The sequence below is a fragment of the Sphingosinicella flava genome, from assembly GCF_016025255.1.
GTDB classification, from domain to species: domain Bacteria; phylum Pseudomonadota; class Alphaproteobacteria; order Sphingomonadales; family Sphingomonadaceae; genus Allosphingosinicella; species Allosphingosinicella flava.
This window is the reverse complement of the sequence record NZ_CP065592.1, coordinates 1,960,050-2,059,121: the sequence shown is the minus strand read 5'-3', so window position 1 is coordinate 2,059,121 and position 99,072 is coordinate 1,960,050. Positions and strand designations below refer to the sequence as shown.

Here is a 99,072-nt window from a genome sequence, read left to right as displayed (position 1 = left end):
TGGAGTGACGGGTTTTAGAGGGATGACTTCCTCAACACATCGACATTGAATGTCGATCCGCCCTAGAGCCGCTTCACCTTATAGCGGAACGTGCGGCTGCCATTGGCCGGAACCTCTGTAGCCCAAACCATTGCCCCATCTCGCCGCGCGAGACGCGTGCTGACCGGAACGATCCGCACGTCGTCCCGATCGAACAGCGCTTCGTACCGGGCGCCATGAGGCGCGTCGTTGGTGACGGTAAGCTCATATTCCACCATGCCCTTGGCGCTCGACACTTCCCGCGCCTGCATGCGGAGCGCCGGGCCGAGGTTGAGGGTGATGTCGACATCCTCGCCCACCGCCTTGTCGTCGATATGGCCTTCGCCGATCAGCATCCGGCGCCCGTTCTCTTCGCTGAAGAACAGGATCTTGCCCGCGGGCAGCGCAATGCCCAGCCCCGCATCGACGCGGTTGCGCGTGGAGATCAAACCTTCGATCGCCGAGTCTTGCGGCCTCAACGGGTCGATCCACTGCCGATGGATACGATTCACTTTCACGTCCGGTTTTTCGAGCAAGGCGACCTGCTTTTGCCCGCGCGCTGCGACCGTCACCGGCTCGGGAATGCGATAGAGCTTGAGATCGCCCAATTCCTCTTGCTGCGCCATCATCCGCGATCCCGTGACCGTAATGGCTTCGGGCCGAGCCATGACCGGCGGTGGCGGAGCGGGGGGCGGCGGCGGTGGGGGAGGCGGCGGCATGTCCCGCTCATCCGCGTCGATGTCGCTCGTCGTTCCCGACGGCCAGCATTGCAGGTTGAGCGGCTCGCCGCGCGGCTTGGGGCGCGCGTAGCTGCGCCGCTCGAGCTTGCCCGCGACGGTGCTGGTCTCCGCCGCCGGGAAGCTCGTCTCGTCGGTGCTGGCGAGGGTCACCCAGGCGAACAGGTCCATGCGGTCGCCATAAGGCGACAGGGTCGCGACATAATTGGCCTGCCAGTCGAACCCGGCGGCGAGATAGGACAAGGTGATGGTGGCCTCGCGTGCCGCGTCGCTCCGTGTCATCACCGACAGGGTCGGCTTGGCGGACAATCCTTCCGGCACCTTGTCATAGATCAGGGTTTCGGGAAGCCCGGTGCAGCGCAAGGCTTCGACGCCTTCCGGAGTCTGCAGCACGACGGCGCCGCTCGCGGAAGAGCGGATCACCGCTTCTTCTTCCCGCACCTCGCCCGTAGCCGAGGTGCGCTTGAGGTGGACGCGCCGCCCAAGCGACCGGTCGATCAGGCTGGCGGGGGAAAGAAGCAAGGCGTCGCGATTCTTTTCGGCCACGCCGTCGGGAAGGCCCGTGACGATCGCGCTTTCCGGAATGATGCCGCCAGCGACGCCTTCGAACCGGATCGTCGCGTCCCCCGCGGGAATCGCGATGCGGCGGGTTTCGGTGACGAGGGCGAAACCGTTCAGCCAGCCCATGTTGATCGCCGTCTGGGCGCTGCGATTGGGATCGCGATAGACGGTGACCGCCACTTTCTCCGGCGCCGAAGACGTGGCCGTCGCCTGCGCGGCGAGCGGCGACGGCGACAGGACCGCCAGCAAAAGGGGGATGAAGCGGCGCATGGCGCGCCTCAGAACCGCGTGTCGAACGTCGCCGTGACGGTCGCGGTGCCGTTGGCGGGCACCTTGACCGTCCACACCGCCTGTCCCGAATCCTCGCGGCGGCTCTTCTGGCTCTCCTCGACGATCCGCGTGTCGGTCCAGAAGCGGTCGAGGCCGCCTTGGGCCAACTCGACCGTCACCGGCTCGGGCTTCGCGTTGGTGAGCTCATAACGCATCCGCGTCCGCCAGCGTGTGTCGTTGATCCGCTGCCGCTCCTCGACGACCGGCTTCACCTTAACGTCGAACGCGTCGCCCAGCCGCAACGCGACGGTCGACCCCATCGGCGTATGGCCGATATTGTTCTCGCCGATGAACTGGGCGTTGCCGCGCTGGTCGCGCATATAGACGCGCATCGTGCCCGCAGGGAGCGCGTCGCCCAAGCCCTGATCGCGCCCAGTCGAGAAGGTGAGCACGCTGCTCGCGCTCTGCGCCTTTTCCGACGTTCCAAGCCAGCCATTGGCGAAGCGATAGCCCGCCGAGACCGGAGCCCCGACCACGTCGAGGAAGCTCACCTGCTTGGTCTGGCGGTCGGCGATCGTCGTCCGCCCGGCCAGCGGATAGAGATAGAAGCCGCCCAGCCGTTCCCGGCCGGCGGTCTCCGTGCCCGGCCGCACGTTGCTGTAACCTTCGCCCCCGCCGCCCGCGACGAGCAGGGTCTGCGCGTTGCTGAAGGTCGTGCCGCTATTGTTGGTGAGCGTCACCCAGCCCTGCACATCCATCCTGCCGGCTTTTTCGTCGATCATCGCGACATAATCCGCGTTCCAGCCGAGCCCACCGGACAAGTAACTCAAACGCAACGGCCGGCGCCCTGCATTGTCGCTTTCCAGCGTCACCGATAGAGTCGGACGGGCGCGCAGATTTTCGGGCACCTTGTCGAACACCACGCGGACCGGCAGCCCGTCGTCGCGCAGCACTTCGATCCGCTGCCCGATCTGAAGCACCACGCCGCCATTGGCGGCCAGCACCTTCGCCCGCTCCCGCTCTTCCTTGCCGGTCGCGGGATTGGTGCGGATGAGGGTTATCGTCTCGCCCACCGCTTTTTCCATCAAGGCGGACGGCGAAAGCAGGTCGAAATCGAAATTCTGCTCGACGATGCCGATGCCGTCGCCGCTCAACGTCACCGTTTCCGGCCGGATCTCGCCCGACACGTCGGGAAATTCCTGCCGCACGCGCCCGGCGGGAAGATCCAGGGTGCGGACGTCCTGAACCAATGCCTGATTGTTGTTGTAGATGGTGACGGAAACGTCGCCCTGCGCCGTCTGGGCGAAAGCCGGACCCGGCAATGCCGTCGCGATGACAAGAAGATAACGCATGCACATGCTCCCGCTCAATTAATGAACGGGAGCATGTTACCTTGTCACAATCTCGTCAATCTCAAAACTCGACCTGAGCCCGCACGGCAAGACTGTCCACGCCGTAATTCCTGTCCTGAATTGGGGCATCACTCTCCGCCGCGACCGTCGCGGCGGAGGGGCCGCCCTCCACATCCGCATGCGCATATTGGAGGAGGAAGCGGATATAATCGATCGGATTCCAGATCGCACTCAGCTGATATCCGGTCTGCGTCCCGCCATTGATGAAGCGCGGCGCGCCGACAGCACCTGCAGATAGCCGATCCTCCAGATTGAGATAATCGATGCGGGCATTCAGCTGCACCGCGCCGATGCCGCCTTTGCCGACCGGGTTCAGCACCTTGGTCCGGTCCCACCTGCCGCCTTTGTAGCCCCGCGTTTCGCCAGTGAGATAATAGCCCACCTCCGCGTAAGCGGAAGAAAAGCTCGGATCGCCATCATAGAAGGCGCCGCCGCCGACACCGTCCGTTCCCTCGAAGGTGGTGCCGGGTGCATAGGCGTCAGTCCACACTTTATGCCCTTCCGCCGCGACATGGAGCGGTCCGAAAATGCCGCCCAATTCGACGCCGACAATATCGTCGCCTCTCGCCGCGATTGCGCCCGTGTCGGCGAAGCGCACATCGGTAATTTGCGTGAAGGGCCGCGCGCGATAGCGAAAGTTGCGCGCGTCCGATTGCGTCTCGCGATGCTGGTAATTGGCGCCAAAGTGGAGGCGTCCACCCTCACCGACCTTGGGTGAGAAGGTGCCGCGCACGCTCGCTTGCCAGCTGTCGTTGTTGAAACCGCTGACGAGCGGCGCGTTGAAGATGCCCGCGGTCAGCGTGTAGCGATCCTGCGGATCCACGATCCCCACCGACGCGCCGAGACGGCGGCTGAAGCCGAAGGCGTCCACCGCCTGCGCCCGCTCCAGGAAGGACGTAAGGCGCGAGCTCGTCATCGTCTCAAGACCTGAAAGCGGATAGAAATTGCCGATCGTGACCTGCAGCGGGCTGCCCTTGGGCTGATAGGTCAGCACCACGTCCTCATAATCGACGGCGCCGCCCGCGAGGTTGAATTCGGCTTTGTAGCCGAAGCTGCCCGGCAACGTCCCTTCCGCGCCGAACACCAGGCGCCGGGCGCGAGTGTTGTAGCCGAGATTTTGCGATTCGATGCCGGGATTTTCGACATAGCCGCTGTCGAACTGGACGAAGCCTTTCGGCTTGAAGCTGAAGCCCGCTTCCTTGTCCTCGAATTGCGGCGCGCCCTTCCAGCTCGGCGTCACGGGCTTCGCGGCCTTCAGCGCGGTGACCTCCGCTTCCAGGCTTTCGATCTTCGCGCGCATCGCCGCGATCTCGGCGGCGACATCCGTCCCTTGCGCCGCCGCTGGGGAAGCCCAAGCCAGCATGGTCGCCGCCAACAATCCCGCTTTCGCAATCATCTTCGTCATCCCGTTCGTCTTCCGCCAGTGGTTCGAAGACGCCAATATGAAGGATAAATGACAAGTCGGGGACGCACGGATGACAGATTTGTGACAGACATCTCTGTGACAGCGGCTCCAAAAGAAAAGAGCGGCGCCTTACGGCATCCGCTCTCTTCCAACCCTCACGAAAACGCAGGGATTATGTCAGGCCGCCGGGGCGACTTCCGTTTCGTCTTCGGGACGAGGGCGGCGAGTGCGGCGGCGAACCGGCCGCGTTTCGCCATCTTCGTCGTTCGACGGCGCGATGGCGGGCGGCAGGATGTCGGCGGAGATACGCTCGCTTATGCTCTCTTCTTCCGCGACGCGCTCCTGGCGCTCACGCGGACGGCGGGGGCGGCGTTCTGCGCGTTCCGGGCGTTCTGAACGGTCCGGGCGCTCGGCCCGGCCAGCAGCGCGTTCGACGCGCGGCGCTTCAGCCTCATTATCTTCGCCATCCTCGGCCTGCAGGCCGTCGTCCTGATCCTCATCCTCGTCGGACGCGTAATCGTCGCGCTGGCGGCGCTGCTCTTCGAAGCGCGAGCGGTTTTCGTTCAGCACGCGAAAATAATGGTCCGCGAACTGGAGAAAATATTCGGTCTGCACCCGATCGCCAGCGAGCTGCGCGTCGCGCGCCATCGCCTTGTATTTTTCGTGCAATTGGACCGCATTGCCGCGAGAGCGATTGTCCTGGCGGTTGCCCGGATTGGACGTGCCCGGCATACGCGGCCCGCTACCGCGGCCACGCCTGCGGTTGTTCTGACGATTGTTGATCAAAAAGCTATCCTCGTCTGGTGGTTCTAATCTGCCACTCCATCGGCCGGTCATCCCGGCGATATGCTTACGCAACCGCCATGCGCAGCCGCCGCAAGACGGTTGCAGTCTCCGCGCGCCTAGTTGTGAAACCGGGGGCAAGAGCAATGGGGATCGCAGGGGGGCTCCGTTCACGCATCCAATGGCTGTGATCTACCCGTCCCTGTCCTCCTATGTAGCCACCCCCGCGGCGAAATCCAAGAGGAAAGATTTCAAACGCGATCAATCGTGACCGCAAGGCAACGGGGCCGCCCGCCAAGATCGCGGTGGAGCGCGACGGTGAGGCCCTGGGCCGCGAACAGGCGGGCCGCGCTTTCGCCTTGATCCGCCCCGATTTCGAAGCAGGCGAGGCCGCCCGGACGCAGCAGCCCCGCCACCATCGGCGCGAGACGGCGATAGTCATCGAGGCCGTCCGGTCCGGCGAACAAGGCCTCGTGCGGCTCCCAGTCGCGCACGTCGCGCGGCAGATCGGCGCCGGTTTCCACATAAGGCGGATTGCAGAGGAGGAGGTCGAAGTGCTCGTCCAGGCCCTCCGCCCAATCGCCGGTGCGGAAGCTGGCCCGCGCGGCGAACCCCAGCCGATCCGCATTGGCCCGAGCGACGGCGAGCGCGGCTTCGGAGCGGTCGACGCCGATTCCCGTCGCCTCCGGCCACTGCGCGAGCGCGGCGAGCAGCAGGGCGCCCGAACCCGTGCCGAGATCGAGGATGCGCGCCGGTCCTTCTTGGCCGAAATGAGCGAGCGCGGTTTCGATCAGGGTTTCCGTGTCGGGCCGTGGCACGAGCACGCCTGGGCCGACTTCGAGCTCGATCGACCAGAAGGCGCGGCGGCCGGTTATGTAGGCGACGGGTTCTCCTGCTGCGCGGCGGGCCAGCAGGGCTTCGAAGGTGTCGGGTATTGGCGCGTCGAGGCGGGAGAGCAGCAGGGTCTCGCGGCTGACGCCGAGCGCGTGGGCCATCAACAGTTCGGCGTCGAGGCGGGGGGTGTCGCTGATGGAGGCCAGGCGTTGGACAGCCGCCGTCAGAGCCTGCGCGATCATATCTTCCCCTTCCTTTCAAGGGAGGGGAGTGACAGGTCGAAATGCCTCCCAGGCATTTCTGAACCATGCCGGGGGCATGGTTCACCTGTCACTGGGTGGGTGCGAGGCGGAGCCGAGCCTATGTGGCCACGACTCTCCCACCCCCGGCCCCTCCCCTGAAGGGGAGGGGAGCTTTTACTGTTCATCGAGGCTCGCCAGTCGCTCCGCCTCATCCTCGGCGATCAGCGCGGAAATCACCTCGTTCAGACCCGGACCTTCGAGGATTTCGGGAAGGCGATGCAGGGTGAGGTTGATCCGGTGATCGGTCACCCGCCCCTGCGGGAAATTGTAAGTGCGGATGCGCTCGGAGCGGTCGCCGGAGCCGACCATGGACTTGCGCGCCCCCGCCCGCTCGCTCGCCAGCCGCTCGCGCTCCATCTCGTAGAGGCGGGTGCGGAGCACCTTCAGTGCCTTGGCCTTGTTCTTGTGCTGTGACTTCTCGTCCTGCTGAATGACGACGAGGCCAGTCGGCAGGTGGGTGATGCGGACGGCGCTGTCGGTCGTGTTGACCGACTGGCCGCCGGGGCCCGACGAGCGGTAGACGTCGATGCGCAGATCCTTGTCGTCGATCTGCACGTCGACATCCTCGGCCTCGGGAAGCACCGCGACCGTCGCCGCCGAGGTATGGATGCGCCCACCGCTTTCCGTCACCGGCACACGCTGCACGCGATGGACGCCGCTTTCGAACTTCAGCTTGGCGAACACGCCCTGGCCGGTGACCGAGGCGACGATTTCCTTGAAGCCGCCGACATCCGACGCGCTGGTCGAAATCACCTCGACCCGCCAGCCCTGCTCCTCGGCATAACGCTGGTACATGCGGAAGAGGTCGCCCGCGAAGAGCGCGGCTTCGTCTCCGCCCGTTCCGGCGCGGATTTCAAGCATGGCGGAGCGTTCATCCGCCGTGTCGCGGGGCAGCAGCTTCAAAGCCAATGTCCGCTCTGCCTCGGGGAGTTGGCGACGGATTTCCTCCGCTTCCTCGGCGGCCATATCCTTCATTTCAGGATCGTCGAGCAGGCCGCCCAGCACGCCGAGCTCGGCCCTCAGGCGCCGCACTTCCCGCGCCGCTTCGGCGACCGGCTCGATCTCGGCATAATCCTTGGACAATTTGACGAACGCGTCGGGCGCGAGGTTCGGCGCCGCCATGGCGTTCTGCAGCTCGTCCTTGCGCGCCTCGATGGCCGCGATGCGCTGGTCGGAAATCGCCTTCATGCGCCGCGCAGCGCCTCCGCAAGGGCGGCGAGGGCGATGTTGCGCTGCTCGCCGCTGGCGAGATCCTTCACCGCCGCTTCGCCGCGCGCCAGCTCGTCGTCGCCAAGGATGATGGCGAAGCGCGCGCCGACGGCATTCGCCTTCTGCATTCGCTTCTTCATGTTGCCGCGATAGGCCATTTCGCAGGCGAGGCCCGCGCGGCGCAAATCGGCGGCGATGCCGAGCGCGGCCTGCTCCGCCGCATCGCCCAAGGGCACTAGCGCCGCATCGATGCCCCGGCTTTCCGGAGCGCCGATCAGCAGCGACAGGCGCTCTATTCCCGCCGCCCAGCCGACCGCGGGCGTGTGCGGACCGCCCATGCTTTCGATGAGGCCGTCATAGCGCCCGCCCGCGATCACGGCGCTCTGCGCGCCCAGATCCTCGGTCGTGAATTCGAAGGCGGTGTGACGGTAATAATCGAGACCCCGGACAAGTCGGGGATTGCGCGTCCATTTGACGCCCGCCTGGTCGAGACCCGCCGTCACCTTGCCGAAGAAATCTGCGGCCTCAACCGTCAGGAAATCGTCCACCACCGGCGCGCTGTCGACGATCGGGAAATCCTTATGCTCCTTCGAATCGAGGATGCGCAGCGGGTTCTTGTCGAGCCGCACGCGGCTTTCGTCGGAGAGGTCGTAGCGGTGCTTGGCGAAGTGATCGACGAGGGCCGCGCGCCACGCATCGCGCGTTTCGGGATCGCCGAGCGTGTTCAATTGCAATTTGACGCGATCCACGATGCCGAGCTCAGCCAGCAATTGCGCGCCGAACGCGATCAGCTCGACATCCGAGGCGGGTTCGCCCGCGCCGATGATTTCGGCGTCGAGCTGGTGAAACTGGCGGAAGCGGCCCTTTTGTGGGCGTTCGTAGCGGAAGGCGGCGCCCCAGGTGACGACCTTCAGCGGGGCATGCTGCTGCCAGCCCTCGGAAAGATAGGCGCGCGCGATCCCCGCCGTGAATTCGGGGCGCAGGGTGAGGGAATCGCCGCCGCGATCCTCGAACGTGTACATTTCCTTCGACACGACATCGGTCGTCTCGCCCAGCGAGCGGGCGAAGACGGCGGTCGCCTCGAACATCGGCACTTCGACCCGCTGGAAGCCGTAGAGGCGGCGCACGCGATCGAATGCCGATACGACCGTGTGGAAGCGCTCGGCGGCCTCGCCCAGCATGTCCTGTGTGCCGCGAACGGCTTGAACCTTGCTACTCATTTGGACGCCCTTAGCATTTTTGCGTGGCGTGAAAAGCATTGGGCCTCTAACGGCCACGCCCATGAACATCGATCTGATTCCCGTGGGCGACGATCCGCCCCATAGCGTCAACGTCATCATCGAAGTGCCGGTCGGCGGCGAACCCGTGAAATATGAGTTCGACAAGAAGTCGGGCGCGATCTGGGTGGATCGCATCCTGCACACGCCGATGCGCTATCCGACCAATTACGGCTTCATTCCGCACACCTTGTCGCCGGACGGCGATCCGCTGGACGCGATGGTCGTCGCGCGGTCGCCCTTCATTCCGGGATCGGTGGTGCGCGTGCGCCCGATCGCCGTGCTGATGCTGGAAGACGAGGCCGGTGGCGACGAGAAGGTGCTCTGCGTGCCGGTCGACACCACTTTCCCTTATTACCAGAATGTCGTCGAGGCGGACGATTTGCCCGAAATCGTGATGAAGCAGATCGAGCATTTCTTCACCCATTATAAGGATCTCGAATCCGAAAAGTGGGTGCGCGTCGGCAAATGGCTGGGCCGCGAGGATGCCGAACGCATCATCGTCGAGGCGATCGAGCGGGCGAAGGCGGCGAAGATCTGAGCCCCTCCCCTCAATGGGGAGGGGTTGGGGAGGGGTGATCTACGACGTAGAGCGCTGCCTCTTCCGGAGACATCACCCACCACCCAACCCTCCCCCATCAAGGGGGAGGGTTATGTAGCGCTGGACGTGTCTCCTTCCTTGCGCCATCCATGTAGGGAAATATCCCCACATGGAGTCCGGCCTTGCGTAACATCCTCCTGATTTCCGCCGCCTTACTGTCCACGTCCGCCCTTGCGCAGGTGCCGGACGGCAAGCCCCAGCCGCTGCCCATCCCGAACACCATCCCGGCGGCGCAGGACATTCCCTATCCGGGCACGATGCGGCTGGAGGTGGACGCGACCGACACACAGCGCGCCATCTATCGCGTGCGCCAGACCATTCCGGTGGCGGGCCCTGGTCCGCTGACTCTGCTCTATCCCGAATGGCTGCCCGGCAACCACGCGCCGCGCGGGCCGATCAACACCGTTGCAGGCCTGAAGATCAGCGCGGGGGGCCAAGCGATTCCATGGCGCCGCGATCCGGCCGATGTCTACGCTTTCCAGGTGGAGGTGCCCGCAGGCGTCACCAGCATCGATGTCGAGTTCCAGCATCTTTCCCCGACCCGTGCCACCGAAGGCCGTGTCACGATGACGCCGGTCATGCTCAATGCGCAGTGGGAAAAAATGTCGCTCTATCCCGCAGGCTATTACGTGCGGAACATCCCGGTCGAAGCGACAATCGCCCTCCCGGCCGGGTGGAGCGCCGCCACCTCCCTCGATGTGGCGAGCCAAACAGGCAACCGGATCACTTACAAGCCGGTCTCTTACGAGACGCTGGTCGATTCGCCGCTCTTCGCCGGACAGCATTTCCGGCGCGAGAAGTTGTCGGATGACGTGTGGCTCAACATCTTCGCGGACGAAGCCAAGGACTTGGAAGCCAAGCCCGAGCAGCTGAAAGCGCATCGCGACCTCGTCGATCAGGCGATGAAGCTCTATCGCGGCAAGCATTATGACGAATATGAGTTCCTGCTCGCGCTGACCGACCAATTGGGCGGCATCGGCCTCGAGCATCTGCGCTCGTCCGAGAACAGCCATCCGCGCACCTATTTCACCGATTGGGACAGCGGATCGGCGGGCCGCGACCTCCTCGCGCACGAAATGAACCACAGCTGGGACGGCAAATATCGCCGCCCAGCCGACCTCTTCACGCCGGACTATCGCGTGCCGATGCGCAACAGCCTGCTCTGGGTTTATGAAGGCATGACGCAATTCTGGGGCAACATCCTCTCCGCCCGCTCGGGCATGATGCCGGTCGAGGACGTGAAGGCCGAGCTCGCCCGCACCGCGGCTTATTACGACATCTTGCCCGGCCGCAGCTGGCGCCCGCTGGTCGACACGACCAACGACCCGATCATCAATTCGCGCCGCCCGCAAGCCTATGGCAGCTGGCAGCGGTCGGAGGATTATTATAGCGAGGGCATGCTGATCTGGCTCGACGTCGACAGCATCATCCGCGAGCGGACGAACGGCAAGAAATCGATCGACGATTTCGCGCGTGCCTTCTTCGGCATCAATCCCGATCAGGAAGGGCAGCTGACCTATTCGTTCGACGACGTGGTGCAGGGGCTCAACGCGGTGACGCCCTACGACTGGGCGACCTATCTGAACCAGCGCGTCAACCAGACCGGCAAGGCACCGCTCGATTGGATCCAGCGCGGCGGATACCGCCTCGCCTATGTCGAGGAGGCGCCGGCCTATTTCAAATCGCGCGAGAAGGACCGGGAGGTGACGGACCTCACCTACACGATCGGCCTTTCGCTCAACAATACGGGCACGGTGACCGGCGTCGCCTGGGATTCGCCCTTGTTCAACGAAGGCGTGACGGCGGGGACGGAGATCGTCGCGGTCAACGGCAAGGCCTATTCGGGCGATGCGCTGAAGGACGCGATCAAGGCGGCCAAGGGTACGAACCAGCCGATCACCCTGCTCACCAAGAAGGGCGATCTCTACCGGACGATCAACCTCAACTATCATGAGGGCTTGCGCTATCCGGTCCTCGAAAAGGTCGGGAAAGGGCGCTCGTCGCTCGACGATTTGCTGAAGCCGCTGAAATAAGGGAAATCCTATGCGCAACAGGACGATGCTGACGGCAGCGGCGGCGATCTCCGTCTGCGTTCCCGCCACGGTGGCGGCGCGGCAATATATCGGGCCCGCCACCGCCAATACGGCGCACGCCCTGGAACGGATCGAAGAACTCAATCCGCGATTGAACGCGGTGATTGCCGTCGATCCGACCGCCATGGATCAGGCGGTCGCGCTCGACCGGCAAAAGAGGGCGCGCGGGCCGATTTACAGCATGCCGATCCTGGTCAAGGACAATATCGAGACGAAGGGACCGCTGCCGACCACCGCGGGGAGCCTCGCGCTCAAAGACAATGTCACCAATCGCGACGCGCCTTTGGTCGCGAACCTTCGCGCGGCGGGGGCGGTGATCGTCGGCAAGGCGAACCTTAGCGAATGGGCGAACATCCGGTCGTCCAATTCCATCTCCGGCTGGAGCGCGGTGGGCGGGCAGGTGCGCAACCCGCACGCGCTCGACCGCAACCCCTGCGGGTCGAGCAGCGGCAGCGGCGCGGCGGTCGCGGCGGGCATGGTTCCGGCCGCGATCGGCACCGAGACGGACGGGTCGATCACCTGCCCGGCCGCGGTCAACGGCATCGTCGGATTCAAGCCCACCGTCGGCCTCGTCAGCCGCACCCATGTCGTGCCGATCAGCCACAGCCAGGATACGGCTGGGCCGATGACCCGGACGGTGCAGGACGCGGCCCTGGTGCTGAGCGCCATGGCCGGGAGCGATCCCGCCGACCGCGCGACGCAGGAAGCGGATGCGCGCAAGACGGATTATGCCGCCGCGCTTTCAGCCGATTCGCTCAAGGGCAAACGGATCGGCGTGCTGCGCTTCGCGACCGGATTCGGCACCGACGCGGCCTTCGCCGAGGCGCTCGAAACGCTGAAAAAGGAAGGCGCGATCCTCGTCGACATCGCCAAGCTGGAGGGCCGCGACCAGATCGGCGAGAATGAGTTCAAGGTTCTGCTCGCCGAGACCAAGGCGGACATCAACGCCTATCTCGCGACCACGCCGCCGTCGGTGAAAACCCGCACGCTCGCCGACATCATCGCCTTCAACAAGGCTAACGGCCGTGAGCTGGCACTGTTCGGCCAGGACATTTTCGAGCAGGCGGAAGTGACCAAGGGCCTCGACGATCCCGATTACAAGAAGGCGCGGGAAACCTCGCTCCGCCTCGCGGGCGCGGAGGGGATCGACAAGCTGCTCAAGGACAATGACGTCGTCGCTTTGGTCGGCCCGACCATGCCCGCCGCCTGGCTCATAGACTCGGTTCACGGCGACCAGATTTCCGGCGGCGGCGCGGGCAGCCTCGCGGCGGTCGCCGGTTATCCGCACCTGACCGTGCCGATGGGCACGGTGAAGGGCCTGCCGGTGGGCCTCAGCTTCATGGGGCCCAAATGGTCGGACGCGCTGATCCTCTCATTGGGCTACGATTACGAGCAGGCGTCGCAGAAACGGGTGGAGCCGAAGCTGCTGGAGTCGATCGAAACGGCGCCGGACGTGGCGCCGCTCCTCGCACCGGTCCGTTAGGGCCGCTTCTTCGGCTTCTTCTTCGCCGCGCCCCTGACGCCCGCCTCCAGGCCGAGACGGGCCCAGCGGAGCATCGCGTCGGCATCGTCATAGACGTCCGCCGGGCCGCGCCGGTAGTTCATGGTGCCGGTCTTGCCGTCCTTCATCGTGACGGTAAAGCGCGCGCATCCCTCTTCGTCCCAGAGGGCGTCGCTTTCGGCATCGGCCTTGAACCAGATTTCGCCTTCGTCGAGGATCGCGAAGATCGTGCCGTCGATATAGAGCGAGGCGCCGCCCATCATCTTGCGGACGCCGAGGCCGCCGAGCGGGGCCACCGCTTCGCGCACCCAATCGACGAAGCCTTCGTCGACGCTCATGCGGTGAGCTTCAGGCCCGCGATGCAGGCGACGAGGGCGAAGATGAGGAGGATGCGGACCAAAGCGGCGGGCTCGTCGAAGAAGAAGATGCCGACCAGCACGGTGCCGAGCGCGCCGATGCCGCCCCACACCGCATAGGCCGTGCCCATCGGAATGGTCCGCGAGGCGGCCTCCAGCAGGCCCATGCTGAGCGTCACGGAGGCAAGGAAGCCGATCGTCCAGGGGACGTTGCGGAAGCCTTCGACGAAGCGCAGGCACGTGGTGAAGCCCACTTCGAAGAAGCCGCCGAGGATAAGCAACGCCCAGGCCATTACAATCCAGCCTCCATTTCCGCCATCGACACCGGCTTCTGCCGCGCCGCGACCAGGCAGGCCGCGACGATCATCGCCGCGCCGGCCAGCGTGAGCGGCGCCACCTTCTCGCCGAAGAACAGATAGCCGAACAGGGCCGCCCAGACGAACCCCGTATATTCGACCGGCGCCAGATATTGCGCCTGCGTCCGCGCATAGGCCCAGGCGAGGAGGAGAAGGGAGACGAAGGCCAGAACGGCCGCGCCGCCGATAGCCGGGAGCTCCGCCACCGGCGGCGGCACCGCGAGGAAAGGCGCGGCGAGCAGGAAGCAGAACGTCATGATCGTGCTGATGAAGAAGGCGATCTCCACCGGCCCTGCCGCCTGCGCCTGCTGGCGCATCAGGATGATGTTATAGGCGTAGAAGCAGGCGGCGATCAGGATGGACACGGCGCCCAGCACCGCTTCCTCCCCAAGATCGGCACGGGCCTGCCCGGCGAGGATCACGATCACGCCCGCGAAGCCGAAGGCGGAGGCCAGGATCGCGGAGCGGGTGATTTTCTCACCCAGCAGAACGGAAGCGAGATAAAGGGCGATCAGCGGCGCGATGAAGGCGAGGGCAATGGCCTGGGCGAGCGGCACGCGGGCAAGGCCCCAGAAGAAGAAGATGGCCGTAAGGGCGCCGACCACCCCGCGCCTCAGGTGCAGCCGCATGGCAATGGGGCCGGGCCAAGGCATGCGGCGCCCGAAGAAGACGATGCCGCCGATCACGGCACCGGCCAGCGTGCGCCACAGCAAGGCATTGTAGGTGCCAATGGAAAGCGACAGATCCTTCATCACCGCATCCATGGCGGAAAAGCAGGCGATGCCGAGCGTGGCGACACCGAACGCGGCGGCCGTCCGGTTTTCGCTCATTCCGCGGCTTCGAGGCCCGCTTTCGCCGCTTCGATTTCGGCTGCCTTCGCTTCGACCAGCTTCACGATATGATCGACCATGTCCGCGTCCTGGACATGATGGTCGGTGACGCCGGAGAGATACACCATGTGCCTGCCGTTGCCGCCGCCGGTGATGCCGATGTCGGTTTCGCGCGCCTCGCCCGGACCATTCACCACGCAGCCCAGGACGGAGAGCGACATGGGCGTCCGGATATGGGCGAGCCGTTCCTCGAGTTTCTCCACGGTGCGGATGACGTCGAAGCCCTGCCGCGCGCAGGAGGGGCAGGAGACGACACGGACGCCGCGATTGCGGATGCCCAGCGCCTTCAGAATCTCGAAGCCGACCCGCACTTCTTCCTCGGGTTCGGCGGAAAGGGAGACGCGGATCGTGTCGCCAATGCCAAACCAGAGAAGCGAGCCGATGCCGATGGCCGATTTCACCGTACCGCCGACGAAGCCGCCAGCCTCGGTGATGCCGAGGTGGAGCGGGCAGTCGACGGCCTCGGCGAGCTGCTGATAGGCGGCGACGGCGAGGAAGACGTCCGACGCCTTCACCGCCACCTTATATTCGCGGAAATCCTGGTCCTCGAGCAGCCTGATATGATCGAGCGCGCTTTCGACCAAAGCCTCGGGGCAAGGCTCGCCATATTTTTCGAGCAGATCCTTTTCCAGGCTTCCGGCATTGACGCCAATGCGGATCGCGCAGCCGTTCGCCTTGGCGGCGCGCACGACCTCTGCGACGCGCTGCTCCGACCCGATATTGCCGGGATTGATGCGCAGGCACGCCGCGCCTGCGTCGGCGGCTTCGAGCGCGCGTTTATAGTGGAAGTGGATGTCCGCGACGATCGGCACCCGGGCCGCGCGAACGATCTGTTTCAGGGCGGCGGTCGATTCCTCGTCGGGGCAAGAGACGCGGATGATGTCCGCGCCCGCTTCCTCGCAACGGCGAATCTGGTCGATGGTCGCCTTCGCATCGGCGGTCAGCGTGTTGGTCATCGTCTGCACGGTAACGGGCGCGTCGCCGCCGACGGGCACGTTGCCGACCATGATCTGCCGCGAAGGACGCCGCGCGATGTCGCGCCAGGGACGAATGGACATGGGGCACATATAGGCCGGGGCGGCAGGCGGGGGAAGGCCGCACGCATGCATCAACGCAGTGGCTGGCATGCTGCGGATCGAGAAGCTATGCCAGCGGCACGAAAAAGGGGGCCTGCCCATGCGTTTCTCTCTCATTCTCGGAGCTTTATTGATGTCCACAGCCGCCCAAGCCGCCGACTGGAAGCTCGTCATTCACGGCGGTGCCGGCGTGATCGAGCGGAGCCGGTTGAAGCCGGTACAGGAAAAGGAAATTCGCGCCGCCTTGGATCGCGCCCTCGCCGCCGGATCGGAGATTTTGGCAGGCGGCGGTTCCGCGCTCGATGCCGTGGAAAAGACGGTGAAGGTGCTGGAGGACGACCCCAATTTCAACGCGGGCAAGGGCGCCGTCTTCACCTATGAGGGCAAGAACGAACTCGACGCCGCGATCATGGACGGGCGAACGCGCGCCGCGGGCGCCGTAACCGGAGTCACCATGACGAAGAATCCGGTCGGCCTCGCCCGCAGGGTCATGGAAAACAGCCCGCACGTCTTTCTCAGCCGCGAAGGCGCCGACCAATTCTCGAAAGAGCAGGGCTTGGAGCAGGTTCCGAACAGCTATTTCGCGACACCCGAGCGCCGCCGCCAGCTTGACGAGATGAAGGCGCGCAAGGTCGGCTCTTTCGACGTCGACCTCAAATATGGCACGGTCGGCGCGGTGGCCCTGGACGCGCAGGGCCATGTCGCCGCCGCGACCTCGACCGGGGGCCTGACCGGCAAGCGCTGGGCCCGGATCGGCGATTCGCCGATCATCGGCGCGGGCACCTATGCCGACGATCGCGCCTGCGCGGTGTCGGCGACCGGGGCTGGCGAATATTTCATTCGCGAGGGCGTCGCTCATGAGATTTGTGCCCGTCTGCGCTTCACCGGCGAAAGCGCGAAGGCGGCGGCGGACACGGTGATGGCGGAGGTGAAGGCGCTGGGCGGCACGGGCGGCGTGATCGTCGTGACGCCGAAGGGCGAGACCGAATATTCGTTCAACACGCCTGGAATGTATCGCGGCAAGGCTTCGGCGGAAGGACGGTCGGTCGCGATCTTCGGAGACGAGTGACAATAAGCCCCTCCCCTTGATGGGGAGGGGTTGGGGAGGGGTGATCTACGACGTAGAACTTGATCCTTCCGGAAACATCACCCCCACCCAACCCTCTCCTCGATGGGGACGGCTTTAGATGTGCGGAGGGGGTTCGCGTCATTGTCCTTTCATCATCTGCCGCTTAAGCGCGCATCATGTTCCGCAAGATCCTGATTCTCGCCGCCCTTCTCCTCGCTCCCGCGCCCGCAATGGCCTGGTGGGAATATGGGCATGAAACCGTGGCGCGCATCGCATTGCTGAACGTCCGGCCCGAGACACGCGCGAAGATCGCGGGGCTTCTGCAGAAGCAGGGCCTGCTGGAAACGCCGACCTGCTCCGCGCGCACGATCGAGGAAGCGAGCGTCTGGCCGGATTGCATCAAGCCGCTCGACGACCGCTTCAGCTACGCTTCGTCCTGGCATTATCAGAATGTCGACGTGTGCAAACCGTTCGACCAGAAATCGGCGTGCAAGGACGGCAATTGCGTCTCCGCGCAGATCGAGCGCAACGCCAAGCTGCTCGGCGATCCCAAAGTGCCAGAGCGCGAGCGCGTCATGGCGTTGGCCTTTCTGGTCCACTTCGTCGGCGATCTCCACATGCCCCTCCACGCGGGGGATCGCGGCGATCTGGGCGGCAACCGGGTGAAGGCGGCTTACGGCCTGATCGAAGGGCGGACCAATCTCCATTCGGTTTGGGACGGCTATCTCGCGGAACGCGCGATCAGCACGCCCGCGGGCGGCGCGGAGGGATTGCTATCGGGCACCACGCCCGAAGCGCGCGCCGCGATGGCGGCGGGATCGGTCGAGGATTGGGCGCGGGAAAATTGGGGCGTCGCGCGCGACTATGCCTATGGAATGAAGGGCGAGCCGTGCGGACCGGTTTCGGACGAGCGGGTCCATGTCGAGGAAGCGGATACAGTGCGGCTGATCCCGGTGGTCCGCGATCAGGTGCTGAAGGGCGGCCTCCGCCTCGCCCGGATGCTGGACGAGGCGCTCGGCTAGGAGCTCATCGTGCTCCGGCGAAGGCCGGAGCCCAGCCCTTCAGTTCGTGCCACTGGATCCCAGCCTTCGCCGGGACACAGAATGATTTATTGCGGGATGACCGTCACCGCGCGGCGGTTCTGCGCCCAGGCGCCTTCGTCGGAACCCAGCGCCACCGGGCGTTCCTTGCCCCAGCTGATCGTGGTCATCCGCGATTCCGGGACGCCGCGCGAGGCGAGGTAGTTCTTCGCGGCATTGGCGCGGCGGTCGCCGAGGCCGAGATTATATTCGCGGGTGCCGCGCTCGTCGGCATGGCCCTCGATGGTCACGGTGACGGTCGGGTTGGCGAGCAGCCAGGCGGCCTGGCTGTCGAGGATCGCGCGATCCTCCGCGTCGATCGTGTAGCTGTCGGTTTCGAAGAGGACGCGGTCCGACGACACTTTCTGCAGGAAGTCGGCGCGGGAGCCCGGGACGACGGCGGTGCCGACATCGCCGCCCGCGTCGCCGCCATTGCCCTGATCGGCGACGGTACCGCCCGGAGGCGGCGGCAAATCCTTCGGCTTCGACGAGCAGCCGGCGGTGAGTGCGAGGCCGATCGCGACGGCGGCGATCTTCAGGCGGTGCTGGTTCATACTTATCTCCTTCAAAATAGAGTCCTTCACGGGAGCAGCGGCCCCCAGGCCGGATCAGACCCGTCGAGCGGGGTCGGGATCTGGCGTTCGTGGCTGCCGGTCAAATCCACCTGCCACACGGTCGATTTTCCGCTCCGGCCCTGGCTGGTGCGGAAGAATTGGATGATGCGGCCGTTGGGCGACCAGCTTGGCGCTTCGTCCTGCCAGCTGTTGGTGAGCAGCTTTTCGCCGCCGCCGCTGGGGCTCATCACGCCGATGCGGAAATTGCCCGCAATCTTGGTGTAAGCGATGAGGTCGCCGCGCGGGCTCCATTCGGGAGTCGCATAGCGGCCGCCGCCGAAGCTGATCCGGCGCTGGTCCGATCCGTCGGCGTTCATGACGTAGAGCTGCTGGCCGCCCGAGCGGTCGCTTTCGAATACGATCTTCGATCCGTCCGGCGAATAGCTGCCCGCCGTGTCGATGCCCGGCGCGTTGGTGAGGCGCATCGGCTGCCCGCCATTTGCGGAGATGCGGTAGAGGTCGGTATTGCCGTTCACCGACATGGAATAGAGGATCCAGCGCCCGTCCGGCGAGAAACGCGGCGAGAAGGTCTGGTTCGCGCTCTCCGTCACCAGCCGCTGCCGCCCGGTGCCGATGTCGTAAATGTAGATGCGCGGCCGCTCGCCGATATAGGACAGATAGACGATCTGCTTGTAATCGGGCGAGAAACGCGGCGTCATCACCGTCGACTGGCCGTTGGTGAGGAAGCGGTGGTTGGCGCCGTCCGAATCCATGATGGCGAGGCGTTTCACGCGCTTATCCTTGGGACCGCTTTCGGCGATATAGGCGATGCGGCTGTCGAAGAACGGGCTTTCGCCGGACAGGCGCGAATAGATGGCGTCGGCGCATTTGTGCGCGGCGCGGCGCCAGTCGCGGGGCTCGACGACATAACCCTGCCGGGTCAATTCCTTCTTCGCGTAGACGTCGTAGAGGTAGCAGCCGACGGTGAGCGTGCCGTTGCCATTGGCCTGGACGAAGCCCTGGACGAGGGCCTGCGCGCCGGTGCCGCCCCAATAGCCGAAATCGGGCGCCGTTACCTGGGGATAGGAGATGGCGGGAAGACCGGCGGGCCCACGCGGCGTGAAGATGCCGCTGTTGCGCAAATCGCTCGCGACGATTTCCGCCACTTGCCGCCCAAGCGCGCCGGTCTCGCCCGCCGCCGTGGTGGCCGACGCCGGGGTCGGCATATAGGGCACGGCGATCGGCATCGGCGCGGAAATGCCACCAACGACATCGACTTCGAGGGGCGGCGGCTCTTCCTGCGCGGTGGCGGACGCGGGCGGCGCCTGTTCGGCTTCCTGCGCGGCGGCGGGCGCGATCAGGATGGTGGCGGCAAGCAGGCTGGCGAGTGTCAGGCGTTTCATAGGTCTCTTCCCGCTCATGGCAATTTATAGGTCATGTTGATGTTGCTCCAGCCGCCCTTGGGCGTCTGGTAGAGGTCTTCCGGGAGGCCGCGCAGCGGCGAGCAGCCGGTATAAGCGGCGATGGCGAGATCCTTCACCCGCTCCTCATAGCGGCGATTTTCATCATCCACGCCGCTCGTGCGCACCACGGTTGGCCTCCGTGCCAACGAGCCGTTTCTGTCGAGGCGCAGATTGATGGTCACCTTGATCTGATTGGCGCCGGGACCGGGGTCAGCCTGACGGTTGGCGCAGGGCTGAATCTGGCGCTGGATCGCCTGCTGGATACCCGCGAGCGCCTGCGCACTCATCACCGCGCCAGTCGGCTTGTTGGACGTGGACTTGGCATCGTCGCCAAGGCCTTTGAGGAAATCGCTGCCGAGGCGCGAGCCCTTGGTCGCCTCCGCCTTGCCCTTGCCGCTGTTCGCCTTGGCATTGCTCGCGGACGTCTTGGGCAAGGCCTTGGGCGGCGCGGGCTTGGTCGCCGCCTTGGAGGAGGCGGGTTCGGAGGTGGCCTTGGGGAGCGTCTTGGGCTGGATCACCGGATCGGGCACCGGCGGCGCTTCCACAGCCTTGGGCGCGGCTTCCTCGGGCGCGCCGGTCTCGGGCGCGACGCTCGCCATTGGCGCCTCGGTCGCGGGCTCGGGCACGGCGGATTGGAGGCCGATCTCGTCGACGAAGGATACGTCCATCGGCGGGTTCATCATCGGCGGGGCGACGGCACCCGCGAGGCCGAGCGTCAGCGCGGCGAGCAGGGCGCCATGCCCCACCACCGCAATGCCAAGCCCGGTTGCCTCCGCGCGGTCCATCAGGGGGTGTCGCTCCCCTGCGTACTGACCAGGGCAACCTTGCGCAGGCCCACCTGGTTAAGCTCACCCATCACCTGCATGACGCGGCCGTAATCGAGCGTGCTATCGGCGCGCAGGAAGATGCGCGGGCCGCCTTCTTCCGTTGCGGACTGGGCGATGCGGCCGAGGCGGGTGGCGAGCTGATTGGGATCGACCTGTTCCTCGCCGATGAAGATGGAGCCCTGTGCGTCCAGGGTGATCTGCACCGGCTCCTGCTCCTGATCGAGCGCGCCCGCCTTGCTCTCCGGCAAATCGACCGGAACGCCGGTGACGAGCAGGGGCGCCGTCACCATGAAGATGATGAGCAAGACCAACATGACGTCGACGAGCGGCGTCACGTTGATCTCCGCCATCGCGGTGCGGCGGGCGCGGCGGCCGGGGCCAGCGATCGGTCCCATCGCCATCAGCCGTCAACCTCCAGCTCGCGCGACAATGTGCCATGAAAGCTGTCGGCGAAGCGCAGCAGGCGCGCCTCGATGCGGTTGATGCCGTGCGTCATGCGATTGTAGGCGATGACGGCGGGAATAGCCGCGAACAGGCCGATTGCGGTGGCGAACAGGGCCTCCGCGATGCCCGGCGCGACGACGGCGAGGCTGGTATTGTTGGCGCCCGCAATGTCGGTGAAGCTGCGCATGATGCCCCAGACGGTGCCGAACAGACCGACGAAGGGCGCGACCGAGCCGATGGTGGCGAGGATGTTGAGGCGGTCGGCAAGCTTGTCGACCTCCGCCCCCGCGGCGGCGTGCATCGCGGTCATCAGCCGCTGGCGCGTGCCGTCCTTGTCGACGCTCTTGCCGCCCGTGGAGCGGCGCCATTCGACGATCCCGGCCGAAAAGACCTTGGCCGCCGGAAGCTCCTCGCCCCCACGCTTATGGTGGAAGCGGTCGATATCCTCGACGGTCCAGAAATCCTTTTCGAACCGCTCATTCTCGCGGTTGACCCGGCGAAGCTTCAGCGTGTGGCCGATGATGATCGCCCACGTCCAGATGCTGGCCAGCGTCAGCCCGATCATCACGGATTTGACGACCAAATCCGCCTGCTTGAACAATTCGACCGGCGACATATGCGCCGCCATATCCACAGCCACTATTCTTCCCCTCTCAACCGTTCGAATGTTTGGGTCCATGCGCGCGGCTGACGTTTCGGACGGCCCTCGGGACTGAGGAACGCGGCCGTCACGTTCGCTTCGGCCAGAAGTTCATCCCCGCGCATGACTCTCTGATGAATGACGCAGCTCGCGGCGCGCACCTCGCGCACCTGGCTCAGGATGCGCAAGTCGTCGTCGAGCTTCGCCGGACTGCGATATTTGATGTGGGCCTCGGCCACCGCATAGACCCCTTCGCCGCTATCCATCGCCGCTCTTTGGTCGATGCCGACGCAGCGCAGCATGTCGGATCGGGCGCGCTCCATGAAGCGCAGGTAATTGGCGTAATAGACGATGCCCGCCGTGTCGGTGTCCTCGAAATAGACGCGCAGGGCGAAATGGTGGGTCTTGCCCACGAACGCGCCCTGATAGGGCGTCGCCAGATCTTTTTCGTTCATGCCCACCTCACAGATTTCCTTAACCATGAAGGAATGGGCTCAAAGACGCTAGCGGCGAACCGTTGCTGTTAAGAGTCGAACAGACCCGATTGGCCGGAGCCGGGGGGCGGGGCGAGGCCAAGATGGGTCCAGCCCCGCCCGTTGAGGCACCGCCCCCGCGCGGTGCGGGCGATGAGGCCCAATTGGATGAGATAGGGCTCGATCACTTCCTCGATCGTGTCGCGCGGCTCGGAAAGCCCCGCCGCCAGCGTTTCCACGCCGACCGGTCCGCCTTTGTAAATGTCGGCGATCATGTTGAGGTAGCGCCGGTCCATCGCATCGAGGCCCAATGCGTCCACTTCCATGCGGGTGAGTGAAGCATCGGCCACTTTCGCATCCACGACCGCCGCGCCCGCCGCCTGCGCGAAATCGCGGACGCGGCGGAGGAGGCGCCCGGCGATGCGGGGCGTGCCGCGCGACCGGCGGGCGACTTCGGTGGCGCCATCCTCCGCGAGCGCGAGGCCGAGCAGCCTGGCGGCGCGGCGCACCACCTTCTCCAGTTCCTCGACCGTGTAGAAGTTGAGCCGGACCGGAATGCCGAAGCGGTCGCGCAAAGGGGTGGTGAGCAGCCCCTGTCGCGTCGTCGCGCCGACGAGGGTGAATTTGGGAAGATCGATGCGGACGGAGCGGGCGGATGGCCCCTCCCCGATCATCAGGTCGAGCGCACGGTCCTCCATCGCCGGATAGAGCACTTCCTCGACCGCCGGATTGAGGCGGTGGATCTCGTCGATGAAGAGGACGTCGCCATCCTCGAGATTGGTGAGCAGGGCGGCAAGATCGCCCGACTTGGCGATGACCGGGCCAGACGTGGCGCGGAACCCAACGCCCATCTCCCGCGCGATGATCTGCGCGAGCGTCGTCTTGCCGAGCCCCGGCGGGCCGAAGAACAGCACATGGTCGAGCGCATCGCCGCGCCCTTTCGCGGCATCGATGAACACGCGGAGATTTTCGCGCGCCGCCCGCTGGCCGACGAAATCGTCGAGCGTCTTCGGACGCAGCGCCGCATCCACGTCCTCGGGACGCCTCTCGCCGGTGATGATGCGGTCGGTATCGGTCATCGAACGATCAAGCGCCCCTCGACTTCGCTCGGGACGAACGAAGCATGTTACGATTCACCCTTAACCGTTCGTGCCGAGCGAAGTCGAGGCGCGTGTCACCGCGCGGACTTCTTGAGAGCGACCCGAACCAGCGCATCGAAGCTGGCTTCTGCTCCCAATTCTGCTTCCGCCTGCGCCACCGCCGCCGCGGCATCCGCCGGGCGGAAGCCGAGATGGAGCAAAGCCGATACGGCGTCGGCGGAATGACTTCCAACGGGTGTTATTGGCACCGCACCGCCGCTGCCCAGGATCACGTCGCCGGCCTTGTCCTTGAGTTCATTGACGATGCGCTGGGCGAGCTTCGGGCCGACGCCCTGCGCGCGCGCCACCATTGCCTTGTCGCCGCTCGCCACCGCACGGTGCAGTTCGTCCGAAGTGAGCGCCGAGAGGATGGCGAGGGCCACGCGGGAGCCGACGCCCTGGACGGAGGTGAGGAGGCGGAACCAGTCGCGCTCCTCGCCAGTCGCGAAGCCGATGAGGCGGATATCGTCCTGCGACACCTGCATTTCGGTGTGCAGGGTGACGGGACTGCCGATCGCGCCGAGGCTCGACAGGGTGCGCGAGGAGGCGAGGACGAGATAGCCGACGCCGTTCACGTCGATCACCGCATGATCGGCGGAGAAGCTGTCGAGCAGGCCCTTCAGCTTGGCGATCATGCGGCATGCCCCTTCAGCGCGCGGTTGCTGGCGAGGTGATGGGCATGGGTAATGGCGACGGCCAGCGCGTCGGCGGCGTCGGCGCCCGCGATCTTCACGCCGGGCAGGAGGATCGAGACCATGGCGTGCATCTGCTCCTTGGCCGCGCCGCCGGTACCGACCACCGCCTTCTTGACGAGCCGCGCCGCATATTCGCCGACTTCGATACCGGCGCGGGCGGCGGACAGCAGCACGACGCCCCGCGCCTGGCCGAGCTTCAGCGTGGATTGGGGATTTTCGTTGACGAAGACTTCCTCGACGGCGGCCGCGGCGGGGCGGTGTTCGGCCAGCACGTGGTCGAGGCTTTCCGCGAGTGTGACCAGCCGTTCGGGGAGCGGTCGCGAAGTATCGGTGCGGATCTGGCCGTTGGCGACATGGCTCAGCCGATTGCCTTCAGCGGCGATCACGCCCCAGCCGGTACAGCCTAGGCCTGGGTCTAGACCGAGGATCAGCATGAGCCCCTCCCCTCGATGGGGAGGGGTTGGGGAGGGGTGATGCTGGGGAAGCATGCCGCTCTACATTGAACATCACCCCCACCCAACCCTCCCCCATCGAGGGGGAGGGCTAAGAAGGCGGAGGCTTTGGCTACCCCCGCCCCAAACATCAGCCCAGTTTCTCCATCACGGCGTCAGAGACTTCGTAATTGCCCCAGACGGTCTGGACGTCGTCGTCGTCGTCCAGTTGATCGATCAGCTTCAGGAGCGTTCCGGCCTCCGCCTCGCCGACATCGATTTGGTTTTGCGGACGCCAGGCGAGCTTGGTGCTTTCCGGTTCGCCGAGCGTCTTTTCGATTGCTTTGGCGACTTCGTGCAGGTCTTCCTGCGCGGTCCAGATTTCATGGCCGTCTTCGCCGGACTGCACGTCTTCCGCGCCCGCTTCGATCGCGGCCTCCAGCACCGCGTCGGCATCGCCCGCCGAAGCGGGATAGGTGATGAGGCCGAGGCGGTCGAAGCCATGGCTCACCGAACCGCTGGCGCCGAGGTTGCCGCCATTCTTGGAAAAGATGGTGCGCACGTTGGTCGCGGTGCGGTTGCGGTTGTCGGTCAGCGCCTCGACAATCAGCGACACACCGCCCGGGCCGAAGCCTTCGTAGCGGATTTCCTCGTAATTATCGCCTTCGCCAGCCGAGGATTTATCGATCGCGCGCTGGATATTGTCCTTCGGCATAGATTGCGCCTTGGCGGCGAGCACCGCGGCGCGCAGACGCGGGTTCATGTCGGGATCGGGCGCGCCCATCTTCGCCGCGACGGTGATTTCGCGGGAAAGCTTGGAAAACATGGCCGAGCGCTTCTTATCCTGCGCGCCCTTCCGGTGCATGATGTTCTTGAATTTACTATGGCCTGCCATTGCCGTCCCTTGCGTCTTAGCCGAGCCGGACCGCGGTGCCGGAAACCGTCACCATCAGCATCGAGCCCTGATTGCCCAGCACTTCGTAATCGATGTCGACGCCGACCACCGCATCGGCGCCGAGGCGCCTGGCTTCCGCCTCCAATTCCGCGAACGCCTCCTGCCGCGCATCGCGGAGCGTGCTTTCATAGGCGCCCGCGCGGCCGCCGACGATATCGCGGATGCCGGCGAACAGATCCTTGAAGATGTTCGCGCCGACGATGACCTCGCCGGTGACGACGCCGAGATAGGCGGTCGCGGGACGGCCTTCGACGGATGTGGTGGTGGTGACGATCATCGCTTCCTCCCCTTAATCGAGGCCGAGCGCTTGGCGGTAGGTTTCGAGCAAGGCGTCGGCTTCCTGACGGACGTGGTTCTCCATCTTCCGGAGCCGCACTATGGCACGCATCGTCTTCGTGTCATAGCCGCGTGCCTTGGCTTCCAGGTAGACGTCCTTCACGTCGTCCGCGATCGCCTTCTTTTCTTCTTCTAGCCGCTCGATGCGCTCGATCAAGAGCCGCAGCTCGTCGGCCGCGACATTTCCTTCCGCCATGTTCAGATGCCCCGATTCTTAAGGATTTGACGGGCAGGCTCTAGAATCTTGGGAAGGCCTGCTCAAGCCGGTCATTCGCACATGCGGGTTGAACTGAAGGCCAGAGTGGCTATTCCGCACTTTCGAAGCCCAACGGAGAATCCATGCTGAGCCAGTTCGTGCCGCGCAGCCGCAAGGTCCGCATCCTCGCCACCCTCGGCCCGTCGAGCGACACGCACGACCGGATCAAGGAGCTGGCCGAAGCGGGCGCCGACGCCTTCCGCCTCAACATGAGCCATGGCACGCATGAGGACCATGCGCAACGCATCCAGATCATCCGCGCGCTGGAGAAGGAGCTGGGCCGCCCGACCACGATCCTTGCCGATCTCCAAGGCCCGAAGCTGCGCGTCGGCAAGTTCGGGAGAGGCAAGGAGGAGCTGACCAAGGGCCAGACCTTCGTCTTCGACCGGGACGAAACGCCGGGCGATGCAAGCCGCGTCACCCTGCCCCATCGCGAGATTTTCGAGGCGCTAGAGCCGGGCACGCGCCTGCTGGTCGACGACGGCAAGCTCGTCTTCCGCGTCACCTCCGTCCATCCCGAGCGGATCGAAACCATGGTCGAGGTGCCCGGCACGATTTCGAACAACAAGGGCCTCAACGTTCCCGACGTGGTGCTGCCGCTCGCCGCGCTGACCGACAAGGACCGCAAGGATCTCCATTTCGCGCTCGACCATCATGTCGACTGGATCGCGCTCAGCTTCGTGCAGCGGCCGGAGGATGTGGCGGAGGCCAAGCGCCTGATCGGCGACCGCGCCGCCCTGCTCGCCAAAATCGAGAAGCCCGCGGCCATCGAGCGTCTGGACGGCATATTGGAGCTCGCCGACGCGGTGATGGTCGCGCGCGGCGACCTCGGCGTCGAAATGCCGCCGCATGAGGTGCCGCCGCTCCAGAAACGGATCGTCGAGAGCGCCCGCCGCCTCGGCCGCCCGGTGGTGGTCGCGACGCAGATGCTGGAATCGATGATCACCTCGCCCTCACCGACGCGGGCCGAAGTGTCGGACGTGGCGACGGCGGTCTATGACGGCGCGGACGCGATCATGCTGTCGGCGGAAAGCGCAAGCGGCCAATGGCCGGTCGAGGCAGTGGCGATGATGAACAGCATCGCGACGAGCGTCGAATCCGATCCCGGCTATGCCGCGCGGGTTCACTTCACCGAGACCCTGCCCGATCCCACCACCGCCGACGCCATTGCGGGCGCGGCGCGCAATATGATCGAGACGGTGAGCGCTGCCGGAATCGTCTGTTTCACTTCCTCCGGCTCCACCGCCCGCCGCGTGGCGCGCGAGCGCCCGGCGGTGCCGATCCTGGTGCTGACCCCGTCGCTCAAGACCGCACGCCGCTCCGGCTTGCTGTGGGGGGCGCATGCGGTGCATACCAAGGATGTGGCGAGCTTCGAGGAGATGGTCGGCAAGTCGAAGCGCATGGCGCTCCGCCACAGCCTCGCCAAGGGCGGCGAGCGCATCATCCTGATGGCGGGCGTGCCGTTCGGAACGCCGGGATCGACGAATATCCTGCACGTCGTGCGGCTCGTCGGGGATGAGCTGGAGCGGCATCGGGCGAAGGCGTCGGCCTAGCCCTATCGTGCTCCTGCGAAGGCAGGAGCCCAGCGGCACGGGGGGGAAGGACTGGGTTCCTGCTTTCGCAGGAACACGCTTATTCCATCAATTTCGGGATCAAATCCGGCAGCTCACGCGCGAGGAAGCCGACCCGGCCCACGTCGCGGGTCAAGATGCGTCCCGCCTCGCCGTGGAGATAGACGCTCCACAAGGCAGCGGTGAGCGCATCGGCGCCCCGCGCCGCGACGCCGCCAGCGATGCCCGCAAGCACGTCGCCCGATCCGGACGTGGCAAGGCCCACGCCACCGCCGAGATAGCGAAAAGCTTCGCCATCCGGCGCCACGACATGGCTCCATTGCCCCTTCACGACCGTCACCGCGCCATAATGCCCGGCGGCCCGACGGGCGGCGGCCAACGGATCGGCGGCCACATCGTTCGAATCGCATTCGAGCAATGCCGCCATCTCCCCATTATGGGGCAGCAGCACCGTCCCGCCCTTGCGCGCCCGCAGCTTCGCGGCGAGCGGCGGCAGGACGTGCAACGCCCCGGCGTCGAGGATCAGGGGATAAGACGCGCCGCTGTCCAGCACCGCCTCCAACAAAGCGGCGAGCGCATCGCCAGTCTCCATGCCCGGACCGATGACGAGGGCGTCGACATGGCCGCATAGGTCTACGAGCCTCTCGACCGAAGCAGCGGCAAGGCAGCCCGCTTCGTCTTCCTCGAAGGCAATGACCCGCGCTTCCGGCATGGCAAGGGACAGGCCGGTGGCAATGCTGCGTGCGGTCGCGATCTGCAATTTGCCCGCGCCCGCCCGCAGCGCTGCCGTTCCGGCGAGCAAGGCGGCACCCGCCACCTCGCGGCTCCCCGCGATGAAGAGGGATCGCCCGCGCTCTTCCTTGTCGCCGTCTTCGGGATGATGGGGAAGCGGACGGGCGCGGAGGATGTCGATGTCGAGCGTCTGGGGCTCGCTCATCGCGTTGCCACCATCGCGTCGGGCGCGGCGGTGATCGGCGCCCGCTCCTCGATCAGGGGCGCCGCGAAATTATAGCGGACGAGCTTGGGCACGCACATCTTCGCGTCGTCGGGCAGGAAATCATATTCGCAGATGCCGCAGTTCAGCACATCGCCTTCCTTGTCGATGCTGAGGATCCGCGCCTCGTCCATCTCCTCGAGAATGTAGCGCAGGCACAGCACCACGACCTGATGGCAGACGACCAGCACGCGGCGGTCGGCATAATGGAGGCTGATCGTGTCCATGGCGCTACGCAGGCGCAGGATCACGTCGGCCCAGCTCTCACCGCCGGGCGGGCGGTGATAGAATTTGCCGAGCAGCATGCGGTGCTGCGCGAGCTCCGGATATTTCTGGCGAATGCCCATAGTGGTGAGCTGATCGAAGATGCCGAACTCGCGCTCGCGCAGGCGCTCGTCGATGACGGGCGCCGTCTTCTCGCCCGCCATGCCGCCGAGACGGCATATGGATTCGGCCGTCTGTCGGGCGCGGATATAGGGCGAAGCGAGGACGATCTCCGGCCGTTCTTCCTCGGGGAGCGCGGCGAACCAATGGCCGAGCGCGTCGGCCTGCTGCTGCCCGAGCGCGCTTAGCGGCACATCGACATCGCGCATGTCGATGTCGATGGAGGCGAGGCCCGCCGCATGCGCGGCATCGCGCGCGACGTTGCCCGCGCTCTGCCCGTGCCGGACGATCCACAATTTTTCAGGCCATCTTTGCCGCATGCGCAATGAAAGCGCGAAGGGCAAGAAAGGTTCAGAGCAGCTCTTCGGCCTCCAGCCAGGCGCGGAGGTCGGCGGCGTCCGTGAAGAGGTGCGCCTTCATGCCGACGGCCTTAGCGCCTTCGACATTGATGATGCGGTCGTCGATGAAGAGAGCGTCGTCCGGCTTCAGGCCGAAGCGGTCGAGGGCGCGGAAGTAGATGGCCGGATCGGGCTTCATCAGCTTTTCCTCGCCGGACACGACGACGTCCTTGAAGCGGCGGAAGAAGGCTTCCTCCCGTTTGCGGAACGGCGCCCAGAAGTCGGCGGAAAAATTGGTGATGGCGAAGAGCGGGATGCCTTTGCCGTCCAGGGCCTCGACGATCTCGTGGACGCCCGGCACCGGATCCTGGATCGTCTCGCCGAAGCGGTCGCCCCAAGCGGCGATGTGGTCGGCATAAGCCGGGAATTTTTCGGTGAGTTCGGCGGCGGCCTCGTGAAAGCCGCGGCCGCCGTCCAGCGAATCGTGCCAGGACCAGAGATCAATATCCTCGATGAAGCGCAGGCGCGCCTCATCGTCCGCGATCTGGCGGACGAGGAAGCTTTCCGGATCCCAACCGTAGAGGACGTTGCCGACGTCGAAGACGACGGCCTTAACCGCCATTAGGGAGTTAACCCTGGCGCGCCTTGAAGCGGCGATTCGTCTTGTTGATGACGTAGGTGCGGCCCCGGCGGCGGATCACGCGGCAGTCACGATGGCGCGACTTCAGGGACTTCAAGGAATTGCGGATCTTCATGGCCTTAAGCCTGTCTTTCGATTCTGAATTACTGGAAAATTGAAGGCGCTCCCCTACGGAGAGGCGCCTTCCAAGTCAAGCGCCCTGCCGCTCGGCGAGCTTGCGCTCCCAGGCGAGGGCATCCTGCACGATGACGTCCAGTTGGTCGCGCTGGGGCCGCCAAGGAAGAGTCGCGAGGATCGTTCGATTATCGGAGACGAGCTCGCCCGGATCACCCGCGCGGCGCGGCTCCATCCGCCGCGCGATCGTCATGTTGGTGACGCGGTCGACCGCATCGAGCACTTCAAGCACGGAGAAGCCACGGCTGTAGCCGCAATTCATGATGTGGCTCTTTTCCGGCTCCTCGATCAGCTTCTCGAGGGCGTGGACATGGGCGGCGGCGAGGTCGCTGACATGGATATAGTCGCGGATGCCGGTGCCGTCCGGCGTGTCGTAATCGGTGCCGAAGACCGAGACATGGCCGCGCTTGCCCGTCGCCGCTTCCACCGCCACCTTGATGAGGTGCGTGGCGCCCGCCGTCGATTGGCCCGAGCGCCCCTCTGGGTCGGCACCGGCGACGTTGAAATAGCGGAGCGCGCAATAGTTGATCGGATGCGCGAAGGCGACATCGGCCAGCATGCGTTCGGTCATCAGCTTCGACCAGCCATAAGGGTTGATCGGCTGGGTGCGCATGTCCTCAGTGACCGGCACCTGCTCGGGCGTACCGTAGGTCGCGGCGGTCGAGGAGAAGATGATGTGCGGCACGCCGCCCTTCACCGCGCTCTCGATCAGGGCGCGGCTCTTCACCGTATTGTTCTCGTAATATTTGAGCGGGTTTTCGACCGATTCCGGAACGACGACCGATCCGGCGAAATGCATGATCGCCTTGATGCCTTGCTCTTGGATGATCCGCGCCACCAACTCCTGGTCCGCAATGTCGCCCTGGTAGAAAGCGACGCCTTCCGGAATGGCCCAGCGGAAGCCGGTCGTCAGATTGTCGATCACCGCCACCGGCCAACCGGCGTCGAGCAGGGCCAGCACCGCATGGCTTCCGATATAGCCCGCGCCGCCCGTCACCAGCACCGGAATCTTCGGCGTCGTCATTCTTCTCTCCCTTGATGATCGTATCCGATGCAGCGAAAAGGCACCGGGTTCGTTTCAGCGTCAATACGACCGCACATAATGGAGAGTTCCCGGCATGAAAGCTGTTTTCCTGCGCTTGGCGGTTGCCGCCTCCGCCCTCGCCCTCACCGCTTGCGCCACCACCGAGCGCGAGGCGCCGTCCCAGGTGGCGCGCTTCCACCTGGGCCAGCCCATCGCGCGCGGGCAAATCGCGGTCGAGGCGTTCGATCCGGCCGATCAGAACGGGCTCGAATTCCGCGCTTATGCCGACGCGGTCGCCCGGCAGCTCACACGGCTCGGCTGGACGGTGGTGCCGAACGGCCAGTCGGAACAGGTCGCGATGATCGACGTCGAGCAGGGCAGCCGCGAGGCGCTCGCCCGCCGCTCGCCGATCAGCATCGGCATCGGCGGATCGACGGGCGGTTACCGCAGCGGCGTCGGCGTGGGTGTCGGCGTCGACGTGCCGGTCGGCCGCAGCCGGTCGCGCGAGATCGTTGGCACCGAGCTCGAGGTCCGCATCAAGCGGCGGTCGAATGGCGAGGTATTCTGGGAAGGCCGCGCATCGACGGAGGCGCGCGCGGACGCGCCGCTCGCCCAGCGCACCGTCGCGGTCGAAAAGCTCGCCGATGCGCTGTTTCGGGACTTCCCCGGAGAGTCGGGTCGCACTATCAGCGTGCCATGACCCTATCCATTTCGAGCGCCTTCGACGGCGGCAACATCCGCGTCGTCGGGATCGACGGCACGAGCGCGGACCTGGAGATCGTCAAGGATCACCAGTCCGATTTCTACCAATGGTTCTATTTCCGCGTCTCCAATGCGGAAGGGCAGGATGTGGAATTGCGCATCCTGAATTGCGGAGGATCGGCCTACCCCAACGGGTGGGACGGCTATCAGGCGCGCATTTCCTATGATCGCGAGGAATGGGCGCTGGCCGACACGAGCTATGCGGACGGCGTCCTCACCATAAGCGTGACGCCGGACGCGAACAGCCTGTGGGTCGCCTATTTCGCGCCCTATACGATGGAGCGGCACCACGATCTGATCGCCGAGGCCGCCGAGCATCCCGATATCGCGCATCGCTCGCTCGGCCAGACGCTGGATGGGCAGGAGCTCGATTATCTGAAGCTCGCCGGAGGCCCGCTGCAGGTGTGGCTCTATGCGCGCCAGCATCCCGGCGAGACGATGGCGGAATGGTGGATGGAAGGCGCGCTCGAAAAGCTGCTCGACGATTCCGATCCGGTGACGCGGCGGCTGCGCGAAAAAGCGACCTTCCATATCGTGCCGAACATGAATCCGGACGGGTCGCGGCGCGGACATCTGCGCACCAATGCGGCGGGCGTCAATTTGAACCGCGAATGGCACGACCCGAGCGCCGAGCGCAGCCCGGAAGTGCTCTATGTCCGGGAGGAGATGGACAAGACCGGCGTCGATTTCGCGATGGACGTCCATGGCGACGAAGCCATCGCCGCCAACTTTCTCGCCGGGTTCGAAGGCATTCCGTCCTGGAAGAAGGATCAGCAGGCGCTGTTTGATCGGTTCGCCGAGAAGCTGGTCGTTCTGTCTCCCGATTTCCAGACCGAAAAGGGCTATGAGATCGCGGCGCCCGGCAAGGCGAACCTGTCCATGTCCACCGCCCAGCTCGCCGAACGCTACGGTGCGGTATCGATGACGCTGGAAATGCCGTTCAAGGACAATGGCGACCTGCCCGACCCGGATTACGGTTGGTCTACTGGCAGGAGCCGTGCGCTGGCGAAGAGCTGTCTCGATGCCCTCCACGCCATTCTGCCCGATCTGGAAGCGCGGAAGAAATAATGCCGACGCTCGTTCTCATCCGCCACGGCCAGTCCGCCTGGAACCTGGAAAACCGCTTCACCGGCTGGTGGGACGTGGACCTGACCGAACAGGGAGCTGCCGAGGCCCGGGCCGCAGGCGAATTGATGGCCGCCAAGGGGCTCGATTTCGATCTCTGCTTCACCAGTCTTCAAACCCGGGCGATCAAAACGCTGCACCTGGCGCTCGAACATATGGGCCGCCTCTGGCTGCCGGTCGAAAAGCATTGGCGGTTGAACGAGCGCCATTATGGCGGACTCACCGGCCTCGACAAAGCCGAGACGGCGGCCAAGCATGGCGACGAACAGGTGCATATCTGGCGCCGCTCCTTCGACATTCCGCCGCCGGCGATGGAGACGGGCGGCGGCTTCGATCTCACCAACGACCGGCGTTACAAGGGCATCGCCATTCCGAAAACGGAGAGCTTGAAAGACACCATCGCCCGCGTTCTGCCTTATTGGGAAGAGCGGATCGCCCCGGCGCTGAAGGCCGGAAATCGCGTCCTCATCTCCGCCCACGGCAATTCGCTCCGCGCGCTGGTGAAGCATCTCTCCGGCATTTCCGATGCTGAGATTACCGGCCTCGAAATCCCGACGGGTCAGCCGATCGTCTATGAGCTGGACGAGGGGCTAAACGCCACCGATCGCTATTATCTGAAGGATAGATAAGCCCCCAACACCCCTCCCTTGATGGGGGAGGCTGGGTGGGGGTGATCTACGACGTAGATCGCGATCTTTCCGGAAGCATCACCCCACCCCAACCCCTCCCCATCGAAGGGGAGGGCTTAGTAATTGCACCCGCCCCTCTCCCCCGCTAGACGTGCCGCTTCGCCGGACAAGGGAAGACGGGGAATGGCAGAGGAAGCGCCGCTTATCGGCATCATCATGGGCAGCCAGTCCGATTGGGATACGATGCGCCATGCCGCCGAGACGCTGGACACGCTCGAGGTGCCGCACGAGACCCGCATCGTCTCCGCCCACCGCACGCCGGACCGGCTCTACGATTATGCCAAGAGCGCGGCGGAGCGCGGCCTGCGCGCGATCATCGCGGGCGCGGGCGGGGCGGCGCACCTGCCCGGCATGGCCGCGGCGATGACGCGCGTGCCGGTACTCGGCGTGCCCGTGGAATCCAAGGCTTTGTCCGGCATGGACAGCCTACTTTCCATCGTCCAGATGCCCGCCGGCATTCCGGTCGGGACGCTCGCCATCGGCAAGGCGGGGGCGGTCAACGCCGCCCTCCTCGCCGCCGCGATCCTCGCGGGCACGGACGCGGCGCTGGCCGGCCGGCTCGACGCCTGGCGGCGTGAACAGACCGACAAAGTGGCCGAACGACCGCAGTGATCGTCCCGCCCGGCTCCATCATCGGCATCATCGGCGGCGGCCAGCTCGGCCGGATGCTGGCAATGGCGGCGGCGCAGCTGGGCTATAAGGTTCATATCTACGCGCCCGAGGCTGATTCTCCGGCCGCCGAAGTGTCGGCTTTCTTCACGCGAGGGGCTTATGAGGATGAGGCGGCGCTCGCCCGCTTCGCCGCCAGCGTCGATGTCGTGACGTATGAATTCGAGAATATTCCTGTGGCCCCGCTCGCCGCCCTTGCCGCGAGAGCGCGGCTTCACCCTTCGCCCCGGGCGTTGGAGATCGCCCAGGACCGGCTTGCCGAAAAGGAATTCGCCGTCTCGCTCGGCGGGCGGCCCGCTCCGTTCGCGGCGGTGGACAGCCTGGAGGATCTGAAGGCCGCGCTCGATCGCATCGGTACTCCGGCCGTCCTTAAGACACGGCGCATGGGCTATGACGGCAAGGGTCAGGCACGCTTGCGCACGCCGGCCGATGCCGAGGACGCCATCGAAGCGCTCGGCGGCGCGCCCGCCGTGCTGGAGCGGTTTGTCGCCTTTCATGCGGAATTTTCGATCCTGCTCTGCCGCGCCGCTTCCGGTGAGACGATCTTGTGGGATGCGCCGCGCAACACGCATATCGGCGGCATCCTCGACCGGTCGGAAGCTCCGGCGGGCATCGACCTTGCCCCGGCCATCGCGGAAGCCGCGGACCTCGCGATCAAGGTCGCCGACGCGCTCGATTATGTCGGCGTGCTGACGCTGGAATTCTTCGCGTCCGCCGATGGCCCGGTGTTCAACGAAATGGCGCCGCGCGTCCACAATAGCGGCCATTGGACGATCGAGGGGGCGGCAACGTCGCAATTCGAAAATCACATCAGGGCGATTTGCGGCCTGCCGCTTGGCGCCACAACACTCACCGCGCCAAAGGTCGAAATGACCAATTTGATCGGCGCCGACGCCGACACATGGCCGGACATCCTGTCCGATCCTGCCGCGCATCTTCATCTTTATGGCAAAGGCGAAGGCCGCGCCGGCCGCAAGATGGGCCACGTCACCCGGCTCTTCCGCTGATAGCGCTTACTGTTCCCCGGGGGAAGCCGGGGAACAGGCTCAGGAACCCGCGCCGCTGGGCTTCGGCCTTCGCCGGAGCCTAATTCATGCCCGTCACTCCGGCTGTCGCCGGAGTGACATTGATCGTGTTATTGCCGCGGCTGCGCGGGAACCACCTCCACGGGGATGCCGAGCGAGGTGAGCTGTGGGCGCACCTTCGCGGCGTCGCCGACGATCACCCAGACGAGCTTCGACGGATCGATGACCTTGCGCGCCGCATCGTCGAGCGCCTGCTGGGTCATGCCCTGATACCGGCTGGCCAGGGTTTCGTAATAATCGTCGGGCCGGTTGAACAGGGCATTGGAGCGCAAGGCCGAAAGGACGGCGGCAGAGGTTTCGAAATTGCCCGCCAGTTCACGCGTATTGCCGTTCACCACCCGCTGGAGTTCGGCCGGGGTGACGCCCTTCGATCCGGTGAAATTCTTCACATGATCGATGATCGCGGCGACGGCCGGACCGGTCTTGTCCGCCTGCACCGGCGCCTGGACGATGAAGGGCATCCGGTTTTCGATCATCTGGATCAGGCTCCACGCGCCATAGGACCAGCCCTTCGTTTCGCGCAGGTCCATGTTAATGCGCGACAGGAAGTTGCCGCCCAATATCTCGTTCGCGGAATCCAGAACGAGAATGTCATCCGTGCCTTTCAATGGAAGAACCTCGCCCGCGAGGATTAGCGACTGCGGCGATTGCGGCCGGTCGATCAGCACGATGCGCTGCTTTGGCGCGGGCGGGACGGCGGCGAAATTCTTGACGCCCTTGACCGCTGGCGCGGGCGCCCAATTGCCGAACTGCCCTTCGAGCAGCGGCAGCAGGGTTGCGAGCGGCAGGTCGCTGACCGCGAAGATTTCCGCATTGTCCGGCCGGATCCAAGCCCGGTGAAAGGCGAAAAGCTCGTCGCGGGTCACGGCCTTCACCGCCGCCGGATCGCCGGTGCCGGTGAATGGCTTTCCATAAGGATGCGCCGCGCCATAGAGGAGGGGCGGCAGCGCACGGAGAGCAAGGCCCTGCGGCTGCGTCATTTCCGCCGCGATCCCGGCGAGTTGCTGGGCGCGAATGCGCTCCACCTCGGCGGGATCGAAGGCGGGGTTCTTGACGATGTCGCCCATCAACGCGAGCGACGGAGCCAGGTTGGCGCTCAGCGCGGTCAGCGTGACGCCGGTGCGATCGAGCGACGCGCCGGGATTGATCGAAGCGCCCAGACGCTCCTGCTCTTCCGCGATCTGGATCGAGTTGCGGCTGGTCGTGCCTTCCTCGAGCAGGTTCAGCATCAGGCTCTGCGTGCCGAGCTTGGCAGCCGGATCGGCGGCGATGCCGGCGTCGAACTCGAGGGCGACGCGCGTCACCGGAACGCTGGTCCGTTGCGCATAAGTTACCTTGACGCCGTTCGACAAAGTGGCGCGCTGCACGTCCGGGAAGTCGAGGTTCGGGATGCTGCCGACCTGCGGCAACGGGCGGCCTTCCACGAACGGAAGCGGCGCCATCGGCTGCTCGCCTGGCTGTGGCTCGCGATAATAACGCGGACGCTGGCTGGCGGCACCCTTCGATGCCGCTGCTTCCTCATAAGCGTCGCGCTCGCCCGGGACGACGGTGAGAGCATAGACCGGACGGTTCAGCCATTTCTGCAACGCCGCCTTCACGCTGTCCGGCGTCACCGTGGCATAAGCGGCGAGCTGCTTCTTGTAGAAGCCGGCATCGTCGGCATAGAGTTCGCCTTCGGCAAGCGCGGTCGCCTTGCCGCCGAAGCCGCCGACCTGTTCCAGGCCCTGAATGCGGCTCGAAAGATCGCGCATCACAACGCGACGCACTTCGTCCTGCGTCGGGCCGTTGGCAACGAGATCGGCGATGATCGCGTCGACGCGCTGGGCAACCACGTTCGGATCGACGCCCGGCTTCACGTCCGCCTGCACTTCGAACAGGCTGAGGCGCTGAAACGGCTGGACCGATGCCGATACCCGCACGGCGGTCTGGTCCTTGCGGACCAGCTCATTGTCGAGCCGCGAGCTGGCAAGGCCGCCAAGCACCGCCGCGCCGACGTCGAGCGGCACATATTCAGGATCGGTCATGCCCGGCACCGTCCAGTTGCGATAGAGGCGGGTGAAGGCCACGCGGTCCTTCATCGTCTCGGCCTTGGGCGCCGCAAGCGTCGGCACCGGCGCGGCGGCAGGCGTGTTGACCGGCCCGCGCGGTATGTCGCCGAAATATTTCTGGACGAGCGGACGCGCCTCAGACGCCGACACATCGCCCGCGAGAACCAGAACGGCGTTGTTGGGGCCGTATTTGTCGCGGAACCATTGTTTCACGTCCTCAAGGCTCGCCGAATCGAGATCGGCCATCGAGCCGATGGTAGAGTGATGATAGGGATGCCCTTCCGGCATCAGCGCCTCGAGCTGCGCATATTCGACGAGGCCGAACGGCTGGTTGTCGCCCTGCCTCTTTTCATTCTGCACGACGCCGATCTGGTTGGTGAGCTTTTCCTGAGTCACCGCGCCGAGCAAATGCCCCATGCGGTCGCTTTCGAGGAAGAGGGCGCGTTCCAGCGCCGGGGTCGGCACCGTCTGGAAATAATTGGTGCGGTCGAACCAGGTGGTGCCGTTGAAATCGGTCGCGCCAATCTCGCGCAGCGGCTCGAAATAATCGCCGGGCGCGTTTTCCGAGCCATTGAACATCAGATGTTCGAACAGGTGGGCGAAGCCGGTCTTGCCCTTGGGCTCGTCCTTGGAGCCGACATTGTACCAGACCGAAACTGCCACGACCGGCGCCTTCCGGTCCTCGTGCACGACGACGCGAAGCCCGTTGTCGAGCGTGAATTCCTCATAGGGAATATTCACCGCCTGGACGAGCCGGTTGAGTCCCGCATCGGCGGGCGGCTGCGCGGCCGGGGCGGATGCAAGAGCCGGAGCATCGGCGGCGGGCGCGGTGGCACATCCGCCGGTCATCAACGCTGCGGCCATGGTCAAGGCGGCGATAGTCCTGCGCATGAATGGCGTCCTTTTTACGATATCTGCGGGCCGGGACATTAGCCGCAATCTGTTGACGCGCAACCGTTTATCACGAGCCTGTGCCGCATCTGGACAGCACCCCCTTGTGTTGCTTCGGTGCAACACCACATCAGGCCTGACAGGCAGAATAGGGGCGAACATGAACCTCGAAAAATTTACCGATCGCACCAAGGGCTTCCTTCAAGCCGCGCAGACCGTCGCGGTGCGCCTGAACCACCAGCGGATCGCGCCGGAACATATCCTGAAGGCGTTGCTGGAGGACGATCAGGGCATGGTTTCCGGCCTTATTGATCGCGCCGGGGGCAGCGCGCAGACGGCCGCGCGCAAGGTGGACGAGGCACTATCCCGCATTCCCGCCGTGTCGGGCAGCGGCGCGAGCAATCCGCCCGGCCTGGACGGCGAGAGCCTTCGCCTGCTCGACCAGGCCGAGCAGATCGCGCAACAGGCGGGCGACAGCTATGTCACCGTGGAGCGGCTCCTCATCGCCCTCGCCCTCGCAACGTCCACGGCCGCGGGCAAGGCGCTCGCCGATGCGGGGCTGAAGGCTGAGGCACTGAACGCCGCAATCAACGCATTGCGCGGCGGCCGCTCCGCCGACACCGCGTCGGCCGAGGACCGCTATGACGCCCTCAAAAAATTCGCCCGCGACCTCACCGAAGCCGCCCGCGCGGGCAAGCTCGATCCGGTTATCGGCCGCGACGAGGAAATTCGCCGCACGACGCAAATCCTCGCCCGCCGCACCAAAAACAATCCGGCTTTGATCGGCGAACCCGGCGTCGGCAAGACGGCGATCGCCGAGGGGCTCGCGCTCCGCATCGCCAATGGCGACGTCCCGGACAGCTTGAAGGATCGCCGCCTCCTTGCCCTCGATATGGGCGCGCTGATCGCGGGCGCCAAATATCGCGGCGAATTCGAAGAACGCTTGAAAGGCGTGCTCGACGAGGTGCGCCAGGCCGAGGGGGATATCATCCTGTTCATCGACGAAATGCACACCCTGATCGGCGCCGGAAAAAGCGAGGGGGCCATGGATGCGGGCAACCTTTTGAAGCCTGCCCTCGCGCGCGGCGAGCTCCACTGCATCGGCGCCACCACGCTCGACGAATATCAGAAATATGTCGAAAAGGATCCGGCCCTGCAGCGCCGCTTCCAACCGGTCTTCGTTGGCGAGCCGACGGTCGAGGACACCATTTCGATCCTGCGCGGCCTCAAGGAAAAATATGAGCTTCACCATGGCGTGCGGATCACCGACGGCGCCATCGTGTCGGCGGCGACGCTTTCCAATCGCTACATCGCCGACCGCTTCCTGCCCGACAAGGCGATCGACCTCATGGACGAGGCGGCCTCCCGCCTGCGCATGGAGGTGGAATCGAAGCCGGAGGAGATTGAAAATCTCGACCGCCGCATCATTCAGCTGAAGATCGAGCGCGAGGCGCTGAAAAAGGAAACCGACAAGGCGTCGCGCGATCGCCTCGCTGCGCTGGAAGAGGAACTGGCCAATCTCGAACAGCAATCGGCGGAGCTGACCGCCCGCTGGCAGGCGGAAAAGGAGAAGATCCAGGCCGAGGCGAAGCTCAAGGAGCAGCTCGATGCCGCCCGCCTGGAGCTTGAACAGGCGCAGCGAGCCGGCGATCTCGCCCGCGCGGGCGAACTCAGTTACGGCACCATTCCGCAGCTCGAGAGGCAACTGCACGAGGCGCAATCCGCCAGCCAGAGCGCCATGCTGCGCGAGGAAGTGACGGGGGAGGACATCGCCGCCGTCGTTTCGCGCTGGACCGGCATCCCCGTCGACAGGATGCTGGAGGGGGAGCGCGAGAAGCTGCTCCACATGGAAGAATGGCTGGGCAAGCGCGTCATCGGTCAAAAGGACGCGGTCGACGCCGTTAGCCGCGCCGTGCGCCGCTCACGCGCGGGGTTGCAGGATCCGCACCGGCCCCTGGGCTCCTTCCTGTTTCTTGGGCCCACCGGCGTCGGCAAGACCGAGCTCACCAAGGCGCTCGCAGAGTTCCTGTTCGACGATCCCGCCGCGATGGTCCGCATCGACATGTCCGAATATATGGAAAAGCATGCCGTCGCGCGCCTGATCGGCGCGCCCCCGGGCTATGTCGGCTATGAAGAAGGCGGCGTCCTGACAGAGGCCATCCGCCGCCGGCCCTATCAGGTCATCCTGTTCGACGAAGTCGAAAAGGCGCACGCCGACGTTTTCAACATCCTGCTTCAGGTGCTGGATGACGGCCGCCTGACCGACGGCCAGGGCCGCGTGGTGGATTTCGCGAATACGCTCATCATCCTGACCTCAAACCTCGGCAGCCAATATCTGGCGAATTTGGAGGACGGCCAGGATGTCGAGAGCGTGGAGCCGCAAGTGATGGACATCGTGCGCGCCCATTTCCGCCCCGAATTCCTGAATCGTCTCGATGAAATCATCCTGTTCCACCGCCTCGCCCAAGAGCATATGGGCCCGATCGTCGATATCCAGGTGGCGCGGGTTCAGAAACTGCTGGCGGACCGCAAGATCAAACTGGAACTGACGGATGAAGCAAGGGCGTGGCTGGGACGGGTAGGGTATGACCCGGTCTACGGCGCCCGTCCATTGAAGCGCGCGGTGCAGAAATATCTGCAGGATCCGCTGGCTGAGATGATTTTGAGGGGCGAGATTCCAGAAAATGCCTTTCTCAAGGTAAGAGAAGGTGAAAAAGATTTAATGATTGAGCTTATAAAAAGAGGGGCAGTTTAAGAAAACTGCCCCTCATAGTGTTAATAAAGTAGGCTTAGGTTAGAAATTGGCTTTTACGCCAACTTTGAAATAACGGCCTAAGATTCCCAGACCTCCCTGAACCGGGTTATAACGCGCAGCGCCATAAGTCACGGGATCAACCGGCGGCATTTCATCAAGTACGTTCAACATCGTGAGATAAAGATCGTAATTGTCGTTGATGCGCCAGTTTCCGACCAAGTCAAAGGTGATGTAGGAATCTACATCACAGGGAACAAAGCCAGGATCGAAACCGCACTGACCCGACGTACCAGGACCAAATTGATCTTCGGCCGAAAGATTATATCCGTCGAAATAATTGGCAGTCCCAGTCAAAGCAAAGTCGCCAAAGTCGAAGGTGTTCTGCCAGCTACCGCGCCATTCAGGCGTGCCAGAACCGGCGGTTAAGTTATAGTTACCTAATGTGCCTTCAAAGCTTAGCGTCTGATCATTTTGAGTCTGGCTCAGATTTATGATGTAGGTAGCTTGGGCCGCACTCGTCCAACGAATATTATCGGTGATATCGAATGTGGTCGTAACGCCCAAGTCAAGACCCTCGGAATCGATGCGGGCCGCATTGATGTAGCCCGATTCCACAAACGCAATGCGCGGCCTAAGGGTTGGGTTGTTCGGATCTGGAGCATCCGCAATTACATTGAAGCCTGCCGGAATGGGCTGGCCCGCATAATAAGCGGCGATGGCTTCAGATGTATCCGCGGAAACGATCGCGTCGGTCTTTCTAATATTATAATAGTCGACGGTCAGCGTAACGTTTCTGATAGGCTCAACCACAAGACCAAGCGTGAAACTCCGAGACTTTTCAGGTTTCAAGTCCGGCGTCGCCAATGAAGTTAAACCATAAGACCCGCGAATATAGCTTGGGCAAGTCGAGAATGTGGCTCGAGAGCAGCCATAAGGGGCCAAATAGCTATCCGTATAAATGCCGGAACTCGCATTGACGAAACCGGTTGTCGGAAAAGAATTGGCTTCCCCGAAGCTTGGGATGCGGAAACCCTGCGAATAGGTGCCACGCAATGCAACCCAAGAAAAAGGTTCGAAGCGGGCACCAATTTTCGGAGAGAAAGCGTCCTGTCCGCTTGAATAGCTATCGTAACGACCGGACAGATTGATATCCAAGCTATCGATGATTGGCGCATTCAATTCCGCAAAGACTGAACGCACAGTGCGGTTGCCGACAGCGCCAAAGGAATTAATCTCAAAGTAACGCTGGGTCGGCCCGTTATCATCCGGGTTAGCGCTGGGATTGTCCAAGCCTTCATAGCGAATAGAAGCACCGACACCCAGCTGAAGCGGGCCACCGGGGAGCTGGGCCACCGTACCGCTCACCACCCCTTGGACCTGATACAGATCGGATGTTGAATTCTGAATATTGGTCGGGATGACATAATCGATGACATCCTGACTATTGGCGGACGGATCGCGCCAATTGTAAGTGCCGTCAGCGATTACATCCAACAGATGCTGAATGTAGACATAGCCTTCGAAAGTACGCCGAAGATCGGTGTGCATGGCAGTCGCGTCGACATTATAGCTGAAATTGTCGCTGATGTCTCCGCGAACACCGATTGCGGCACGATAGGCACGATTCACGGTTTCGTCGAATTGACGAACCGGGAAGCGCGCGCGCAGCTCAGCTGCCTGGCCTGCCGCTGCGAACGGGTTGTTCGGGTTCAGGGTACGGTTCGGCGATGTCGCGCAATTCACCCGTTCCGGGCACACGTATACCGGAAGCCTTAACGGACCAGAACCAGGCGCGAACGGCTGACCTGCAGTCGACGTACTGAAACGGGGACGGACGGCCGCCGGAGCATTGCCGCGAACGACGCCCGTGGCCCCAAAGTAGCTGGAAGTGGTCTGCAGGAAGTTAACCTGAGCATAGGCTTCGCTGGTTTCACCAATAGCTGCAGTGAAACGCGCCGAACCGCCGAAGCGCTCTATTTCCGGCTGAATGTTACCGTAAAGACTGGTGAAGTCTTCTTGGCAGACTGTTGTCGGAGTGGAAGGATTAGCCGCGCGCTCAGCTGCAGTCAAAGTATAGCTGGGAAGGTTACCGCAATTTGCTTGAAGCTGCTGGTAACGCGCCCCGGTCGGAGCACCGGTGACTGGATCCACTGGCCGAACAATGGCTGGCGTAACCGTCAAAACGCCGCTGTCGAACTCACCATCTCCGTTAAGACCATTGACCACGTTATTCGGGCCGCAAACGTCTTCGAAGCAGATACCGCGTTCATCATCGGTATTATACGGATAAGGACGCTGATTGTTGGCCAGGCTTTCGCTGCGATAATAGAAACCGCTGATATAGCCATTCATACCGTTCGTATCGAGATCACCGACACCAGTGGTCAATGACAAACGATACTCCGCAGCATCGCCACGGGAAGAAATACCGGCTTGAGCGCGCGCCAAAACCCCTTCAAATTCGCGCCTGGTAATGATGTTCACCACACCCGCAATGGCATCTGCGCCGTAGCTTGAAGATGCGCCGTCACGCAACACTTCAACCCGCTCGACGATGTCATCTGGAATGGTATTCAAATCTACGAAGTTGCGAGTGCCGTCGTCGGCAAGCGGATAATAAGCCGCTCGAAGACCGTCAAAAAGCACAAGCGTAGAATTGGTTGTAAGACCCCGAAGCGAGACCGCAGAGGCGCCAGCGGCAAACGCACCATTTGCGGTGAAGGAGTTGGTGATCGCAGGGCCATTGTTGGAGACAAGCTGCTGCAAGCCTTCTTGGATGGTGCTGACACCGCGCTGGTCAAGGGCTTCAGCAGTCACGGTTGTTACTGGAGACGGACCTTCATCCGCATTCCGCAAAATGGAACCGGTGACGACAATGGCTTCACCCTCTTCGGTTGGACCCGTCTGATCCGGCACCGGAGCAACGTCTTCTTGCTGAGCTGGAGCAGTGTCTTGCGCATAAGCCGGCATCGCAGCTCCCGCGCCAAGCACAACAAGCGCAGCCAACGCCGCACTACCGCGAAGAAGGCTACGATCTAATTTAGGTTTGTAAGTCACATGGACCCCCTTTGTATTATTGATACGAGCTTGCCTATGAGCCCGATTAAGCGATGCCGACACGCAGACGGCCGCAGGGCGAAAGTGCGCGTGAATTTACGTGATTGTAAAGTGATGGCTAATTTATCAATCATTCCGTTTCGGAATGTTGTAAATATATCACAGCGAATGATCGCTCTGGATACTAGTGTCGCAATTGGCTCGGCAGGATGTTTCGGCAGATACGTAAGCTTCTTGCCGCGCCACGTTCCAATAACGGAGGGCGTCCAAGGGGATTTTGGCGCTGGTGACGGCGCAAAGGACATGGTCGCCGGCCGAGAGCAGGCGGAAGGTGCCGTCGAGATAGTGGACCTTGGCCGCGCGGCCGGTGGGGGACATCAGCATCTGTCTTTGCACCTCAGAAAAGTTTGGCCTCAGAAAAGCCTGGCCTCAAAAGAGCTTCGGCTGCTCCGGCCTGTTCTTCGGATAGGCAGGTTTGCGCGGGCGCTCAAGGGGTTGGGCGCCGTTCGCGACCGCATCTACCCGGCCGTCGGCGAAGACGAGGCTGAGCGCGCCCGCCGCCCTCGCTTGTTCGGCGCGGGTGAGGACGTGGCCGCCGCGATCCTCGACACGGACATAGCCCTTTTCGAGCGGCCGATTGGGATGAGCGAGTTCCGCCACCCGCCAGAGCCCCTTCAGCGTTCGATCGCCTTCGTCGATCCGGCGGCGAATATGTCCGGCATCGAGGCGAAGGCCTGCGAGACGATCCTGCGACCGGCGCACGGCAGCTTGCAGGAGCGAAGGGCGCAGCGCGCCCGCCGCCCCGCCAAGATCGGCGCGGGCATGGCTGAGCCGCGCCGACAGGGCGCGGGGAAGCCGTTCGGCGAGATCGTCGAGCCGCTGCTGCTGTGGGGCGAGAAGATCCTCCCTCGCCGGGAAATGGCGGAGGCAAGCCGCAAGCTGTTCCGCCGCCCGCTCCCGGGCCCGGCTGGCGCAACGCTCGGCGCGCGCGGCGAGATCGCCGACGAAGGCGGCAAGCTCGCTGCGCACCGGCACGGCCAGTTCGGCGGCGGCGGTGGGCGTCGGCGCGCGCATGTCGGCGGCAAAGTCGCAGAGCGTCGTATCGGTTTCATGGCCCACCGCCGATATGACGGGAATGGTGCAATCGGCCACGGCACGGACCACCGCTTCCTCGTTAAAGGCCCACAAATCTTCGATCGATCCGCCGCCGCGCGCGACGATGACGAGGTCGGGGCGCGGCGCCGGACCGCTAGAGCTCGCGGCGTCGAAACCGCGCAGGGCGGCGGCGACCTGCTCCGCCGCGCCTTCGCCCTGCACGGCGACCGGCCAGACGACGACATGGGTCGGGCAACGATCCTCAAGCCGGTGAAGAATGTCGCGGATGACAGCGCCGGTGGGCGAGGTGACGACGCCGATCACCTTCGGCAGGAAAGGCAGCGGTTTTTTCCGCGCCGCATCGAACAGCCCTTCCGCCGCCAAAGCCTGGCGCCGCTTGTCGAGCAGCGCCATCAACGCGCCTTGCCCGGCGAGTTCCAGCCGGTCGATAACGATCTGGTAGCGGGAACGGCCGGGATAGGTGGTAAGGCGGCCGGTCGCGATCACCTCCACGCCGTCTTCGGGCCGGAAACGCAGCGCGCCCGCCACCGCCTTCCAGATGACGCCGTCCAGCACGGCATTTTCATCCTTGAGGCACAGATAGCAGTGGCCCGACGCCGCCTTTTTCCACCCCGAAATCTCGCCGCGGACCCGGACGTGGCCAAAGCGGTCCTCAACCGTCCGCTTCAGTGCGCCGGACAGTTCCGACACCGTCATCGCCGGTGCGTTGTCGCCGGGCGTATCGGTTGCTAACAGCCCGGGGTCATCGGAAGGAAAATCGGTCATGAACGTCCTGTTGCTTGGCTCCGGCGGCCGTGAGCATGCCCTGGCGTGGAAGCTCGCGCAATCGCCGCTGCTCGGTCAGCTCTATGCCTCACCCGGCAATCCGGGAATAGCGCAGGAGGCGGGGGTCGTCGCGCTGAATGCCGCAGATCATGGGGAAATCGCCGCATTTTGCCGTGACAAGAGCATCGATCTGGTCGTGATCGGGCCGGAAGCACCGCTTGTGGAGGGCCTTGGCGATGCTTTGCGCGCGCAAGACATCCTTGTTTTCGGTCCCAATCGCGTTCCGGCGCAGCTTGAAGGGTCGAAGGGCTTCACCAAGGAGCTGTGCGCGCGCCGCGGCATTCCGACCGCGCGCTTCGTTCGGGCGGGAAGCCAGAAAGAAGCGGAAGCGGCGCTCCAGGATTTCGGCCTGCCGGTTGTGATCAAGGCGGACGGCCTCGCCGCGGGCAAGGGCGTGATCATCGCCGAGACGGCGGACGAGGCCCGCGCGGCGGTCGCGACCATGTTCGACGGCACGTTCGGCGCGGCGGGCGCGTCGGTGGTGATCGAGGAATTCTTGACCGGCGAGGAAGCGAGTTTCTTCGCGATCACGGACGGGAAGACCGTGGTGCCGTTCGGATCGGCGCAGGATCACAAGCGTGTCGGCGACGGCGACACGGGACCGAACACCGGCGGCATGGGCGCCTACAGCCCCGCCCGCGTGCTGACGCCGGAACTGGAGCGGCGGGTGCTGGGCGAGATCGTGCAGCCGACGGTCGATGCGCTCGCCGCGGAGGGCACGCCCTTTTCCGGCGTCCTCTACGCCGGGCTGATGCTGACGGCGGAGGGACCGAAGCTCATCGAATATAATGCGCGGTTCGGCGATCCCGAATGCCAGGTGCTGATGATGCGTCTGGAAAGCGACCTCCTCGCGCTCATGCTCGCCACGGCGAAGGGCGAATTGGCGGGCGCGGAGCCGCCCTCCTTCTCGGACCGGACGGCTCTGACCGTCGTCATGGCGGCAAACGGCTATCCCGGCACGCCGGACAAGGGCGGCGCCATATCCGGGATCGAGCGGGTTCATGGCGCGAAAGTGTTTCATGCCGGAACCGCGCTGGAGGACGGCCGCCTCGTCGCCAATGGCGGGCGCGTACTTAATGTGACGGCGCTCGGCGGCACGATTCGCGATGCGCAGGAAGCGGCCTATAAGGCGGTCGCCGCGATCGATTTCCCGTCCGGTTTCTACCGCCGCGACATCGGCTGGCGCGAAGTCGCGCGCCAGGCGGGAGCCAAGGCTTGACCGGGACCGTTACGCAGGAGCATGTTTCGTAAAAAGGGAGACAAGCGATGCGCAACTGGCTGAAGATCCTGATCGGTCTGCTCGCGGTGCTGCTCGTCGGCTGGCTGCATCACGGCCCGCTGGGACATGGCGAGGCTTATGTCGCCGCGCTCGAGCAGAAGGCGCGGGCCGTCGTCGCGGAAACCGGGGTGCCGGGCGTTTCCGTCGCCCTCGGCCATGATCCGCTGACCCGCCATGCCACCCTTTCCGGCCCGGCCGACGCCTTCCAGCGTGAGGGTCAAGGCGAGCTCAAAGGCATCAACGATCTGGTCGGCGAGATCGAAGGCGTGTCCGGCATCGGCTGGACCGACGAAGGGAAGCGTCCGTTCGCCCTCCCCCTCCTTGCCGAGCTATGGATCTGGATGGCGATCGCCTATCTCGCCGGCCTCGGCCTAGGCTGGCTCCTCTTCCGCCCGCGCGAGCGGGAAGGCTTCTTTTGACCCTCGCAACGGATAAGGACCGTTCATGACCGCAGTCGCAGAAACGAACCTCATTCCCATCCTGATCGCGCTCGCCATCGGGCTGGTGATCGCCTTGCTCCTGTTCCGGAGGCGCAAGCCCGCCGCCATCGACCGGCGCGAAATGGCCGCCGAGCCGATTGCCGCCGCCGCCCCGTCCCCCCGCGTCGCGGACACGCGCGAAGGCAATGGCCTGCTCGACGAGGGCGCGGCCGCGACCACCGATGTCGCCAGCCAGTTCATGGGCGTGGAGGCGCATCGCGAGCTGCCCGGCGCCGAAGGGCCGCCCGACAATTTGCAGACCATGAAGGGCGTCGGCCCCAAATTCGCGGCTTTGCTCAACCAGAACGGCATCACCCGATTCGCGCAGATCGCGGCGTTGAGCCCGGGCGAGATCGAGGCTCTGGACGCGAAGCTCGGCGCCTTTTCGGGCCGCATCGTCCGCGACCGCATCGTCGACCAGGCGCATTATCTGGCGCGCGGCGACACGGACGGGTTCGAGGCGAAGTTCGGGAAGCTCGGCGGAGCGCTCTAGGCCTCGCTTTCTCCAATGTCATTCCCGCGAAGGCGGGAGTCCAGGCGGTGTTTGAGTTAGTAGAGAGATCTTCTGGATTCCCGCCTTCGCGGGAATGACATTGGGAGGTAACAGGAGAGGAGCTAGCGCCGCTTATCGCTCGCGATCAGCTTGTCGATCTTGCGGCCGTCGAGGTCGGCGATTTCGAACGTCCAGCCGGCATAACGGAAGACTTCGCCGGTTTCGGGGAGGTGCTTCAGGATCGACAAGGCGAAGCCGGCGACGGTGGCATAATCCCGCTCCTCGGGAAGCGCGATGCCGAGCCGGTCGGTCAGCATGTCGGCGGAAGCCGAACCTGAAATCAGCCAGCTGCCGTCCTCCCGCTCGACGAGCGGCGGATCGGTATCGACGTCGAGGTCGGATGCGAAATTCCCCGCGAGCGCGGCGAGCAGGTCGGACGGCGTGACGATGCCGTCGAGATGGCCATATTCGTCGTGGACGAAGGCGATCGGCACGTCCGCCGATTGCAGCACGGCGAGGGTGTCCATCGCCCCCATCTGATCGGAAACGATCGGCGCGCTCCGCATCAGCGCACGCAGCGCGAGCGGCGCGCCTTCGATGAGCGCCACGGCAACGTCGCGGGCCTGGACAACGCCCACGACCTTGTCGACCGACCCCTCGGCCACGACCAGGCGGCTGTGGGGCGTTTCGAGGAAGCGGTCGCGGACGGCCTGCGGCGGCGCGTCGGCGTCGATCCAGTCGACGTCGGTGCGCGGCGTCATAACCTCGCGAGTCGGACGGTCGGCGAGGCGCACGACGCCGGAGATGATCGCCCGTTCATTCTCCTCCAGCACGCCCGCGCTATGCGCTTCGGCGACGACGAGGTGCAGTTCTTCCGCCGTCACATGATCGCTGGTGTCCCGCGTCATGCCGAGCAGCCCGAAGATGAGCGCGCTGGTCCGGTCGAGAAGCCATACGAACGGGGCGGTGGCGCGGGCCATCCACAGCATCGGCACGGCGACGACGCAGGCGATCGCTTCGGGCGAGCGCAGGGCGAATTGCTTTGGGACGAGTTCGCCGATGATGAGCGAGGCATAAGTGGTGAGCACGATGACGAGCGTGAAGCCCGCCGTCTGCGCCGTTTCCGCGTCGAGGCCGAGAAGCATCAGCCGCTCGCCCACCGGGCCGCCGAGGCTCGCGCCCGAATAGGCGCCCGCGAGAATGCCGATCAGGGTGATGCCGATCTGCACGGTGGAGAGGAACCGCCCGGGATCGCCCGCCAGATCGAGCGCCGTCTGCGCGCCCGCCTTCCTGTTCTTCGCCATCGCCTTCAGGCGCTGCGTCCGCGCGGACACAATGGCGAGCTCGGACATGGCGAACAGGCCGTTCAGGACGACGAGGCCGATGATGATGGCGACGTCGATCCAGGGAAAGGGGGTCAGGGAAGGCTGCGTGGGCGGCATGATGAGCAGCCTTCCTTAGCGTCTTATCGGCTTCGTCGGCAACCGGATCGTCATCCGCGCGGTCCTTGAGGGTGCGGAACAAGCCCCGCCGTCCGGCGGTTGAACCTCCTATCTCCCTCATCCTGTTCGGAAAGGAACGATTTTCATGGGCATTTCCAAACGCCTGACCGCCATTTCCCTGTCCGCCGCCCTGTTGGCGACGACCGCCGCCTGCGTCACCGATCCGGTGACCGGCGAACGCACGATTTCCAAGGCCGCTATCGGCGGCGGGCTCGGCGTCATCGCGGGCTATCTGGCGGGCGACCTGATCGGCGGCCGCAACGACCGCACCGAACGGATCGTCGGGGCCGGCATCGGCGCCATCGCGGGCGCGGGCATCGGCGCCTATATGGACCGTCAGGAACAGCGCATTCGCGAGCAGACCGCAGGGTCGGGCGTCGAGGTCGACCGCGTCGGCGACGAACTGCTGCTGCGCATGCCGTCGGGCGTGACCTTCGCGACCAACAGCTATGCGATCCAGCCGCAATTTCAGGCCACCCTGGATGAAGTCGCCCGGACGCTCGCCGATTTCCCGTCCACCTATATCGACGTCTACGGCCACACCGATTCCACCGGCGGCGACGCGATCAACATCCCGCTGTCGCAGAACCGTGCCCAGTCGGTCGCCAACTACCTCATCTCGCGCGGCGTCAATCCGGCCCGGATCGCGACCCAAGGCTTCGGCTCCAGCCGTCCGATCGCGGACAATACGACCGAAGCGGGCAAGCAGGCCAATCGCCGCGTCGAAATCCGCGTCGTTCCGGTCACGAACACGGCAGGCTGAACCTGCCATCGTTTGCCGTCATTCCGGCGAAAGCGGGAATCTCATGACAAGAAAAATGCCTTCTTGTCCTGAGACCCCGGCTTTCGCCGGGGTGACGTGCTTGCGGCAAAAGCGGAAACTAATCCCGTCGCGTCGCAAAAAAAGCGCGCAACTGCGCGGCGGCTTCCTCCTCGCCGATACCGGAATAAACTTCCGGCGCATGGTGACAGGTCGGCTGCGCGAACAGCCTCGGTCCGTGCAGCACCGCGCCGCCCTTGGGGTCGGACGCGGCGAAATAGAGGCGGCGGATGCGCGCCAAGGCGATGGCGCCGGCGCACATCGCGCACGGCTCCAGGCTCACCCACAGGTCGCACGCGTCAAGCCGGGAGGTGCCAAGCCGCTCCGCCGCCAGCCGCAGCGCCACCATTTCGGCGTGCGCGGTGGGGTCGCTGACGCCGCGCATCGCATTGCGGGTTACCGCGATGACCTCTTCACCGCGCATCACCACCGCGCCGACCGGAACCTCGCCTTCACGTGCGGCTTCCCCGGCGGCGTCGAGCGCCAGACGCATGGCGGTGGGCAGCGGAAAGGTCACGACGCTTTGAGCGCCCAAGGCAGCGCATCGAAAAGCCCAGCCTCCTCGCCCTCCCGCCGCGCGCCTTCGATATCGAGGAGCCGCATCTTGGTCGCCGCGCCACCCGGCGCGGAAAAGCCGCCGCTGCGCCCCCCCGCCGCGAGAATGCGATGACAGGGAATGACGATGGGAAAGGGATTGCGCCCAAGCGCCCGGCCGATGGCGCGCGCGGCGCCGGGTTGGCCGATCGCCGCTCCAAGAGCGCCGTACGTGCGGGTTTCGCCGCGCGGAATGGCGAAGGTGGCGTCGTAGACGGCCTTTTCAAACGGCTCGACTGCGCTGAAATCCAGAATGGAAAGATCGTAATCGATCGCGCCGCCGGACAAATGCGTAATGATCGTCTCGGCAAGCTCGGCGACGGGAAGCGGCATGTCGCCCCGCATTGCGCCGGGCACACGGCGCGTCAAAGCGCAGACGAGCGCCGCTTCATCCGTTTCGGGAAGCGCAGTCGCGACAACGGCACCGTCTTTCCAGACGATGCCGCAAGCGCCGATCGGCGTGTCGAAGATCGCGAAGGCGGGGCCGGCCATAAGCGGCCGTCCGCCTTATTCGTAATCGCCGGCGAGGTTGGTGTTGCGCGGCGGCGCGGCGGCGGTCAGGCGCAGCGCCTCGGCCGACGCGGCGAGCGAGCCGACTTCGTCCGGCGCCTCGTCCTCATCGATCTGGACGCGCTGCAAGCCGGACACGAGCGCTTCTTCCAGATGCTTCGGCTTCACCGTCTGCTCCGCGATTTCGCGCAGGGCGACAACCGGATTCTTGTCCCGGTCACGATCGAGCGTCAGCTCCGCGCCGCCCGAAATCTGCCGGGCCCGCTGAGCCGACAGCAAAACGAGATCGAAACGGTTCGGAATCTTGTCGACACAATCTTCGACGGTAACGCGCGCCATGAAAGCTGCTCCAAACACTAGCCAGAAGCTGGATGGGAAAGGCTGCGATCTAGGCGCGGACGGCCGAGTTGTCAAGATTTTCGGAGGGTTGCGCATGAGGATGGGGGGCATACATCGGGGAACATGGCCGTGCTGAATCCCCAGATTTCCGCTCTTTCCGCACCGTTGACGGTCGACGGCAACCGGCTGACGCTTTTAGCGGACGGATTGGAGCGGCTGGACGCGCTGGTGAAGCTGATCGACTCGGCGCGGACCTCGCTTCGCATCCTCTATTATATCTTCAAGGACGATGCGGCGGGACGGCGGGTGCGGGATGCGCTGCTTGCCGCCTGCGCGCGCGGGGTTAAGGTCGACATCTTGATCGACGGTTTCGGCAGCGACGATGTCGGCGACGCCTTCTTCAGGCCGCTGATCGAGAGCGAATGCGGCTTTTGCCGCTTCACCCCGCGCTGGGGCCGGCGCTATCTGTTGCGCAATCACCAAAAGCTCGCGCTCGCCGACGGCAAGACCGTGCTGATCGGCGGCTTCAACGTGTCCGACGATTATTTCGACAAGACCGACAATAGCTGGCGTGATCTGGGGCTTCAGGTCGAAGGTCCGAGCGTCCGCTCGCTCGAAGATTATTTCGACGCCCTCTTCGCCTGGGCGCGACGGCGCGGCGCGCGGATGCGGGAATTGCGGGCGGTGCTCAACCGGCATAGCCAGCGCGACGGCATTCTCCGGTGGCAGTTCGGCGGGCCGACGCGGCGGCTCAGCCCTTGGGCGCGGACCTTGAAGCGCGACATGCTTCGCGCCACCCGGCTCGACATGATCGCCGCCTATTTCGCGCCCAGCCGCGGCATGCTCCGGCGCATCTACGGCATCGCGCGGCGCGGCGCGGCGCGGATCGTCACCGCGTCCAAGTCCGACAATCGGGCGACGATCGGCGCGGCGCGTCACACTTATTGGCGGCTGCTGAGGCACGGCGTCGAAGTCTATGAATATCAGCCGACGAAGCTGCACACCAAGCTGATCGTGGTCGACGATGTCGTCCACATCGGTTCGGCCAATTTCGACATGCGCAGCCTTTACCTCAATCTCGAGTTGATGCTGCGTGTCGAAAGCGCCGAATTCGCCGCGCGGATGCGCGCTTATGCCGACGGCGAGATCGCCGACAGCCGCCCCATCACGCGCGCCGAGCATCGCGCGCGGCGAAGCTGGTGGAACCGTTTCGTGTGGAGCGTCGCTTACTTCCTCGTCGCGACGATGGACTATAACCTCTCCCGCCGCCTCAATTTCGGGCTGGAGGGGCGGTGATAGTGTTCCTGCGAAAGCAGGAACCCAGCGGCACCGGGCGCTTCACCTGGGCTCCTGCTTTCGCAGGAGCACGAAAGGTCATTCCTTCCAAGCCCAGAACAAGGTCGCGGGCGGCACGTTAAACCATTCGAAGCCGCGATCGATGCGCTCGAAATGCGGCGCGATGAAATCGCGCACCTTGGGCGAGAATTGGTAGACGAGGAAAGCGCCGCCCGGACGCAATGCCGCCGCGGTTTCCTCCGCGATCTTGGGGCCGATGCCGGGCGGCAGCGTGGAAAAGGGAAGACCGGACAAGATATAGTCGGCATGGGCAAAGCCGCGCTCGGCAATGATCTTGCCCACGTCCGCCGCCGATCCGGTCACCGCCTCCAGCCGCCCGTCGGTGAACTTGGCGTTGAGATAGGTCGTGAAATCGGCATTGGTGTCGATGGTGAGCAGGGTCGCGTCGGGCGCGAGCCGGTCGAGAATATGCTGGGTGAAGGTGCCGACGCCCGGTCCATATTCGACGAACAATTTGCAATTCGCCCAATCGACGGGGTCGAGCATCTTGTCGATCAGCACCTTCGAAGACGGGATGATCGAGCCCACCATCACCGGATGCTTCAGAAAGCCCTTTAGAAATTGAAAGCGCGGGCTGCCGAGGCCGGAGCGCTTGATCGCGCCATCACGTGCATGTTCGGCCGAAAATGTCATCATCAACCCCAAAAAAGAAACGAACGGTTAGCGTTGGCAAATGAACGCCCCGATGGCAAGGGCGGGACGTGACGCGTTTGCGCGGCGGGACGGAACGGCCTGTTTCCGGGACGCGGTGCGCCGCAGGGTGGGAAAGGCTAAGCGAATGGGCCTATCCGGATTGGGAAAAGAGCGGTTCGCCCTCTTGTTCGCCGTGATGCTGGTCGCGGCCGGGGGCAATACCGCCATGCAATCGCTGATGCCCGCCATCGGCCGCCGGCTCGGCCTTGCGGACATTCTGATCGCCTTCGCTTTCAGCCTGTCGGCTTTGCTGTGGGTGATCACCGCGCCTCATTGGGCGCGGCAGGCGGACCGGCGCGGTCGCCGCGCGCTGATGCGCCTCGGCCTCTGGGGGTTCATAGCCGCGATGCTGGTTTGCGGCGCGGCGCTGGCGGCTGGCATTCATCATCTGGTGCCGCCGATCGCCGTTTTCGCGCTCTTCATTTTCGGGCGCTCTTTCTACGGCGGTTTCGGATCGGCGGCGCCGCCCGCCGTTCAAGCCTATATCGCCGCCCGCACCGAAGGGGCGCAACGCACCAACGCTCTCGCCGCGATCGCTTCCTCGTTCGGCCTCGGCACCATCATCGGCCCGGCGGTCGCGCCGCTCTTCATCTTCGAACCTTTGGGACTCGCTGGCCCCCTCGTCGTCTTCGCGATCATCGGCGCCCTGGTGCTCGCCGCAATCATCCTGCGCCTGCCCGACGATACACCTCACCGCCCCGCGCACGGGCAGCTGGTCGAGGAACCGTCAATCGGCGGCGGCGGCGGCGCGGGGCTGATGCACGCCGAAGCACGCCGCCCGCTCCACTGGCGCGACCGCCGCGTCTTTCGCTGGCTGATCGCGGGAATTATCGGCGGCCACGGTCAGGCGGCGATGCTGGGCGTCATCGGCTTCCTGATCATCGACCGCCTGCAGGTGCCGGTCGCCCATGCCCAGCAATCCATCGCCGTCGTGCTGATGTCGGGAGCCGCGGCGACTCTGCTCGCCCAGTGGTGGCTGATCCCGCAACTTCATTTTTCGCCCCGCGCGCTGATCGTCTGGGGCGCGTTGCTGGCGGCGGCGGGCGCTCTGGGAACGGGCCTCGCCACCGGTATTTACGGCCTGACATTGAGCTTCGCTTTGTCTTCCATGGCGTTCGGCCTGCTCCGCCCCGGCTTTACCAGCGGCGCATCGTTCGCCGTCGCGCCGGACGAGCAGAATGCGGTCGCCGGCATGGTGACGTCCGTGAACGGGGTCGCTTATATCGCCGCGCCCGCCATCGGTGTCGGCCTTTACGGCCTCGCCATGCCGCTACCCTTCCTGATCGTCGCGGCGCTGATGCTCGGCCTGGCGATCTGGGCCAGCGTCAATCTTCATGTTTCTCCGCGCGGCGCGAATTGAGCATGCCGGGCAACACGAAGCCGATGCCGCCCGCAATCGCATCCTGCTTGATATTCGCCTCGACCCGTTCGTAATCCTTTTCCATTTCCGCCGTCACGGACGGCCGCGTTTCGGTCAGCGCCTGTTCGAAATCCGCCTTGGTCACTTCGCCCGCCTTCAAATTGGCACGGAGGGCATGGAGGCCCGCGCGGCGGACCAGATCTTCCAAGTCGGCACCGGTGAAACGCGGCGTGCGGCGGGCGAGATCATCCAAATCGACATCGCCCGCCAGCGGCATGTTGCGGGCGTGGATGGAGAGGATATGGCGCCGTCCTTCCTCATCGGGAACCGGCACATAGATCAGCTCGTCGAACCGCCCTGGGCGCAACAGCGCCGGATCGATGAGGTTCGGCCGGTTGGTCGCGCCGATCACGACCACCGACTGTAATTCCTCCAGCCCGTCCATTTCGGACAATATGATGTTCACCACACGCTCCGTCACCTGCGGCTCGCCAAGCCCGCCGCCGCGGGCGGGCACCAGGCTGTCCAGTTCGTCGATGAAGATGACCGTCGGCGCCACCTGCCGCGCGCGGGCGAAGAGGCGGGCGATCTGCTGCTCGCTCTCGCCATACCATTTGGACAGGAGATCCGACGATTTGGTCGCGATGAAATTCGCCTCCGCCTCGCGCGCCGCCGCCTTGGCGAGCAAGGTCTTGCCGGTTCCGGGAGGGCCATAGAGCAGGAATCCCTTGGCCGGGCGGATGCCGAGGCGGCGGAACGCGTCGGGATCCTTCAGCGGCAGCTCGACTCCCTCGCGCAACCTGTTCTGGACGCGAGCGAGGCCGCCGACATCCTCCCAGCGTATATTCGGCTTCTGCACCATCACTTCGCGCATCGCCGAAGGCTGGACGCGCTTCAGCGCTTCTTCGAAATCATTGCGGGTGACCGACAAGGTGTCGAGCACTTCGGGCGGGATCGTGCCATCCTCGAGATTGATCTTCGGCATGATGCGCCGCACCGCTTCGATCGCCGCCTCGCGAGCCAATGCGGCGAGATCGGCACCGACGAAGCCGAAAGTCTTGCGGGAAAGCTCGTCGAGATCGACCTCCGGTTTCAGCGGCATGCCGCGTGTGTGGATGCCAAGGATCTCGCGCCGCCCCGGCTCGTCGGGAACTCCGATCACGATCTCCCGGTCGAAACGGCCCGGACGGCGCAAGGCTTCGTCCAGCGCCTCGGGCCGGTTGGTCGCGGCCATGACGATGACGTTCTGGCGCGGTTCGAGGCCGTCAAGGAGGGTCAGGAGCTGCGCGACGATCCTTTTTTCGGCTTCCCCCGACACTTGTCCGCGCTTGGGTGCGATGGAATCGATCTCGTCGATGAAGATGATGGAAGGCGACGCCTCGCCCGCCTGCTCGAAAATCTCGCGCAGGCGTTTTTCGCTTTCGCCATAGGCCGATCCCATGATTTCCGGCCCGGCGATGTGAAAGAATTCCGCGTCGCTTTCATTGGCGACGGCGCGCGCCAGCCGCGTCTTGCCGGTGCCGGGCGGGCCGTGGAGCAGCACGCCCTTGGGCGGATCGACGCCCAGCCGCTCGAAGATTTCAGGATAGCGCAACGGCAGCTCGACCATCTCGCGAAGCTGATCGATCGTCGTGCCGATGCCGCCAAGGTCGTCATAGGTGACGTCGGCGCGGCGCATTTCCTTGGCCTCGGTATATTCGGGCCGCAGCTCGACTTCGGTATCGGCGTCGATATGGACGATGCCCTTGGGCATGGTCGACACCACGGTCAGCCGGATTTCCTGCAGCGCATAAGCCGGGGCATTCAGCATCTGGCGCAATTCGGGGGGCAGATCGCCGCGGGGCACTTGCTGCTGGCCGGTCGTTGCCACGATATCCCCGGCCGTCACCGGGCGCATGCCAAAGCTGCGCTTCAAGGCGTTGGCCGAACCTTGAAGACGCAAATTCTTCTGCGCGGGGGCGAAGACGACGCGTTGGGCCGGCTTCGATTCAGCCTTGCGGATGCCCACGAAATCGCCCGCGCCGATTTCCGCATTGGCCCGCTGCAGGCCGTCGAGCCGGATGATGTCCAGCCCTTCGTCATCCGAATAGGGCCCGATGGCGCGCGCCGGCGTCGAACGCTTGCCGACAAGCTCGATCACGTCGCCTTCGCCAAGGCCGAGCGCCGTCATCATCGTGCGGGGAAGCCGGGCCAATCCCCGACCGCTATCGTCTGGGCGCATCGTCGCGACCTGAAGCCGGTTGGGGGGTAATTCCTCGTCTGCCATGTGATGATCCTTTATTGCCGAATGGCAGATAGGAATCCTCAACGGCGCTTCCATCCGCCGGGTCCGTCGCAGGAACAAAAAAAGGCCGGCTCGAAAGGGAGCCGGCCGTTAGTCTTTAGGAGAGGATGCCTGAAAGGCACATCCTTTTTCCGTTCGGCCGACTCATTGTGCAAGTGCGAAGAATCATGTTACGGTTGCAAATATTGCAAGCATAAGAGTGCCAGACATGGCTGAAAAACGTGCCTGGACCTGTTGTGCAGTGCACAATGTTGCAAGGATTGCAAAATGAGGCGGCTCCCACCTTTAACGGCGATCGAAGCCTTCGTCCAAGTCGCGCGCCTTGGTTCGGTGAAAGCAGCCGCAGAGACTTTATCCTTATCGTCCCCGGCGCTCAGCCGCCGCCTCCAGGCCCTCGAACGCTTCCTTGGCCGTCCGCTTTTCACCCGCCGCCATCAGGCGGTGACCCTCAATTCCGATGGCGAGCGCCTGTTGCAGGACATCGCGCCGTCCATCGATGCCCTCGCGCTTGCCATGGAACGGGCGATGAGCCCGGGCGAATTGATGCGCCTCCGCCTCGGCGTGCTGCCGCTTTTCGCGGCGCAGCGGCTGATGCCGCGCCTCCCTGAATTGCGGGCCTTGCATCCGGAGCTGCATATCGACATCGACACCGCGCCTCAGCTCCTTTCCCGCCTCGACGACGGGCTGGACGCGGTGATCGCGCTGGTCACATCGGACATCGATCCCAATCTCTACTCGCGGCGGCTCGACAACAATCGCATCGTCGCGATCGGATCGCGTGCGATGACGGAGGGCCCGGGCGCCTTCGTCCATCCCGCCCAGCTCGCCTCGGCCACTATCTTCGTGCACCGGGATTTGCCTGAGACATTCTCTTATTGGCGCGCGGCGATCGGCATGCCGAACCTGCAGCCCGCCGCCATCGATCATTTCGATTCCGGCCATCTGATCCTCGACGCTACCGCGCGCGGCCTCGGCGTCGCCTTCATGCTGGAAAGCCATTTGAAAGGCGCGGAAGATCCCCGTCTCGTTCAGCTTTTCGACATCGCGGTGGACAGTCCCTACAGCTATTGGTTCGCCTGCCGCCGCTCCGCCATGGCGCGGCGTCCGGTCCGCATCTTTCACGACTGGCTGTTCAGCGGCGGCGAGAATGCGCGCGGCGCCTCTATAATTTGATCCGCGCGACGATCCTCCGCATCAACGCGCGGGGTATGAAGCGGCCGGCCTGGGCCGTGATCTTGTTCGTGAAGCCTGGAATGACGACCGCGCGATTGCGCGCCAGTCCAGCCAGGCCTGCGGCAACCACATCTTGCGCCGATCCGGCAAAGCGATCGAACGCCTTGGACGTCACGCCCGCCACTTGCGCGAACTCGGTCCGGGTCGGGCCGGGACAGAGGGCGGTCACATGGATGCCGCTGTTCTTCAGCTCTTGATGAAGGGCCTCGGTGAAAGAGAGGACATAGGCCTTGGTCGCGAAATAGACCGCGATGTGCGGCCCAGGCTGAAAAGCGCCGGTCGAGGCGACGTTCAGGATCGCGCCCTCGCGCCGGGCGCGCATCTCCGGCAGAACGCGATGGCAAAGCGCGGTCAGCGCCTGGACATTGAGATCGATCATCTCCCGCTGCCGGTCGAGCGGCAGCGCCGCGAAGGCGCCGCTAAGGCCGAAGCCCGCATTGTTGACGAGGGTAGAGACGGTCAGGCCTTCGTCCGCGATCCTCTCCATCAGCATCTTCGCGCCGTCCGGTTCCGCCAGATCGGCGGGGACGACATGGACGCGTCCGCCGATCTCGGCGGCAAGCGCCTCCAGCCTGTCCGTGCGGCGCGCGGCCAGCACCAGCTCGTCGCCCCGCGCCGCGCACTGGCGCGCGAATTCCGCGCCCAGGCCCGACGAAGCGCCGGTAACGAGCGTAACCGGCCGCGCCACGCGCTTATTCGCTGACGGTTGCCTTGATGATCTTGCCGGGATTGGCGGGCGGCTCGCCCTTCGGCAGCGCGTCGACATGGTTCATGCCTTCGATCACTTCGCCCCAGACCGTATATTGGCCGTCGAGGAAGCGGGCATCGTCGAAGCAGATGAAGAATTGGCTGTTCGCGCTGTTCGGATTGGACGTCCGCGCCATCGAACAGACGCCGCGCACATGCGGCTCGCGGCTGAATTCGGCCTTGAGGTCGGGAAGGTCCGAGCCGCTCGTGCCGGTGCCGGTCGGGTCGCCGCCCTGCGCCATGAAGCCGGGGATCACGCGGTGGAACACCACGCCGTCGTAGAAGCCGTCCTTGGCGAGGGTCGTGATCCGCTCGACATGGCCGGGCGCGAGATCGGGACGGAGACGAATGACGACGTCGCCGCCGCTGTCGAGAGTGAGGGTCAGGGTCTGCTGCGCGTCGGCCATGTCATTTTCTCCAAAAGGGTGCGGCTGGCACTTAAGGGCGCAATGGCCGTTATGCCAGCCCGCTTGGGTCGACACGGCGGAAATCCGCGCCTAGGAGGGCGAAACCGTAACGCGCATAGGGAGAGGACGATGAGCGACAGCGAATTCGAAACCGCTCCCCTTCCCCCCGAGCAGCTCGACGAGGACGACCGGCTGAAGCCCGAATTCGTCCGCAATGTCATCGACCGTGTCGAGGCCGGCGATGCTGCGGGTGCCCGCGAACTGGTCGAACCGCTGCATCCCGCCGACGTCGCCGACTTATTCGAACTGGTCTCGCCCGAACAGCGCCGCGCGCTCGCCGCCGCCGTCGCGGACTTGCTCGACGGCGACGTCTTCTCGGAAATGAACGATTGGGTCCGCGAGGAGCTGATCGACGCGCTCGAGCCGCACGAAGTGGCCGACATTGCCGGGCAGCTCGAAACCGACGACGCCGTCGCGCTGATCGAGGATCTGGAGGAGGACGAGCAGCGCGCCGTGCTCCGCGCGCTCGACCCTGACGACCGCGCCGCGATCGAGGAAGCGCTGACCTTCCCGGAGGAATCGGCCGGCCGCCTGATGCAGCGCGACCTGATCGCGGTGCCCGAACATTGGAATGTCGGCCAGGTGATCGATTATCTGCGCGCCACCGAAGGGCTCACCACCGATTTCTGGGAAGTCTTCGTCGTCGATCCGCAGCATCATCCGGTCGGCACCATCCAGCTGAGCTGGATCCTGCGCACGCCGCGCCACATCCCGATGTCGGACCTGATGAAGCGCGAACAGACCCTGATTCCGGTCGACATGGACCAGGAGGAGGTCGCGCTGCGCTTCCAGAAATATGCGCTCATCTCGGCCGCCGTCGTCGATCATGCGGGGCGCCTGGTCGGCATGATCACCGTCGACGACATCGTCCACATCATCCAGCAGGAAGCGGGCGAGGATGTCCTTCTCCTGTCCGGCGCGGGCGAAGGCGACATCAACCAGCCGCTACGGGACAGCTATCAGGCGCGCGTCCGCTGGCTGATCGCCAACCTTTTCACGGCTCTCGTGGCATCAGCCGTCATCGCGGCGTTCGGCGCGGCGATCGAGCAGATGGTGGCGCTCGCCATATTGATGCCGATCGTCGCCTCCATCGGCGGTAATGCGGGCACGCAGACCATGGCGGTGGCGGTGCGCGCACTCGCCACGAACCAGCTGACCCAATCCAACACGATCCGCACGATCAAGCGCGAGATCGCGGTCGCGCTGCTGAACGGCATCACCATCGCCGTGCTGGTCGGCGTCGGCGCGGCTTTGGTCTTTTCCAATCCGCAGCTGGGGGCGGTGATCGCCGCGGCGATGCTGATCAATATCCTGATCGCAGGGCTCGCCGGGGTGCTGGTGCCGGTGCTTCTCGAAAGGCTCGATCAGGATCCGGCGGTGGCCTCGTCGGTGTTCGTTACGATGACGACCGATTCGATGGGCTTCCTCGCCTTCCTCGGCCTTGCCGTTGTCACCGGCTTGGTCCGCTAGGATATTGATAAATCAGCCCTAATGCGTCATCTTCCGCACATGAATCCCCTTCATATCAGCAAGGTGGCAGTCGCCTGCAGCGGCTTTGACGCTCTGCGGTCCCGGCAGGCGGCGCGGATAGAAAACGGCATCGTTTCAGTGGTCACGCGCTACAAGCCGAAGCGTGCCGAAGAATTGATCGGCGGGTCGCTATTCTGGATCATCAAGCATCGCCTGATCGCGCGCCAAACAATCCTCGGCTTCGCTGAGACGGAGGAAGGCCGGGCAATCATCCGCGTCGATGCTTCCTTGGTGCCGGTTAAGGCCCGCCCGAAGCGCGCCCATCAGGGCTGGCGTTACCTCACCGCCGCCGATGCGCCGGCCGATCTGGGGAGCGGCGACGGCATCGCCGACCTGCCCGCGATGCTGGCGGGAAAGCTCGCCGGTCTGGCGCTGATCTAGCGCGAAGCCGCGCCGCAGGTCACGAGACCGGCGCCTTCGGCGGTGATCGTGCAGGCGGGCCTGCCGCCGATCCTGATATCGCCGCTTCCCCGGCTCACCACCTTGGCGGTGCGACGGGCAAGAGCCGTGATTTCGCCCGCCGTCGCCGCTCCGATCTTCAGATCGTCCACATTCAGCCCGGCTGCATCGAATCCGGCCGATCCTTCGACCCGCGCGTCGGCCAGCTTGGCGGTTCCCGAAAGCCGTGCGGCTCCGCTGCCGATCACGACCACATTCAACCGGTCGACGGCGATGCCGCCAATATCCGCCGTGCCGCTGCCGGAAACGATGAGGTCGAAGTGCAGACCCTTGGCGCCCGCGACGGATAAGTGCCCGGAGCCCGAGAGGGCCACGGCGCGCAATTGCCGGGTCGTCACCTTGATTTCGACCGGGCCATTCGCTCCCGGCCCGGTCCAGGTTTCACGGGCAGTCCGGATACGCAGGGTGCCGCCTTCGACATCGAGCCTCAGCCGGTCAAGCGCCGCCAGCGACGGGCCGGTCGCCCTGGCACGCGAGGCGGAACCGGTGGTCACGGTGACGCGATAAGGCCCCTCGACGGAAATCCGGTCGAAATCAGTGACCGTGTAGGTCCGCTCCGCCGCTGGAGCCGGAGCGATGGCGAATAGCGCGAAAAGGAAGGCGGCGAGGAACTTCATGCATTCCTCATGCCGCCTCATGGTTAACAAGCGCTAAGCGGTGCGATCAGCCGTCGCAATGAACGTTGCCGGACCCCATCTTCCGGACATCGCAGCGGCCGCCGCCCGCGACGCGCACGTCGCCCGACCCCATGACGGAGACGGACGCGGCGCCGGTCGCGCGGACGCTGGCGTTGCCGGAGCCGACCACCGACACCGTCGAATCGCGGCTCTCCAGCCCCCCGATCTCCACATCGCCCGATCCGGCGATCGACACGGTCGTCGAATTGGCCTTGCCGGCCGCCTTGATGTCGCCCGATCCTGCGATTGAGAAATCGGCGCTGCCGACGCTGAGCTGCTGTACGTCGATATTGCCCGATCCCCCGATGGCGGCGGTGAACTTGTCGCCATTGACCCGGTCAATGCGGATGTCGCCCGACCCGCCGATGGCGGCCGCCTTCAAGGAGGGGACGGTGACGCGGACGGTGACCGGACGGCGGTTGGTCCAGTTCCAATTGCCCTTCTTCTGGCCGATCTTGAGATCGCCGCCCTCGACCTTGATCTCGAGGCTGTCGAGCATGTCGGCATCGCCTTCGGCGGTCACAGAGGGCGCGCCGCCGACGGTGACGATCACCTGATGCGGCCCGGCCAGCGACACGGCGTCGAAGCTTGCGACGGTATAGGACCGGCGCGTGCTTGCATCGCTCGCCGCGGCGTCGTTGCGCTGGGCATTGGCGGTGAGGTTGCAGGCGGCAAGCACGGCGACAGAGGCAATCAACAGACCAACACGCATGGCGATTCTCCCTAGCTGTTATATCCGCATAATACACGCCACAGATGTAACAGCAAGCAGAAATCGCATCGGCCGGTTTAGGCTGTCACGTCAGTCTCGCAGACGCGCGCCCAGCTTGGCCGCCGCCGCGACGATCCTTTCCGAAATCGCCTTCAATTCCTCATCCGTGAAGCTCTTCTCTCCCGGCTGGAGCGCGACTTCGACGGCGAGCGATTTCTGCCCCTCCGGCACGCCTTGGCCGGTAAAGACGTCGAACAGGCTGACCCCGGCAATCGCCTGCTTGTCGGCTCCCTTCACCGCGCGGAGCAGGGCTTCGGCTTGCATGTCCGCCGGGACGAGGAAGGCGAAGTCGCGTTTGACGGCCTGCAGCGCGGGCGGCGCATAAGCGCTCTTCATCCGGCCCGCCGCGCGCTTTTGCGGAAGGGCGTCCAGGTAGATTTCACCTGCCACGACCGGGCCTGACAGGTCGAAGGCCTTGAGGACCGAAGGATGCAGCTCGCCGAATTCCGCGAGCGCATTCTTGGGGCCGAGACAGAAGCGCCCGGAGCGGCCCGGATGGTAGATACCAGACGCGTCCCCGAGAACCTGCAGATTGTCGACCGGCGCGCCGATGGCGGCGAGGATCGCGGCAGTCTCTCCTTTGGCGTCGTAGGCGTCGAACCCTTGCGCCTTGCCGCTCCGCCAGTCGCGGCCGAGGCGATTGCCCGCCAGGACGATGCCGAGCGTCGGCCGCTCGCCCTCCGCCAGATATCTGCGCCCAACCTCGAACAGCCGCACGCTGTCCTGCCCGCGCGCCATGTTACGGCGCGCGGCGGCGAGGAGGCCGGGGAGGAGCGAGGGGCGCATCGCCTTCATGTCCTCGCTGATCGGGTTGTCGAGGATCCAGGCGCTGCCGCCGAACGGCTCCGCCTCGCTTTCCGCGATGAAGCTCCACGTCACCGCCTCGTTGAGGCCGCGCGCGGCGGCGGTGCGTCGCGCCTTGCGCTCCAGCATTTGCGCTGGCGTGGCAGTCGGTTTCGCGACACCCGGCACGCAGGGGAGCGGCGTCGAGGGCACATGATCGATGCCTTCGATGCGGATCACTTCCTCGACCAGATCGGCCTGCCCTTCGACATCGCGGCGCCAGCTCGGCACAGTCACCTGCCAGTCGGCCGAGACGGCGAAACCCAGGGATTCAAGAATCGCTTTCTGCCGCTCGGGCGCGATGGCGAGGCCGCCCAAGGCCTCCGCGCGGTTCGTATCATAAGCGATAGTGCGTGGCGCCGTCGGCGGGTTGCCCGCGCGCGTCACTTCGCTCGGCGTGCCGCCGCACAGGGCCTGGACGAGGAGGGTGGCGACGGTGAGGCCGTCCTCCAGGAAAGCGGGATCGACGCCGCGCTCGAAACGCTGGCGCGCGTCGCTGGTGAGGGTGAGCTTCTGGCCCGTCCGCGCGATATGATCGGGATCGAAATAGGCGCATTCGATCAGCACTTCGGTGGTGGTTTCCGACACGCCTGAATGCTCGCCGCCCATGATGCCGCCGATATCGTGGACCTGGGCCTCGTCGGCGATGACGGTCATCGTCTCGTCGAGCGTGTAGGTCTTGCCGTTCAAGGCCAGCACTTGCTCGCCCGGCTTCGCCTTGCGCGCGGCGAGGCCACCCTGGAGCTTCGCGATGTCATAGACGTGGAGCGGACGGCCAAGGTCGAACATCACGAAATTGGTGATGTCGACGAGCGCGGAGATCGGCTTCTGCCCGATCGCCTTCAGCCGGCGCGTCATCCATTCGGGTGCTTCGCCATTGACAACGCCGGATACAATGCGGCCGAAGAAAGCGGGGCAGCCCGCTTCGTCTTCGGTGCGGACGTTGGGTCCGGGGCCTTCGCCGGTAATCGGCTTGAGCTCGATCCGCTGGCCGAGATCGCTAACCTTCATGTCGCCTTGCTGCGCGCCGGCGGGTGCATAGGCCTCGGCGAGCGCCTTCAAGCGCCCAAGGCCAGCCGCCGCCAGATCGCGCGCGATGCCGCGCACGCCCATGCAATCCTGCCGGTTCGGCGTGATCGACACATCGATGACCGGATCGTCGAGGCCCGCCCAGCTGGCATAATTCTCGCCGGTCGGCGCATCCTCGGGAAGCTCGATGATGCCCTCATGCGCATCGCCAAGCTCCAGCTCGCGGACCGAACACATCATGCCCTTGGATTCGACGCCCCGGATTGCGGCGACCTTCAGGGTGATGTCGCTGCCCGGCACATAGGCCCCCGGCGGCCCGAACACGCCCTTCAGGCCCGCGCGGGCATTGGGGGCGCCGCAGACGACCTGCACCGGCGCGCCTTCGCCCGTGTCGACGGAAAGCACCTGCAATTTATCCGCCTGCGGATGCCGCTCGGCGGTCAGCACATGGCCGACGACGAATGGCGCCAGCTTCTCGGCGGGATTTTCCACCCCTTCGACCTCGAGGCCGATCTTGGTCAGGGTTTCGAGGATGGTGTCGAGGCTCGCATCCGTCTCCAGATGCTCCTTCAGCCAGCTCAACGTGAACTTCATGCCCCTACTCCCCCGCTCAACGTGGGCACATCGAGGCTCGCGAAGCCGTAGTGGCGGAGCCAGCGCAGGTCGCCGTCGAAGAAAGCGCGCAGATCGTCCATGCCATATTTCAGCATGGCGAGCCGGTCGATGCCGCAGCCGAAGGCGAAGCCCTGCCATTCATCGGGATCGAGTCCGCAGGCCGCGATCACCTTGGGGTGGACCATGCCGCTGCCCAGCACTTCCATCCAGCCTTCCGACCCTCCGATGACGCGGCGGCCCTTCTCCACGGAATAACCCACGTCCACCTCAGCCGAGGGTTCGGTGAAGGGGAAATAGGAGGGACGCAGGCGCAGGACGATGTCGTCGCGCTCGAAGAAGGCCTTGAGGAAAGTCTCCAGCGTCCATTTGAGATGGCCCATATGGATGCCGCGATCGATGACAAGGCCTTCGACCTGGTGGAACATCGGCGTGTGGGTCGCATCGCTATCCGAGCGATAGGTGCGGCCCGGCGCGATGATGCGGATCGGCGGTTCCTGGCTCGTCATCGTGCGGATCTGCACTGGGGAGGTGTGGGTGCGCAGCAGCATCCTCTTCCCCTCGCTCTCGCCAGGGAAATAGAAGGTGTCGTGCATCGCCCGAGCCGGATGGCTTTCCGGAATGTTGAGCGCCGTGAAATTGTGCCAATCGTCCTCGATCTCCGGCCCGGTCGCGACCGCGAAGCCGAGATCGGCGAAGATTTCGGCGAGTTCATCCATGACTTGGCTGACCGGGTGGACGCTGCCCTGCGGCGCGGAAAGGACCGGCAGGGTCATGTCCAGCGTCTCGGTCGCGAGCTTGCGCTCCAGTTCCGCTGCCTCGAAAGCCGCCTTCTTCGCCGCGATGGCGTCCGTCACGCTTTCGCGCAGCGCGTGGATGCGCGGCCCTGCCGTTTGCCGTTCCTCCGGACTCATCCCGCCCAGGGTCTTGAGCAGCCCGGTGATCGCGCCCTGCTTGCCCAGGGCGGCGACGCGTTCCGCCTCAAGCGCGGCAAGGTCCGCGGCCGCATCGATGCGTGACAGCCAGTCGCTGCCCAATTTGTCCAGATCGGTGGTCATAGCTGCCCCCTAGAGGGTTTCTATGCTATATTGAACACCCTTCGTCGGGAGAGACGATATGGACGCATGGCCGCCGCTAGGTCCGGAGGACGCCCCGACCATCGCCGCCCTGCACCTTTTTTCCCAGATACCGGGAAAGGTGGCGCTGGCGACGCTTCCCTGGCGCAATCACGGCTGGCACCTCACCTACCGCCTCTGCCCGCGCGGCTTCCGAACCCAGCCGCTCCGCACGGCGACCGGCGCGTTCGAGTTCGAATTCGACCTGGTCGATCATCATCTGCGCCTCATCGACGGGAATCGCGCGGACGGCTCCATTCCATTGCGGCCGATGCCGGTCTCGGTGTTCTACAATGACGTCATGACGCTGCTCGGCTATGCGGGCCACAAGGTTCATATCGTCGGCGTGCCGAACGAAATCGAACCCGCCATTCCCTTCCGCAAGGACGATGAAGAACGCGCTTACGACCAGCGAAGCGCCGACCGCCTACGCCGCGCCCTGCTGAAGGCGGAAGACGTGTTGTCGCGCTTTCGTTCATCTTTCCTCGGCAAGGTCAGCCCGGTGCAGCTCTTCTGGGGCAGCTTCGACCTTGCCGTGACGCGCTTTTCGGGCCGGGAGGCGCCGCCGCATCCGGGCGGCATTCCCCATTTGCCGGACCGCGTCACCCGCGAAGCCTATAGCCACGAGGTGTCAAGCGCGGGCTTCTGGCCGGGCGGCGCCAATGGCGGGACGCCGCTCTTTTATTCCTATGCTTATCCGGCGCCGAGTGGGTTTGCGGACGCGTGGATCGAACCCGAAGCCGCACGCTATGAGGAAACGCTGGGGGAATTCGTTTTGGATTATGAAGCGGTGCGCAAGGCGGGAGATCCGGAAAGCATGCTGATGGACTTCCTCATGAGCACTTACACGGCGGCTGCTAATCTGGGCAAGTGGGATAGAAGCAGTCTGGAATGCGAACTCGGCAGGCCAGCCATGCCGCGCGCCCTGTGACGCTCATCGCGAGATAGAGCAATATGACGTTGGTTCGGCATTTCATTCGCCGTCAGCGCCCGCTGATAAGTTCGTGCGAAAGTGTCAAGTATCGTAGTCGCCACTATTCCAAGGCTCGAAAAAAGCCATATAATTGCCGGGTTGCGCCTCAACCGCCCATATGTCTTCTTCATCCTCTGGTTCACGAGGCACTAGCCCGAACGTTATTCCGAACCGATCAATAGAAAAGGGAGAGATTTCGATCCGGCCATACGTAATCTCTCCCAGACTTGCCAGCCGCTGGTCTCGAAGTGAGTCACGATGTGCAAGGTCCATAGATTCACGCGGCCCGAGATCATCAATAAGGGCATCTGCAAGAGCGCCGTCGGCATCAAATATATAGAGTGCGAGGAACTCCCTCTCTCCTGGCTCGAAAGGAGTAGTAAGGAAGAATTGTTGGCCTTCAGCCGTATGGCCAACATATTGCGCCGAATGGTCGTCGCATTCGATTGCAATTACAGAAGGCCGTTCATTAGACATTTAACTGTATCCTAAGTGCGAACCGGTGCATTCTACACATAATAATCTCAAAACAAAGGCGCGGAGAGTTACCCCTCCGCGCCTTCTATTCTTCAAGCGTTGCTAAGGCTTAGGCCTGCTGCGGCAGGGCTCCGCGCGCTTGCGCCACGATCGCCTTGAATGCATCGCCTTCGTGCATCGCGATATCGGCCAGAACCTTGCGGTCGAGGTCGACGCCGGCGAGCTTCAGGCCGTGCATGAACTGGCCGTAGGTCAGGCCTTCCATGCGGACAGCGGCGTTGATGCGCTGGATCCAGAGGGCGCGGAAGCTCCGCTTCTTCACCTTGCGGTCGCGATAGGCGTATTGGCCGGCCTTCTCGACCGCCTGACGCGCGATGCGGATCGTGTTCTTGCGACGGCCGTAATAGCCCTTCGCCTGATCCAAAATTCTCTTGTGCTTCGCCTTGGTGGTTACACCGCGTTTGACACGTGCCATGGCTCAAATACTCCTTAGTTCAGGCCGTAGGGCGCCCAGAGCTTCACGCGCGCCGTGTCGGCGTCGGCGAGCACTTCGGTGCCGCGGTTCTGGCGGATGTACTTGGCATTGTGGCTGATCAGGCGGTGGCGCTTGCCGGCGACGCCGTGCTTCACCTTGCCCGTCGCGGTGAGCTTGAAGCGCTTCTTCACACCGCTCTTGGTCTTCAACTTGGGCATTTTCGTCTCCTTTGCCGCTTCAAGCGACGTTTAAGAACGGCCACGGCAGCCCTAACCGGCCGGGCAGTTCGATTCTTCCAAATGGCTTGGAAAGGCGCGCCTATACGGAGGAAGAGGCAAGCGCGCAAGGCCTCACCAGGGAAGAGCCTCTCCCGAATAGTCGAAGAAGCCGCCTGTATCCTGGGGGCCGAGCCTCTCGATGACGTGCCGCATGCCCGCGACGCTTTCCTCCGGCGTCAGCGGCGCGGCCTGGCCGCCCATGCGGGTCTGGACCCAGCCGGGGTGAAGGACGGCGGCAACGATCCCGTCATCCGCCCAGTCGATCGCGACGGAGCGGACGGCGGCGTTCAGGGCCGCCTTGGACGAGCGATAGGCGATGTAGCCGCCGGACATATTGTCCTCGATGCTGCCCATCTTGCTGGAAATGGCGACGAAAGTGCCGCCAGCCGCCTTAAGCCCGGCACGCACCGCGCGGGCGAGCAAGACGGGCGCGACCGTATTGACGCGGAAGGCATCGAGCCACCCCTCGCCGTCCGCCGCGCTCTCGATACGTCCAGGCCCCCAGGTTCCGGCATTGGCGACCAGGAGATCGAGCGGCGCGCCTGCGAGGCGTTCGCCGAAGGATGCGATTGCGGGGAGATCCCCCATATCGAGTTGCTCGATGCGGATGTCGCCGTCGACGGCGCGCAGATCGCCCGCCTCATTCAGGCTCCGGCAGGTCGCGATGATCCGCCAGCCCTTGGCCGCATATTGGCGCACGAATTCGAGACCCAATCCGCGATTGGCGCCGGTAACGAGCAGACTGGGCATGAAGGAGTCTCCCTAGTCGAAGAGGCTGGAGACCGAGCTTTCCTGTGAGATGCGCTTGATCGCTTCGGCCAGCAAGGGTGCAACGGTCAGGATGCGGATTTTCTCCGATCCTTGGACCACCTCGTGCAACCCGATTGAATCGGTGACGACGAGCTCGCGCAGCTCCGATTTCTCGACGCGCGCCACTGCGCCGCCCGACAGCACACCGTGGGTGCAATAAGCGACCACGTCTTCCGCCCCCGCCTGCTTGAGGGCGGCGGCGGCGTTGCAGAGCGTGCCCGCCGAATCGACGATGTCGTCGATGAGGATGCAGAAGCGGCCATCGACATCGCCGATGATGTTCATCACTTCCGATTCGCCCGCCCGCTCGCGGCGCTTGTCGACGATGGCGAGCGGGGCGTTGTTGAGACGCTTGGCGAGCGCGCGGGCGCGGACCACGCCGCCGACGTCGGGCGACACGACGGTGATGTTGCGCCCGGCGAAACGCGCCTGAATGTCGGCCGACATGACGGGGGCCGCGTAGAGATTGTCGGTCGGAATATCGAAGAAGCCCTGGATCTGCCCGGCGTGCAGGTCGATCGACAGGACGCGATTGGCACCCGCGACGGTGATGAGGTTGGCGACGAGCTTGGCCGAGATCGGCGTGCGGGGTCCGGGCTTCCGGTCCTGCCGCGCATAACCGAAGTAGGGGAGGACCGCGGTGATGCGCTTGGCCGAAGAGCGGCGGAGCGCGTCGATGCAGATGAGCAGCTCCATCAGATTGTCGTTCGCCGGATAGGCGGTCGGCTGGATGACGAACACGTCCTCGCCGCGCACATTCTCGTTGATCTCGACGAACACTTCCTCGTCGGCGAAGCGCTTCACGGCCGCATCGGTCATCGGGATTTCGAGGTAATCGGCAATCGCCTTCGCGAGCGGAAGGTTCGCGTTGCCCGACATCAATTTCATGGCTTTTCCCCGTGCGGCTGCTCGGATGCCCTTTAAGCGGCGCGAAGGGCTTGCGGCAAGGGGCGTTGCCGACATGCCCCCCGCTCATTAGAGGCTTGGGGCATGACCATCGTCACCCGCTTCGCGCCCTCGCCGACCGGCAAGCTCCACGTCGGCAACATCCGCACCGCGCTCCACAATTGGCTGTGGGCGAAGCGGCATGGGGGGCGCTTCATCCTGCGGCTGGACGATACCGACAAGGAGCGGTCGCGCGAGGAATATGCGGACTCGATCCGTGCCGACCTCCAGTGGCTGGGCCTCGACTGGGACGAGGAGCATCGCCAGTCGCAGCGTTTCCATCGCTACGAGACGGCGGTCGACCGGCTGCGCGAGATGGGCCGTGTCTATCCCTGCTATGAGACGGCGCAGGAGCTGGACCTGAAGCGCAAGGTGCAGCTGAGCCGGGGCAAGCCGCCCGTCTACGACCGCGCGGCCCTCGCCCTTACCGACGCCGATTTCGAGCGGTTCGAAAAGGAAGGCCGCCAGCCGCACTGGCGCTTCAAGCTCGACCATTCCAAGCCGATCGAATGGCAGGACGGCATTCGCGGCCGCCAGCATTTCGACCCCGCCTTGCTCTCCGACCCGGTCATCCGGCGCGAGGACGGTAGCTGGCTCTACATGCTGCCAAGTGCGGTCGACGATGTGGATTTCGGCGTCACCCATGTCGTGCGCGGCGAGGACCATGTCACCAATACCGGTCTTCAGATCCAGATGTTCGAAGCCTTAGGTGCCCCGGTCCCCGCCTTCGCGCACGAGGCGCTGCTTGTGGGTTCGGAAGGGAAATTGTCGAAACGCCTCGGCTCGCTCGGCGTCGAAACGATGCGCGAAGCGGGCATCGAGCCCATGGCCCTCATCGCCAAGCTCGCCCGCATCGGCACCAGCCAGCCGGTCGAAGCGGTCCCAACGCCCGCGCCTTTGATCGAGGCCTTCTGCTTCGACACGTTCGGCCGCGCACCCGCCCGGTTCGACATGGAGGAACTGGAGGGTTTGAACGCCCGCATCATCCACCAACTCGATTACGATCAGGTCGCCGGCCGCCTGCCCGCCGGCATGGACCGCGCGGGCTGGGAAGCGGTGCGGCCCAACCTGCGCACGGTCGCCGAGGCCGCCGACTGGTGGCATATCGTCGAAGGGCCAGTAACGGTCGAAGCGGACCCGGCGGATGCGGCCTTCCTCGCCGCCGCCGTGCGTCGCGCGGAAACGCTCGACTGGTCGGATGCGCCCTGGCAAGCGCTCACTGCCACGCTCAAGGCGGAGACCGGACGGGGCGGAAAGGCCCTGTTCCTCCCCCTGCGCCGTGCCCTTACCGGACGGGACAGTGGCCCCGAAATGGGGCCTCTCGTGAAACTGATTGGCAAGGACCGCAGCATCGCTCGCCTCCGGGCGGCCTCCCGGCACTGATCCATGGCTCTGAGTCACCCCGGACTTGATCCGGGGGTCTATGAATGCCGGGGCGACTTTTAATTAGGCTGCCAATGTTCGTGGATTCCGCTTTCGCCGGAATGACGAAATAAAGCAAAAGCCCTTGCCAAAGAAACATTATATCATCATGATATGTTGTAACGTCATGAAGAACGTTGAAGGAGAGAGTCGATGGAAGGAGGATTTCTCACCCCACGGAAAAGCAATGCAGCGAGCCTTGTCGCCGTCATCGCCCTGCATGGGGCGGCGCTGACCGCATTGGCGCTGTCGAAGATGGACATGCCGATCAAGGAATTCATCCCGAGGCTCACCGTCGAAAATATCCCGATCCCGCCCGACCCCCCCAAAGTCATTCCCGAACAGCAGCCACAAAAGCAAAAGGCCACAGCGCCTTCGGAGCTTCAGGCCATCAAGCCGCCGATGGACCTGCCCAACAATTCTTCGGTAGAAGGAAAAACGAACCCCGACCCGACGCCGCCTATCGGCGCCATGCCAGGGGAGAAGGTTGTCCTTCCCGAAGACAAAGGGCCGGTTGTCCTTCCGCCCCCAGCGCCGGTCCGCGTCGCCGCGCAGATCGATCCCCGCTACGCCGACGCGCTCCAGCCGCCTTATCCCCCCTCCGAACAGCGGATGAGCAATGAGGGCAAGGTTTCCGTTCGCGTCACCATCGGCACCGACGGCCGGGTGAAGGCAGTGCGCAAGATCTCGGCGACCAGTGATGCCTTCTACAAGGCGACCGAACGGCAGGCGCTCACCCGCTGGCGCTTCAAGCCGGCGGCCGTCGATGGCAAGGCCGTCGAGAGCGAAAAGGTGATGACCGTCACCTTCCAGATGGAACGATAAGCGGCGGGAAGAAGGGCTGGCGTATCTCCCGCGCCAGCCCTATCTTTCGCCCATGGCTCTTCCCCGCCCCTCTTCGCCCAAGGCGCTTCTCGCCGATTTAAGGGCTTTCGCGCGCGAGCGCAGACCGCATCAGTGGATCGCCGCCATCCTCGCCATCGTGATGCCGGTCGTAATCCTCGTCGGTTTCTACCTGGATTCGCGCACCAACATCGCGCCGGGCGAACAGCTCATCTATGTCGAAAATTGGCGCGCCGACCGCACGGATGCCGAGATTATCGCCCAGCAGAAGATCGACCAGGCGGCGAAGGAAAAGCGCGCCGCCGAACGCCAGCGCCAATTCCAGAAGCTTGAGAAGCAGCTCGGCATCTGATGACCGACAATGATTGGATGCGGGCCGCGATTGCGCTTGGAGAACAGGCGCAAGGCCGGACCGCGCCCAATCCCAATGTCGGCTGCGTCATCGTCAAGCAGGGCCGTGTCGTGGGGAAGGGCGCCACGCAGCCGGGAGGCCGCCCGCACGCGGAAGCCGTGGCCCTCAAGGAAGCCGGAGACGCCGCGGCGGGCGCGACCGTCTACGTGACGCTCGAACCCTGTGCGCACGAAAGCACCCGTGGCCCGGCATGCACCGATCTCCTGATCGCCGCCGGTGTCGACCGAGTGGTGATCGGCACGCGCGACCCGGACACGCGCACCAAGGGCAAGGGTATTGCCCGGCTTCAGGACGCGGGAATCGAGGTTGAAGTGGGCCGCCTCCGGGATGCGGCTGCGGCCTCGATGGCGGGATTCTTCACGCGGCTCGAACGGGGTCGCCCCCTCGTCACCCTGAAACTCGCCATGTCCTTGGACGGCAAGATCGCGCTTCCCTCCGGCGAGAGCAAATGGATTACGGGCGAGGATGCGCGCCGCCATGTCCACGAGATACGCGCGCGGTCCGACATGATTCTTGTCGGGCGCGGCACTTATGCGGCCGACGCGCCGCGTCTCGACGTGCGCCTCCCCGGGCTGGAGGACTATTCGCCGCGCAAGGCCCTGCTCACCAGCGGCGAGGGCATTGAAGGCTGGGCAAGGCTCGCGAGCCCCGAGGACGTCTACGGCCTCGCGGATGTGAACGACCTGCTGGTCGAGGGCGGATCGGGCGCGGCCTCCGCCTTCCTCGCCGCCGACCTGGTCGACCGCCTGCTCATCTACCGCGCGCCGATCCTGATCGGCGAGGGCAAGTCGTCGCTGGGCTATATCGGCCTCACCGCCCTCGCCGACGCCCACCGCCGCTGGCGCTTCGTTTCTGCGGAGATGCTTGGCATCGATCGGCTCGAAGTCTACGAGCGCGACCGGACCGAAGGATCCTGACCCATGTTCACCGGCATCATCACCGACATCGGCCGCATCGACGCCGCCGAGCAGAAAGGCGACCTGCGCCTCACCATCTCCTGCGGCTACGCCATGGACAGCGTCGACCTCGGCGCGTCCATCGCCTGTTCGGGCGTATGCCTGACGGTGGTCGACAAGGGGCCGGGCTGGTTCGCCGTCGATCTCTCCGCCGAAACCGTCTCCCGCACCGCGCCGGGCCTGTGGACGGAGGGCAATCGCCTGAACCTCGAACGCGCGCTCCGCGTCGGGGACGAGCTGGGCGGCCATATCGTCACCGGCCATGTCGACGGCATCGGCACGGTAGAGGCGGTCACTCCGATCGGCGATTCCTTGAAAATGACAGTGATCGCGGACGAGGACATTGCTCCTTATCTCGCCGCCAAAGGCTCGATCACCCTGGACGGAGTGTCGCTGACCGTGAACGAGGTGGAAAATATCGCTGACGGCGTGCGCTTCGCCATCAACATCATTCCCCATACGGCCGCCCAGACAACCTTTTCCGATCTGGTGGCGGGCAGGAAACTCAACATCGAGATCGACATCCTTGCCCGCTACCTCGGCCGCATGATGGATTTGCGTCGTTGATGTGAATCAGTCTTGCTGGATCACATTCCAATGTGATATGCGGCCTCTATGAGCACGATATTGATCGACAAACTGTGCGAGCTGGTCACAACCGGCGGCATGTCGCGGTCCGGCTTATCCCGGGCGGCGGGACTTCACCCCAACTCTTTGCGCAAACTCGGCGATGACGACTGGAACCCGACCGCCGATACCTTGCTGAAGCTCGAGAAATTCCTCGCCAGCGGCAGCTTCGGCGTGATGGCGACGCCGGAGCAGATCATCGACGAAGCGCGCAACGGCCGCATGTTCATCCTCGTCGATGACGACGACCGGGAGAATGAGGGCGATCTCGTCATCCCGGCGCAAATGGCAACGCCGGACGCGATCAACTTCATGGCGAAGCATGGGCGCGGTCTCATCTGCCTCGCCCTTTCCAAGAGCCGGGTCGACCAGCTTCAACTCGGCCTGATGTCGCGCAACAATGGCACGCGGCACGAAACCGCCTTTACCACCTCGATCGAGGCGCGGGACGGCGTCACCACCGGCATTTCCGCCGCCGACCGCGCGCGCACCATCTCCGTCGCGATCGATGCGTCCAAAGGGCCGGAGCATATCGTGACGCCTGGCCACGTCTTCCCGCTCGTCGCGCGCGAAGGCGGCGTGCTCGTCCGCGCCGGTCATACCGAGGCGGCGGTCGACGTGTCGCGCCTCGCCGGGCTCAATCCGTCGGGCGTGATCTGCGAGATCATGCGCGAAGACGGGACGATGGCGCGGATGGACGATCTCATCGCATTCGCCCAGCTCCACGGCCTCAAGATCGGCACGATCCGCGATTTGATCGCCTATCGCCTGAAGAAGGATCATCTCGTCGAACAGACAGCCGAGGCGCCCTTCGAAAGCCGGTGGGGCGGCACCTGGACCGCGAAGAGCTTCCTCAACAAGGCGACCGGCATCGAGCAGATTGCGCTGGTGAAGGGCCGGATCGATCCGGGCAAGCCGACGCTCGTCCGCATGCACGCCCTCAGCATGTTCTCCGACGCCTTCGCCGAGAACGATCCCCGTTCCGGACTGCTCCAGGGCGCCATGCAGGCGATCGCCGAGGAAGGGGCGGGCGTAATCGTCGTCATCAACCGGCCCTTGTCCAACGCCTTGTCGAACGAGCTCGACAAGCGCGCGGGCAAGCAGGTTATGCAGGACAGCGAACAGCTGCGCGATTACGGCGTCGGCGCGCAGATCCTCTCCGCGCTCGGCGTCCACGAGATGATCCTGCTCACCAACACCCATCACACGCCCGTGGCCCTCGGCGGCTACGGCCTCTCCATCGTCGGCGAACGGCCGATCCCCCTGAAAGGCTGATCCCATGGCGAGACTGCTCATCGTGGAAGCGCGCTTCTACGACCATCTGAACGACATGCTCTTGGACGGCGCCCGCGCCGCGATCGAGGAAGCGGGCCATGCGCATGAGACGGTCACGGTACCCGGCGCGCTGGAAGTGCCCGGCGCCATCGCGCTCGCCGCCGAAACCGGGCGCTATGACGGCTATGTCGCGCTCGGCGTCGTGATCCGGGGCGAAACCTATCATTTCGAAATCGTGTCGAACGAAAGCGCGCGCGGCATCATGGCCCTCACCATGGACGGCATCGCCATCGGCAACGGCATCTTGACGGTCGAAAACGAAGCCCAGGCCCTCGCCCGCGCCAGCCGCCAGGTGAAGGACAAAGGCGGCGAGGCGGCGAAGGCGGCGCTCGCGATGATGGCGCTAAAAGAGCGCTTCACTTAGCTGTTCCCCGGCGGAGGCCGGGGTCCAGCGGCTCCGACCGCGCCACTGTGCTCCGGCCTCCGCCGGAGCACAACCAACTTACGCAGCCGCAGCCGCTTCCGCCTCCGGATAGTCGATATAGCCTTCGGGCCCCTGGCTGTACCAGGTCGACGGATCGTCCTTCGCCCATTCCGCGCCGCTTTCGATGCGCCGGGGCAGATCCGGATTGGCGATGAACGGCCGCCCGAAACTGATCGCGTCGGCGACGCCTTCGCTCAGCGCCTCTTCCGCCCGCGCCGCACTATAGTCGGAATTGAGAACCAGAGGGCCGTGGAAGACCTTGCGGATGGCGGGCGCGATCGGCTCCCGTTCCCCCTTGCCGAACGTGCCGTCGAGCGGTGGCTCGCGCAGCTCTAGGAAGGCGATGCCGATTTCGTCCAACACCGCGGCGGCGGCGGTGAACAGGGCTTCGGGATCGCTGTCGTTCACCCCTTGCGATTCGCCGTTCGGAGACAGGCGGACGGCGGTGCGCTCCGGACCCACCACGTCGGCGATGGCGCGCGTCGCCTGACGCAGCAGGCGGATGCGATTCTCGACCGGGCCGCCATAATCGTCGTCGCGATGATTGCTGCCGTCCCGAAGGAATTGATCGATCAGATAGCCGTTGGCGGCATGAAGCTGCACGCCGTCGAAGCCTGCGGCGATCGCATGACCCGCCGCCCGCGCATAATCGTCGAGAATGTCCGGTATCTCGTCCAGCGCCAACGCCCGCGCTTCTTCATAAGGCTGCCGGCCGTCATAAGTATGCGCCTTATTGGGAGCTGTGGTGGCCGACGCGGAGACCGGTTTCTCCCCATCCAGGAAGCTCGGATGGACGAGGCGTCCCATATGCCAGAGCTGGCAGAAGATTCGCCCGCCCGCTTCGTGCACTGCCTCCGTGACCGGCTTCCAGGCTTCCACCTGTTCCATCGTCCAGAGGCCGGGCGCATAGGGCCAGCCGAGCCCCTGGCGGCTGATCCCCGTCGCCTCCGTGATGATCAGGCCCGCGCCCGCGCGCTGCGCATAATAGGTCTTCATAAGCTCGGTCGGCACATGCTCCCGCGTTGCGCGGGCGCGGGTCAGCGGCGCCATGACGATGCGATTGGGACAGGTGACGGCGCCGAAAGTGACGGGATCGAACAGGGAAGCCAAGGACGCACTCCTTTTCCGGTGAAACAGGAAGGTCAGCACTTAGGAAGCGGCGAGCCAAAGCGGAAGGGCGCGAGGCAACGTTTCGCCCGGCGGCGAATTGCTATAGCCACCCCCACATGCTCCAGACCCCGCCGCTTCGCTCTCCGACGGGCCGATACGCCTTCGCGGCCTTGATCGCGGCGAACCTGATGCTCGCCTTCGGGCCGTGGCTGGTCCGCCTGTCCGACGTCGGGCCGGTTGCGGCCGGCTTCTGGCGGCTGGCACTGGCCGTGCCTTTCCTCTTCCTGCTCGCGGGGATCGGGCGGCGCGAGACGATCATGCCGCCGCGCGCGCTGTTCCTCATGATCGTGCTGGGCGGCCTGTTCTTCGCGGCGGACCTTGCCGCCTGGCACTATGGCATCGTCCGCACCAAGCTCGCCAACGCCACCCTCTTCGGCAATATGAGCAGCCTCATCTTCGCACTTTACGGCTTCCTCCTCGTGCGCCGCCTGCCGAGCCGGCTGCAAATGGCGGCGCTTGGCCTTGCCGTTGCGGGATCGGCCCTGCTGTTCGGGTCGAGCTACGAACTCTCGCCCGACCATCTCGAGGGCGATCTCTTCGCCCTGCTCGCCGGGCTGTTCTATACTTTCTACCTGATCGCGATGGACCGCGCGCGCCGGACGATGGCGCCGATGCCGGTGCTTGCGCTGTCGACGCTGGCGGGAACCGCGCCGCTCCTCCTCTTCGCTCTCATCGCAGGCGAGGCGGTCGTGCCGGACAGCTGGACGCCCCTGCTGCTCCTGTCGCTCGGCAGCCAGGTGATGGGGCAGGGCCTGCTCCTCTACGCCATGGGCTATCTCTCGCCCCTGATCGTCGGGCTCGGCCTCCTGACCCAGCCCGCCGTCACCGCGCTGATCGGCTGGCTGGCCTATGACGAGCGGCTTGGCGCCGCGGACCTCGCCGGCGCATTGCTCATCTGCATCGCGCTGGTCCTGATCCGCCTTCCCGACCGCCGCTGAGCTTGCAAGCGGGCCGCGCCGTCCTCATCTTGGGGACAAGGAGAGACGATATGGCGAGCGCTTTCATTCCGCCCATAGAGATGACGCTGGACGAGCTGCGCGATGCGCTCGCGCCGCTCATCCCCGGCAATGCCGCCTTCGACGGCTGGAGCGACAAGGCGCTCGCCATGGCGGCCGCGGAACTCGGCGTTCCCGCCGACCGCGCGAAGCTCGCCTTTCCGGGCGGCTCCGTCCAGATGATCGACGCTTGGTTCGACGCCACGGACCGCGGCATGGCGGCCGCTTTCCCGCCAGAGCGGATCGCCGGAATGAAGATCCGCCAGCGCATCCGCGATCTCGTCCTCTACCGGATCGAAGCGATGGCACCGCACAAGGAAGCCCTGCGCCGCGCCTTCGCCATCCTCTCCATGCCGCAAAACGCGCTGTCGGCGGCCAAGCTCGCCTGGCGTGCGGCGGACCGCATGTGGCGCCTGGCGGGCGACACCGCGACCGATTTCAACCATTATTCGAAGCGTGGCATTCTGTCCGCCCTCTATACCTCGACGATGCTGGTCTTCATGGACGACGAGAGCGAGGGTCTGGCCGAAACGAAGGGCTTCCTCGACCGTCGCATCGACGACGTGATGCGGTTCGAAAAGTTCAAGGCGCAGTGGAAGGGCGGCGGCGAGCGCGTGCCGAGCCTCAGCCGCTTTCTCGGCCGCCTGCGCTACCCCGCGATATAAGGCTTAGGACGCCATCCGCAGGGTTGGGCCCGCCATTGCGGTCGCGGGCCGTTGAAAGGGCGACGCGAAACGCTTCACCCGCCTGCCGCTCGACCACAATTCCACCGTTTCCATCCCGCGCAGATCCTCCGCGATCGCGATCGCTTGCGCATCGCTCGCCGCGTTGAATTCCTTGTAGGAGCGGATTTCGCGGTGACGGTCGCCAAGGAGGTAAAGACGGTAGGTGGCCATGATCAGTCCTTCGTTTCTGCCCTGTTCAGGGCAGGCTAGAATCGCTCGCCATCCCGCTTTGTTCCAAAAGCCATGGCGGCCATTCGAACGGATTGATCTATGTCAATCGGAGGGGGCCATTTGCGGTGGAGCGCTCCGCCACCGCCGCAAAATGAGCCGCCGGGACTGCCGACTCAAGTCTGGCTTTTGCCGAAAGTTATTGATAATCACTCGCATCAATATGAACGCCACGTCCTTCAGCCTCGATCAGCTTCCATTCCGGACGCCCGCCGTCGTGACGGCGATCGATTGGCCGCAGCTCAGCGGCGGCGACGCCCGGCGGCTGCGCAATCTCGGCTTCGACGAGGGCGTCGCGATCGAGGCGCTACACGCCGCGCCCTTTGGCAAGGATCCATTGGCGGTACGGATCGGCCGGATGACGGTCGCGATGCGGCGCGCCCAAGCCCGGGCGGTTCGGGTGGAGGTCAAATGACCACCATTCCCCTCGTCGCCGTCGTCGGCAATCCCAATGCTGGCAAGAGCGCCCTCTTCAACATGCTGACCGGCGCGCGGCAGAAGGTCGGCAATTATCCGGGCGTCACCGTGGAACGGAAGTCGGGCCGCCTGTCGCTCGCCGATGGACGCCCGGTCGAGCTGGTCGATCTGCCCGGCGCCTACAGCCTCGATCCGTCGAGCCCGGACGAGGAAGTGACCCGCGACGTGGTGATCGGGCGGCAGCAGGGCGAAAGGCTGCCCGACGCGCTCCTCATCGTCCTTGATGCCACGAATCTCGACAATCACCTGCGTTTCGCGCTGCAGCTGATCGGCCTCGGACTGCCCACCGTGGTCGCGCTCAATATGGTCGACCTCGCAACCCGCGACGGACTCACCATCAACATCGCCCGCCTGTCAGAGGAATTGGGCGTGCCCGTCATCGAAACCGTCGCGGTGCGTCGCCGGGGCATCGACAGCCTGAAGGAAGCGCTGAGTCTTGCCGTCACCGCCGAGCGCCGCGCCCGCGCCCCGGACGAGGATTTCACTGCCGTCCAGCGCCGCGCCCGCGCCATCGCCCGCGCGTCCGTGCTCGGCGAATCGGCCGGGAACCGGACGACCGGCCTGATCGACCGTATCGCCCTTCATCCCGTGGCGGGCCCAATCATCTTCGCGCTTATCATGTTTTTCATCTTCCAGGCGGTCTTCGCCTGGTCTGAAGCGCCGGTCGGCTGGCTCGAAGGCGCCGTCGCGGCGTTGCAGGGCGCGGCGGTCGACGCCATGCCGGACACCTTCCTGCGCTCGATGATCGTCGACGGCGTTCTGGGCGGCGTCGGCGCGGTCGTCGTCTTCCTGCCGCAGATCCTGATCCTCTTCCTCTTCATCCTTCTGCTCGAAGCCACCGGCTATATGGTCCGTGCCGCCTTCTTGATGGACCGGCTGATGGCGCGGGTCGGCCTTTCCGGCCATGCCTTCATCCCGCTCCTCTCCTCCTTCGCCTGCGCGGTGCCCGGCATCATGGCGACCCGCACGATCGAGGATCCGAAGCACCGGCTCACAACCATCCTCATCGCCCCGCTCATGACCTGCTCGGCGCGGTTGCCCGTCTACGCCGTCATCATCGGCGCCTTCATCCCGGCCGCAGATGTGGGGTCCGGCATCGGCCTTCAGGGCCTGGTCCTCTTCGGCCTCTATCTCGCGGGCATCGTGGGCGCACTTTCCGCCGCCGCCATCCTCCGCCGCACGGTGGCGAAGGGCAGCCATCAAAGCTTCATGATGGAAATGCCTAAATATCAGCTGCCGAGCGCGCGCGACGTCGCCATCGGCCTGTGGCAGCGTGCGGCGATCTTCCTGAAGCGCGCGGGCACCATCATCCTCGTCTCGACGATCATACTCTGGGCTCTGCTCTCCTTCCCGCAGCCGAAGGAAGGCGAGACGACGCTCGACAGTTCGATCGCCGGCAAGCTCGCAAGCGGCCTCGAGACCGTGGTGCGCCCGATCGGCTTCAACCACGAAATCGCGCTTGCCCTCATCCCCGCCATGGCCGCGCGCGAAGTGGCGGTATCGGCGCTCGCCACGGCCTATTCCATCGAATCGGATGACGAGGCGCAGACCGAGCAGTCGCTGATCGAAAGGCTGCGTGGCCGCTGGTCGCTGCCGACCGCCTTGGCCTTCCTCGCCTGGTTCGTCTTCGCGCCGCAATGCCTGTCGACCATCGCCGTGACGCGGCGGGAAACGAACGGGTGGAAGTGGCCGGCATTCATGCTGGCCTATCTGTTCGGCCTTGCCTATCTGGCGGCGGGCACGACATACTGGCTGGCAATCGCGGCAGGTCTTTAGGAGCTTTTTACATGGCGGGTTCGGTCAACAAGGTAATTCTGGTCGGCAATCTCGGGCAGGATCCCGAATCCCGCTCGCTCGGCAATGGCGGAGAGGTGGTGAACCTGTCGGTCGCGACGTCCGAAACGTGGAAGGACCGCGACGGCAACCGTCAGGAGCGGACCGAGTGGCACCGCGTCGTCATCTTCAACGAAAATCTGGGCAAGGTCGCCAAATCCTACCTGCGCAAGGGCTCCAAGGTCTATCTCGAGGGCCAGCTGCAGACCCGCAAATGGCAGGACAATAACGGGCAGGACAAATATTCGACCGAGGTCGTGCTGCAGCGCTTCCGCGGCGAACTGGTCCTCCTCGATGCGCGCGGCGGCGGTTCTGGCGGTGGCGGCGGATCGGGCGGCGGCTATGACGATGGCGGCTACGATCAGAGCTTTGGCGGGGGCCAATCCTCCGGCTTCGGCGGCGGGCAGAGCCGCCCCCAGCAGCGCCCCGCGCCCGCCTTCGACAGCGACCTGGACGACGACGTCCCGTTCTGACGGTCCGGCGGCCGTCCAACCGGCTCCTCCCCACACCGTCATCCCGGTGAAAGCCGGGATCTCATGGGCCAGAACGCGCTCTTCCGCCACGATATTCCGGCTTTCGCCGGAATGACGATCACTTTTTCTTGAGCGCCGCGAGACCCGCGAAGGGCGAGGATTCGCGCTTGGCTACCTCTTCGGTTTTCACCCCCGCCTCGCGCAGAGCCTCCTCCGCGTTCGGCGCCCGGGGCCAAGGATCGAGGCTGAGCGACAGGGTCTCGGCCACTGCTTCACCCACGTCGATCATGGCGCCTTGATAGAAGACCACATCGCACTCGGCCTCGCTCAATTCGATTTCATCGTCCGGCGTGGCGTCCACGGGTTCCGGCCGGAAGAGAATGTCGAAGTCCTCTTCGATCACGGCCTCCAGGGGCACGCCGCTCGCGACGCAACTTTGCGTGACCGCGGCTTCAAGGCGGCCTTTGGCGGTCACGGCCGTGCCGTCCCGCTTCAGCGTCAGGGTCGCCGCCAGCCGGTCGATGGCGACGAGATCGAACCGTTCCGCAAGGGCCGCGCGCTCGGTGGCGTCGGCTTCCACCGCCATCGGCTTGCCGGTCGCGGGCAGCGTGTCGAGGCGCACCGGACGGCTGAATTCAGCTTGGCTGCTCATAGGGCCGGCAAATCCCCGGCGATCACCGCCTCGACGGGCCGTTCGCCAAGCGCATTGTGGAAGCGTTCGAGGCGCGCGGCGATGAACGACACCGCCGCATCGGACGGGGGCGCATCGTGGAAGATGTTGCGGCTGACCGGCCCCTCGAGACCCTCGCCGCTGTCGAGCGCCCCGCGCATCGTGCCGATCCGGCCCCCGAGCGCGCCCATCATCTTGCCGATATTCTTGCCGACCATCAGGTCGCCGGTGCCCATCTGGCGGATATTGCCGTCCATGTCGGCGATGAACAATTCGGTCAGGAGCGCCGCGTCGGCCCGCGCCGCCTCCCCGCCTTGTTCAAGCCGGATTAAGACGAGGGAGAGGATGGTGGCGATCATGTCGAACCGTCCATCCACACTATCCGGCACGCTGCCGTCGCGATACCAGACCGGGTCGCGCCCGGTGGCGACGATGGACCGATAAAGTGGCTGCAACCGTGACGATTGCCGGCTTTTGCCGAAAAGGCGTTCCAGAAAAGACAATGGGTTTTCCTCTTGTCGCCCGGACGGACTTGCGCCGCCGGTGCAGGAGCGCATATTGGGGTTTCCAATCGCGGCCTGCAAGGCGGACGCCGGGGCAAAGCGTGCACCGGATGTTTTCAGGAGTTTATTCAGCATGACCCTCCGGATCGGACGAAGCGTCGCTTTGGCCTCCCTCCTCGCCGCCAGCGCGCTCGTTTCCGCCTGCGGCCAGATCACCGACCGTCAGGGCTATATGCAGGATCCGGTGCTGACCGCCTCCATCCAGCCCGGCGTCGACAATCGCGAGTCCGTGGCGGGCACGCTGGGCCGTCCGACTTTCGTCGGCCAATTCGACCAGCGCGACTGGTATTATGTGACGCGCGTCACGAAGCAGTTCGGCTTCAACCTGCCGCGCCCCGCGACTCAGTCGGTGCTGCACATTCGCTTCGACGAAGCCGGCAACGTGCTTACCACCGAGCGCACCGGCATCGACAAGGTCGCCTCGATCCAGCCTTATGACGAAAAGACGCCGACGCTCGGCCGCGACCGCAGCTTCCTGGAGGAGCTGTTCGGCAATATCGGCACCGTCGGCGCGCCGGGCGCGGGCACCAACCCCACGCCGCAATAAGAGACAGGCAGATTTGTGCTCCGGCGAAAGCCGGAGCCCAGTCATTCGACTAGTGCCGCTGGGCTCCGGCTTTCGCCGGAGCACTGAAATGTCAGCGGGCAATTCCTCCCGCCGACAGGACGGCGAGCGTGACGAGATCCGATGCGGTCGCCGACATCGGCGCGATCTGCACCGGCTGGTCCATGCCGACGAGGATCGGCCCGATCACCGAATCGCCGCCCAGCTCGCGCAGCAATTTCGCCGACAAATTGGCCGATTGCAGGCCGGGCATGACGAGGATGTTGGCCGGTCCCGACAGACGGATGAACGGATATTTGTCCGCCATCGCTGGATTGAGGGCGACGTCCGGCGACATTTCCCCTTCATATTCGAAATCGGTCTGCCGCTGATCGAGCAGGGTCACGGCGTCGCGCACGTTGTCGAGCCATTTCCCCTCCGGATTGCCGAAATTGGAATAAGACAGGAAGGCGACGCGCGGCTCGTGCCCCATGCGGCGGGCGACGGCCGCCGCGTGCTCGGCGATGTCGGCAAGCTGGGTCGCGGTCGGCCGCTCGGTCACCGTCGTGTCGGCCATGAACACGGTGTGGCTTTGCCCGACCAGGACATGCATGCCGAACGGCGTCACGGCGCCCGCCGCGTCGATCACGCGCCGCAGCTGGCTGTAGGTCTGCGCGTAAGGCCGGGTGACGCCGCTGATCAGCGCATCGCCCTCGCCGAGCGCCAGAAGCGCGGCGGCGAAGGTGTTGCGGTCCTGCTTCACCATCCGCTCGACCTCGCGGGCGAGATAGCCGCGCCGCTGCAGGCGAGCGTAGAGATGGTCGATCATACGGGGCACGAGCGGCGAATTGCGGCTGTTATGCACCTCGTAGGATTCAGGGTCCGCGACGCCCATCGCGCGCAAGCGGTCGTGCACATCGTCGCGTCCGACCAGCACCGGAATGCCGTAGCCTCCCTCGCGGAAGGCGACGGCGGCGCGAAGCACCACTTCTTCTTCGCCTTCCGCGAAGATCACCCGGCGCGGATTGGCACGCGCCGCTTCGTAAGCAAGAGTCAGGACGGACGTGGTCGGGTTCATCCGCGCGCGCAGGGCCATGCGATAGGCCGCCATGTCCTCGATCCCCTTCTGCGCGACTCCGCTGTCCATCGCCGCCTGGGCGACGGCGGTGGGCACCATTTCCATGAGGCGCGGATCGAAGGGGGCGGGGATGATGTAATCGGGGCCGAAGCTCTGCGCCTTGCCGCCATAGGCCGCCGCCACTTCTTCCGGCACCTGCTGCCGGGCGAGTTCGGCGATGGCATGGGCCGCCGCGATCTTCATCTCGTCGTTGATCGTCGTCGCCCGCACGTCGAGCGCGCCGCGGAAGATGAAGGGGAAGCCCAGCACATTGTTGACTTGATTGGGATAGTCCGAGCGTCCGGTCGCGACGATGGCGTCGGGCCGCGCCGCCTTTGCCTCGGTCGGCAATATCTCCGGATCCGGATTGGCCATGGCGAAGATGATCGGCTGCGCCGCCATGTCCGTCACCATATCGGGCTTCAGCGCTCCGGCGGCGGAGAGGCCGAGGAAGATGTCGGCGCCCGCCAGCGCTTCTTTAAGCGTCCGCGCGTCGGTCGCGATCGCATGGGCGGACTTCCACTGGTCCATCCCGCCTTCGCGGCCCTGATAGATGACGCCCTGCCGGTCGCACATGATGACATGATCGTGGCGCACGCCCATCGCTTTGATGAGCTCCGTGCAGGCGATCGCCGCCGCGCCCGCGCCGTTCACCACGACCTTCACGTCCTTCAGAGCGCGCCCCGTCAACAGGCAGGCATTGATGATCCCGGCGGCGGTGATGATCGCCGTGCCGTGCTGATCGTCGTGAAAGACCGGAATGTTCATCCGTTCGCGCAACGCCTGCTCGATGATGAAGCAGGACGGCGCGGCGATATCCTCCAGGTTGATGCCGCCGAAGCTCGGCTCGAGCAGCGCGACCGCGTTCACGAACGCATCGACATCCTCGGTCGCGAGTTCGAGGTCGATCGAGTCGACATCGGCGAAGCGTTTGAAGAGCACCGCTTTGCCTTCCATCACCGGTTTCGACGCCAGCGCGCCGAGATTGCCGAGGCCGAGGATCGCCGTGCCGTTGGAGATGACGGCGACGAGGTTGCCCTTGGCGGTATAATCATAGGCGCAGGCGGGATTGGCGGCGATCGCGCGCACCGGCACCGCGACGCCGGGGGAATAAGCAAGGGAGAGGTCGCGCTGCGTCGCCATCGGCTTCGACGCCACGATCTCGATCTTTCCGGGGCGGCCCTTGGCATGGAAGTGCAGGGCTTCGGCTTCGGAAAAGGTGATATTGCTTTCGCTCATGCGCCGAAGTCTCCCATTGGTCGCCTTCCTCTAGAGGCCATTTTTGAAGAGTTGAACCCTGTTGTGCTCCGGCGAAAGCCGGAGCCCAGCGGCGCCGGTCGAACGGCTGGGTTCCGGCCTTCGCCGGAACACAATGAACCTTGTCACAGCCTATCCAGCCTTTATCGCTTGTCCCATGGCGACGAAGGCGAAGACGGACGGCGGGCCGACCCCGATGATGGCGCAATATCTGGCGCTCAAGGCCGAGGCGTCCGATTGCCTGCTCTTCTACCGCATGGGCGATTTCTTCGAGCTGTTCTTCGACGATGCCAAGGCCGCTGCGGGGTGCCTCGACATCGCGCTGACCGCGCGCGGCGAGCATGACGGCGAACCGGTGCCGATGTGCGGCGTTCCCGTCCACGCCGCCGAGGCCTATCTCGCCCGCCTTATCAAAAGCGGCTTCCGCGTCGCCATCGCCGAGCAGACCGAAAGCCCCGCCGAGGCCAAGAAGCGCGGCGGCAAGACCCTGGTGTCGCGCGCCATCGTCCGCGTCGTGACGGCGGGCACGCTGACCGAGGAAGCCCTGCTCGACAGCCGCGCCGCCAACTGGCTGGCGGCGGTCGCGAAGGTCGGCGAGCGCTACGGCATCGCGGCAGCGGACGTGTCGACCGGCCTGTTCGAGCTCTTTTCCGTCGCTCCCGGCGCGCTCGATGCGGAACTCGCCCGCCTCGCCGCCTCGGAGGTTGTGGCCCCCGAACATTACGAAGCCCTGGCCGGATGCGACCTGCGCGAGCGGCGCAGCGGCTTCGACAGCGTGACCGCCGAACGGCACCTGAAGGAGCGGTTCGAGGTCGCCACCCTCGACGGCTTCGGCCAGTTCGACCGCGCGGCGCTCTGCGCGGCGGGCGGCCTCCTCGCCTATCTCGACGAAGTGGCGCGCGACTCGCTGCCCTTCCTCCGCCCGCCCGCGCCGCGCCGCGCCGACGGGCATATGATGATCGATGCCGCGACGCGCGAAAGCCTGGAGCTATGCGTCTCGCAAGCCGGCACCCGCGCGGGCAGCCTGCTCGCCGCCGTCGACCGCACCGTCACCGGCGCTGGCGCCCGCCTGCTCGCCGCCGACATCGGCGCGCCCCTGCTCGATCCGGCAAGGATCGGCGAGCGGCTGGACCTTGTCACCCTCTTCGAAGGCGATGCGGGCCTGCGCGACGGCCTCCGCCGCCAATTGAAAGCCCTGCCCGACATCGGCCGCGCCCTCGGCCGCTTAGTGGCGGGGCGCGGCAGTCCGCGCGATCTCGGCCAACTCCGCGACGGTCTCGACGAAGCCAGACGCCTTCACGACAGGCTCGCCGCGCGCGGAGAGCGGCCTACCTTGCTCGACGCCCTGCTTCCCGCCCTCACTGGCCACGGCGCTCTGGTCGATCTCCTCTCCCGCGCTCTCGTCCCCGCGCCGCCCATCGACACCGCGGGCGGCGGCTATATCGCCGAAGGCTATGACGCCGCCCTCGACGCGCTCCGCAGCACGGGTGGCGAGGGGCGCCGCGCCATCGCGGCGCTGGAGGCACGCTACCGCCAGCAGACCGGCATCGCGACCTTGAAGATCAGGCATAATGCCGTGCTCGGCTATCATATCGAAGTTTCGGCGCGGCACGCCGATCCGCTAATGGCCGCGGATTCGGGCTTCACCCACCGCCAGACCCTCGCCGGCGTCGTCCGCTTCAACGCACCCGACCTTCATGAACAGGCGATGCGCGTCGGCCAGGCGGGCGCCCACGCGCTGGCGGCCGAGGCGGCGCATCTGGAAGAACTGATTGCCGAAGCCCTGAAGCGCGCCCATCCCATCGCCGCCGCCGCCGACGCGCTTGCCCGCCTGGACGTCGCCGCCGCGCTCGCCGAGCGCGCGGCGGAAGGCGGCTGGTGCCGTCCGCAATTCGAGGATCGCAATTGCTTCGAGGTCGAGGGCGGCCGCCATCCGGTCGTGGAAGAAGCCCTGAAGGCCAGCGGCGCGCGCTTCGTCGCCAACGATTGCGGCCTGTCCGAAGCCTCCCGCCTGTGGCTCGTCACCGGCCCGAACATGGGCGGCAAATCGACCTTCCTGCGCCAGAACGCACTGATCGCGGTGCTCGCCCAGGCGGGATCCTACGTGCCCGCCGCAAGGGCCGTGCTCGGCCCGGTCGACCGCCTGTTCAGCCGCGTCGGCGCCTCGGACAATCTCGCGCGCGGCCGATCCACCTTCATGGTCGAGATGGTCGAAACCGCCGCCATTCTCGCCCAGGCGACGGAGCGGAGCTTCGTCATTCTCGACGAAGTCGGGCGCGGCACTTCCACTTATGATGGTCTCGCCATCGCCTGGGCGGTGGTGGAGGGCATTCACGACCGCAACAAGTGCCGCTGCCTGTTCGCCACCCATTATCACGAGCTGACCCGTCTCGCCGAGCGATTGGACGCCCTCTCCCTCCACCATGTCCGCGCGCGCGAGTGGAAGGGTGAGCTCGTCTTTCTCCACGAAGTCGCCGAAGGCCCGGCCGACCGCAGCTACGGCCTCGCCGTCGCCAAGCTCGCGGGCATGCCCCCGCCCGTCCTCGCCCGCGCCAAGGCGGTGCTGGCGAAGCTCGAGGAAGGGAAAGCCGCGACCGGCGGCATTGCGGCAGGCCTCGACGACCTCCCCCTTTTCGCCGCGACCGCCGCGCAAGAGGATACTGCCCCTGATCCCTTGATCGAGATGCTCGCCGGGGTCGACGCAGACGCGCTCAGCCCCCGCGAGGCGCTCGATCTCGTCTACCAATTGAAGCGGCTGGCGGCGGAGCAAAGCTAGTCAGTGCTCCTGCGAAAGCAGGAGCCCAGTCATACCACCGGTGCCGCTGGGTTCCTGCTTGCGCAGGAACGCACTACACTATCGACATGCCGATCCGCGACACAGCGATTCCCAACCGGCGCGCCATCATTGACCGGCGCGCGCTCGCCGACCGGCTGGATGCGATCGGCCGCGAGGAAGGACGGCGGCAAAAGGCGGTTGACCTTCTGAAGAAAGCCTTGGCCTCGGGCCGCGCCGAAATCGCCCGCCGCCTCGCCGAAACGCCTTACGCAGGCACGGAAATCGCGGCGGCTTACGCCTTCCTCACCGACCAAATCCTGCGCCTCGTCCACGATTTTACCGTGACGCACCTTCATCCGCTCGCCAATCCGACCGCGGCCGAGCGGCTGCTGCTGCTCGCCGTCGGCGGCTATGGGCGCGGCGAAATGGCGCTCCATTCGGACGTCGACATCGCTTTCATCACCCCCTGGAAGCCCAATGGCTGGCCCGAACAGGCGATCGAATCGATGCTCTACATGCTGTGGGATCTGGGCCTGAAGATCGGCCATAGCAGCCGCAGCCTCGACGAGACGATTGGCGCGGCGATGAAGGACCATACCGTCCGCACCGCCATCCTCGAATCCCGCTATCTCTGGGGCGACGAGCGGCTGCATGACGAGGTCGTTGCCCGCTTCTGGCGTGAGGTCGTGGGTGACAAGGCGGGGGCCTTCGTCAACGAAAAATTGGAGGAACGCGACGCCCGCCACCGCAAATTGGGCGACAGCCGCTACGTCGTCGAACCCAATGTGAAGGATGGCAAAGGCGGCCTGCGCGATCTTCACACCCTCTATTGGATCGGCAAATATGCCTATCGCGTGACGTCCGTCCCGGACCTGGTCGAAAAAGGCCTGCTCACCCCCGATGAACTCCGCCGCTTCCAGAAGGCCGAGCGTTTCCTATGGGCGGTGCGCTGCCACCTCCACATCCTCGCCGGACGGCCGGAGGAGCGCCTGACCTTCGATGTCCAGCGCGAGATCGCGGAACGGATGCATTATGCCAACCGCCCGGGGCGCTCGGCGGTCGAGCGGTTCATGCAGCATTATTTTCTGACCGCGAAAGCGGTGGGCGATTTGACTGGTCTCTTCCTTGCGCACTTGGACGAGAAGTTCGCGCAGAAGGAACGCCGCTTCGGCCTCCCCACCCTGCGCCGCCGCCCGCGCAAGCTCGAAGGCTTCGTCCTCGACAAGGGCCGCCTCGCCCTCCCCTCCGACGATTTTCTTGGCCGTGATCCCGTCCGCCTCATCCAGATGTTCGCCCTCGCGGACCTTCACAACCTCGAAATCCACCCCCTTGCCATGCGGGCGGCAGGGCGGGACGCCAAGCTGATCGACGCCGCCGTGCGGGCGGACAGACGCGCCAACGCCCTCTTCCTCGACGTGCTCACCAGCCCGCGCGATCCGGAAACCGTATTGCGCTGGATGAACGAGGCGGGCGTGTTCGGCCGCTTCGTGCCCGATTTCGGCCGCGTCGTCGCGCAGATGCAGTTCGACATGTATCATCACTACACAGTCGACGAGCATTCGATCCGCGCCATCGGCCTTCTCTCCCGCATCGAGAAGGGGGAGTTGAAGGAAGATCACCCGCTCTCCACTGGCCTCTTCAAGCGCATCTCATCGCGGCGCGCGCTCTACGTCGCCGTCCTTCTCCACGACATCGCCAAGGGTCGGGGCGGCGACCACAGCATCCTCGGTGCCGAAATTGCGGACCACCTCTGCCCCCGTCTCGGCCTCGACGAAGCCGAAACCCAGACGGTCGCCTGGCTGGTGCGCTGGCATCTCCTCATGTCCGCGACCGCCTTCAAGCGCGACCTCAGCGACCCCGAAACCATCGCCGATTTCGCGGAGCGGGTAAAAAGCCCGGAGCGGCTGCGCCTCCTCCTGATGCTCACCGTCGTCGACATTCGCGCCGTGGGTCCGGGCGTCTGGAACGGCTGGAAGCGACAGCTGCTGCGCACCCTTTTCGAAAGCGCGGAGGAGCTTTTGCGGCTCGGCCACAAGCAAAAGGGCCGCGCCGAACGGATCGCCGCCATCCAGGACGACCTTGCCGCCCGCCTCCGCTGGGACGATAGCCGCTTCGCCCGGCTCACTACGCGGTTCGCCGATTCCTATTGGCTCGCCGAGCCGCTGGACGTTGTGGAGCGCAACGCCCGGCTGATGGACGAAGCCGACCGGATTCCCGACGGCGGACCGGCGCTCGCGCTCAATGCGGAGGAGGAGCGGGGCGCAACCCTGATCACCCTTTATGCCAAGGATCAACCAGGCCTCTTCTACCGCACCGCGGCGGCGATCAGCTTGGGCGGCGGCAATATCATCGACGCGCGCATTCACACGACCTTGGACGGCATGGCGCTCGACAATTTTCTGGTTCAGGGCGCGGACGGCGCGCCTTGCTGCGACCGTTACCAGCTCGAGCGATTGGAAAAGGCAGTGCTCGCCGCCGCCTCAGGCCATGAGCCTGAGATTGCCCGGCTTGAAGCGCGCGCGTTGCCCCTGCCGCGTGCCGAAGCCTTCCCCATTCAACCCGCCGTGTTCATCGATAACGAGGCGTCGAGCCGCTACACGATCGTCGAGGTCAACGCCCGCGATCGCGCCGCCTTGCTGAGCGGCCTGGCGGGCGCGATCCTGCAGTCGAAAATGAGCATCCATTCCGCCCACATCGCCACCTATGGCGAACGCGCGGTCGACGTCTTCTATCTGACCGATGCCAAGGGCGGAAAGATCGAAAGCCCGGCCAAGCTCAAGGCGCTTCACAAGCATTTGGCGGCCGCGGCGGGTGGCGAGCGGCCAATAAAAGCGCGGAACGCAGCTTAAGCCTCTTTGTGTTCCGGCGCAGGCCGGAACCCAGCCGTTCTTTCGATACCGTTGGGCGGCCGTAGTTTATTTGCGCTGCGCCGGAGGGCCGGAGCCCAATAGACGTTGGTAAGGAAAAGGCCCCCTGTTCGAAAACAGGAGGCCCTTTCTGCCTTAAAGATGCGGGCGCTTAGAAGCGGCCGCGAACCGTCAGACCGTAGGTACGCGGCTCGGCCAGGTAGGTCGAGAAGAGCTGGTTCGCCGTGGCGAAGCCTGGTGCCCCGAAAGCCGCGACCTGCGCCCGGCTGTTCGCGCCCTGGAACGGCGAATTGAACGCAACCTGCTGATATTCCTCGTCCAGCAAATTCTGCGCCCAAAGTTCCACCGCCCAGCGCTCGTCCGGGCCCCGCACGCCGATGCGGGCGTTGACGACCGCATAGCCGTCCTGTTCCTTTTCCGGGAATAGGTCGGAGCCGGTATTATAGTCCGACGTCATGCGGCTATCGACATAGACGAGGCCGGTGAGGCCGCTATTGCCGATTTCCGGCGTCCAGGAGACGGACGTCGTCACGACATGCTCCGGCGCGTTCGATACATTGTCGCCCGGCAGCAGGAACAGGAACGGATCGAGCGGATCGGTGCCCGCACCGGTCAGGTTGTTCCGGTACTTGGTCTGGGCGTAGGTATAGCCGAGATTGACATTGAGATCGCGCGACGGGCGAAGCGAGGCTTCAACCTCGACCCCGCGCGAGCGCACGCCCGCTTTCTTGTCGCCCGAGCAGGCGCCGGTCGCCGCCGACGCGTCGCGGTCGCCGCCGCCCAGATCGTCCGCGCAGGATCCGATATTCTGGACGATGAACACCGATCCGTTGAAGGTGTTGAGCTGGAAGTTTTTGAACTCCTGCCAGAAACCGGCGACGTTCAGCGTGAAGCCGCGGCCGCCATATTTGAAGCCGATTTCATATGCGTCGACCTTCTCCGCCGCGAAGCGCAGATCTTCGACGTCGCCATTGTCGCGAATGCCAAGCGTCGGGTTGGCGCCCACCGGGCGGGTGCCGAGCGCCGAGCGGTCAAGATTGTAGCCGCCCGCCTTATAGCCCTTCGAATAGCTGGCATAGGTCATCAGGTCTTCGGTCGGCTTGAACGAAAGGATGCCGGTACCAGTCAGCTCGCCGTCGTCAAACTCGTCGCTGAGATCGAGACCGTTGAGCGATGTGCTGGAATTGCCTTGGCAGGTCAGGGTTACGATCCCGCCCACGACCTGCTGCAATTGCGCGCGATTGGCCGCGGTCAGCGTCGGATCGGCGCTGATCTGAGCGAGAAGCGGCAGCAAGGATGCCTGTTGGGCCGGGCATGCCGCATTGTTGTTGTTGAAATCCGCCCGGAATTTCTTGTTCTCGTTCGTGTAGCGGAGGCCGAGCGTGACACTCAGCTGATCCGTGATGTTGAAAATATTGTGCGTAAAGAACGCATAATTGGTGCTGTCCTGATAATAATTCGCACGAATATCGCCCACATCGCTGACGAAGCCCAAGCGATCGAGGCCACTCAAGATTGTCCCCGCGCGCGCTAAGCCTGTCGCACCACCGCCAGCAAGGCCCGCAATCTGACCTGCCAGTGCCTGTCGGTAGTTGATTGGAAAACCAGGAACTTGCTCAGTGCTCACGCAACCGGGTCGGCCAACGCGAACCAAAGCCGGATTGTTAAGGCCTGCCACAACGCGGCAGGCGGCGAATGCCCCATAATCTTCGCCGAATCGCGTGTTATCGGCGACGTGCAGGTCTTCATTGGCGAAATAAGCGCCGACCAGCCAGTCGAGCCTGTCCTCGAACGCCGATCCCTGGAGCCGCAGCTCCTGGCTGAACGTCTCGAACTTCCTGAAATTGTTCCCATCCGCCGGGCGATAGGCGATGTCGGCGCGGCCATAGTCGATGTCCCCCGCACCGCCAGCCTTGTAGCCGCGATAGGCGGTGATCGAGGTGAGGGTGCCGAAGCCGGCATCCCAATCGATCTGTCCCGACAAGCCGTAATCCTCGGTCTCGTTGCGATAGGTCCGGCCCGGCGTCACGGATGCGACACGGTTGTACGGGTTCTGGCGGTAAGGATTGCCGTTCACGCTGTTGGGGAAGGTTTCGCCCAATGCCTGCAGGATATTCACGATGCGGTTCGTGGGGCGATAGGCATAGTCGCCCGCCACGCCTGGGGTCGGATCGTAGGTTTCCCGCGTTTCGAGATAGACGGCGCCGCAGCAGCTTTCATCGCGCTTGGAATAATCGCCGATCAAGCGGACTTCGAAATCGCTGCTCGGCTCATAGGACAGCTGTCCGCGCACGAAATAGCGGTCGCGGTCGTTGAGGCGGCTTTCGGTGCCGCCCTGCGGATCGTTGACCTTCAAATAGCCGTCGCGCTGCACCCAGACGCCGTCCAGGCGATAGCCAAGGCCGCTCTCTCCGATCGGTCCGGTTATGCCTGCGCCGAGGCGGAGCAGGTCGTAATTGCCGTAGGTGAACTCGCCATAGCCTTCCATCGCGTTGAGGTTCGGCTTCTTCGACACGATGTTGAGAATGCCCGCCGACGCATTGCGGCCGAAGAGGGTACCCTGCGGCCCGCGCAGCACTTCGACGCGGTCGATCTCGCCAAGCTCGTTGAGGCCGATGCCGGTGCGCGAGCGGTAGACGCCGTCGATGAACACGGCGACCGAGCTTTCGAGGCCGGGATTGTCGCCGACCGTGCCGATGCCGCGGATACGGGCGGAACCGTTCGATTCAGAACCCGTCGACGAGACGAGAAGCGACGGCGCGAGCTGGTTGAGCGCGCGGATATCGGTCGCCCCCGAATTCTGCAGGGCTTCGGCATCCACGACGTTCACCGCCAGCGGCACGTCTTGCAGAATCTGCTCACGGCCTTGCGCGGTAACGATGATGTCGTTGGCTTCGTCGATATCCTGGTCCTGCTGAACCGCGGCGGATTGTTCGGTGACGGTGGTCTGGCTCGTCTCGCTGCTATTGTCCTGCGCGTAAGCCGGCACGGACATCGCCAGCGCCCCCGCCGACAGCAACCAAATTGATTTCGTCATTGCCCTCTCCCAACTGAAATTGGTTTCTTTTGAAGGGAGCCTATCGAAAAGAAAGGGGGTCAGCCAGCAGGATAATGGCGGAATCGCGCCGCTTTCGCAGGATTCATTGCAAATTCGCAACAAGATAGTTTCAAACGAAAACTGGCTAGAAGGCACCCCGTGCAGCTTGCCGTTACGGAAAGCGCCAAAGCCGCCATATCCTGCCGGGGCGGCAATTCGCATGTGCAGCATGAAAAAAGGCGGACGAGAAGCCTGAAAGACCTCTTCCGCCCGCCCTTTGAGAGCATCGGCGATGGGCTAAGCCCTTATTTCGGCGCGAGCACCATCAGCATCTGGCGGCCTTCCATGCGCGGATGCTGCTCGACCTTCGCATCGGCTTCGGTATCGGCCTGGACGCGCTGAAGGAGTTGCATGCCGAGCTGCCCGTGAGCGAGCTCGCGGCCACGGAAGCGCAAGGTTACCTTCACCTTGTCGCCTTCGCCGATGAACTTGTGGATCGACTTCATCTTCACGTCGTAATCGTGATCGTCGATATTGGGACGCATCTTGATCTCCTTGATCTCCTGCGTCTTCTGGCTCTTGCGGGCGAGGTTCGCCTTTTTCTGCGCCTCGTATTTATATTTGCCTACGTCCAAAAATTTGGCGACGGGCGGGTCGGCGTTGGGCGACACTTCGACGAGGTCGAGGCCGACTTCCGCCGCCTGCTCAATCGCCTCACGCGTGAACATCACACCCAGATTCTCGCCATCTCCATCGATGACGCGCACCTTTGGAGACTGAATGAACTCGTTATAGCGGGGGCCATTCATGGGCGGCGCCATCGGGCGCCGGTTCAGAGGGGGACGTATAGCACAATCTCCATGTGGTTCAGAAGGACAGGCCTTCACCTAGTCGCTGACGCGAGGAATTGGAAGATGCAGCCGCCAGGCCGCTTCAGATTTCGCGCCATAATGTGTAGCGCCGAAGATTGCGCGTGCCCCTTAAGAGGGCTCGTTCATCAAGTCGATAAGGCTTACGCCACCGCCCGCCAGAATGTGGATGCCGTTGGCCGTGCCTGTGGCAAAGGCATCTTTCCAGAATTGGAAATTCTGCTTGCCCCCGAAAATCGTGGCTGACAACGAACGGTTTTTCCAAAGCGGAAGCCGTGAAAAATTGATCACGAAATGCTCTAAGCTCTTCCAAACCTGTTCCGACAACGGTTTATGAAATGGCCGGTCCTTATCCCAGGTCTTTCCGCCTGCAATGACGCTGGTCTGGCACACGATCATCGCCAGTTCGATCCAGGCATAAAGGATCTCCTCGCGGCCCATGCGATGGGCACGCAGATGTTCGTCGGGAACTACCTCGCCTTTTTGCACCTTGCTTTCGATTTTGCCGCTCCCCACCTCGAAGTCATAAAATCCGACATAGATGTGGGCGGCGACGAGATTCAGGAAACGCACAATCTGTTCCCGCTCCAGATCGCGCGGATTTTCCCCGGCTTCCGATTTGTAATCGGCTGGCGTGTCCAGCATTCCGCCAAAGATCATCTGCGAATAGATCGCTTTTTCGACCGCGCTGTAGGAAATAGGTCGTTCCGTTCCCTTACCGCCCATTTCAATGAAATCGCGCAGTCTATTGTCAGGATGGTAGGTGACATCGTTTCGTTGCGCATCGATAATGTAACGCTTCATCTGCGCTTGTTCGCCCTTGAAGTGATCGACGAGCTGCTGCTCGGTGAAGCTCGTATAATCGCTGGGATGCTGACGATCCGATAGGAATCTTAGAACCCTGTCCCTCAAGATGCTCGCGCCAAGATGACGTTGCGTGGCCTTGTCAAAGGCAACTTGCCGGAGCGTCGTCCCGGCTCGCGTATTCGCGGTCAGCAAGAGATCCCGGTCGGGGTTAACGAACAAGCGGATCGGGAGCGCACGCACGCCCAAGAGAATCTGGGCCGCAGCCTTATGCTGACCATCGAAGATACGAACGCGTGAACCGCCCTCTTCCGTGGTGTCGATCCATCCCAAAGGCACATGCAATTGCGGGAAGCCGCGGAAAAATTCTTCGATGAGACCTCGAATATTATTGCCTATGCCGCGGGGGTTGAGCGTGTCGTCGTGAAATAGATATTCGATCGGGAGGTGGAGGAATACATATTCGAGGTCTGACAATTTATCCCTGAATAGAGGCGCTGACCGGATGGATGGATCGCCGACAGCGGCATATGAATAGCTGATCGCCGCTTTGTCTTGCGAGAGCTGGAACTTCAGCGGGTGGCGGCCTCCTTGGGAATGATCGAGGATATGGCCGAGATTGATGCCTCGCGGATCGGTGATACCGCTACGCATGGCTTCCAGTCTTGCCAGGATTCTGGCGATTCGCAGATCGGACGCTTGCTTGCTGCGATTATAGCTGCTGAAGGTCAGTGCCCAATTGGATTTGTCGTCTTTTCCGCCGTCTCGAGTGGGAATGACATGATCTATGTCCAGATCATGCTCGTGCAGCAGGAGGTCTATCGCGCTGTCGGAAATGTAGCATTTCCCATTTTGCGAGGCCCAGAGTTCCTGAATAAGCGTTTTGCGGTCCCCCGCCGACAATTGCCGCAACCCTAGAGACATTCCCCCTCCATCCCTTTGAGTCGGAATGGTGCTTCAATAATTCGGGCGAGGCAAGTCGCGCTAGACACCGCGCAGATCGGGCGGTGTCGCCTCGGCGCGGAGCATGGCGATGAGATCATCGACCTTCACCACCTGCTGCCCGTCCTGGCCCAGGCGGCGGACGGCCACCGTGCCTTCTTCCGCCTCGCGCTTGCCGACGACCAGCAGGGCCGGAACCTTGGCGAGGCTATGCTCGCGAACCTTGTAGTTGATCTTCTCGTTGCGCGTGTCGGTTTCGATCCGCAGTCCCGCGGCGGCGAGCTTCGCGCGCACCTCTTCGGCATAATCGTCGGCGTCCGATACGATGGTCGCGACCACCGCCTGCACCGGCGCGAGCCAGAGCGG

General features: G+C 64.7%; 95 protein-coding genes (1 of these 95 cut by a window edge). 37 read left to right on the top strand and 58 right to left on the bottom strand.

What is annotated here, in order from left to right; translation table 11 throughout:
- Positions 1-62 precede the first annotated feature (62 nt).
- The 7 genes from IC614_RS10525 to hisS all read right to left on the bottom strand — a co-directional run bounded on the left by IC614_RS10525 (position 63) and on the right by hisS (position 8,751).
- The gene (locus tag IC614_RS10525) at positions 63-1,586 is read right to left on the bottom strand and encodes a DUF4139 domain-containing protein (protein ID WP_226372638.1); all 1,524 of its coding nucleotides are present in this window, start codon (positions 1,584-1,586) and stop codon (positions 63-65) included.
- Positions 1,587-1,594: 8 nt separating this feature from the next.
- A complete protein-coding gene (locus tag IC614_RS10520; RefSeq protein ID WP_226372637.1) occupies positions 1,595-2,938 on the bottom strand; it encodes a DUF4139 domain-containing protein in 1,344 nt (447 codons plus the stop codon).
- Between the two features lie 61 nt (positions 2,939-2,999).
- A complete protein-coding gene (locus IC614_RS10515) occupies positions 3,000-4,403 on the bottom strand; it encodes an OprO/OprP family phosphate-selective porin (RefSeq protein WP_200971382.1) in 1,404 nt (467 codons plus the stop codon).
- Positions 4,404-4,580: 177 nt separating this feature from the next.
- Positions 4,581-5,189, bottom strand: a complete 609-nt coding sequence (locus tag IC614_RS10510) for a DUF4167 domain-containing protein (RefSeq protein ID WP_200971381.1) — start codon at positions 5,187-5,189, stop codon at positions 4,581-4,583.
- Positions 5,190-5,437: 248 nt separating this feature from the next.
- Positions 5,438-6,262, bottom strand: coding sequence for a peptide chain release factor N(5)-glutamine methyltransferase (prmC, locus tag IC614_RS10505; protein ID WP_200971379.1), 825 nt, complete (start codon positions 6,260-6,262; stop codon positions 5,438-5,440).
- 174 nt (positions 6,263-6,436) lie between these two features.
- Positions 6,437-7,510, bottom strand: a complete 1,074-nt coding sequence (gene prfA, locus IC614_RS10500; protein WP_200971377.1) for a peptide chain release factor 1 — start codon at positions 7,508-7,510, stop codon at positions 6,437-6,439.
- A complete protein-coding gene (gene hisS / locus IC614_RS10495; RefSeq protein WP_200971376.1) occupies positions 7,507-8,751 on the bottom strand; it encodes a histidine--tRNA ligase in 1,245 nt (414 codons plus the stop codon). The genes prfA and hisS overlap by 4 nt, the downstream gene beginning before the upstream one ends.
- 61 nt (positions 8,752-8,812) lie before the next feature.
- On the opposite strand from hisS, the gene ppa reads away from it, so the two are divergent.
- From ppa to IC614_RS10480, 3 genes are all read left to right on the top strand, one after another.
- Positions 8,813-9,349, top strand: a complete 537-nt coding sequence (gene ppa / locus IC614_RS10490) for an inorganic diphosphatase (protein ID WP_200971375.1) — start codon at positions 8,813-8,815, stop codon at positions 9,347-9,349.
- Between the two features lie 182 nt (positions 9,350-9,531).
- On the top strand, positions 9,532-11,442 hold the full coding sequence (locus tag IC614_RS10485) for a M61 family metallopeptidase (RefSeq protein ID WP_200971374.1): 1,911 nt from the start codon (positions 9,532-9,534) through the stop codon (positions 11,440-11,442).
- Between the two features lie 10 nt (positions 11,443-11,452).
- Positions 11,453-12,985 carry an amidase gene (locus tag IC614_RS10480; RefSeq protein WP_200971373.1) on the top strand — a complete coding sequence of 511 codons (1,533 nt, stop codon included), beginning with the start codon at positions 11,453-11,455 and terminating at the stop codon, positions 12,983-12,985.
- Here IC614_RS10480 and IC614_RS10475 read toward each other — a convergent pair.
- The 4 genes from IC614_RS10475 to ispG are packed head-to-tail and all read right to left on the bottom strand — an operon-like array spanning position 12,982 to position 15,663.
- A complete protein-coding gene (locus IC614_RS10475) occupies positions 12,982-13,341 on the bottom strand; it encodes a TfoX/Sxy family protein (protein ID WP_200971372.1) in 360 nt (119 codons plus the stop codon). The genes IC614_RS10480 and IC614_RS10475 overlap by 4 nt on opposite strands.
- Positions 13,338-13,652, bottom strand: a complete 315-nt coding sequence (locus IC614_RS10470; RefSeq protein ID WP_200971371.1) for a DMT family transporter — start codon at positions 13,650-13,652, stop codon at positions 13,338-13,340. Before IC614_RS10470 ends, IC614_RS10475 begins: the two co-directional genes overlap by 4 nt.
- Positions 13,652-14,545, bottom strand: a complete 894-nt coding sequence (locus tag IC614_RS10465) for a DMT family transporter (RefSeq protein WP_200971370.1) — start codon at positions 14,543-14,545, stop codon at positions 13,652-13,654. Before IC614_RS10465 ends, IC614_RS10470 begins: the two co-directional genes overlap by 1 nt.
- Positions 14,542-15,663 (bottom strand): flavodoxin-dependent (E)-4-hydroxy-3-methylbut-2-enyl-diphosphate synthase, encoded by a 1,122-nt coding sequence (ispG, locus tag IC614_RS10460; RefSeq protein WP_200971368.1) that lies wholly within the window; start codon positions 15,661-15,663, stop codon positions 14,542-14,544. Before ispG ends, IC614_RS10465 begins: the two co-directional genes overlap by 4 nt.
- A 151-nt stretch (positions 15,664-15,814) precedes the next feature.
- On the opposite strand from ispG, the gene IC614_RS10455 reads away from it, so the two are divergent.
- Positions 15,815-16,750, top strand: a complete 936-nt coding sequence (locus tag IC614_RS10455; protein WP_226372636.1) for an isoaspartyl peptidase/L-asparaginase family protein — start codon at positions 15,815-15,817, stop codon at positions 16,748-16,750.
- Positions 16,751-16,926: 176 nt separating this feature from the next.
- Positions 16,927-17,772, top strand: a complete 846-nt coding sequence (locus tag IC614_RS10450; RefSeq protein WP_200971363.1) for a S1/P1 nuclease — start codon at positions 16,927-16,929, stop codon at positions 17,770-17,772.
- Between the two features lie 86 nt (positions 17,773-17,858).
- Here the strand turns inward: IC614_RS10450 and pal are convergent, their stop codons facing one another.
- From pal to IC614_RS10390, 12 genes are all read right to left on the bottom strand, one after another.
- Entirely contained in the window at positions 17,859-18,383 is a 525-nt protein-coding gene (gene pal / locus IC614_RS10445; protein WP_200971361.1) for a peptidoglycan-associated lipoprotein Pal, read from the bottom strand.
- Positions 18,384-18,409: 26 nt separating this feature from the next.
- Complete coding sequence (gene tolB / locus IC614_RS10440; RefSeq protein ID WP_200971359.1) at positions 18,410-19,786, bottom strand: Tol-Pal system beta propeller repeat protein TolB; 1,377 nt, start codon at positions 19,784-19,786, stop codon at positions 18,410-18,412.
- A gap of 14 nt (positions 19,787-19,800) precedes the next feature.
- Positions 19,801-20,631 (bottom strand): hypothetical protein, encoded by an 831-nt coding sequence (locus tag IC614_RS10435; protein WP_200971357.1) that lies wholly within the window; start codon positions 20,629-20,631, stop codon positions 19,801-19,803.
- Positions 20,631-21,068: a protein TolR gene (tolR, locus tag IC614_RS10430; protein WP_404829127.1), complete on the bottom strand. Its 438-nt coding sequence runs from the start codon at positions 21,066-21,068 to the stop codon at positions 20,631-20,633. Before tolR ends, IC614_RS10435 begins: the two co-directional genes overlap by 1 nt.
- Before the next feature lie 5 nt (positions 21,069-21,073).
- Entirely contained in the window at positions 21,074-21,745 is a 672-nt protein-coding gene (tolQ, locus tag IC614_RS10425) for a protein TolQ (protein ID WP_404829153.1), read from the bottom strand.
- Between the two features lie 11 nt (positions 21,746-21,756).
- Positions 21,757-22,212: a tol-pal system-associated acyl-CoA thioesterase gene (gene ybgC / locus IC614_RS10420; protein WP_200971354.1), complete on the bottom strand. Its 456-nt coding sequence runs from the start codon at positions 22,210-22,212 to the stop codon at positions 21,757-21,759.
- Between the two features lie 68 nt (positions 22,213-22,280).
- On the bottom strand, positions 22,281-23,309 hold the full coding sequence (gene ruvB / locus IC614_RS10415) for a Holliday junction branch migration DNA helicase RuvB (RefSeq protein ID WP_200971353.1): 1,029 nt from the start codon (positions 23,307-23,309) through the stop codon (positions 22,281-22,283).
- Between the two features lie 95 nt (positions 23,310-23,404).
- On the bottom strand, positions 23,405-24,004 hold the full coding sequence (ruvA, locus tag IC614_RS10410; RefSeq protein WP_200971352.1) for a Holliday junction branch migration protein RuvA: 600 nt from the start codon (positions 24,002-24,004) through the stop codon (positions 23,405-23,407).
- A complete protein-coding gene (ruvC, locus tag IC614_RS10405) occupies positions 24,001-24,498 on the bottom strand; it encodes a crossover junction endodeoxyribonuclease RuvC (RefSeq protein WP_200971351.1) in 498 nt (165 codons plus the stop codon). Before ruvC ends, ruvA begins: the two co-directional genes overlap by 4 nt.
- A gap of 148 nt (positions 24,499-24,646) precedes the next feature.
- Positions 24,647-25,390: a YebC/PmpR family DNA-binding transcriptional regulator gene (locus IC614_RS10400; RefSeq protein WP_200971349.1), complete on the bottom strand. Its 744-nt coding sequence runs from the start codon at positions 25,388-25,390 to the stop codon at positions 24,647-24,649.
- A 16-nt stretch (positions 25,391-25,406) separates the two neighbouring features.
- Positions 25,407-25,727, bottom strand: coding sequence for a heavy metal-binding domain-containing protein (locus IC614_RS10395; protein WP_200971347.1), 321 nt, complete (start codon positions 25,725-25,727; stop codon positions 25,407-25,409).
- 12 nt (positions 25,728-25,739) lie between these two features.
- Positions 25,740-25,982 (bottom strand): DUF2312 domain-containing protein, encoded by a 243-nt coding sequence (locus tag IC614_RS10390; RefSeq protein WP_200971345.1) that lies wholly within the window; start codon positions 25,980-25,982, stop codon positions 25,740-25,742.
- Between the two features lie 143 nt (positions 25,983-26,125).
- Here IC614_RS10390 and pyk point away from each other — a divergent pair, with 143 nt between their 5' ends.
- Positions 26,126-27,595, top strand: a complete 1,470-nt coding sequence (pyk, locus tag IC614_RS10385; protein ID WP_200971343.1) for a pyruvate kinase — start codon at positions 26,126-26,128, stop codon at positions 27,593-27,595.
- Between the two features lie 79 nt (positions 27,596-27,674).
- Here pyk and IC614_RS10380 read toward each other — a convergent pair whose 3' ends face one another.
- The 5 genes from IC614_RS10380 to galE form a co-directional block, all read right to left on the bottom strand.
- Positions 27,675-28,550, bottom strand: coding sequence for an NAD(P)H-hydrate dehydratase (locus tag IC614_RS10380; RefSeq protein WP_200971341.1), 876 nt, complete (start codon positions 28,548-28,550; stop codon positions 27,675-27,677).
- A complete protein-coding gene (locus IC614_RS10375) occupies positions 28,547-29,311 on the bottom strand; it encodes a histidine phosphatase family protein (RefSeq protein WP_200971339.1) in 765 nt (254 codons plus the stop codon). Before IC614_RS10375 ends, IC614_RS10380 begins: the two co-directional genes overlap by 4 nt.
- Positions 29,312-29,342: 31 nt before the next feature.
- Positions 29,343-29,951, bottom strand: a complete 609-nt coding sequence (locus tag IC614_RS10370; protein WP_200971337.1) for an HAD family hydrolase — start codon at positions 29,949-29,951, stop codon at positions 29,343-29,345.
- A gap of 7 nt (positions 29,952-29,958) precedes the next feature.
- Positions 29,959-30,084: a type B 50S ribosomal protein L36 gene (ykgO, locus tag IC614_RS10365; protein WP_006833921.1), complete on the bottom strand. Its 126-nt coding sequence runs from the start codon at positions 30,082-30,084 to the stop codon at positions 29,959-29,961.
- Positions 30,085-30,159: 75 nt separating this feature from the next.
- Positions 30,160-31,167: a UDP-glucose 4-epimerase GalE gene (galE, locus tag IC614_RS10360; RefSeq protein WP_200971335.1), complete on the bottom strand. Its 1,008-nt coding sequence runs from the start codon at positions 31,165-31,167 to the stop codon at positions 30,160-30,162.
- A 94-nt stretch (positions 31,168-31,261) separates the two neighbouring features.
- Between galE and IC614_RS10355 the strand changes: the two genes are divergently transcribed.
- The 5 genes from IC614_RS10355 (at position 31,262) to IC614_RS10335 (ending at position 35,419) form a co-directional block, all read left to right on the top strand.
- On the top strand, positions 31,262-31,867 hold the full coding sequence (locus IC614_RS10355) for a DUF4136 domain-containing protein (protein WP_200971334.1): 606 nt from the start codon (positions 31,262-31,264) through the stop codon (positions 31,865-31,867).
- Entirely contained in the window at positions 31,864-32,997 is a 1,134-nt protein-coding gene (locus tag IC614_RS10350) for a M14 family metallopeptidase (RefSeq protein ID WP_200971333.1), read from the top strand. The genes IC614_RS10355 and IC614_RS10350 overlap by 4 nt, the downstream gene beginning before the upstream one ends.
- Positions 32,997-33,683, top strand: a complete 687-nt coding sequence (gene gpmA / locus IC614_RS10345) for a 2,3-diphosphoglycerate-dependent phosphoglycerate mutase (protein WP_200971332.1) — start codon at positions 32,997-32,999, stop codon at positions 33,681-33,683. Before IC614_RS10350 ends, gpmA begins: the two co-directional genes overlap by 1 nt.
- Before the next feature lie 183 nt (positions 33,684-33,866).
- On the top strand, positions 33,867-34,355 hold the full coding sequence (gene purE, locus IC614_RS10340) for a 5-(carboxyamino)imidazole ribonucleotide mutase (protein ID WP_200971331.1): 489 nt from the start codon (positions 33,867-33,869) through the stop codon (positions 34,353-34,355).
- Complete coding sequence (locus IC614_RS10335) at positions 34,352-35,419, top strand: 5-(carboxyamino)imidazole ribonucleotide synthase (RefSeq protein WP_200971330.1); 1,068 nt, start codon at positions 34,352-34,354, stop codon at positions 35,417-35,419. The genes purE and IC614_RS10335 overlap by 4 nt, the downstream gene beginning before the upstream one ends.
- A 128-nt stretch (positions 35,420-35,547) precedes the next feature.
- Here IC614_RS10335 and IC614_RS10330 read toward each other — a convergent pair whose 3' ends face one another.
- Positions 35,548-38,436 (bottom strand): M16 family metallopeptidase, encoded by a 2,889-nt coding sequence (locus tag IC614_RS10330; protein ID WP_200971329.1) that lies wholly within the window; start codon positions 38,434-38,436, stop codon positions 35,548-35,550.
- Positions 38,437-38,596: 160 nt separating this feature from the next.
- Here IC614_RS10330 and clpB point away from each other — a divergent pair, with 160 nt between their 5' ends.
- Entirely contained in the window at positions 38,597-41,191 is a 2,595-nt protein-coding gene (gene clpB, locus IC614_RS10325) for an ATP-dependent chaperone ClpB (RefSeq protein WP_200971328.1), read from the top strand.
- Between the two features lie 39 nt (positions 41,192-41,230).
- Here clpB and IC614_RS10320 read toward each other — a convergent pair whose 3' ends face one another.
- The 3 genes from IC614_RS10320 to xseA all read right to left on the bottom strand — a co-directional run bounded on the left by IC614_RS10320 (position 41,231) and on the right by xseA (position 46,129).
- Positions 41,231-44,161 carry a TonB-dependent receptor domain-containing protein gene (locus IC614_RS10320; RefSeq protein WP_200971327.1) on the bottom strand — a complete coding sequence of 977 codons (2,931 nt, stop codon included), beginning with the start codon at positions 44,159-44,161 and terminating at the stop codon, positions 41,231-41,233.
- 246 nt (positions 44,162-44,407) lie between these two features.
- Positions 44,408-44,632 (bottom strand): DUF2093 domain-containing protein, encoded by a 225-nt coding sequence (locus IC614_RS10315; protein ID WP_200971325.1) that lies wholly within the window; start codon positions 44,630-44,632, stop codon positions 44,408-44,410.
- A gap of 45 nt (positions 44,633-44,677) precedes the next feature.
- The gene (gene xseA, locus IC614_RS10310) at positions 44,678-46,129 is read right to left on the bottom strand and encodes an exodeoxyribonuclease VII large subunit (protein ID WP_200971324.1); all 1,452 of its coding nucleotides are present in this window, start codon (positions 46,127-46,129) and stop codon (positions 44,678-44,680) included.
- Here xseA and purD point away from each other — a divergent pair.
- Genes purD through IC614_RS10295 form a run of 3 tightly spaced genes read left to right on the top strand, consistent with a single transcriptional unit; the run spans position 46,128 to position 48,440 of the window.
- A complete protein-coding gene (gene purD, locus IC614_RS10305; protein ID WP_200971323.1) occupies positions 46,128-47,408 on the top strand; it encodes a phosphoribosylamine--glycine ligase in 1,281 nt (426 codons plus the stop codon). The two genes, xseA and purD, sit on opposite strands and share 2 nt — an antisense overlap.
- 47 nt (positions 47,409-47,455) lie before the next feature.
- Positions 47,456-47,887, top strand: coding sequence for a hypothetical protein (locus IC614_RS10300; protein ID WP_200971322.1), 432 nt, complete (start codon positions 47,456-47,458; stop codon positions 47,885-47,887).
- Positions 47,888-47,912: 25 nt separating this feature from the next.
- Entirely contained in the window at positions 47,913-48,440 is a 528-nt protein-coding gene (locus IC614_RS10295; protein WP_200971321.1) for a hypothetical protein, read from the top strand.
- 122 nt (positions 48,441-48,562) lie between these two features.
- Here IC614_RS10295 and IC614_RS10290 read toward each other — a convergent pair whose 3' ends face one another.
- A complete protein-coding gene (locus tag IC614_RS10290; RefSeq protein WP_200971320.1) occupies positions 48,563-49,882 on the bottom strand; it encodes a hemolysin family protein in 1,320 nt (439 codons plus the stop codon).
- A gap of 145 nt (positions 49,883-50,027) precedes the next feature.
- Between IC614_RS10290 and IC614_RS10285 the strand changes: the two genes are divergently transcribed.
- The gene (locus IC614_RS10285; protein WP_200971319.1) at positions 50,028-50,705 is read left to right on the top strand and encodes an OmpA family protein; all 678 of its coding nucleotides are present in this window, start codon (positions 50,028-50,030) and stop codon (positions 50,703-50,705) included.
- Between the two features lie 118 nt (positions 50,706-50,823).
- On the opposite strand, the gene IC614_RS10280 is transcribed toward IC614_RS10285, so the two are convergent.
- Genes IC614_RS10280 through rpoZ form a run of 3 tightly spaced genes read right to left on the bottom strand, consistent with a single transcriptional unit; the run spans position 50,824 to position 52,205 of the window.
- On the bottom strand, positions 50,824-51,255 hold the full coding sequence (locus IC614_RS10280; RefSeq protein WP_200973197.1) for a nucleoside deaminase: 432 nt from the start codon (positions 51,253-51,255) through the stop codon (positions 50,824-50,826).
- A gap of 20 nt (positions 51,256-51,275) precedes the next feature.
- Positions 51,276-51,848, bottom strand: a complete 573-nt coding sequence (locus IC614_RS10275) for a methylated-DNA--[protein]-cysteine S-methyltransferase (protein ID WP_200971317.1) — start codon at positions 51,846-51,848, stop codon at positions 51,276-51,278.
- A 15-nt stretch (positions 51,849-51,863) separates the two neighbouring features.
- Positions 51,864-52,205: a DNA-directed RNA polymerase subunit omega gene (gene rpoZ / locus IC614_RS10270; RefSeq protein ID WP_200971316.1), complete on the bottom strand. Its 342-nt coding sequence runs from the start codon at positions 52,203-52,205 to the stop codon at positions 51,864-51,866.
- Positions 52,206-52,328: 123 nt separating this feature from the next.
- On the opposite strand from rpoZ, the gene IC614_RS10265 reads away from it, so the two are divergent.
- The gene (locus IC614_RS10265) at positions 52,329-53,501 is read left to right on the top strand and encodes a phospholipase D-like domain-containing protein (protein ID WP_200971315.1); all 1,173 of its coding nucleotides are present in this window, start codon (positions 52,329-52,331) and stop codon (positions 53,499-53,501) included.
- A gap of 78 nt (positions 53,502-53,579) precedes the next feature.
- Here the strand turns inward: IC614_RS10265 and IC614_RS10260 are convergent, their stop codons facing one another.
- Positions 53,580-54,194, bottom strand: a complete 615-nt coding sequence (locus IC614_RS10260) for a class I SAM-dependent methyltransferase (protein WP_200973196.1) — start codon at positions 54,192-54,194, stop codon at positions 53,580-53,582.
- A 145-nt stretch (positions 54,195-54,339) separates the two neighbouring features.
- On the opposite strand from IC614_RS10260, the gene IC614_RS10255 reads away from it, so the two are divergent.
- Positions 54,340-55,614 (top strand): MFS transporter, encoded by a 1,275-nt coding sequence (locus IC614_RS10255; protein ID WP_200971314.1) that lies wholly within the window; start codon positions 54,340-54,342, stop codon positions 55,612-55,614.
- Here the strand turns inward: IC614_RS10255 and IC614_RS10250 are convergent.
- Positions 55,580-57,880 carry a CDC48 family AAA ATPase gene (locus IC614_RS10250; RefSeq protein WP_200971312.1) on the bottom strand — a complete coding sequence of 767 codons (2,301 nt, stop codon included), beginning with the start codon at positions 57,878-57,880 and terminating at the stop codon, positions 55,580-55,582. The two genes, IC614_RS10255 and IC614_RS10250, sit on opposite strands and share 35 nt — an antisense overlap.
- A gap of 285 nt (positions 57,881-58,165) precedes the next feature.
- Here IC614_RS10250 and IC614_RS10245 point away from each other — a divergent pair, with 285 nt between their 5' ends.
- A complete protein-coding gene (locus tag IC614_RS10245; RefSeq protein ID WP_200971310.1) occupies positions 58,166-59,071 on the top strand; it encodes a LysR substrate-binding domain-containing protein in 906 nt (301 codons plus the stop codon).
- Here the strand turns inward: IC614_RS10245 and IC614_RS10240 are convergent.
- Together IC614_RS10240 and IC614_RS10235 are read right to left on the bottom strand one after the other, a co-directional pair.
- Complete coding sequence (locus tag IC614_RS10240) at positions 59,061-59,819, bottom strand: SDR family NAD(P)-dependent oxidoreductase (RefSeq protein ID WP_200971308.1); 759 nt, start codon at positions 59,817-59,819, stop codon at positions 59,061-59,063. The genes IC614_RS10245 and IC614_RS10240 overlap by 11 nt on opposite strands.
- Before the next feature lie 4 nt (positions 59,820-59,823).
- Positions 59,824-60,285: a peptidylprolyl isomerase gene (locus IC614_RS10235; protein WP_200971306.1), complete on the bottom strand. Its 462-nt coding sequence runs from the start codon at positions 60,283-60,285 to the stop codon at positions 59,824-59,826.
- A gap of 129 nt (positions 60,286-60,414) precedes the next feature.
- Here IC614_RS10235 and mgtE point away from each other — a divergent pair, with 129 nt between their 5' ends.
- Both mgtE and IC614_RS10225 read left to right on the top strand, forming a co-directional pair.
- A complete protein-coding gene (mgtE, locus tag IC614_RS10230) occupies positions 60,415-61,815 on the top strand; it encodes a magnesium transporter (protein WP_200971304.1) in 1,401 nt (466 codons plus the stop codon).
- Positions 61,816-61,854: 39 nt separating this feature from the next.
- Positions 61,855-62,256 carry a DUF1489 family protein gene (locus IC614_RS10225; protein WP_200971302.1) on the top strand — a complete coding sequence of 134 codons (402 nt, stop codon included), beginning with the start codon at positions 61,855-61,857 and terminating at the stop codon, positions 62,254-62,256.
- On the opposite strand, the gene IC614_RS10220 is transcribed toward IC614_RS10225, so the two are convergent.
- From IC614_RS10220 to pheS, 4 genes are all read right to left on the bottom strand, one after another.
- Complete coding sequence (locus tag IC614_RS10220; RefSeq protein ID WP_200971301.1) at positions 62,253-62,951, bottom strand: head GIN domain-containing protein; 699 nt, start codon at positions 62,949-62,951, stop codon at positions 62,253-62,255. The genes IC614_RS10225 and IC614_RS10220 overlap by 4 nt on opposite strands.
- Positions 62,952-62,997: 46 nt before the next feature.
- The gene (locus tag IC614_RS10215) at positions 62,998-63,723 is read right to left on the bottom strand and encodes a head GIN domain-containing protein (protein WP_200971299.1); all 726 of its coding nucleotides are present in this window, start codon (positions 63,721-63,723) and stop codon (positions 62,998-63,000) included.
- A 90-nt stretch (positions 63,724-63,813) separates the two neighbouring features.
- Positions 63,814-66,249, bottom strand: coding sequence for a phenylalanine--tRNA ligase subunit beta (gene pheT / locus IC614_RS10210; protein ID WP_200971298.1), 2,436 nt, complete (start codon positions 66,247-66,249; stop codon positions 63,814-63,816).
- Positions 66,246-67,325 (bottom strand): phenylalanine--tRNA ligase subunit alpha, encoded by a 1,080-nt coding sequence (pheS, locus tag IC614_RS10205; RefSeq protein WP_200971297.1) that lies wholly within the window; start codon positions 67,323-67,325, stop codon positions 66,246-66,248. The genes pheT and pheS overlap by 4 nt, the downstream gene beginning before the upstream one ends.
- 58 nt (positions 67,326-67,383) lie before the next feature.
- On the opposite strand from pheS, the gene IC614_RS10200 reads away from it, so the two are divergent.
- Positions 67,384-68,313, top strand: coding sequence for a DUF5996 family protein (locus tag IC614_RS10200; RefSeq protein WP_200971296.1), 930 nt, complete (start codon positions 67,384-67,386; stop codon positions 68,311-68,313).
- An 84-nt stretch (positions 68,314-68,397) separates the two neighbouring features.
- Here the strand turns inward: IC614_RS10200 and IC614_RS10195 are convergent, their stop codons facing one another.
- The 5 genes from IC614_RS10195 to IC614_RS10175 form a co-directional block, all read right to left on the bottom strand.
- Positions 68,398-68,832, bottom strand: coding sequence for a hypothetical protein (locus IC614_RS10195; RefSeq protein WP_200971295.1), 435 nt, complete (start codon positions 68,830-68,832; stop codon positions 68,398-68,400).
- A 109-nt stretch (positions 68,833-68,941) separates the two neighbouring features.
- On the bottom strand, positions 68,942-69,307 hold the full coding sequence (gene rplT, locus IC614_RS10190; RefSeq protein WP_200971294.1) for a 50S ribosomal protein L20: 366 nt from the start codon (positions 69,305-69,307) through the stop codon (positions 68,942-68,944).
- Between the two features lie 14 nt (positions 69,308-69,321).
- A complete protein-coding gene (rpmI, locus tag IC614_RS10185; protein WP_200971293.1) occupies positions 69,322-69,525 on the bottom strand; it encodes a 50S ribosomal protein L35 in 204 nt (67 codons plus the stop codon).
- Between the two features lie 132 nt (positions 69,526-69,657).
- Positions 69,658-70,335 (bottom strand): SDR family oxidoreductase, encoded by a 678-nt coding sequence (locus IC614_RS10180; RefSeq protein ID WP_200971291.1) that lies wholly within the window; start codon positions 70,333-70,335, stop codon positions 69,658-69,660.
- Positions 70,336-70,347: 12 nt separating this feature from the next.
- Positions 70,348-71,283 (bottom strand): ribose-phosphate pyrophosphokinase, encoded by a 936-nt coding sequence (locus tag IC614_RS10175; protein WP_200971289.1) that lies wholly within the window; start codon positions 71,281-71,283, stop codon positions 70,348-70,350.
- Positions 71,284-71,385: 102 nt separating this feature from the next.
- Between IC614_RS10175 and gltX the strand changes: the two genes are divergently transcribed.
- The 7 genes from gltX (at position 71,386) to ribH (ending at position 77,299) form a co-directional block, all read left to right on the top strand.
- Positions 71,386-72,723, top strand: coding sequence for a glutamate--tRNA ligase (gltX, locus tag IC614_RS10170; RefSeq protein ID WP_200971288.1), 1,338 nt, complete (start codon positions 71,386-71,388; stop codon positions 72,721-72,723).
- Between the two features lie 192 nt (positions 72,724-72,915).
- Positions 72,916-73,587, top strand: coding sequence for an energy transducer TonB (locus IC614_RS10165; protein ID WP_200971286.1), 672 nt, complete (start codon positions 72,916-72,918; stop codon positions 73,585-73,587).
- A 52-nt stretch (positions 73,588-73,639) separates the two neighbouring features.
- Positions 73,640-73,957, top strand: coding sequence for a hypothetical protein (locus tag IC614_RS10160; protein ID WP_200971284.1), 318 nt, complete (start codon positions 73,640-73,642; stop codon positions 73,955-73,957).
- Positions 73,957-74,934 carry a bifunctional diaminohydroxyphosphoribosylaminopyrimidine deaminase/5-amino-6-(5-phosphoribosylamino)uracil reductase RibD gene (gene ribD / locus IC614_RS10155; protein ID WP_226372635.1) on the top strand — a complete coding sequence of 326 codons (978 nt, stop codon included), beginning with the start codon at positions 73,957-73,959 and terminating at the stop codon, positions 74,932-74,934. The genes IC614_RS10160 and ribD overlap by 1 nt, the downstream gene beginning before the upstream one ends.
- A gap of 3 nt (positions 74,935-74,937) precedes the next feature.
- Entirely contained in the window at positions 74,938-75,540 is a 603-nt protein-coding gene (locus IC614_RS10150; protein ID WP_200971282.1) for a riboflavin synthase, read from the top strand.
- Positions 75,541-75,588: 48 nt separating this feature from the next.
- Positions 75,589-76,875 (top strand): 3,4-dihydroxy-2-butanone-4-phosphate synthase, encoded by a 1,287-nt coding sequence (gene ribB, locus IC614_RS10145; protein WP_200971280.1) that lies wholly within the window; start codon positions 75,589-75,591, stop codon positions 76,873-76,875.
- Positions 76,876-76,879: 4 nt separating this feature from the next.
- Positions 76,880-77,299: a 6,7-dimethyl-8-ribityllumazine synthase gene (ribH, locus tag IC614_RS10140; protein WP_200971278.1), complete on the top strand. Its 420-nt coding sequence runs from the start codon at positions 76,880-76,882 to the stop codon at positions 77,297-77,299.
- 78 nt (positions 77,300-77,377) lie between these two features.
- On the opposite strand, the gene IC614_RS10135 is transcribed toward ribH, so the two are convergent.
- On the bottom strand, positions 77,378-78,469 hold the full coding sequence (locus tag IC614_RS10135) for an alkene reductase (protein WP_200971276.1): 1,092 nt from the start codon (positions 78,467-78,469) through the stop codon (positions 77,378-77,380).
- Between the two features lie 116 nt (positions 78,470-78,585).
- On the opposite strand from IC614_RS10135, the gene IC614_RS10130 reads away from it, so the two are divergent.
- Positions 78,586-79,467, top strand: a complete 882-nt coding sequence (locus tag IC614_RS10130; protein ID WP_200971274.1) for a DMT family transporter — start codon at positions 78,586-78,588, stop codon at positions 79,465-79,467.
- A gap of 50 nt (positions 79,468-79,517) precedes the next feature.
- A complete protein-coding gene (locus IC614_RS10125) occupies positions 79,518-80,189 on the top strand; it encodes a COQ9 family protein (RefSeq protein WP_226372634.1) in 672 nt (223 codons plus the stop codon).
- Positions 80,190-80,192: 3 nt separating this feature from the next.
- On the opposite strand, the gene IC614_RS10120 is transcribed toward IC614_RS10125, so the two are convergent.
- On the bottom strand, positions 80,193-80,420 hold the full coding sequence (locus tag IC614_RS10120) for a hypothetical protein (protein ID WP_200971272.1): 228 nt from the start codon (positions 80,418-80,420) through the stop codon (positions 80,193-80,195).
- A gap of 220 nt (positions 80,421-80,640) precedes the next feature.
- Here IC614_RS10120 and IC614_RS10115 point away from each other — a divergent pair, with 220 nt between their 5' ends.
- From IC614_RS10115 to ssb, 3 genes are read left to right on the top strand one after another with little or no spacing between them, the layout of a single operon-like run.
- The gene (locus IC614_RS10115; protein WP_200971270.1) at positions 80,641-80,892 is read left to right on the top strand and encodes a FeoA family protein; all 252 of its coding nucleotides are present in this window, start codon (positions 80,641-80,643) and stop codon (positions 80,890-80,892) included.
- Positions 80,889-82,730, top strand: coding sequence for a ferrous iron transporter B (gene feoB / locus IC614_RS10110; RefSeq protein WP_200971268.1), 1,842 nt, complete (start codon positions 80,889-80,891; stop codon positions 82,728-82,730). Before IC614_RS10115 ends, feoB begins: the two co-directional genes overlap by 4 nt.
- An 11-nt stretch (positions 82,731-82,741) precedes the next feature.
- Complete coding sequence (gene ssb, locus IC614_RS10105; protein ID WP_200971266.1) at positions 82,742-83,260, top strand: single-stranded DNA-binding protein; 519 nt, start codon at positions 82,742-82,744, stop codon at positions 83,258-83,260.
- A 118-nt stretch (positions 83,261-83,378) separates the two neighbouring features.
- Here ssb and IC614_RS10100 read toward each other — a convergent pair whose 3' ends face one another.
- Together IC614_RS10100 and IC614_RS10095 are read right to left on the bottom strand one after the other, a co-directional pair.
- Positions 83,379-83,912 carry a YceD family protein gene (locus IC614_RS10100; RefSeq protein WP_200971264.1) on the bottom strand — a complete coding sequence of 178 codons (534 nt, stop codon included), beginning with the start codon at positions 83,910-83,912 and terminating at the stop codon, positions 83,379-83,381.
- A complete protein-coding gene (locus tag IC614_RS10095; RefSeq protein ID WP_226372633.1) occupies positions 83,909-84,385 on the bottom strand; it encodes a ubiquinol-cytochrome C chaperone family protein in 477 nt (158 codons plus the stop codon). The genes IC614_RS10100 and IC614_RS10095 overlap by 4 nt, the downstream gene beginning before the upstream one ends.
- A gap of 181 nt (positions 84,386-84,566) precedes the next feature.
- On the opposite strand from IC614_RS10095, the gene IC614_RS10090 reads away from it, so the two are divergent.
- Positions 84,567-85,040: an outer membrane protein assembly factor BamE gene (locus IC614_RS10090; RefSeq protein ID WP_200971260.1), complete on the top strand. Its 474-nt coding sequence runs from the start codon at positions 84,567-84,569 to the stop codon at positions 85,038-85,040.
- Between the two features lie 91 nt (positions 85,041-85,131).
- Here IC614_RS10090 and IC614_RS10085 read toward each other — a convergent pair whose 3' ends face one another.
- Entirely contained in the window at positions 85,132-87,393 is a 2,262-nt protein-coding gene (locus IC614_RS10085; protein ID WP_200971259.1) for an NADP-dependent malic enzyme, read from the bottom strand.
- Between the two features lie 175 nt (positions 87,394-87,568).
- On the opposite strand from IC614_RS10085, the gene mutS reads away from it, so the two are divergent.
- Both mutS and IC614_RS10075 read left to right on the top strand, forming a co-directional pair.
- Positions 87,569-90,187, top strand: a complete 2,619-nt coding sequence (gene mutS, locus IC614_RS10080; protein WP_226372632.1) for a DNA mismatch repair protein MutS — start codon at positions 87,569-87,571, stop codon at positions 90,185-90,187.
- An 86-nt stretch (positions 90,188-90,273) separates the two neighbouring features.
- Entirely contained in the window at positions 90,274-93,036 is a 2,763-nt protein-coding gene (locus IC614_RS10075) for a [protein-PII] uridylyltransferase (protein WP_200971258.1), read from the top strand.
- Positions 93,037-93,205: 169 nt separating this feature from the next.
- On the opposite strand, the gene IC614_RS10070 is transcribed toward IC614_RS10075, so the two are convergent.
- From IC614_RS10070 to thrS, 4 genes are all read right to left on the bottom strand, one after another.
- Positions 93,206-96,091: a TonB-dependent receptor gene (locus IC614_RS10070; RefSeq protein ID WP_200971257.1), complete on the bottom strand. Its 2,886-nt coding sequence runs from the start codon at positions 96,089-96,091 to the stop codon at positions 93,206-93,208.
- A gap of 305 nt (positions 96,092-96,396) precedes the next feature.
- Complete coding sequence (infC, locus tag IC614_RS10065; RefSeq protein ID WP_200971256.1) at positions 96,397-96,912, bottom strand: translation initiation factor IF-3; 516 nt, start codon at positions 96,910-96,912, stop codon at positions 96,397-96,399.
- Positions 96,913-97,071: 159 nt separating this feature from the next.
- Positions 97,072-98,688 (bottom strand): HNH endonuclease, encoded by a 1,617-nt coding sequence (locus tag IC614_RS10060; RefSeq protein WP_200971255.1) that lies wholly within the window; start codon positions 98,686-98,688, stop codon positions 97,072-97,074.
- 60 nt (positions 98,689-98,748) lie between these two features.
- Positions 98,749-99,072, bottom strand: partial view of a threonine--tRNA ligase gene (thrS, locus tag IC614_RS10055; protein WP_200971254.1) — the end only. 1,677 nt of this gene lie beyond the right edge of the window; 324 of the gene's 2,001 nt are visible here — the last part of the coding sequence; its start codon lies off the right edge, out of view; the stop codon is at positions 98,749-98,751.

Bases quoted from the DNA above. Each gene is read 5' to 3' on its own strand.
- IC614_RS10280 (WP_200973197.1), bottom strand. From the start codon at position 51,255: ATGCGTCTGGCGCTCGACGCCGCCGGGGAAGCCGCACGTGAAGGCGAG.
- IC614_RS10060 (WP_200971255.1), bottom strand. From the start codon at position 98,688: ATGTCTCTAGGGTTGCGGCAATTGTCGGCGGGGGACCGCAAAACGCTT.
- IC614_RS10160 (WP_200971284.1), top strand. From the start codon at position 73,640: ATGGCTCTTCCCCGCCCCTCTTCGCCCAAGGCGCTTCTCGCCGATTTA.
- IC614_RS10125 (WP_226372634.1), top strand. From the start codon at position 79,518: ATGGCGAGCGCTTTCATTCCGCCCATAGAGATGACGCTGGACGAGCTG.
- IC614_RS10295 (WP_200971321.1), top strand. From the start codon at position 47,913: ATGACCGCAGTCGCAGAAACGAACCTCATTCCCATCCTGATCGCGCTC.
- IC614_RS10320 (WP_200971327.1), bottom strand. From the start codon at position 44,161: ATGCCGGCTTATGCGCAAGACACTGCTCCAGCTCAGCAAGAAGACGTT.
- ispG (WP_200971368.1), bottom strand. From the start codon at position 15,663: ATGTCCATTCGTCCCTGGCGCGACATCGCGCGGCGTCCTTCGCGGCAG.
- mutS (WP_226372632.1), top strand. From the start codon at position 87,569: ATGGCGACGAAGGCGAAGACGGACGGCGGGCCGACCCCGATGATGGCG.
- ribH (WP_200971278.1), top strand. From the start codon at position 76,880: ATGGCGAGACTGCTCATCGTGGAAGCGCGCTTCTACGACCATCTGAAC.
- IC614_RS10520 (WP_226372637.1), bottom strand. From the start codon at position 2,938: ATGCGTTATCTTCTTGTCATCGCGACGGCATTGCCGGGTCCGGCTTTC.
- ruvA (WP_200971352.1), bottom strand. From the start codon at position 24,004: ATGATCGCCAAGCTGAAGGGCCTGCTCGACAGCTTCTCCGCCGATCAT.
- IC614_RS10220 (WP_200971301.1), bottom strand. From the start codon at position 62,951: ATGAAGTTCCTCGCCGCCTTCCTTTTCGCGCTATTCGCCATCGCTCCG.
- IC614_RS10165 (WP_200971286.1), top strand. From the start codon at position 72,916: ATGGAAGGAGGATTTCTCACCCCACGGAAAAGCAATGCAGCGAGCCTT.
- tolQ (WP_404829153.1), bottom strand. From the start codon at position 21,745: ATGGCGGCGCATATGTCGCCGGTCGAATTGTTCAAGCAGGCGGATTTG.
- IC614_RS10455 (WP_226372636.1), top strand. From the start codon at position 15,815: ATGTCCACAGCCGCCCAAGCCGCCGACTGGAAGCTCGTCATTCACGGC.
- clpB (WP_200971328.1), top strand. From the start codon at position 38,597: ATGAACCTCGAAAAATTTACCGATCGCACCAAGGGCTTCCTTCAAGCC.
- tolB (WP_200971359.1), bottom strand. From the start codon at position 19,786: ATGAAACGCCTGACACTCGCCAGCCTGCTTGCCGCCACCATCCTGATC.
- IC614_RS10275 (WP_200971317.1), bottom strand. From the start codon at position 51,848: ATGGCCGGCCCCGCCTTCGCGATCTTCGACACGCCGATCGGCGCTTGC.
- ppa (WP_200971375.1), top strand. From the start codon at position 8,813: ATGAACATCGATCTGATTCCCGTGGGCGACGATCCGCCCCATAGCGTC.
- IC614_RS10215 (WP_200971299.1), bottom strand. From the start codon at position 63,723: ATGCGTGTTGGTCTGTTGATTGCCTCTGTCGCCGTGCTTGCCGCCTGC.
- IC614_RS10195 (WP_200971295.1), bottom strand. From the start codon at position 68,832: ATGTCTAATGAACGGCCTTCTGTAATTGCAATCGAATGCGACGACCAT.
- IC614_RS10255 (WP_200971314.1), top strand. From the start codon at position 54,340: ATGGGCCTATCCGGATTGGGAAAAGAGCGGTTCGCCCTCTTGTTCGCC.
- gpmA (WP_200971332.1), top strand. From the start codon at position 32,997: ATGCCGACGCTCGTTCTCATCCGCCACGGCCAGTCCGCCTGGAACCTG.
- IC614_RS10290 (WP_200971320.1), bottom strand. From the start codon at position 49,882: ATGCCGCCCACGCAGCCTTCCCTGACCCCCTTTCCCTGGATCGACGTC.
- IC614_RS10330 (WP_200971329.1), bottom strand. From the start codon at position 38,436: ATGCGCAGGACTATCGCCGCCTTGACCATGGCCGCAGCGTTGATGACC.
- IC614_RS10070 (WP_200971257.1), bottom strand. From the start codon at position 96,091: ATGACGAAATCAATTTGGTTGCTGTCGGCGGGGGCGCTGGCGATGTCC.
- rplT (WP_200971294.1), bottom strand. From the start codon at position 69,307: ATGGCACGTGTCAAACGCGGTGTAACCACCAAGGCGAAGCACAAGAGA.
- IC614_RS10380 (WP_200971341.1), bottom strand. From the start codon at position 28,550: ATGAGCGAGCCCCAGACGCTCGACATCGACATCCTCCGCGCCCGTCCG.
- IC614_RS10475 (WP_200971372.1), bottom strand. From the start codon at position 13,341: ATGAGCGTCGACGAAGGCTTCGTCGATTGGGTGCGCGAAGCGGTGGCC.
- infC (WP_200971256.1), bottom strand. From the start codon at position 96,912: ATGGCGCCGCCCATGAATGGCCCCCGCTATAACGAGTTCATTCAGTCT.
- IC614_RS10075 (WP_200971258.1), top strand. From the start codon at position 90,274: ATGCCGATCCGCGACACAGCGATTCCCAACCGGCGCGCCATCATTGAC.
- mgtE (WP_200971304.1), top strand. From the start codon at position 60,415: ATGAGCGACAGCGAATTCGAAACCGCTCCCCTTCCCCCCGAGCAGCTC.
- pal (WP_200971361.1), bottom strand. From the start codon at position 18,383: ATGAACCAGCACCGCCTGAAGATCGCCGCCGTCGCGATCGGCCTCGCA.
- IC614_RS10300 (WP_200971322.1), top strand. From the start codon at position 47,456: ATGCGCAACTGGCTGAAGATCCTGATCGGTCTGCTCGCGGTGCTGCTC.
- IC614_RS10120 (WP_200971272.1), bottom strand. From the start codon at position 80,420: ATGGCCACCTACCGTCTTTACCTCCTTGGCGACCGTCACCGCGAAATC.
- prmC (WP_200971379.1), bottom strand. From the start codon at position 6,262: ATGATCGCGCAGGCTCTGACGGCGGCTGTCCAACGCCTGGCCTCCATC.
- IC614_RS10090 (WP_200971260.1), top strand. From the start codon at position 84,567: ATGACCCTCCGGATCGGACGAAGCGTCGCTTTGGCCTCCCTCCTCGCC.
- galE (WP_200971335.1), bottom strand. From the start codon at position 31,167: ATGACGACGCCGAAGATTCCGGTGCTGGTGACGGGCGGCGCGGGCTAT.
- ssb (WP_200971266.1), top strand. From the start codon at position 82,742: ATGGCGGGTTCGGTCAACAAGGTAATTCTGGTCGGCAATCTCGGGCAG.
- IC614_RS10350 (WP_200971333.1), top strand. From the start codon at position 31,864: ATGACCCTATCCATTTCGAGCGCCTTCGACGGCGGCAACATCCGCGTC.
- prfA (WP_200971377.1), bottom strand. From the start codon at position 7,510: ATGAAGGCGATTTCCGACCAGCGCATCGCGGCCATCGAGGCGCGCAAG.
- IC614_RS10285 (WP_200971319.1), top strand. From the start codon at position 50,028: ATGGGCATTTCCAAACGCCTGACCGCCATTTCCCTGTCCGCCGCCCTG.
- purD (WP_200971323.1), top strand. From the start codon at position 46,128: ATGAACGTCCTGTTGCTTGGCTCCGGCGGCCGTGAGCATGCCCTGGCG.
- gltX (WP_200971288.1), top strand. From the start codon at position 71,386: ATGACCATCGTCACCCGCTTCGCGCCCTCGCCGACCGGCAAGCTCCAC.
- IC614_RS10130 (WP_200971274.1), top strand. From the start codon at position 78,586: ATGCTCCAGACCCCGCCGCTTCGCTCTCCGACGGGCCGATACGCCTTC.
- IC614_RS10370 (WP_200971337.1), bottom strand. From the start codon at position 29,951: ATGGCGGTTAAGGCCGTCGTCTTCGACGTCGGCAACGTCCTCTACGGT.
- ybgC (WP_200971354.1), bottom strand. From the start codon at position 22,212: ATGAACGAAAAAGATCTGGCGACGCCCTATCAGGGCGCGTTCGTGGGC.
- IC614_RS10375 (WP_200971339.1), bottom strand. From the start codon at position 29,311: ATGCGGCAAAGATGGCCTGAAAAATTGTGGATCGTCCGGCACGGGCAG.
- IC614_RS10390 (WP_200971345.1), bottom strand. From the start codon at position 25,982: ATGGCGGAAGGAAATGTCGCGGCCGACGAGCTGCGGCTCTTGATCGAG.
- IC614_RS10355 (WP_200971334.1), top strand. From the start codon at position 31,262: ATGAAAGCTGTTTTCCTGCGCTTGGCGGTTGCCGCCTCCGCCCTCGCC.
- IC614_RS10235 (WP_200971306.1), bottom strand. From the start codon at position 60,285: ATGGCCGACGCGCAGCAGACCCTGACCCTCACTCTCGACAGCGGCGGC.
- IC614_RS10115 (WP_200971270.1), top strand. From the start codon at position 80,641: ATGAACGCCACGTCCTTCAGCCTCGATCAGCTTCCATTCCGGACGCCC.
- ribD (WP_226372635.1), top strand. From the start codon at position 73,957: ATGACCGACAATGATTGGATGCGGGCCGCGATTGCGCTTGGAGAACAG.
- IC614_RS10265 (WP_200971315.1), top strand. From the start codon at position 52,329: ATGGCCGTGCTGAATCCCCAGATTTCCGCTCTTTCCGCACCGTTGACG.
- ribB (WP_200971280.1), top strand. From the start codon at position 75,589: ATGAGCACGATATTGATCGACAAACTGTGCGAGCTGGTCACAACCGGC.
- ruvB (WP_200971353.1), bottom strand. From the start codon at position 23,309: ATGACCGATACCGACCGCATCATCACCGGCGAGAGGCGTCCCGAGGAC.
- IC614_RS10315 (WP_200971325.1), bottom strand. From the start codon at position 44,632: ATGCTGATGTCCCCCACCGGCCGCGCGGCCAAGGTCCACTATCTCGAC.
- IC614_RS10100 (WP_200971264.1), bottom strand. From the start codon at position 83,912: ATGAGCAGCCAAGCTGAATTCAGCCGTCCGGTGCGCCTCGACACGCTG.
- IC614_RS10250 (WP_200971312.1), bottom strand. From the start codon at position 57,880: ATGGCAGACGAGGAATTACCCCCCAACCGGCTTCAGGTCGCGACGATG.
- tolR (WP_404829127.1), bottom strand. From the start codon at position 21,068: ATGGGACCGATCGCTGGCCCCGGCCGCCGCGCCCGCCGCACCGCGATG.
- hisS (WP_200971376.1), bottom strand. From the start codon at position 8,751: ATGAGTAGCAAGGTTCAAGCCGTTCGCGGCACACAGGACATGCTGGGC.
- IC614_RS10175 (WP_200971289.1), bottom strand. From the start codon at position 71,283: ATGAAATTGATGTCGGGCAACGCGAACCTTCCGCTCGCGAAGGCGATT.
- IC614_RS10395 (WP_200971347.1), bottom strand. From the start codon at position 25,727: ATGATCGTCACCACCACCACATCCGTCGAAGGCCGTCCCGCGACCGCC.
- purE (WP_200971331.1), top strand. From the start codon at position 33,867: ATGGCAGAGGAAGCGCCGCTTATCGGCATCATCATGGGCAGCCAGTCC.
- IC614_RS10400 (WP_200971349.1), bottom strand. From the start codon at position 25,390: ATGGCAGGCCATAGTAAATTCAAGAACATCATGCACCGGAAGGGCGCG.
- IC614_RS10085 (WP_200971259.1), bottom strand. From the start codon at position 87,393: ATGAGCGAAAGCAATATCACCTTTTCCGAAGCCGAAGCCCTGCACTTC.
- pyk (WP_200971343.1), top strand. From the start codon at position 26,126: ATGCTGAGCCAGTTCGTGCCGCGCAGCCGCAAGGTCCGCATCCTCGCC.
- IC614_RS10260 (WP_200973196.1), bottom strand. From the start codon at position 54,194: ATGACATTTTCGGCCGAACATGCACGTGATGGCGCGATCAAGCGCTCC.
- IC614_RS10515 (WP_200971382.1), bottom strand. From the start codon at position 4,403: ATGACGAAGATGATTGCGAAAGCGGGATTGTTGGCGGCGACCATGCTG.
- IC614_RS10465 (WP_200971370.1), bottom strand. From the start codon at position 14,545: ATGAGCGAAAACCGGACGGCCGCCGCGTTCGGTGTCGCCACGCTCGGC.
- pheT (WP_200971298.1), bottom strand. From the start codon at position 66,249: ATGAAGTTCACGTTGAGCTGGCTGAAGGAGCATCTGGAGACGGATGCG.
- IC614_RS10150 (WP_200971282.1), top strand. From the start codon at position 74,938: ATGTTCACCGGCATCATCACCGACATCGGCCGCATCGACGCCGCCGAG.
- IC614_RS10470 (WP_200971371.1), bottom strand. From the start codon at position 13,652: ATGGCCTGGGCGTTGCTTATCCTCGGCGGCTTCTTCGAAGTGGGCTTC.
- ruvC (WP_200971351.1), bottom strand. From the start codon at position 24,498: ATGCTGATCCTCGGTCTAGACCCAGGCCTAGGCTGTACCGGCTGGGGC.
- IC614_RS10525 (WP_226372638.1), bottom strand. From the start codon at position 1,586: ATGCGCCGCTTCATCCCCCTTTTGCTGGCGGTCCTGTCGCCGTCGCCG.
- rpoZ (WP_200971316.1), bottom strand. From the start codon at position 52,205: ATGGCGCGCGTTACCGTCGAAGATTGTGTCGACAAGATTCCGAACCGT.
- IC614_RS10225 (WP_200971302.1), top strand. From the start codon at position 61,855: ATGAATCCCCTTCATATCAGCAAGGTGGCAGTCGCCTGCAGCGGCTTT.
- ykgO (WP_006833921.1), bottom strand. From the start codon at position 30,084: ATGAAGATCCGCAATTCCTTGAAGTCCCTGAAGTCGCGCCATCGTGAC.
- IC614_RS10435 (WP_200971357.1), bottom strand. From the start codon at position 20,631: ATGGACCGCGCGGAGGCAACCGGGCTTGGCATTGCGGTGGTGGGGCAT.
- IC614_RS10450 (WP_200971363.1), top strand. From the start codon at position 16,927: ATGTTCCGCAAGATCCTGATTCTCGCCGCCCTTCTCCTCGCTCCCGCG.
- feoB (WP_200971268.1), top strand. From the start codon at position 80,889: ATGACCACCATTCCCCTCGTCGCCGTCGTCGGCAATCCCAATGCTGGC.
- IC614_RS10480 (WP_200971373.1), top strand. From the start codon at position 11,453: ATGCGCAACAGGACGATGCTGACGGCAGCGGCGGCGATCTCCGTCTGC.
- IC614_RS10245 (WP_200971310.1), top strand. From the start codon at position 58,166: ATGAGGCGGCTCCCACCTTTAACGGCGATCGAAGCCTTCGTCCAAGTC.
- IC614_RS10200 (WP_200971296.1), top strand. From the start codon at position 67,384: ATGGACGCATGGCCGCCGCTAGGTCCGGAGGACGCCCCGACCATCGCC.
- pheS (WP_200971297.1), bottom strand. From the start codon at position 67,325: ATGACCACCGATCTGGACAAATTGGGCAGCGACTGGCTGTCACGCATC.
- rpmI (WP_200971293.1), bottom strand. From the start codon at position 69,525: ATGCCCAAGTTGAAGACCAAGAGCGGTGTGAAGAAGCGCTTCAAGCTC.
- IC614_RS10180 (WP_200971291.1), bottom strand. From the start codon at position 70,335: ATGCCCAGTCTGCTCGTTACCGGCGCCAATCGCGGATTGGGTCTCGAA.
- xseA (WP_200971324.1), bottom strand. From the start codon at position 46,129: ATGACCGATTTTCCTTCCGATGACCCCGGGCTGTTAGCAACCGATACG.